Raw genomic sequence first — 115,343 nt, forward strand, 5'->3', positions numbered from 1 at the left:
GCGCACGTTCTGATAGAGCAGATCCTCAAACTTCGCCCGCCCTTTCTTGAAGCCAGTGGTATTGACGTTGGCGAGGTTGTTGGCAACGACATCGAGCTGCGTCTGCTGCGCGTCGAGGCCGGTCTTGGCGACCCAAAGTGCCGGATTCATGGCGGTATCTCCTGGACTCAGCCGAGGCCGAGCAATTTGTCGGTGGCGCGCTCGTTGTCGGCGGCGGTCGACATCAGCTTGACCTGCGTCTCATAGCGCCGTGCGAGGTCGATCATCGTCACCAGCGCATCGGCGGTGTTGACGTTGCTGCCTTCCAAGGCGCCGGAGACCAGATGCACCCGCGCATCCGCCGGGCTGGTGCCGCCATCCTTGCGCCGCAGCAGGCCGTCGGCTCCCTTGATCAGATCCTGCGCCGCCGGCTGCACCAGGCGGATGCGGTCAACGGCGGCGATGGCGGTGTTGTCCTCGCCGAGCGGTTTGACGCTGATCGTGCCGTCAGCAGCGATGTCGGTCTTCTCGGACGGCGGCAGGGCGATCGGGCCGTTGTCGCCGAGCACCGCATACCCCTTGGCGGTGGTCAGGCGCCCGCTGGCGTCGACCTGCAGGTCGCCGGCGCGGGTGTAGGCCTCGTGTCCGTCGAGATCGCGGACCGCAATGAAGCCCTCGCCGCGCACCGCCACGTCGAGATCACGGCCGGTTTCGAGCAAAGGCCCGGCGCTCAGGTCGACGCCGGCGCGCTCGGTCTGTGCGTAGACGCGGCTGGGCAGGCCGTCGCCGATCACCGGCTGGCTGCGCATCGCGGCGATATCCTGGCGAAAGCCCGTGGTCGAGGCATTGGCGAGGTTGTTGGTGTTGACGCGCTGCGCGTCGAGGATTTGACGCGCTCCGCTCATCGCGACGTACAGCATGCGGTCCATGGTCGTCTCCTGTTCCGGGGCGTGGACTCAGCCACGCCCCGGCCTGGCTTCAGCGCAGCTGCAGCAAGGTCTGCGTCAGCTGATCGGAGGTCTGGATCACCTGCGCGTTGGCCTGGAAGTTACGCTGCGCATTGATCATGTTGACCAGCTGCTCGCTCAGCTCGACGTTCGAGCCCTCCAGCGAGCCGGAACGCACCAGCCCCAGGCGCGAGCTGCCGGGGATGCCGGCGACCGCGGTGCCGGAGGCGAAGCTCTCCGCCCAGGCGGTATCACCGATCGGCGTCAGACCGGACTCATTGCGGAAGTGATACAGCGCGAGCTGCCCGAGCGCCTTCGACTGGCCGTTGGTGTAGCTGCCGAAGATCAGGCCGCTGTCGGCGACGTTGACACCGACCAGCGTGCCGCTGGCGTAGCCGTCCTGCACCAGGTTGTTGGTGCTCGAATCACCACCGAACTGCGTCGCCGCGGTGAAATCGAGGTTCATCACCAGGGGCTGCAGGGCGCTGGTCGGCTGGCCGTTGGCTGACGCCACCGACTGCAGATTGACCGAGACGACGCTCGGTACCGACGGCGTGGCCAGCTGGCCCTTCTCATCGAAGGTCAGCGTGGTGTACGGCTCGACGGTCGAGGTGGTCGGATCGAAGTCGACGACCGGCGTGTCCGGTGTGCCGGTCGCCGTCACGTCGGGCGCCGAGTACACCCCGTCGAGCGTGCTGTAGACGCGCCAGGTCGATGAGGTTGCCGTCGACGAACCGAGCGGCTCCTTGGCGAAAAACACCGCCAGCGTGTGGCTCGCGCCCAGACTGTCGAAGACGTCGAGCGAGGTCGTGAAGTTGTACGAATCGGGATTGGTCGGATCGAACGGCAGGGTCGCCGGGTCGACTTCAGCCGCAGCGGAATCGAGGTTGATGCCGTAGACGACGTTCTCGGTCTGGTGCGGGTCGATGTCGGACGTCGTCAGTACCAGATCGGTCGGTGCACCAAAGGGCTGTTCATTGGCATCGAGCGCATACGCCTGCAGCTTCTTGCCGATGTTGTTGACGACGTAGCCCTCGCGATCGATGCCGAAGGCCCCGGAACGGGTGTAGGAGATGGCACCGTTCTCGTCCTTGAGACGGAAGAAGCCCTCGCCGTCGATGGCGATGTCGAGCGGGTTGCCGGTCGAATTGATGTTGCCCTGCTTGAACTGCTGGGTGACGGCGGCGACCTGCACGCCGGAACCCACCGAGCGCCGCGTCGCCTGGCCGAGCGAGCTGCCGGAGAAAATGTCGGAAAACTCGGCGCGCGAGCTCTTGAAAGCGGTGGTGTTGTTGTTGGCGATGTTGTTGGCGACCACGGACAGATCCGTGGTGGCGGCGTTCAGGCCGGTCAGTGCGGTACGAAAGGACATGGGAGCAATCTCCTTGCGGGGGTCTTCAGAGGATCCGGCGAATCTCGCCGAGGGTCAGCCCTTCGCTCAGTCCGGGCACATTGAGGGTCATTTCAGTGGCTTTCTTGGCATCGCCGACCGTCACGCTCTGCACCGGCAGCGGCAGCACCGTGGTCGCCGTGCCGGTAGTGCCGTCGGTGACGGTCTCGACGCTGAAGCGATACAGGCCGGCGGCGAGATCGGTGCCGGAGCTGTTCTTGCCGTCCCAGCTGAAGTCGATGGTGCCGGCGTTCTGGGCACCGAGATTCAGCGTGCGCACCAGCTGCCCGCTGCTGTCGCTGATCTTGACGTTGACCGCATCCGCCGCCTTGCCCAGCTCGACCTGGCCATCCAGGGTGTAGTTGCTGAGCAGGTAGCCCTGCTTGCCCTCGACCATCACCAGATGGCCGACCAGGTTCGACGCCGCCACCGTCTGCGAGGCCTGCAGCGAGCTGCTCAGGTCCTCGACGGTGCTGCGCAGGTTCTGCAGCTCGGTGACGTTGGTGAACTGCGCCAGCTGGGCCAGGTACTCGGTACTGTCCATCGGCTTGGTGGGGTCCTGGTTCTGCAGCTGGGTCAGCAGCAGCGTCATGAAGGTGTTCTGATCGAGCGTGTTGTTGTCGGTCGTCGAGTCCTCGGTGGTGGTGTTCCAGCCCGCGTTCAGCGTGCTCATCAGGGCGTCGGAAGCGATATTGGTACTGCTCATGGCCGTGCCTCCTACTCACCCAGCGCCAGCGTGCGCATCAGCATCTGCTTGCTGGCATCGGCGACTTCGACATTGGTCTGATAGGACTTCGACGCTTCGATCATGTTGGCCATTTCCTCGACCGGATTGACGTTCGGCACCCAGACGTAGCCATCGCGGTCGGCCAGCGGGTGGTTGGGGCGGTACTCACGCTCCAGCGGCGTGTGACTCTCGACGATGCCGGCAACGCCGACGCCGGCAACCGCGTCATCGCCGCTGCCGCCGCTCGAATCGTCGAGCAGCGTCTCGAACACCGGCTGGCGGGCGCGGTAGACCGCGTTGACGCTCGATGACACCGAGTCGGCATTGGCGAGATTGCTTGCCGTGGTGTTGAGCCGCACGCTCTGCGCGTGCAGCGCGCTGCCGGAGATGTTGAAGATGTTGAACAGCGACATCGGCTCACTCCCCGCGGATTGCACTCATCAGGCCTTCGATGCGCGAGCCGAGCAGGCGCAGCGTGGCGGCGTACTGCACGCTGTTTTCGGAAAACAGCGCCTTCTCGCGCTCCGGCTCGACGGTGTTGCCGTCGATGCTCGGCTGTGTCGGCTCCCGGTAAAGCAGCTCGGCGCGGCCGTCCCCGGCAGAGCCCGGCTGGATATGGCCGCTGGCGGTGGCCGCCAGCCGCCCCTGCCCGGCCGCCGCGCGCAGCGCCGCCGAGAAATCGGTGTCCTGTGCCGAGTAGTTCGGGGTATCGGCATTGGCGATGTTGGCGGCCAGCACCTCGGCGCGCTGCGCCCGCAGCCGCAGCGCGGCGATGTGCACGCCGAGGCTGCTGTCGAATCCGATGGCCATCGCGTCATCCTCCCGACGCCGGGTCACGGGGACCGTCGCGTCAAACTGTCGTCGCCGGAAACGGCTTTAGCGGGATTCAGCAAGCCACGTGCCATGACCCCGTGCCGGCTCGGCGCGCCTGCGCTGACACCGCCGCCACGATACGCAACGCGGCCATCCCGGCGTTCTGGCACGCAATCTGCGAACGCACAGCCCTGACGACGAATTTCCGACACCCCCACAGGAGTCCGCGTCATGTCTCGCTTCAATCGTCCGGCGGGCTGCAGGCTCGCCGTCACGCTGCTGGCCGCCGCACTCGCCAGCCTGCCGGCGCGCGCCAGCGGTGAGCTGGAGGATCTGCAGGCGCTGCGCGCCCAGGCGGCCCGCTTTCTCGCCGAGCACGCGCCGGCCGACGGCGCCGAGCTGGCGATCGAGGTCAGCCCGCCCGATGCCCGCCTGCGTCTCACCGCCTGCCGCGAGCCGGTCGAGGCGTTCCCCGGCCCCGGCGGACGCCTGCTCGGCCGCGTCAGCGTCGGCCTGCGCTGCACCAGCCCGGCCTGGAAGCTCTATCTGCCGGCGACGGTGGCCGCGAATCGTCCGGTGGTCGTCGCCAGCCGTCCGCTGCGCCGCGGTGAACTGCTCGGCCGCGACGACGTGGAACTGGCCAGCGTCGATGTTTCGTCACTGAGCAGCGGCTTCGAAACCCAACTGCAGGCGGTGATCGGCCGCACGCTGCTGACACCGCTCGCGGCTGGGCGGCCGCTGACGCCGCGGGCGCTGTCCGACCCGAGCGCGGTGGAGCGCGGCGAGAGCATCGATCTGGTGGTGCGCATCGGCGCCGCCGAGGTGGTTTCCAGCGGCATCGCGCTGCACGAGGCGCGCGCCGGCGAACCGCTGCGGGCACGCAATGCCTCCTCCGGCCGCGAAGTCCGCGGCCGCCTCGACGGGCACCGGCGACTGATCATCGAGTGAGCCGGCGCACGGAAATTTCTCGCCGGCGCCCTCAAGTCCGCACGGCAGCGGCCGATACCAACCGTATACTCGCTATCCAGTCGAGAGGACGGTTCCCATGACGATCAACAATGTGGGCGGTCCGGGCGCGGCGCCGATCCGCAGCGTGCCGACCGTCAAGCCCCAGGAAACCACCGCCGCGCAGCAGGCAACCCCGGCCGGTGCGCAGGCCGATGCCGTCGCCGGCGACGATGCCGTCAGCCTCACCGCCGGCACACGCCAGCTGCGTGACGTCGAACGGCAGCTGACGCAGGAGGAGCCGGCCTTCGACGCCAAGCGCGTCGAGGCGCTCAAGCAGGCCGTCGCCAGCGGCGAGTATCGCGTCGACAGCCGTCGCGTCGCCGCCCGCCTGCTGGACTTCGAAAACGATCTCTCGCGCTGAGGACCCCCGCCATGCTCGCGCAACTGCTCGCCAGTGAACTGGAAGCCACCCGTGCCCTCGGCACCGTGCTGATCGAGGAATACCACTGCCTGCGCGAGCACCAGCCGCCCGAGGTGCTGGCCGCCGTGGTCAGCGCCAAGGAAGCAGCGACCGCACGCCTGCAGGCCGATGCCGCGCGCCGCCTGGAACACCTCGGCCGGCATGGCTTTCCGAGCAACGCCGAAGGGCTTGCCGCCTGCATCGCCGCGGCGCCGACCGAGGAGCGCTTTCGTCTCAATGCGCTGTGGCACGACCTGATGGATGCCGCTGGCACGGCCTGGAAGCAGAACGGCATCAACGGCGGCATCATCGCCGCCAGCCGCTCGGCCACCGAGCGCGCGCTGGCGATCCTGCGCGGGCAGGACACCAACACCTGCCTGTACGGCGCCGATGCCAAGGCACACTACGGCAGCGGTGCCGGCGGCGCGCATCTGCGTACGCTGATCCGCGCCTGATTGCCGGCCGAGCCTCCGCGGTCTTAGTGTGCGCGGACGGGAACGTCCGCTCTGGCGTCCCGGCCCGATCCGCCGCGGAGCCTTCACCATGAGTCATGCCGATACGTCCGCAGGGTACGAGCGCCGTCAGTTCTTCCGCGTCGAAGACCGCCTCGTGCTCGCCTATCGGCCGAGCGATGCCGCCGCACTCGACGCCCTGCTCGATCGCCTGCAGACCGATGCCGACAACGGCCTCGGGCTCGGTTCTGTCTACGACGTGCTGCTGCGCGAGGCCGAGCCGCTGCTGCTGCAGCTCGGTGAACTGCCGACGCCCGCCCTCGCCTATCTGCGCAACCTCGAACACCGCCTGGAGCTGATCGCGGGTGCGCTGCTGCTGCATGAGCTCGGCGGCAACCGCGCACCGCGCCACGTCAGCCTCAGCGCCGGCGGCATCCAGTTCGAATGCGAGCGTGAGTTGTCCGTCGATACCTGGCTGGAACTGCGCTTCATCCTGCCGGGCAGCCGGGAAGGCATCGTCGCCGGCGTGCGCGTCGCCCGCTGCGAAGACATCGGCGGCCAGACCTACCCCTGGCGTATCGCCGCTGAATTCACCCACCTGCTGGCCGCCGACCGGCAGACGCTGGTGCGCCATGTGATGAGCTGCGAGGCACGCGAGCTGCGTGCCCGCCAGTACCTCGCCCTCGACCTGCCGTTCGATCTACCGACCGCGCTATGAACATCGCCCCGGCCGCAGGCAGCGACCGGGGCGATGGCAAGGCGAGCCGAACGCCGGCCACTCAGCCGGTGTTGCGCATGCCGTTGGCCAGAGCGTTGATCGAACGCAGCAGCGGATTGAGCCACAGCGCGCGCTCGGCCTCGGCCCCCTGCTCGGCCGCGCGGAAGCGGCGCAGCAGGCACAGCTGGATGTGGTTCATCGGGTCGAGATACGGCGTGCGCCGGTCGAGCGACAGGCGCAGACGCGGATTGTCGTTGAGCAGATGGTCGCTCTGCGTCACGCACAGCGCCTGCGCCACCGTGGTCGCGTACTCACCGTGGATCGCCTCGTAGACGGTTTCCGCCAGTGTCACGTCGGCGCACAGCGTCGCGTATTCGGCGGCGATGGTCATGTCGGACTTGGCCAGCGACATCTGTGCATTGGACAGCAGCGCGCGGAAGAACGGCCATTCGTCGTACATGCGCCGCAGCGTGGCCAGACGCTGCGCATCGCCGTGCTGCCAGTCACGCAGCGCAGCGCCGATGCCGTACCAGCCGGGAATGATCTGCCGCGACAGGCCCCAGCCGAACACCCACGGAATCGCCCGCACCGAATACTTCGAGCGATCGGCCTTCTTGCGGTGCGAGGGCCGCGAGCCGAGGTTGAGCAGACCGATCTCATTGACCGGCGTGGCTTCGTAGAAGTAGTCGATGAAGCCCGGCGTGCGGTCGGTCAGCTCGCGGTAGGCGTGCTCGCCGCGCGTCGCCAGCTCGCTCATGATGCCGACGTATTCCGGGTTGTCCGGCGTGCATTCGCTGACCGCACAGCGGCTGGCCTTGATCAGGCCGGTGATCGCCACCGTCAGCTCATAGACCGCGGTTTCCGGGTTGCTGTATTTCGAGGACAGCACCTCGCCCTGCTCGGTGAGCTTGATCTGCCCCTGCACGGTGCCGGCCGGCTGCGCCAGGATGGCGTCGTGCGTCGGGCCGCCGCCACGGCCGACGGTACCGCCGCGGCCGTGGAACAGCCGGCACTGGATGCCGCGCCGCCCGGCGATGGTGACGATGCGCCGCTGCGCCTGGTAGAGGTTCCAGGCCGAGGCGAGGATGCCGCCGTCCTTGCAGGAATCGGAGTAGCCGAGCATCACCTCCTGCACGTCACCGCTGGCCGCCAGCAGCGCGCGGTAAGCCTCGCAGTCGAGCAGCTGGTTGAGCACCGGCTCGATGTGCGCCAGGTCGTCGATGGTCTCGAACAGCGGCGAAATCGGCAGATCGCAGTACCAGCTGCCGTCGCTGCGCCGCCCGCACAGGCCGGCGAAACTCGCCAGGAACAGCACCTCCATGACGTGACTGGCCGCATGCGTCATCGAGATGACGTAGGCGCCGAAGGTCCGCGGGCTGATCTCCTCGCGCAGGCTGGCGACGGTGCGCATCACCGCCAGGATCTCGCGGGTGTTCTCCGACAGATCCTCTGCATACAGCAGCGGCGTGCCGGCGTGCGAGAGCATCTCGCCGAGCACCTGCAGGCGCCCTTCTTCCGACAGGCTCATGTAATCCGGCAGGTTCGGCGCGCAGGCGAACAGCTCGGCGACCGCCTCGGTGTGGCGGGTCGATTCCTGGCGGATGTCGAGCGCGGCGAGGTAGAAGCCGAAGCTCTCGGCGAGGCGGATCAGGTCCTTGAGGTCGGCGTCGGCGAGATTGCCGTCGCCATGCGAACGCAGCGAATCGCGGATCGAATACAGATCGTCGAGAAAATCGCGCTCGCTGGCATAACACCAGGGGCTGCGCTCCTCGTGACCGTCGAGCGCGGCCTTGAGCGCTTCGAGGTTGCGCTGCAGGCGATAGCTCATCAGCGCCAGCTTGCGCCGGTAGGGCTCGTGGCTGTAGCGGCGCGGCTCCTCGGCAAAAGCCACCTGCGCCAGCTTGGAATCGGCGGCGAGGCGCTCGGCGAAGCTCAGTGACGGGCGCACCAGCGAACTCGAATGCGTCAGCAGATGCGACAGCTCGTCGAGGCGGCGCACGTATTCGCGCAACACGACCTTCGACTGCATACGCACCGCCATCGCCGTGACCTCATGCGTGACGAAGGGGTTGCCGTCGCGGTCGCCGCCGATCCACGAGCCGTAGCGGATGAAGCTCGGCACGCGGATCGAGGCGGCCTCGCTGCCATAGCTGTTGCCGAGGGCACGCTCCAGGTTGCGGTAGATGTAGGGCACGGCCTGGAACAGCGTCTCGCGAAAATAATGCAGGCCGTTGTTGATCTCGTCGGCGACGACCGGCTTGTGCACACGCACCTCGTCGGTCTTCCACAGGATCTGGATCTGGTTCTGCAGCTGCTGCTCGACGACACCGCGCTGGAAGCTGCCGAGGTTCGGATCGTTGAGACGCTTGGCGAGCAGGAAGATGCGCCGCTGCGCTTCGAGCAGCGTGCGCCGCTTGGCCTCGGTCGGGTGCGCGGTGAACACCGGCTGGAAGCTCAGCGAGTCGAGCAGCGTCTGCATCTGCTCGGCGCTGACGCCGTTGGCGCGGAACTCGCGCACGGTGTCATCGAACGAACCGCGCCACAGCGGCTCGCCGCGGGCGACGCGGGTGCGCCGCTCGTGATGCTGGTAGTCCTCCTCGGCGATGTTGGCGAGCAGGAAGTACGTGCTGAAGGCGCGCAGCACATGGGTCAGCGTCGCCGGATCGAGGGCTTCGATCAGGCGCATCAGTTGCTCGCGTCGCAGCGGGTCCTCGGCGGCGCGCAGTTCTATGAAGCCTTTGCGCAAGGTCTCGACGGCTTCGAGGACCTGACCGTCCTCCTGATCGCTCAGCACATTACCGAGCAGATTGCCGAACAGCTTGACGCGGGCGCGCAGCTCCTTGTCGTCATTTTCTTGCATGGGATCGCCTGTGCCGATGGATGAGCGGGGGTGGGAACACGATCTAGGATTGCGCAGCGCACCATGCCTGTCCACGACGGCCGAACTACAGGCGCCCGCACCGCTGCGCCTGCTCGGCCAGCGCCCAGGCGACGTGCTCGCGGACCACCGCATCGGCATCGTCGCGCCGGGCCGCGAGGGCGGCGAGCACCGCCGGCGTACCCGGCGCATTGCCCAGCGCCACGGCGAGGTTGCGCTTCCAGCGCGCGTAGCCGAGGCGGCGCAGCGCCATGCCTTCGCTGCGCGCCAGATAGGTGGCTTCATCCCAGGCGAACAGCTCGACCAGCGTCGCCGCATCGAGGCCGTGGCGCGGCAGGAAATCGGCCTCGGTGCTCGGCTGCGCAAAGCGGTTCCACGGGCAGACCAGCTGGCAGTCATCGCAGCCGACCACGCGGTTGCCGATCGCGCGGCGAAATTCCAGCGGAATCGGCCCGTGCAGCTCGATGGTCAGATAGGAAATGCAGCGCCGTGCATCGACCACGTATGGCGCGACGATGGCCTGCGTCGGGCAGACATCGATGCAGGCACGGCAGCGGCCGCAATGCGCCGCAGGCGGCGCAGCCACCGGCAGCGGCAGATCGATCAGCATCTCGCCAAGAAAAAACCACGAACCGTCGCGCGCCAGCAGATTGGAATGCTTGCCGACCCAACCCAGCCCGGCCTGGGCGGCCAGCGGTTTTTCCATCACCGGCGCCGAGTCGGTGAACACGCGATAGCCGAACGGGCCGATCGCGGCGGCGATGCGCTCGGCGAGCTGCTGCAGCCGCCGGCGCACGACCTTGTGGTAATCACGGCCGAGGGCGTAGCGCGAGAGGTAGGCCAGCTGTCCGTCCGCGAGCACCGACCATGCCCCGCGCGCCGCGCCCGGCCAGTAATCGAGGCGTGCCGAGAGCACCCGCAGCGTGCCCGGCACCAGCTCCGCCGGCCGCGCGCGCAGGGCACCGTGCCGCGCCATGTAGTTCATCTCGCCGTGATAGCCCTGCGCCAGCCAGTCGAACAGCCGCGCCTCGGCCTCGGCCAGTTCGATGCCGGCGACGCCGATCTGACGAAAGCCCAGCTCACGCCCCCAGTCACGGATGCGGGCGAGCAGCGCCGCGGCGGCGGCAGGATCGAGGGTGTTCGCAGGCATGCATCCGACGCATCATTCAGGGACCGGCAGGCATAGTAAGCGGGGCATCGGCCCCGCCCAAGCAGGAGCCCGCGATGGCACACGCTTCCCTCCCCCTGGATCTGCACAGCGCCGCGAACGTGCGCGAGATGGACCGGCGCACGATCGCCGGCGGCGTCCCCGGCTACACGCTGATGTGCCGCGCCGCCGCCGCCTGCGTCGCTGCGATCGAGGCGCGCTGGCCGCGGGTCCGCCGCATCGACGTGCTCTGCGGCGGTGGCAACAACGGCGGCGACGGCTATGTCGTCGCCCGCCTGCTGCACCTCGCCGGGCGCAAGGTGCGCGTGCTGTATCTGGTCGAGCCACAGCGTCTGCACGGCGATGCGGCGACGGCGTGGAGCGATGCGCGCAGTGCCGGCGTGTCCTGCGTCGCCTGGCGCGGCGGCGATGCCTTCGCCCACAGCGAACTGCTGGTCGACGCCCTGCTCGGCACCGGCCTGGAGCGCCCGGTCGCCGGCGCCTTCCAGGCGGCGATCGCTGCCGCCAACGCCGCCCACGCCCGCGGCTGCGGCGTGCTTGCCGTCGACATTCCCTCCGGCCTGGCCGCCGACAGCGGTGCCGAGCTCGGTCTGGCGGTGCAGGCCGACGTCACCGTCAGCTTCATCGCGCTCAAGGCCGGGCTGTTCACCGGCGCCGGGCCGGCCTGCTGCGGACAGGTACGCTTCGATGATCTCGGCGCGACCGCCGCCGCCCACACCCTGCCGGCGCTGGCCTGCCGCTATCAGGCCGACGACTTGGCCACGCTGCTGGCGCCGCGGCGCCGCGATCAGCACAAGGGCGATCACGGTCACGTGCTGGTCATCGGCGGCGATCACGGCATGGGCGGCGCGGCACGCATGTGCGCCGAGGCGGCGGCGCGCGTCGGCAGCGGCCTGGTCAGCGTCGCCACCCGCACCGAGCACGCTGGCGTGCAGGCGGCAGCGCGTCCCGAACTGATGTTCCGTGGCGTCGAACAGGCCGCCGAACTGCAGCCGCTGCTGGCACGCGCCAGCGTGCTGGCGCTCGGTCCGGGACTCGGCCAGTCGGCCTGGAGCCAGGCGCTGTTCGCCGCGGCGCTGGCCGCCGGGCGGCCGCTGCTGATCGACGCCGACGGCCTCAACCTGCTCGCCACCCACCCGCAGCGGCGTGATGACTGGGTGCTGACACCGCATCCGGGCGAGGCCGCGCGCCTGCTCGGCAGCGATACCGCGACGGTGCAGGCCGAACGCTTCAGCGCTGCCCGCGCACTGGCTGCGCGCTACGGCGGCACCGTGGTGCTCAAGGGGGCCGGCACGCTGATCGCCAGTGGCGCGGCCGTGTTCGTCGTCAACACCGGCAACCCGGGCATGGGCAGCGGCGGCATGGGCGACGTGCTGAGCGGGGTGATCGCCGGCCTGCTCGCCCAGCGGCTGACACCGCTCGACGCCGCCCGCCTCGGCGTCTGGCTGCACGGTCGTGCCGGCGACCTCGCTGCCGCCGATGGTGAACGCGGCCTGCTCGCCAGCGACCTGTTCGCGCCGCTGCGCCGGCTGGTCAATCCCTGAGCGCGGACTGAGCCGACACGTTAAGCTGCGCGCCCCTCCGCCCCGCTGGACCACCGCCGATGAACACGCTGAGCCTTGAGCTGCCCGACGCCGACGCCACCGAAGCGCTCGGTGCGCGCCTGGCGCAGGCGCTGGACGGCGGTCTGGTCATTCACCTCAATGGCGAACTCGGTGCCGGCAAAACCTGCCTGGTACGCGGCCTGCTGCGCGCGCTCGGCCACCGCGGCAAAGTCAAAAGCCCGACCTACACGCTGGTCGAACCCTACGAGATCGGTACGCGGCACATTTTCCACTTCGATCTGTACCGCCTCGCCGATGCCGAGGAACTAGAGTTCATGGGCATTCGCGACTTCCTGGAACCCTCAGCGCTGTTGCTGATCGAGTGGCCGCAGCGCGGCGCCGGCGTACTGCCGGAGCCCGACCTCGATTGCACGCTCGAATACGCCGGCCACGGCCGTCACGCCACCTTGCGTGCCTGTAGCGAGCGCGCCACACACCTGCTCACCAAAGTGGCCGTTTGACAACAACGTGGCATACTTTCGTCAACCTGTTTGGTTTTCGTCATATGGGATGATGCCGATGCAACGCACGTTCATCCGCCTGTTCGCCGCGCTCGTTTTGTGCTGCGGCACCGTTGTTGTTTTGGCTGCGGGCTCCGAACTGCGCGGTGCACGCGTGGTGGAAGGGGCTGACCGCAGCCAGCTGATCCTCGATCTCTCCGCACCGGCGCGCTACTCGACGTATTACGTCGACCAGCCGCCGCGTGTTGTTGTCGACCTGCCACAAACCACCGCCGCCGCCGCGGTGCGCGATCTGCAGGTCCGCCAGCAGGGCTCCCCCGTCATCAACAGTGTGCGCGGCGGTGCCCGCAAAGGCGGCGGCCTGCGCATCCAGATCGACCTGAAGACCGCGGCGCAGGCACAGAGCTTCCTCGTGCCCGGCGGCAACCGTCAGGGCAACCGCCTGGTGATCGAGATCAGCCATGGTGCCGCGGGTCAGACGAAGGCGGCACCGCTGCCCGACATCAATCTGGTGTCCGATGCCGGTCAGGCCGCCCCCAAGCCGGTACGCCCGGCCTCGAAAAAGCTCACCCGTGCCGTGCGCCGGGAGGTCGTCGTCATCGTCGATCCAGGCCATGGCGGCAAGGACACCGGCGCGATCGGCGGCAACGGCGTGCTGGAAAAAGACGTGGTGCTGGCGATCGGCCGCAAGCTCGCCGCGCTGATCAACCGCGAGCCGGGCATGCGCGCGGTGATGACGCGGCGTAGCGACGTCTTCCTGCCGCTGCGCGAGCGCATCCGCCTCGCCCGCAAGTACAAGGCGGATCTGTTCATCTCGGTGCATGCCGACTCCGCACCGGGCGGCGGTGGCAGCGGCGCTTCGGTGTACGCGCTGTCGACCAAGGGGGCCTCAAGCGAAGCCGCGCGCTGGCTGGCGGATCGTGAGAACGCCGCCGACCTGGTCGCCGGCCTGCACCTCAGCGACAAAGACCCGCAGCTCGCCTCGGTGCTGCTCGACCTGTCGCAGGAGGCAACACTCGAATCGAGCCTGTTCCTCGCCAACAAGGTGCTCGGCTCCCTCAAGCAGGCCGGGCCGGTGCATTACTCGAACGTCGAGCGTGCGGGCTTCGTCGTCCTCAAATCGCCGGACATTCCATCGATCCTGGTCGAGACCGCCTTTCTGTCGAATCCCGATGAGGAAACCAAACTCAGCGATGGCAACCACCAGCAGCATCTGGCGCAGGCCGTCATGGACGGCGTCCGCGGCTATTTCCGCCAGCGCCTGCCGCACAGTGTGATGGTGGCTGACAGCGGCGCCGAGGCCGAAGCTCCTGCGCCCGCCACTCCGCCGCGCAGCGCCCGCCGTCGCGATGCCGACGACGCCCGCCGGCCAGCGGCGCAGCCGGCCATCCAGCCGGTGGCGATGGTGGACCCGATCGAGCTGCACAGCCGCACCAGCGCCCGTGAGACCCGGGCAACGCGCAGCAGCGCCAAACCGACGCCCGCCGTCGAGCGCGGCAGCACGGCGCGCAAGCCGCAGCGCTACGTGGTGCAGCGCGGCGAATCGCTGCAGCAGATCGCCGCCAAGCTCGGTACCCCGCTCGGCCGCCTGCTGGCCGCCAATCAGCTGCCGAGCAACCAGCTGCGCGTGCCGGCTGGCACCCCCCTGGTCATCCCGCAGGGTTGACAGCCCGCTGACGGCCCGTACCCGCCCACCGGCGGGTACGGGCCGTTTCCGTTACAATTGCGCGCCCTGGCCCAGCTGCCCGAGTGCCTGTCATGCTGCGTTTCCGTGGTTCCCCCGCTCTTTCCGCCTTCCGCCTCGACAAGCTGCTCGCTGCCCTGCAAAGCCGGGTGGCGGGCGTGCAGCGCGTGCAGGCGCAGTACCTGCATTTCGTCGACGGCGCACTCAGCGCCGCGGAAGTCCCGGTCATGGAGCGGCTGCTGCAGTACGGTCCCGGCGCTGAAACCGCCGCCTTCGACGACTGGACCTGCCTGGTGGTGCCGCGACCGGGGACGATCTCGCCGTGGTCATCGAAAGCCACCGACATCGCCCGCAACTGCGGCCTCGGCGGCGTCAAGCGTATCGAGCGCGGCATCGCCTACCGCCTCGACGGCGAGCTGTCGGCTGCCGAACTGCAGGCACTGCTGCCGCTGCTGCACGACCGCATGATCGAAGCCGTACTGCTGCCGCAGGACGATCCGGCGCAGCTGTTCACCCAGGCCAAACCGCGCCCGCTCGGCAACGTCGACGTGCTCGGCGGCGGGCGGGCCGCGCTGGAGCGTGCCAACGGCGAGCTCGGCCTCGCACTGTCGGCCGACGAGATCGACTACCTCGTCGATAACTTCGTCAAACTCGGCCGCAATCCGCACGACGTCGAGCTGATGATGTTCGCGCAGGCCAACTCCGAGCACTGCCGGCACAAGATCTTCAATGCCGACTGGATCATCGACGGCCAGGCGCAGGACGTCTCGCTGTTCGGCATGATCAAGAACACCTACCGCCACGCCCCCGACGGCGTGCTTTCGGCCTACCACGACAACGCTTCGGTCATCCGCGGCCATCAGGGCGGACGCTTTTTCCCCGACCCGGCCAGCGGCGAATACGTCGGCACGCCGGAACCGCTGCACATCCTGATGAAGGTCGAGACGCACAACCACCCGACGGCGATCTCGCCGTTCCCCGGTGCGGCGACCGGCTCCGGCGGCGAGATCCGCGACGAAGGCGCCACCGGCCGCGGCTCCAAGCCCAAGGCCGGGCTGTGCGGTTTCTCGGTGTCGAACCTGCGCATTCCCGGCGCCGAGCAGCCCTGGGAGGTCGACCACGGCCAGCCGGGACGCATCGCCTCGGCGCTGGAGATCATGCTCGACGGTCCGCTCGGCGCAGCGGCGTTCAACAATGAATTCGGCCGGCCGAACCTGTGCGGCTATTTCCGCAGCTTCGAGGAGCTCGGCCCCGACGGCGAGATCCGCGGCTATCACAAGCCGATCATGATCGCCGGCGGCCTCGGCTACATCCGCGAGCAGCTGATCGACAAGCTCGACGTCCCCGCCGGCTCGCCGGTGGTGGTCCTCGGCGGCCCGGCGATGCTGATCGGCCTCGGCGGTGGCGCGGCATCGAGCATGGCCACCGGCGCATCGAGCGAGGATCTGGACTTCGCCTCGGTGCAGCGCGGCAACCCGGAGATGCAGCGCCGCGCGCAGGAGGTCATCGACCGCTGCGTTGCGCTCGGCGACGACAATCCGATCCTGTCGATCCACGACGTCGGCGCCGGCGGCCTGTCCAATGCGGTACCGGAAATCGTCCACGGTGCCGGCCGCGGCGGCCGCTTCGAGCTGCGCCGCGTGCCCTGCGACGACACCGGCCTGTCACCGCTGGAAATCTGGTGCAACGAATCGCAGGAACGCTACGTGCTCGCACTGCATGCCGAGCGCCTGGCCGCCTTCGAGGCGCTGGCCCGGCGTGAGCGCTGTCCGTACGCGGTGCTCGGTGAAGCCACCGCCGAGCAGCACCTGCGCGTCGACGACCAGCACTTCGGCAACGTGCCGGTCGACCTGCCGATGAACGTGCTGCTCGGCAAACCGCCAAAGATGACGCGCGACGTGTGCCATGTCGCCGTCAGCGGCCGGGCGCTCGCGCTCGACGGCGTCAGCGTCGCCGACGCGGCCGAACGCGTGCTGCGCCTGCCGACGGTCGCCGACAAGACCTTCCTCATCACCATCGGGGATCGCAGCATCACCGGCCTGATCGCCCGCGACCAGATGGTCGGCCCGTGGCAGGTGCCGGTCGCCGACTGCGCGGTGACCATCACCAGCTTCAACACGACGACGGGCGAGGCGATGAGCATGGGCGAGCGCACGCCGCTGGCGGTGCTCAACGCGCCGGCCTCCGGGCGCATGGCGATCGGCGAAGCGCTGACCAATATCGCCGCGGCGCGCATCGACCGCCTCGCCGACGTGCGCCTGTCGGCGAACTGGATGGCCGCCGCCGGCCATGGCGGTGAGGATGCCGCCCTGTTCGACACCGTGCGCGCGGTCGGCATGGAGCTGTGCCCGGCGCTCGGCATCGCCATCCCGGTCGGCAAGGATTCGCTGTCGATGAAGACCGTCTGGCAGCAGGACGGTGAGCAGCGCCGCGTGGTGGCACCACTGTCGCTGATCGTCTCGGCGTTCGCGCCGGTCAGCGAGGTGCGGGCGACGCTGACGCCGCAACTGCGCAGCGACTGCGGCGACACCGACCTGATCCTCATCGACCTCGGCGGCGGCCGCAACCGCCTCGGCGGCTCGGCGCTGGCGCAGGTGTACGGGCAGATCGGTCAGGAAGTGCCGGATGTCGATGCACCGCGGGCGCTCAAGGCCTTCTTCGAGGCCATCCAGAGCCTGAACGCCGCCGGCCGCCTGCTGGCCTACCACGACCGCTCCGATGGCGGCCTGCTGGTCACGCTCGCCGAGATGTGCTTCGCCGGCGGCTGCGGTGCCAGCGTGCTGCTCGATGATCTCGGCGACGACGCCTTGGCAGCGGCCTACGCCGAGGAGCTGGGCGCGGTGATCCAGGTGCGCGCCAGCGAGCGCAATGCCGTGCTGCAGACGCTCGCTGCCGCCGGCCTCGGCGCCTGCAGCCACTGCATCGGCGCACCGAACGACAGTGATCGGCTGACGCTGATGCACGACGGCGAAACCGTGCTCGACCGCAGCCGCAGCGAACTGCGGCGGATGTGGTCGGAGACCAGCTGGCGCATGCAGCGCCTGCGTGACAATCCGCAGTGCGCCGACCAGGCCTATGCGGTCGCCGGCGATGCCGGTGATCCCGGCCTCAGCGCCCAGCTCAGCTTCGACCCGGATGAGGACATCGCCGCACCGATGATCGCCCGTGGCGCGCGGCCGCGCATGGCCGTGCTGCGCGAGCAGGGCGTCAACGGCCAGATCGAAATGGCGGCAGCCTTCGATCGCGCCGGCTTCGCCGCCATCGACGTGCACATGAGCGACATCCTCAGCGGCCGCACCACACTGGCGGACTTCCACGGGCTGGTCGCCTGCGGCGGTTTTTCCTACGGCGACGTGCTCGGTGCCGGCGAAGGCTGGGCCAAGTCGATCCTGTTCAACAGCCGCGCCCGTGACGAGTTCGCCGGCTTTTTCGCCCGCCCCGACAGCTTCGGCCTCGGCGTGTGCAACGGCTGCCAGATGATGTCGAACCTGCACGAGCTGATCACCGGCGCCGAGCTGTGGCCGCGCTTCGTGCGCAATCAGGTCGAGCAGTTCGAGGCACGACTGGTGCTGGTCGAGGTGCTGCCGTCGCCCTCGCTGTTCTTCAGCGGCATGAACGGCTCGCGGCTGCCGGTGCCGGTGGCCCACGGTGAGGGCTATACCGAGTACCGCACCGACTCCGGGCCGAAGAAGGTGCTGTCGGCGGAAATCGCCGCGCTGCGCTTCGTCGATCATCACGGCCACGCCAGCGAGACCTACCCCTACAACCCGAACGGTTCGGCCGCCGGCATCACCGGGCTGACCAGCCGTGACGGGCGCTTCACGATCATGATGCCGCACCCGGAGCGGGTGTTCCGCAGCGTGCAGCTGTCGTGGCGACCGCGCGACTGGAACGAAGCCAGCCCGTGGCTGCGCATGTTCCGCAACGCCCGCGTCGCCCTCGGCTGACCCAACCACACGCGGCTGCTGCACCGGCGCGCACGTTGCACCGATGCAGCACCAACCTGCCCTATCCGCACAGAATCAGGAGACCGCCAGCCATGAGCGATCTCGCCTCGGGCTATCTCGCCCTACGTCACCTGCATATCGGCGCCGTCACCCTGAGCGGCGGCCTGTTCCTGCTGCGCGGGATGTGGATGCTGCTCGACTCACCACAGCTGCAGGCACGCTGGGTGCGCGTGCTGCCGCACGTCATCGACACGGTGCTGCTGCTGAGTGCGATTGCGCTGACGCTGATCATCCAGCAGTACCCGCTGACGCATGGCTGGCTGACCGCCAAGGTGCTGGCACTGCTCGCCTACATCGGCCTGGGCAGCGTGGCGCTGAAGCGCGGCGGCAGCCGGCGCACACGCATCGCCGCCTTCATGGCTGCGGTCGGCTGCTTTGCCTACATCGTCGGCGTCGCACTGCATCATGACCCGGCGTCGTGGTTCGCCGGCTGATACGCTCGCCAACACCGCCGGGCGCTCAGCTGTCGGCGTAGACCTCGACGCGGTTGCGTCCGTTGCGCTTGGCGTCATAGACCGCCCGGTCGGCGTTGCGCACCAGCGTTTCGGCGTCGGCGTAGACGGCGCCTTCGTTGTGCGTCGCCAGCCCCACCGAAATGGTGACGTTGATCGCTTCTCCACTCGGCAGATTGATCGGCCGGTTGGCGACATCGGCGCGCAGGCGCTCAAGCATCATCCGCGCTGAATCGCGGCGGATGCCCGGCAGTACGATGACGAACTCCTCACCGCCGTAGCGGGCGACGACGTCGGAATAACGCGCCTGACTCATCAGACGATTGACGACCTCGCGCAGCACTTCGTCACCGGCCTGATGCCCCCAGGTGTCGTTGACCTTCTTGAAGTAATCGAGATCGATAAACGCCACCGACAAGGGCCAGCCGCCGTCTTCGGCCAGCCGGAACTCACGGGCCAGGGTTTCTTCCAGGTAGGCGCGGTTGAAGGCGCCGGTGAGGCCATCGCGCCGCGTGCGCTCCTCCAGCAGACGGGCGCGCACGGCCATCTGCTCGGCCTGCAGACGCGCCTCGGCGGCTTCATGGATGATCTGCAGATTGCGCACCAGCAGCACTTCGCGGGCATGGTCGAGCACGGCGCGCACGCGCTGCGGATCGACCAGCTCGACCTCGAACAGGGCTGACATTTCCGGCGTCTGCGCACCAATCTCGTCGATCAGCTCATGCACGGTGGCGGCATCGAAGCCGAGCAGCTGCTGCGCGAGTTCGCCGATGCGAAACGTCAGCCCGGGATCGTCGGTATCGCTCAGCCAGATATCGGCGAGCCAGCCGGCCAGTGTGATGCAGGCGATGCCCAGTACTTCGTCGTGCGCGCCGCTGATGTCATCCCGCGTGCGGGCATGGCTCAGGCGCACGGCACGGACCAGGGAATCCGGCATGCCCCACTGTTCCAACATCCAGGCGCCGACCTCGGCGTGATCGCAGTTGAACTCCTCGTGCTCCGAAGCGATGAGCAGCTCGTGCTCCATCCCCCAGGCGATCACGCGGGTGTAGGCCTCGCTGGCCACGGCATCGAGCACCAGCATGCCGATATCCTGCAGCAGTCCCGCGAGGAACAGGTCGTCATAACGCCGCACGCCGGCACGCCGGCCGATGACGCGGCTGGCCATACCGCACAGCAAGCAGCGCTGCCAGTAACGCCGATAATCCATGCCGCTGCCCGCCGGTGCACCGAAGGCCCCGACCAGCGAGAAGCTCAAGGCGAGCGTCAGCGCCGAATTCAAGCCAAGCAGCATCAGGGCCTGACGCAGGTTGTCGACCTTGCGCCGCTGGGCGTAGAGCGGGGAGTTGGCGATGCGCAACAGCTTGGCCGCCAGTGCCGGGTCCAGAGCAACGACCTCCGCCACCTCAGGCACACCGGCCTCCGGATCGCGCCCCAGTTCAACCACCTTCATCGCGACCGTCGGCAGCGTAGGCAGATCCGGGCACAGTTGCAGGCGGCGCAGCAAGGCCTCATCCATTACTGATCTCCGTTGGGCAGCCGGCCCCGACTGAACGTCAGGCCGACCAGCCGGATGGCCGCGGATGGACAACCTCCACCCGCACTCACAAACTCGGAATCAATTCATCACAAAACTAATGTTCGTCGCAGGCTGCTGCATGCCAGCCTAGACCGTCAAGCCTCGGCAGAACCGAGCAAAAATACAAAAAAGGGAAGGCTCGCCGCCTTCCCTTTCGTCATGACTGCGCATTCCCGCGCAGCACGATATTGCACCCTGTCGGGCGCGTGAATCAGTTCTTGCTGGTGTCGACCAGACGGTTGGCCTTGATCCACGGCATCATCGCGCGCAGCTTCTCGCCGACGATTTCGATCTGATGTTCAGCAGTCAGACGACGGCGCGAATTGAGCACCGGTGCACCGGCCCGGTTCTCCAGGATGAAGCTCTTGGCATACTCGCCGGTCTGGATGTCCTTCAGGCACTGGCGCATCGCGTCCTTGGCCTGCGCGCCGACCACGCGCGGGCCGGTGACGTACTCGCCGTACTCGGCATTGTTCGAGATCGAGTAGTTCATGTTGGCGATGCCGCCCTCATAGATGAGGTCGACGATCAGCTTGAGCTCGTGCAGGCACTCGAAGTAGGCCATCTCCGGCGCATAACCGGCTTCGACCAGCGTCTCGAAACCGGCTTTGATCAGCTCGACGGCACCGCCGCAGAGCACGGCCTGCTCGCCGAACAGGTCAGTCTCGGTTTCTTCGCGGAAAGTGGTCTCGATGATGCCGGCCTTGCCGCCGCCGTTGGCCACGGCATACGACAGCGCCAGATCACGGGCCGCGCCGGACTTGTCCTGATAGACGGCGATCAGGTGCGGCACGCCGCCCCCCTGCTTGTAGGTCGAGCGCACGGTGTGGCCCGGGGCCTTCGGCGCGATCATGATCACGTCGAGGTCGGCACGCGGCACAACCTGGCTGTAATGGACATTGAAGCCATGAGCGAAGGCCAGCGCCGCACCCTGCTTGATCTTGCCTTCGATCTGCGCATAGACGCCGGCGATGTTCTCGTCCGGCAGCAGGATCATGACCACGTCGGCACCATCGACCGCGGCATCGACTTCCTTGACGGTCAAGCCGGCGTTGACGGCCTTGTTCCACGAAGAACCGTTCTTGCGCAGGCCGACGACGACGTTGACGCCCGACTCGTGCAGATTGTTGGCGTGGGCATGTCCCTGTGAACCGTAACCGATGATGGCAACGGTCTTGCCTTGGATGAGAGAGAGGTCGGCGTCTTTGTCGTAGTAAACGTTCATGGGGTCTTCCTATGGAAAACGGGGTGCCGGCAACGCCGGTCGACCCCGGAATGGGGATGAATTCAGACGTGCAGACCCTTCGGTCCACGGGAGATGCCGGTGACGCCGGAGCGCACGACTTCGACGACGTTCTCAGCGCCGAGGGTGGCGAGGAAGGCGTCGAGCTTGTCGCTCGGACCGGTCATCTCGGCGGTATAGGTGCTGTCGCTGACGTCGAGCATGCGGCCGCGGAAGATGTCGGTCAGGCGATACATCTCGGCGCGCTGCTCGTGCGTGGCCGCACGCACCTTGACCAGCATCAGCTCGCGTTCGATGTGACCGCCTTCGGTCAGATCGACCAGCTTGACCACGTCGATCAGCTTGTTCAGCTGCTTGACGATCTGTTCGACGATCTGCTCGTTGCCGCGCGTCACCAGCGTCAGCCGCGACAGCGAAGCGTCCTCGATCGGCGCGACGGTGAGGGACTCGATGTTGTAGCCACGGGCCGAGAACAGACCGGCGACACGGGACAAGGCACCGGATTCGTTTTCCAGCAGGATCGAAATGATGTGTCGCATGATTACACCAGGATCATCCCTTCTTCGTGCACGTTCTTCATCGCATCGCGCCCGGCGAGCAGCATCTCGTTCTGGCCGCCACCGGAGGGGATCATCGGGTACACGTTCTCTTCCGGATCGGTCAGGAAGTCGAGGAACACGGTGCGGTCCTTCAGCGCGAACGCTTCACGCAGGGCACCTTCGACGTCCGCCGGTTTTTCGATCTGCATGCCGACGTGGCCATAGGCTTCGGCCAGCTTCACGAAGTCGGGCAGCGCTTCCATGTAGGACATGGAATAACGCTTCTCGTAGAAGAACTCCTGCCACTGGCGCACCATGCCCAGGTAGCGATTGTTCAGATTGACGATCTTCACCGGCGTCGAGTACTGCTTCATCGTCGACAGTTCCTGCAGCATCATCTGGATGCTGCCCTCACCGGTGACGCAGGCGACATCGATGTCCGGAAACGCGAACTTCGCCCCCATCGCCGCCGGCAGGCCGAAGCCCATCGTGCCCAGCCCGCCGGAGTTGATCCACTGCCGCGGCCGGTCGAACAGGTAGTACTGCGCCGCCCACATCTGGTGCTGGCCGACGTCGGAAGTGACGATGGCCTGACCGTTGGTCACCTTGTAGAGCTGCTCGACGACGTACTGCGGCTTGATGATCGTGTCGCTGCCGCGATAGCTCAGCGACTTGATCGCGCGCCATTCATCGATCTGCTGCCACCAGCGGCCGATGGCCTCGGCGTCGGGCTTGAGGTTTTCCTCACGCAGCACGGTGATCATCTGCCGCAGGACATTGGGTACCGCGCCGACGATCGGCAGCTCGACCGGCACGTTCTTCGAGATCGACGAGGGGTCGATGTCGATGTGAATGATGCGGGCGTTCGGGCAGAACTTTTCGAGGTTGCCGGTCACGCGGTCATCGAAGCGGGCACCGACGGCGAGCAGCACGTCGCACTGGTGCATCGCCATATTCGCTTCGTAGGTGCCGTGCATGCCGAGCATGCCGACGAACTGACGGTCGGTCGCCGGATAGGCGCCCAGCCCCATCAGCGTGTTGGTGATCGGGTAGTTCAGCGCCCGCGTCAGCTCGATCAGCTCCTTGGAGCCATCGGAGAGAATGACGCCGCCACCGGTGTAGAGCATCGGCCGGCGTGCCTGCGCCAGCAGCTCGACGGCCTTGCGAATCTGACCGGCGTGCCCCTTCACCGTCGGGTTGTAGGAGCGCATCTTGATCTTCTTCGGGTACTCGAACGCCGCCTTGGCGCCGGTCACGTCCTTCGGCAGATCGACCAGCACCGGACCGGGTCGACCGGTCGTGGCGATGTAGAACGCCTTCTTGATCGTCTCGGCGAGATCGGCGACATCCTTGACCAGGAAGTTGTGCTTGACGCACGGCCGCGTGATGCCGACTGAATCGACTTCCTGGAACGCATCGTTACCGATCAGCTTGGTCGGCACCTGCCCCGACAGCACCACCAGCGGCACCGAGTCCATGTACGCCGTCGCGATGCCGGTCACGGCGTTGGTCACGCCAGGCCCTGAAGTCACCAGTACGACACCGGGCTTGCCGCTGGCACGGGCGTAGCCGTCCGCGGCATGTGCGGCCGCCTGCTCGTGACGTACCAGTACATGCTTGACGTCGTTCTGCCCATGCAGGGCATCGTATATATGCAGCACTGAGCCACCGGGGTAGCCGAACACCAGTTCGACTCCCTCTTCTTTCAGGCAGCGGACGACGATCTCGGCACCGGTGAGTTCCACGGCTGAGGTCTCCTATGCGAGATGACAGATTGCGGTTGACGGCGGCCTCGGGCCGCGCAGACTAGCCTTCGTCGGTGTGAGGACCTGGCCTGGCGTCGGGTATTGCCCGTCAGGCTCCGCGCTGCGGGAAAGGCTGGATCGTCGGCGGGTTCGGTCACACGGTACGGACCGCGCAAACTATCCGCTCGACCGATGCAGGTCAAGGCGCAGCGCCGACAACGACAGCTCACTCGTCCTTGTGATCAGGGGAGATCATGCATGCTTGAACGTCTAGCGATCCTGTGTACGGCGGCGACCTTCGCGCTCACCGCACAGGCTGGTGTGTACAAATGGCAGGATGCCGAAGGACATACCCACTATTCATCTTCACCGCCGCGCAACTCGCAGGCGCAGGAGATCAACGTCCGCGCCGGCACCGGCACCCCCGAGGCTCAGCCACCCGCACAAACGCCGCCGCCAACGCCCACAGACGAAGGCAGCAATGCTGGTGGCCAGTCCGACGCCGACACTCCGCGCAATCAGGATGCCTGCACCAAAGCCCGCGAGAACGTGCGCATACTCGAAAGCACGCAGCCGGTCACGATCGAAGGTCAGGACGGTAAGCCGGTATTGCTTGACGACACCGCACGGGCACGCGAACTGGAGCGGGCACGCAAGGGCGTCGAGTACTTCTGCCATCCATGATGCAGGACGCACGTCCAGCGACGCCGTCGAGCGAATACGGCCGATGCCTGTCATCGATCCCGTCCCGTGAAGCAGCGCGCTACACTGCGCGCCGCTTCACCGCCTAGGCCGGCCTACCCGGAGACATCGACCCCTCATGCGCGTATCTCGCTTCCCCCTTTACACCCTCAAAGAAACCCCGGCCGACGCCGAGGTCATCAGCCACAAGCTCATGCTGCGCGCCGGCATGATCCGCAAGATCGCCGCCGGTGTTTACACCTGGATGCCGCTCGGCCTGCGCGTGCTGCGCAAGGTCGAAGCCATCGTGCGCGAGGAGATGGATGGCATCGGCTGCCTGGAAATGCTGATGCCGGCCGTACAACCGGCCGAGCTGTGGCAGGAATCCGGGCGCTGGCAGCAGTACGGCCCCGAGCTGCTGCGCCTGAAGGACCGCCATGATCGCGACTTCTGCTTCGGGCCAACGCACGAGGAGGTCGTCACCGACCTGTTCCGTCGCGAAATCAAGAGCTACAAGCAACTGCCGGTGGCGTTCTACCAGATTCAGACCAAATTCCGTGACGAGGTCAGGCCACGCTTCGGCGTCATGCGCGCACGCGAGTTTCTGATGAAGGACGCCTACTCCTTCCACATGGATCGCGAATCGCTGCAGGCGACCTACGATGCGATGTACGGCGCCTACATGCGCATATTCTCGCGCCTGGGGCTCGATTTCCGGCCGGTCATCGCCGACAACGGGTCGATTGGTGGCAGCGGCTCGCAGGAATTCCACGTCCTCGCGGCCTCCGGCGAGGATGACATCGCCTTCTCTAACAGCAGCGACTACGCCGCCAACGTCGAGATGGCCGAGGCCATAGCGCCTGTCGAAGGGCGTCCGGCACCGACGCAGGACATACTCCGGGTACACACACCGGGCGTGAAAACCATTGCCGACCTGTGTGCCTTCCTCAAGCTGCCAGCGCAGCAGACGGTCAAGGCAATCGTCGTCGACGGCGAGGACGGCACGCCGGTGCTGCTGCTGCTGCGCGGCGACCACGAGCTCAACGAGATCAAGGCGGAAAAACTGCCGGCGGTGAAAGCACCGCTGGCGATGGCCAGCGAAGCGTCGATTCAGGCGGCCTTCGGCGCCGCCCCCGGCTCGCTCGGCCCGATCGGCTTCCCCGGCAAGATCATCGCCGACCGCAGCGTCATGGCACAGGCTGATTTCGTCATCGGTGCCAATCAGGACGACTGGCACATCACCGGTGTGAACTTCGGCCGCGACCTGCCCGAGCCTGAAGTCGCCGACCTGCGCAAGGTCATCGCGGGAGATCCCAGCCCGGACGGCCAGGGTACGCTGTCGATCCGTCGCGGCATCGAAGTCGGTCACATCTTCCAGCTTGGTCAGAAATACAGCACCGCGCTCAATGCCAGCGTGCTGGACGAAGGCGGACGCAGCCAGACCGTGCTGATGGGCTGCTACGGCATCGGCGTATCCCGCGTCGTCGCCGCGGCCATCGAGCAGAACAACGACGAGCGCGGCATCATCTGGCCGCAGGCGATGGCCCCCTTCCAGATCGCGCTGGTGCCGATCAACGGTCGCAAATCGACACGCGTCGGTGAAGCCGTCGAAACTCTCTACGCCGAACTCAAGGCCGCGGGCTTCGATGTGCTGCTCGACGATCGCGATGCCCGGCCAGGCGTGATGTTCGCTGACATGGAGCTGATCGGCATCCCGCACCGCATCGTCGTCAGTGACAAGGGACTGGACGCCGGCACCGTGGAGTACAAGGCGCGCCGCGCCGATGCCAGTGAGCAGATCCCGCGTGACGCCTTGCTCAGCGCTCTGCGCGAGCGCATGGACAAGGCCTGAACAACACTGCGCGTGCCGGTACTAAAAGAAAAGGCAGGCAATAAAGCCCGCCTTTTTCATTCAGCCGCAGGTAAAGCCAACGTGTGGCTCGAACAACGCATCAGTGGCATGCACCTGTTCGACATGTGCCGCCGGCGGCCCCTGCCACAACCACTGCTCAAGGGACGCAACCGCCTCGGTGGCACCGCAGGCGAGCACCTCGACCCGACCATCGGGCAAATTACGCGCATAACCACTCACGCCGAGCTCGGTCGCCCGCATCCGGGTACAGGCTCGATACGCTACGCCCTGAACCCGGCCAGACACCTGGAAACGACGGCATACCACCATCCGAGCCTCCCCACGCCCCATCACCCTCCCGTGGAGGTGCCGCGCAGGTCATTGATGAGCAATTCGATACCTGCAGCGGTCACCGGGCCGATATATGTACGTGCCAGTTCTCCATCGGGGGTCACGATGAAGGTCGTAGGTACGCCCTTCAGGCGTGGCAGCCCGGGAATCGGCTTGGCGTCGGCCATCACCACCGTATAGCTGATCCCCGCACGAGAGACGAACTGCTGCAGATCAGTGCGCGAAATCGACTCATAGTTAACGCCGATGACCACCGCGTCGCGATCCTTGTGCAGCTCGTTGAAAGCTTCGAGCTCCGGGAGTTCCTCGACACAAGGGCCGCACCAAGTCGCCCATACGTTGAGCACCACCCATTTGCCGCGCTGCGACGCCAATGAAAACTCGCTCCCGTCGACACCAGGGAGCTTGATATCGATCGGCTCGGCAATGGCGATCTGCCCCCATACAGCGAGCAGCAGGGTCAGCCCCAGTCGGTGCAGCACCATCGGCCTCCGGTCACGAGCGTGGAATTACGGCGCGACGGAACGACGCGCTCCTGCAATTTCGGCGGCATCGCGGGCACGCACGGCCTGATCCCGTGCTTCCAGAGCAAGCTGACGCGCTTCCTGGTAAGCCCCTTCTTCAAGTCGCGACTGGGCCCGATCGAGCAAAGCACGCGCGTCAGTCAGTTGGGCGCCCGGTACGGCCTCCGCCGCCCGAATGGCCAAGCGTGCATCGCTCATTTCCTGAGCAGGCGGTGTCGTCGCACACGCGCTTACAAGGAGCAGAGAAACGACAAAGACTGTGCGATGGAGATTCACTGACTTAAGATGCCGCGCGGCAGTCCCGGCCGGATATGCCGGGGCAAGCTAGCACCCGCTTTCGACGAGCGTCAAGCCATGCCTTGACACTCAAATTCCCCCTGGAATCCGCCGATGTCTGCGCCAGATACCGTCACGATCTTTCACAATCCGCGCTGTTCGAAATCACGCGGCGCACTGGAACTGCTGCACTCCCGCGGCATCGAGCCCGAGGTCATCCGCTACCTCGACACCCCGCCCACCGCGGCTGAACTCGCACGACTGCTGGCCCTGCTTGGTCTGAGCGCGCGCGCGCTGTTACGCAGCGACGAAGCTGAATTCCAAACGCTCGGCCTGAACAATCCGCAGCTTAGCGAGGCCGAGCTGATCGACGCCATGGTGGCCCACCCAAAGCTGATCGAACGCCCGATCATCGTTTATCGGAATCGCGCAGTGATCGGACGCCCTCCCGAACGCGTACTGGAACTGTTCTCGTGAGCGACATCCTCGTCGTGTACTACAGCCGTCATGGTTCGACGGCAGCGATGGCGCGCCACGTGGCGCGCGGAGTGGAAGAAATCCCGGACATGCGGGCACGGCTGCGTACGGTGCCCGGCGTATCCGCGACTTGCGAAGCGACCACGGGTGACATCCCCGAAGACGGCCCGCCGTTCGCCAGCGCCACCGACCTCGTTGAGTGCGCAGGCCTTGCCCTCGGCAGCCCAACCCGCTTCGGCAATATGGCAGCGCCTCTGAAATACTTTCTTGACGGTACTGGCGACCTCTGGCTCGCCGGTGCTCTGGCCGGCAAACCGGCAGGTGTCTTCACCTCGACCGGCAGCCTGCACGGCGGTCAGGAAACCACCCTGCTGTCGATGATGCTGCCGTTGCTGCACCACGGCATGCTGCTGGTCGGCGTGCCCTACACAGAAAGCGCACTGCGCAGCACCCGCACCGGGGGCACGCCATACGGCCCCAGCCATTTCGCCGGCGAAGACACGACTGCTTTGTCGAGTGAAGAGAAAACCCTCTGCCGCGCCCTTGGTCGCCGCATCGCACAAACGGCCCGTCGCCTGGAGCACGCATGATTCGAATTGCCCGCTGGCTCGCCCTTCTTGCATGGGCCGGGCTGATCGCTTTCTGGTTTGCCCGTGCCGTCGGCCTCGGTCAGACCCCGCAAGTACCACGCGCCCTGCTGCTGGTCTTTCACGTCGGCCCGCTGCTGTTTCCCCTGCGCGGCCTGTTGGACGGTCGGCCGTACACACATGCCTGGGCGAGTTTTCTCGCTCTCTGGTATTTCGTTTTATCGGTGGATGACATCGCGGGCGGACTCAGCGATCGCCCGCTCGGTGCCATCGGCCTGGGGCTTGCAACCAGCGCTTTTGTCGCTTGCGTGGCCTATGCGCGCTTGGAAGGACGCCGCCGTAAAATCGACAGCCAGACAAACACTGCCGAACCGCTGACCGCGCCAAGCGACAGTAAAGAAAACCCGCCGGCGGCCAGCGATTGAGCGTCGTCCGTTGCTGCGAGGCTTGAATCCCGATGATGGCGCAAACGACTTCGCTCACGTATAGTGCAGAACGCTTTCAGCCGCGACTGGAAGCGTTCTGCATCGCTCTCTGACCTCCCTCGACGCCCTTGCTGGCGTGTGACGACTTACCGGTTAGCGACGATGGTATCCGCGCGCCGGTGATTCGGTATTACTCCGAAACCCAGGTCCGAATTCCCTCACTGGAACGGGAATTCAGGCCGCTGTGCGCCTTTGCTCCAGCACTTTCGGAGTTGTAGATGTCATTTGCTGATCTCGCCCTTGATGAAGCCCTGCTGCGCGCCCTGCGTGAATCGGGTTATACCGCCCCCACCCCGATTCAGGCCCAGGCGATCCCGGCAGCGCTCGAGGGCAAGGACCTGATTGCCTCGGCTCAGACCGGCACCGGGAAGACCGCAGCGTTCATGCTGCCCGCGCTGAACCGTTTTGTTCAGGCCTCCCACAACCGCCGCCGCAAGGCTCGCGTGCTGGTACTGACACCGACCCGCGAGCTGTCCAGTCAGGTCATGGACGCTGCGCGTAAGTACGGCAAGTACTTGCGGGTTTCGACAGTCAGCCTGCTTGGCGGCATGCCGTATGGCCCGCAACTGCGTCAGCTCGGCGGCCCCCTGGATCTGATCGTCGCCACCCCGGGCCGCCTGCTCGATCACGTCGACCGTGGCCGCCTGGACCTGTCAGAGGTCGAACTGCTGATCCTCGATGAAGCCGACCGCATGCTGGACCTCGGCTTCGCCGACGACGTCGCCCGCATCGCCGCCGCGACGCCGGCCACACGCCAGACGCTGCTGTTTACGGCCACGCTCGATGGTGCCATGGCCCGCCTGGCAGCCGATCTGACCCAGGATGCACAGCGCATCGAAATCGAAGGCACTGCCGATCGCCACCAGAACATCGAACAGCGCCTGCACGTTGCCGACGACCTGCCGCACAAGCACCGGCTGCTGGACCATCTGGTGCGTGACGACAGCCTTGATCGTGCCATCATCTTTTCGGCCACCAAACGTGATGCCGATGCGCTCGCCGAACGGCTGCGTGATTCCGGCTTCGCTGCCGCCGCGCTCCATGGCGATATGCATCAGACGATGCGCAATCGCACCATCGCGCGGCTGCGCAACGGCCAGATTCGTCTGCTTGTCGCTACGGACGTGGCCGCACGGGGCATTGATGTCCAGGGCATTACGCACGTCATCAACTTCGACCTGCCGAAGGCGGCCGAAGACTATGTGCACCGCATCGGCCGAACCGGCCGTGCCGGACGCAGCGGCGTAGCGATTTCCTTCGCGTCGAATGCTGATGTCCAGCATCTCGACCGTATCGAGCGTTACACCGGATATCGGATCGACGAGCACGTGATCGAAGGCTTGGAGCCCAGCCGCCCCTTGCGCCGTGGCCGTCCGGGTGGACGCGGCAGGCCGAGCGGGCGCCGCAGTGGACCGCAGCGCGGCCAGAGAAACGGCGCGCCCCACTACAAATCCGGTGAGAACGGGGGGCGCTCTGCAAGCAACAGCGGTTCGGGTCAGCAGACTCGGCTGGAAGGTGCGGGCGCCGCGTATCGGATCGGCAATACCACGGAACACTCAAGGCGCGGCCATGGCCGTGACGACGGTGCACGCAAGCCGGGCCACACCCGCTCTACGGGGCGCCCGGAAAGCTATCGTTCCAGCCGCCCGTCACGTCACCACGACTGATCGCTAGACGGCTCTGCCGGCCGAGCAGGCTGCAGCGAAATATGCAGCCCTCGGCCACGCAGAGAGAATCAAGTCAGGAACAAAGTCAGCGTCTGACTGTCAAACGGCCACTTCAACTCGGCCCCTGTATCCAGCCGCACCAACACCGGAATAGCTGTCGCATAACGTTCGAGCAACATGTCGTCGGTCGCAATATCAACTTCCGTGACCGCCCCGCCGAGCAGCGAGTAGCAGATCGTTTGCGCTTGTTCACACAGATGGCAGCCAGAAGTGCCATAAAGCTGCAGGATATTCAGTGAAATTGCGTGATCTGCCATTTCAGGTTTATAAAAATGTTGTGTCATAGTCTGTATTGGCCTGTCATGTTTACGATCCGCGCGTTGATATGCCAACATGGCGCCCGTTTACAGGGTGCGCCAGTACATTGCTAACCGGCAGCGGATCGCTCCGCGAAGCACGGCGGGGAAGAAACATGATGCAAGGGACGAAGTCCGGATGGCATGTAGCATCGGGCACGATGCAGGTCGAAGACTGCGTGCGATCTCGTCCTTATTTCCATTCGCTGCCGTCCTGCGCTTCCGGGCCTTCAGGATCGCTATCGCGGAAACTGCCATTGCGAGCCCCACGGCTGCTTAGTCAGTCTGCTTCCCGATCTTCGCACCTGAGCAGTGGGAACATTCCGGGGGACGACGACGACGCTACGGATCTGCGGCGATCCCGGCAACGCAAAGCGGCGGCTGACGCATTCTGCAAGTACTTCTATCTGCTGCCCGCCAATACTGCCGCGCTGCGCGAACGCGTATTCCAGCTCCGTTACGACGTGTATGTTCGCGAGTTCGCTTACGAGTCCGCTGACAGCTGCCCGGAACAGCTGGAACGCGATGCATATGACGAGCAGGCACGGCATTGCCTGCTCGTGCATCGGCCCACCGGGATGCCGGCGGGCTGTGTCAGAATCGTCCTGACCAACCCGCGCGATCGCATGGCGCCGCTGCCGTTTGAGAAGTTCTGTCAGTCGGCCTTGCGCAAACAGGCCTTCGACAGCTTCGCGGTCAACCGCGAAACCATTTGCGAAATCTCACGTCTGGCGGTACCTGCACATTTTCGCCGCCGCATCGGCGACTCGCCGACGCAGGGTCATGCACTACAGGACCCGAGCGGACTGCATGACCGTGAGCGTGATGGTTTCCCGCTGATTCCTGTCAGCCTGTTCCTCGCCGCCGCCTCGATGTCGGTGGCCAATGGCTGCCATCATGCCATCGCCATGATGGAGCCACGCCTTGCCCGCATGACTCGTCGCTTCGGTCTGCCATTCCAGCAAGTGGGCGATCTGATCGACTACCACGGCCCGCGCGCACCTTATTACGTGCAGCGCGAGGGATTCTTTGCGACCGTCAATCCAGAGATCTATCGCCTGCTGCTGCTGATCGACCAACAGTTGTCATTCAACGCTTACGACAGCTGAAAAGGCAGCCCACCGTGCCAGGGGGTGAAAGTTACGTCTTGCGACACGTACCCCCCTTTCCGACCTGACGGCATCATGGCTTTGTCAGAATAGTGGAATGCTCATCTGAGCGCTTCGCGAGCGGTCACCAGACCATGCAAGGACTACTTCACGAGCTGATCTACGCCCAGGCCATGGGTCAGGGCGACATGCCGGCTATCCGTCACCGCAAGGATTGCGATTCGTATGCGCAATTGGCCGAGGCGGTACAGCAGTTCGCGGGTGCCGCCCGAAGCTGCCGTCTGGCGCCATCCGAGCGCATTGCCATATGGCTCGCGAAACGCCCCGAGACGGTCGCTGCGATCTTCGGTACCTCGGCCGCCGGCGGCACTTTCGTCCCGGTCAATCCACTGCTGAAAGCCGAACAGGTCGCCTACATCCTGCGCGACTGCAACGTGCGCATCGTCGTCACTGATCGCGAACGAGCCAAACTGCTGGAAGCCGTTCTCGGTGACTGCGGCGACGTGCACACGCTGGTCATCATCGACACGCGTGACGGCGACGCGCTGCCGCAAGTGCCACATATCGAGAGCCTGCGCTGGGAGGACTTCCTTGCCGGGGCCGGCGGAGCGGGCGGACACCGGCGCATCGATACCGACATGGCGGCGATTCTCTACACCTCCGGCAGCACCGGTCGGCCGAAGGGCGTCGTGCTCTCGCATCGCAACATGCTGACCGGCGCCTGGAGCGTCGCCAGCTACCTCGGCAACAACGCCGACGATCACCTGCTGGCCGTGCTGCCTTTCAGCTTCGACTATGGCTTGTCGCAGCTGACCACGGCCTTCCACGTCGGTGCGCAGGTCACCCTGATGGACTACCTGCTGCCCCGCGACGTGGTCAACGCCGTCGCCCGCGGCGGCATCAGCGGACTGGCCGCCGTGCCGCCGCTGTGGGTCCAGCTCGCCCAGCTCGACTGGCCGCAAGCCGCCGTCGACAGCCTGCGCTACATCACCAACTCCGGCGGCAAGATGCCGCGTGCAACGCTCGATCAGCTGCGCACGAAGCTGCCGCGCACGACGCCGTTCCTGATGTACGGCCTCACCGAAGCCTTCCGCTCGACCTATCTGCCACCGGCCGAGATCGACCGCCGCCCCGATTCGATCGGGAAAGCCATCCCCTTCGCCGAAATCATGGTGGTACGCGAAGACGGCTCACCATGTGCGCCGGGTGAGCCCGGCGAGCTGGTGCATCGCGGCTCACTGGTCGGACTCGGCTACTGGAACGACCCGGAAAAGACCCGCGAACGCTACAAACCGACTCCGGGCCAGCCAGCCGGCCTGGTCAACCCGGAGCTCGCAGTGTGGTCCGGCGACAACGTGAAGATGGACGAGGAAGGCTTCCTCTACTTCATCGGCCGCAAGGACGACATGATCAAGACCTCCGGCTACCGGGTCAGCCCGACCGAAGTCGAAGAAGTGCTGTACGCCTCCGGCCTGATCGCTGAAGCAGCGGCCATCGGTGTGGCACACCCGGCACTCGGCCAAGCCGTCGTCGCCGTCATCAAGGCCCATGCGGAAGGCTTTTCCGACGATGCGCTGATCGCCCACTGCAAACGCCAACTGCCGAATTTCATGGTACCGCTCGCCGTCGTCCCGCGCGACGCACTGCCACGCAACCCCAACGGCAAGATCGACCGCAAGCAGCTCGCCGCTGAGCTGGCGAACCTGTTCGGTGACGAGGCATGAGTGCAACGCGCCCGCTCCACGCCGCAATGGATCAGTTCCCGGTCGTCGATGGTGAACTGACCGTCGGCGGCATGCGCATTTCCACCCTCGCCGCCCGGGTCGGCGCCACGCCGTTCTACGCCTACGATCGCGCACTGATCACGCAACGGGTCGCGGAACTGCGCCAGACACTGCCTGCCGCCATCGAGCTGCACTTCGCGGTGAAGGCCAACCCGATGCCGGCCGTCGTGCAGCACCTCGCCGGACTGGTTGATGGCCTCGACGTCGCCTCGGCCGGCGAATTGCAGGTCGCGCTCGATACCGGCATCGACCCGGCCGATGTCAGCTTCGCCGGACCGGCCAAGACCGACGTCGAACTGCGCGCAGCGATCGCTGCCGGTATCACGCTGAACCTCGAATCCGCCGGCGAAACCGAACGCGCAGCACGCATCGGTGCCGCGCTCGGCGTGCGGCCGAACGTGGCGGTTCGCGTCAACCCGGATTTCGAGCTGAAAGCCTCCGGCATGAAAATGGGCGGCGGTCCGAAGCAATTCGGTGTCGACGCCGAACAGGTGCCGGCGCTGCTCGAACGCATCGGTCAGCTCGATCTGCGCTTTCGCGGCTTCCACATTTTCTGGGGCTCGCAGAACCTGCGCACCGAGGCACTGATCGAGGCCCACGACAAAACCTTCGAACTGGGCCTGCGCCTCGCCGATGCGGCACCGGCACCGACCGAGCTGTTCAACATCGGCGGCGGCTTCGGCATTCCCTATTTCCCCGGGGAGCAACGGCTCGATCTGAGCCCGGTCGCCGACAATCTGCAGCGCCTGCTGCCGCAGCTGGCAGCGCGCCAGCCACAGGCACGTCCGATCATCGAGCTCGGCCGCTATCTGGTCGGTGAAGCCGGCATCTACGTCTGTGAGGTCATTGATCGCAAGGTCTCACGCGGACAGGTATTTCTCGTGAGTAACGGCGGTCTGCACCACCATCTGGCGGCGAGCGGCAACTTCGGTCAGGTGATCCGCAAAAACTATCCGGTCGCCGTCGCCACGCGCATGCACGGCACGCCGACTGAAATCGCCAGCGTCGTCGGTCCGCTGTGCACACCGCTCGATTTGCTCGCCGATCGCATGGAGCTGCCACAGGCCGAGGTCGGCGATCTGATCGTCGTCTACCAGTCCGGTGCCTACGGCCGCAGCGCCAGCCCGGCCGGCTTCCTGTCGCATCCGCCCTGCGCTGAGGTGCTGGTCTGAATCACCAGCTCAGGCGCACGCTGGCCGCAGTGCCCTGCGGCAGATCGAGCACACCGACGCCATTGCGGTCGATGTCCAACGGGTACGAGCGGCCGGCAATCTCCAGCGTGGCCGTGACGAACTCCGGCAGACCGAGCAGGAACAGCCGGCGCTGACCCGCCGGCAGGGTGAACAAGGCCTCGTGCTGCGCACCACGCTCGACAAACACCACCGCACTGTCCGGCGTCAACGCACCGCTGACGTTATCGCTGCCGGCCAGCAGCGCCTGCACGTCATCGCGCACGCCATCAAGCGAAGGACTGAGCACGACGAGGAATTCGTCGTCGAGCCGCGCAGCGCCCGGCTGAATCTCGATGCGCCAGTCGGCCTGGTCGAACCACGGCTGTGCTGCCGGTGCGCCCGCCGCCGCATTGATGCCGTTGAGCGTCGCGTCGTCCCCGTCGGCTTCGACGTACCAGCGATAATCCGGCCCACCGATCAAACGCAGTTTGGCATCGGCAGGCAGCAGGCGACGGATACTCAGCGTCGCCCCCGTGCGGCGCTCGACAGCCAGAGCGGCCGAGCTTTCCAGAATGCCGTTGTCAGCCGAGCCACGCAGCAGCCGCAAGCCGTCGACCTGTGGCCGCTCCGGCAGGTGCAACAGCCATTTCTTGGTGTAGTCGGCGCGCACTGAACGCACGCGATCGTGCACGAACAGACGGTCCTCGCCGGGCAGATAGAGCAATTCGCGCCAGACCCGCTCAACCACGCCGCCGCTACCGCCGGCATCGTAGGCTGGTGTGTTATAGGCGTCGCTGAGATCCGCATCGAAGTAGTCGTAGAGGCCGTCCTGCACACCGTAGCGCCGCAGCCGGCCACCGCGCAGATGCTCGCCACTGTCCAAGCGTGAGCGCCAGTCCTCGACACTGGTGATGGCACTTCCGGTCGCCATCACCACCCGCTGGCCACCGTCGGCGACGTTATCCTGCCCGGACGCTGGCGGCAGGTCGACACGATCACCGGGACGCAGCACCGCGATCGTATTGCGGGCGATGCTGCGGATGGCGTAGTCAAGTCGATTCGCCCCCATGAACTCACCGTAGTGACCGGAATCGACCACCAGCGGCACCTGCTTGAACAAAGAAAAATGCCCGGCGCCGGCGCGACCATGGTGGGTGAAACGATCACCGGCGCGAAAAGCAATATAGGTGGCATCCGCGGTCCAAGCGGAACGCCAGTAACCCAGATTCAGCGCGCCGGCGCCAAACAACGCTGCAGTTGGCTCGACGCCGATCATGGCCCACGGCCAGTCCGTCGATTCAGAGCCGCTGCGTGGCGTGCGCAGCAGCACCGCGGTCCAGTGATTCACTGAGTATTCCGCAGCCGGGCCGTATTGGCGTGAGATCTCGTCAGCGAGCACGGCGAACTTCGGCTCGTGAGTCTGCTGCTCGATCAGATCGAGTACTTCACGCGTGTGATGGCGCAGATCGACACGTGAACCCTCATCGCCCAGCGCCTCGGCCCTGAAGTCCGGCCGCACCACGTGCAAGTGCCATTGGCCGATACGTTCGAGCAGGCGCTGAGCTTCGGCGGCACCGACAACGTCGGTCGAACCGTTCTGATAGGCGGCCAGTGCCAGCGTAACCGGCAAAGCTCGTTCCTGTATCCAGTATGTGTAGCCCTCCGGCCAGGCCTCCGTCAGAGCCACTGCCGCACGCAGCTCGCTGAAATGGCGGGCCATGCGCTGCTGCAGACTGCGTTCGCGTGAATCGGTCGGCGGACCGAGCGCAGCGGCACACAGCGTGGCATAGGCTGACAGCGTGGCGCGCCCATGCCACAGGGAGGCGGAATCCTTATCCAGTACTTCGAGTAACTGCTCCAGCCCCTGCTGCAGCAGGCTACGCACGCGTGCACCGAGTTCCGCACTCATGCCGGGGGCACGCGCGGCCTGGTCATAGGCCACGGCCAGTTCCCAGGCGTTGCCATAAAACGCCACGTCCCGGGCCGGAAGCAGCACGAAGTGGCGCATTGCATCAAGCATGTGCGCCTCGCTGGTATCGTCACCGTGCAGCAGCCAGCAGGCGACGGCATTCAACAGACCGTCGTTCTGACAAATCGTGGCCGCGCTGCTGGCCTCGGCACGCAAAGTCATGCCGGGCGCGGGGCCTCGCCCATTCCACGAGGCAAGCTCCGGCAGCACAATGCGCGGCGCCTGCTGGCGCCAGCCGAAATCCGCGCCGACGCCCAAGTCGTTCGTCGCGCCCGCCGGCCACCGGTTAAGCAAGACGGCACCTGCGAACACCAGGAGAACCGCGCCAGCGACTGCACTCATCGGCAGCAAGCGCCGTATCGGCATTTTGCTGACTGACGGTCGCTTGAGTTCCCCCGCAGTCTGAGGCACCTGTGGTAGCGAGGATGGTGGCAGTCGATTCAACGACGGTGCCCGCAAGCCGAGGAACAAGCCCAACGCCAGCAATAAACTCCACCCGCCCTGAACAGCAAACCAGCGCAGCATCAAGACCTGATCGCTGAGCAGCGTCTGACGATCGGGGCCGAGCAAAAACTGCTGAGCGGAATACACCAGACCGTACTTCGTCACCTGCTGCTCAAGACCATGCGTCAGCAGCCACCAGCCGGGCAGTACGGCGGTACATGCGAGCAATGTGGCCAACCCGCTCGGACGTCGCTGCTGCGCCAGTGCAACCGCCACGGCAGACACGAGCAGCGCCAGTGCACTCAGATACCAGCCGCCATGCAGCCCGAAGGTACTGCGCACGGCGATCAACTCGACGAGATTGTCCGTAATGGCCCAGTCGTAGACGACATGCGCACAGAGCAGCAGCCAGGCACCGAACAGCGGCGCAGACAGCACGAGCCACGGCAGGACCGGCTGGTGCCGTCGCCAACGCTGCAGCAAAGCCAGCAACCCGGCGGGCCAGACGATCCATGGCATCATCAGCGCTGCAAAACGCACATAACGATCGGCCGTCTGGATGGCATCCGCAGGCCACAGCTGCATACGGGCCTGCCAAACGCTGCCCCATATCCCCTCGGCGACGACGCGCCGATAGAGATCCGGCGCACCGATAATCTTGTCGATCATCAGCCAATCGACGCTACTGGCCAGCTGCACCAGCACCAGCGCGGCAAGCCCGGCCCCCAATGCTGGCAGCAGCAACCAGACCAGCCAGACTGAGCGCGCGATCAGGCGCGCCAGCAGGGCCGCGCCGATACCGAGCGTCAGCCATGCAAGCATGAAGCGACACTGCGCGAGAAAAACCCCCTGTTCCGCAAACAGGGCTCGGGCGTTGTATGGCACCTCCGGAAGCCCCAGAACGACCTGCACGCCGAGCGCAAGCAGCAACACACTGAGGCTGACGGCCAGCAGCCAGCGCCCTGGCCTCCAGAGTCCATGCCGGACCGGTTCGGCTGCTCGCGACACGGCCGGTCGTGCGGGACGGGGGAGCGCATCGGCGCCGGCACGGGCAGTGCCGAGGCCGAGCAGCCAGCCCGCCAGCACGACCCAGAGAGCTTCACTCGGATCACTCGATCGCCCCGGTAGCCAGGCCTGCATGAATTCGGTGGCAGCCACGCCGCCCGCACACGCCAGCACCAGCGGCCAGCGCTGCAGGCCGGCGCGCAAGCCAAGCCAGATCACACCACCATAAATGGCGCAGCGATGTGCCAGATGGCGACTGTTTGCCAGCATGTCACCTTCCAGCAGGCTGGCAAACGGCCACCAGGCACGGGGACGGGCCGTCGACAACCAGTGCCACGGCATCAGGCTGTCGGCGAGGTAGGCAAGCACCAGCAGCGCCAGCAGCACGGGCTCACTGCGCCGCCCGCCGAGCACTCCGCACCACAAACCGAGTGGCAGACCGATCAGCATCGCCGAGGTCAGCGTGCCGCCGATCAGGAACGGCTGCCCGCCCAGAACCAGCAACGCCAGCAGCGCCGCAAATCGTCCCTCGACGAAGCCTGCCACCACGAGCAGGCGGGCGGCCAGCCAGCCGCTGGCCAGCATCATCAGCAGGGCACTGGTATCCGGCATCTCGCCGTTCAGCAGCGGACGCAGGGCATGTACCAGCAGGGCACGGTCGAGCGATGGCACCAAAGGCAGAAGATAGGACGCCGTCCATACAAGCAGCAACAAGCCGGCGGTACGCCTGGGCGGCGTCCAATCGCCCTGTTCGCGCCAGCCCCCAACGATTGGTGCCAGCACCAGACCGATGACGGTACCGACGCCATTCCAGAACACGTCGGCCAGTGCAGCTGAACGTGCGGGCACCCAGATTTGCAGAATCTGCAGCGCCAAGGCCAAAGCCAAACCCGTGCTGAACACGACCGCATAGCGCCGGACGGTTGGTCCGCGCAGCGCATGCCAGCCGATAAGGCCCCAGGGCACGAATAAGGCCGCGTTACCGAGCACGTCACCCGACGATGTCCACAAATGCCTGTCAGCAAACAATCGGCCAAGGGCACCGGCAGACGCCGATGACCACTGAAACGGATACAGGGAGCCGTAGCTGATCAGCACGCCGACGATGGCGAGCAGAATGCGTATCGGCCTGTGGTAACCAGAGACAGTGCCGATATTCGGAGCACCCGTTCGCAGCGAGCTTGTCTCATCCTGCCCGCGGAAAGTCTGATCCGAAGCCGAGGACGAAACGTCCTGCTGACCGTTCAAGTCCTCGCCCCGGATGTCGGCATTCTCAGATATCCCCGCCAAACAGTCGTTCGACGAAGCGCAGTGGTTTGCCGCATTCCCAAGACCAGGAACGGAAAATTCGGTGCACCAGCTCTTCCGCGTATCCTCTATCGCGAGCAACCTGACGCAGGTGCTCTGTCAGGATGTCGGCTCGCGTCTCCCGCATCAGTGCCAGCGCTTCCCACGCTTGCTCGAGGATCTGCAGATCCGGCTGGGTAGCATCGGTTTCCGCTGTCCGGCAAATGGCATCGAACAGGGTCCGTGCATGGGCGACGGGCGAATCCGCGGCCGCCGATGCACGCTGCTGGACAGCGTGATGACGCAGGTCCGGAGAAATAAAACGCTCAATCTCGGGCAGTGCCCGATCAAGCGAAACGGGAAACTCAATATCCAGCGTATGTACAACGCGCGATAGTGCATCTGCCGGCGCGCTCAACAATTGGTCAAAACTGAGAAAAGCGCGCCGCTGCCCGCGAGTCCAGCGCTCTGCCAGCAAATTATGCTCAAGCCAGATCAACGCCGCCTTATCTTCGGAAAAACCATCCCGCTTCGCCAGTGAGCCTGCGACCTCCTGCGGATCACGCACCACGATCAAGTAGCGCATCTCGACTTCCAGCTCCGCGAGCATCTCCTGCCACCAAGGCAGCAGTCGGCAGATTCGTGGATCCTTCAAACCCCACAATGGCGCTTTGGCAAAATCTTTTTGCACATATCGCATCTGCTTCTTTCGCAAACGCGCTAGCCGCGAATCGCTTTGCCAGTGTTCAGGCAAGGCCAGCACGTCATCCCAGCTCGAGCCCAGCAGCAGCAGCGCATCTTCATTCGCATCCGCAATGCCTGCGTGCTCGAAAAACCCCTGTTCATTCACCCCCGCCTGCGGACCATACAAACGCGGCCCCAACTCGACCCCAAGCCGCAGCAACACTCCCGTCAGTGCGGACGTGCCACTGCGGTGCATTCCTAGCACGAGCAATGCCTGCTTTCCCATGGCTACCATTATCTCCATAAATCAACATGATATGTAATAACTAAAATAAAACAAAACTATCCAAAAATATTTGGACTGGCGTCGTTTAAAAAAAACCAACCGTTTTTAAAGACACTGAAATTCCCAAGAAAATTATTCACAAACCATACAATTAAAAGTGATTAACCAAAATAAACACAGACTAAACTTTTTATATTGATTCAACCCAGCTTATCGTGACCATCGTCAACTTAAAATGAACTGCCCCATGAATAACGTTAAAAAAGCAGCTATCAAAAAACATTTATTTTTATATCTGCAAGCTCCATGACTATGGCTACTCATTCACCACAACAGACTTTATGAAATACATCAGCATGTTTTCTGGCACTTTCGCGCCAAGAAAACTTGGCCGCCTGCTGAATGCCTTTATTTATAAGTGTTGAGCGCAAGGCCTGATCCATGAAGATAGAGTGCATTGCTTCAAATAAAGCATCTTCATCACGGGGAGACACAATCAAGGCAGCGTCTCCAGCAACTTCCGGACAAGCAGTTACGTCCGATGTAATCACTGGACAGCCAGAAGCCATGGCTTCGAGAATTGGCAAACCAAAACCTTCGTACAAAGATGGAAACACAAACCCCATGGCCTTCTGATAATAGCCAATTAAACTATCCAGTTCGATCGGCTTATCAATTATATTAATGCCATCAAGGTTTTTGAATCTATTGCTTTCATCAGGTGGCAGACGCAATACCAGCTCGGCTTGTTGTGCAACTTGCCTCAACCTCAAAAAAGCACGCACGACACGATCGACGTTTTTTCTTGGCTCATTATTAGAAATATGAAAAAAATAGCTCAATCGCTGCGATGTATTTTTTTCATTTTCAAAAAAAGAATCCTGTACACCATGATGGCAAACTGTAACTTTTTCTTCAGGCAGCCCAATATACTTAATGACTTCAGTTTTTGTATAAAATGAAGGAACAATAACATGAGCAACCTCATTTGACATACATTTCCATGCTTTCTTTTTTTTGTATGCCCAGAACGGGGACATAACTGATCCATAAAAACTGTTGAAATACTCTCTCCCTGATAACGTAATCGGGGCAAACCCGTGCACTGTCACGACTAGCGGGGCATGTCCAACCATAAAAGCAAGTGGGGGATTTCCCCCCCCAGAGCGAACATCCCAAAGCAAATTAACATGTTCAGGGATTTTATCCGAATCACTAAAAACAATTGGCGTTATGCCAAACTCTGGAAGAAATTTCACCACATTGTAAAAATAGACACGAAAGCTTTGAGGAAGCTCACGCCCTTCAAATATGCCTATCTTCAATTCATTTTTTTGCATAAGATTAAATCATCAACCCGCCACAGAGAACACAAATAACAGCCGCTAGTGATTCATATTTATTTAACATGCAACTTCTTAAAAACAAGGCCAACCACCACCAAAAGCCAATTAGGATTTTTTAAAGTAAATTTAACCATGTTACTCAAGGGGGGCAATCCACCAGATCGCACACGGCGTAATGCTGATGCTGCATAATTACTACTTAATCCAGATAATCGTTTTTTCTTCAATAACTCAAGAGCATCACTGCGTGGTACATAATCCCATAAACTGTTCCAAAAAACGAAATTATAAAAATAAAGATCGAACGCTTTATCACTAACGGCGTTATCTACTTGTGAAACGTTTATTCCTGTACCCATATTCACTTCGACCTGCATACAAAAACCTATTTGACGCGAGCGCTGCAATACATTGATCCAGAAGACTTCATCCTCGCCTATTACCAAACCAGTAGGAAAACGCAATTTATCGACAGCTGATGCACGGCAAACCACACTGGAAGTTTGGATGATATGATCCCGTAAAACAGCCAGATAAATATCATCACAAAAACAATACAAGGCTTTTTCTTTGTCTATGCACACATGTTTATTTAAATCAAAATTCAGCCATGAAAATTTATCATTTGCCCAATCATCCCGCTTATGATTTGAAAAATAAAAATCATAGCCGTCGCTCAAGACTCGAGTAGCATTTTCAATATGCGCGGGTGTCCAAGTATCATCAGAATCAAGAAATGCAATAAACGCGGACTCTTCTAAAACATGGGCAAGCCCTGTATTTCTTGCACTTGCTGCCCCTCCGTTCTGTTGTTTAATGATACGCACACGTTCACGCTCATTAACTGAAACGCCAGACAAAGCATCTTCAGCGGAAACAGGTGATGAATCATCAACAACAATAATATCAAAAAAACAATCTGCAGTTTGCAGTTTTATCGATTCAATGGCTTTTATCAGCAGACTCGCAGTCTCTTGATAAAATGGAATAATTACGGCTACTGTTGATTTTGCGCGCTCCATAATATGGTAACCACTCAACCTGCCTCAACCCTATTAGCATAGAAACGATTAATTAAAATTGCTTCTATGCCAGCGGGGCATCCAAACAGCCGCCACAAAAGCAATGATACCAATCCATACACCATGAATCCTATTGGCACGCCTAAAGTCAGGTAAAGCGCCGGCCAAAAAGAGAAATGCTGACCAAGAGCAAATAGAACGGCATACATAGCAACGCCAGCCACTACAGGCCTCGTCCAAGCAGAGACTATATCAAGCCCTGTAATATTTTTTGTAAGACGCAACAAATAAAGCAACCTAAACAAACCCAACAGCATAATTACAACCCGAGCCCAGCTAATAGCAATGATATCAAATCCATATAACGCCATCAGATAAGCTGACAACAAAGAAACCACACCTTCAAAAATATAAAGAACAGCAAGATCTTTCGTTTTACCCAAAACAACAAAATACTGCCCAACAGGCTGAGTCAACCCATTTAATGCAGCAGAGATTGCAAGAATACTGAGAATCGGAGCGCCATCTATAAACCCATTCCCATAGATCAACTCTATTACAGGTGCAGCAAGTGCAGACAACAACACCCCAGATATCATGGCTATTGATGACGTTACACTGAATATCTTTTTTAAATTTTCAGATTCCCATCTAGCATCACCGTGTTTTGCCGCCAGCCCCGGTAGTAATGCACGGCCAATTGGGTTCAATAGCTCAAAAACAGCCATCGTCGCCAACGACCCGGCTATAGCGTATAAACCAGTAATTTTTTCCGCAAAAAATGCACCAATAATCAAACGATCCCCGGTTGCACCTGCATACTGTGAAACCGACCGTATCATGATCCAGAAAGAAAAACTAAATAACTCATGGCGCGCAGCCAACGAGATTTTCGGTCGATAAGGGTGCATATAATAACTTAACAACACAGAAACAAAACTTCTAACTAGAACACCTAACACCAACGCCCAGTATGAGCGGAAGAAAAACGCCCCAATCAGGGTGGCAAGCACTCCAAACAATTGGACAAGAAAATTATAATTAAAATCTTTATGAAATTCGAGGTTCTTTCTGAAATCGACAATTCCAATATTGGCCAGACCGCCGACAAAAACAGATACCGCCATCATCAACATGATTGGTTGATAGCGCTCATCTGCATATATTTCAATGACCAACGGGGAAGCCGCCAAAATGATCAGTGCAGCGGCTGTTGTCAATATAAGCCTAAAAGTCCACGCCGTATCATAATGCTTACGCTGTGGATCAGGATGGCGAATTATAGAAAGATCAGCGCCTATATCGGTAAAAACCTCAAATAAACCAATCAGGGCTGTCGTAATTGCAAATATACCGAAATCGTCTGGCGAGAGCAGTCGTGCAACCACCACCATTGACGCTAGCCCCATCAAGCGGGACGACCAGCGCATCACTATCATCCACACAGCACCGCGGACTAATTTTTCCCCGATACTTCGTGAACGGTCCACGCTTTTAGATTGCGTCATAGATGCCACTTCAGGTTTTAAATTATGAAATCAGTCGTCAGATACGGCTCGAACGCATCCAGACACGTCATGCGCATTTCCCCCTCGCCCAACCACTGCTAACAACAGTTGAGAATCGGCTTGCTGCTGACAGGACTCGAAGCATCGGCTTACAAAAACGAGGGCTTAAAACAGATCTAAAAATCAGCTGGACGCAGCTTTCATCTTCGTCAGTAAACAGACACCCAGCGCTTTCGCTTTTCTTACGACACCTGGCTTGCATGCATGCAGCTGATCAAACTCGTCATATACACGCAAGGCATCAAAACCAAGTTTCTGCAGTGACCTTTCGACGACATCGAACCAAATCATCGAACAAAATTGTCTGATCCAATCGCACCGCAGCTTGTCATCAATGTTTCTGCTCTCAAACGCAGACATAACCTTGGCAGTTAGTGCGCCAAGCTTTCTTAAGTCGCTCGTCGATGTCTGTGGCAACTTTTCTATAAGCCCATGCCAAATCAGATAGCCTTCAACTTCGTCTACTTCTCGCGCCAAAACACGTGCATATGCATCTCTCATAAAAGACACACCGTTGCGCGTCATTTCGTCATATTTAATTTTACTATTATTACTTTCGTGCAGCCTGTACCCCACAAGCGCATCTGGCAAGACCGACAGACGTCCACTCAGCGCCATCCGATGATAAAGTTCATAATCTTCTGCATAGTGATACTGTGCTCGAAAACAAACATCATGCTCGCGCACAAATTTACGTTTCAATGCCATAGATGAATACGTCAGGTTATGGCGTGCAAAGAATAAAGCGACTTCAATTTGATAAGGCTCTGTAAGAACAGGCATTTCATCTTCTACACGCGCTCCGCCTTTAATAAAATAAACACGCGCGCCCAAAACATCGATATCCGGGTGTGCTCGGAGATAAGAAAGCTGGAGCTTTATTCTTTCAGGCTCGCTGACGTCATCTTGATCCGTTACAAAAATATATTCCCCACGTGCACGGCTGATTGCTTTGTTCCTGCTTTCACTGATCCCTATATTATGTTCATTCTCGACAAGAACAATTCGTGGATCGTTGTACGATCTTATAATTTCAACGGTCTGATCCGTTGAACAGTCGTCGATAATGACAAATTCAAAGTCTTGCCAAGTCTGGCCTAGAATTGAGTCAATTGTTTCACGCAGATACTTGACGCCATTAAATGTCGTCATCAGCACTGAAACAGGCAAAGACGACTCATCGGACACATGCAGATCAGCGGAAACGCTCAAAACTTTATCCTCTCCACCCTGGCTCAAAAAAACCGGCCGAAGTCTGCAGCCAGTATTCCTCCAGCCCATCCTAGCGACTCACGGCATACGCTGATAGCAAAAAATTAAAACATCGTGACGCAGTGTGCTGGCACACCTCTGTATCGGGATGCCCTCACCTGAGGATCATGAATGACCGCGCTTCGCGTATATCGCGGACACGGCAAATTGCACGTAAACCTTCGAGGCTCGTCGCCGTACATCAACGACTGACGTTTGTCACCAGCTGCGCAGCCAGTCGGCCGTCCAGGCTGAAACCTCGTTTCGCCATTGTCGGGAAGAGAACGTGTGGTTTGCTTCAACCAGCTCACGGCGGACAACACGCGGCTCATCCAGCAGAGAGGTCCATGCCTCCGAGCCGTTTGTCAGGTTGCAAAACTCGGCAGCCGTCAGGTCATTGCCTGCCAACACCAGCAGCACCCGACCACGAAAGCGCCGCAGGCATTCTGCCATCCGATCCGGTAACGGCAGGGCAGCGGTCGGATCAGCGCCTGCAGCTGCAGCAAGCGCCTGGGGACGTCGCCGTAAGCGGCCAATGAAGCCGAGCAGTGAACGTAACGAAGCGATGACCTCAAACTCACCGTGCAGAATCTTCTTCCACAGTGCCGGGCTCAGCAGGCGGTCGCGATAGTAGTGCGTCAGATAGGCCTTGGCTTCACCCGCCTCGGTCCGTACCCACGGGTTGAGCAGCACCAGACCGCTGATGCGCTCATCCCGCCAGGCGTGAAACAGGGCGGCCGAGGCGGCGTCGCACAAGCCCCAGATGACGAATTCCTGCAGTTGCGGACAGCGCTGCTGGAAGGCATCGAGCGCGGCATGAATATCGGCGTCGATCGCCGTGAAATCGCGCGCCGCCCCTTCGCCATCGCCCATGCCGCGATAGTCAAAGCGCAGCGTCGGAAAACCCGCTGCGGCCAGATCCCGCGCAAGCAATACGAACTGGCGATGGCTGCCGACGCGTGTCTGTGGTCCGCCGACCACCACCAGCACACCGCGTCGCGCCGCGGCTTCGCCGGCATGCAGGATCGCCGGCAGCTGCTCACCGGCACACTCGAAGGTGAACGTGCTCTCCACGGGATGTTCGTCCACAGGCTGCAGGCTCATGCGCACAATCCATCGATGGCGGCAACCGTCGCCTGCGCCAGGCCAGGCACGGTCGCGATCTCCTGAGTCGACCAGAACATGTCACCGACCACGCTCTGCGCGGCGGCGTCGATGCCAGCCGCACGCCAGGCGTCGAGGCAGCGTGCCAGCGCCGGGCTGAGCGGCCGCTCGGCATCGGCGGCGATTTCAAGGCAGCGGATCGGCAGTGTGGCGGTGCCGACATCCAGCCTCTGCGCCGACAGCGCCGCATACAGCGCCGGCGACAGCTCGTAGCCGGCAATCTCCAGGGAGATTCCCTCCAGCAGCTGCGCGCGCAGGCTGGCGGTGGTTTCCTTGTGCTCATCGCGCAGCGAGGCCGCGAGGCGCAGGCGCAGGAACTGCGTCATTGCGAGCTCGCCCGACAGCACCGGCTGCCATAACAGCAGGCCATCGGCCGCCGACGGCTGTCGTGCCAGACAGGCAGCGGCCGTCAGGGCTCCGCAGCGCATGCCCCAGAACAGCTGCCGCCCCGGCGCACGTTCGCGCAGCAACGCCGCAGCGCAGAGGTAATCCTCCAGCCAGACATCCCAGTCGGCGTCGGCAAAATCGCCGGCGCTGTCGCCGGTGCCGTAGGGGTCGAGCAGCAGCACGCCATAGCCGTGTGCCGCCAGTGCCCGTGCACTCAACGCGACCATCCGCCGCGATTTGTTCATTTCCTCGGCGAAGGCCGCGAAGAACAACACGCCGCCGCGCGCCGGTGCTGCAGCGGGCGGCAAGTACAGACTGAACAGCCTGCCGCGAGCGCCGTCGATGAATTGCGGCTGCATGCGCCGTTCAGCCGACCTTGGCGGCGAGGAATTCGTGCAGCGCGCCGGCGCTGGCGAAGGTGTCGGCACTGATCTCGTCATCGTCGATGACGACGCCGTAGCGATCCTCGATGGCAGCAATCAGGCCGACCACGGCCATCGAATCGAACTCGGGAATACCGCCCATCAGCGTGGTGTCCGGCTCCAGCTGCGCGGTGCGCTCACCGAGCTGCAGGACTTCACCGATCAAGGTCTTGACTTCGTCAAAGCTCACCATGGTTTCCCGTTCCTGATTGATTCAAAAGCACGTTCTGCAGAGAACGCAGCGTGCGGCGCGGCGAAGATAACCGCTCGCCTGTGATCCCGCCAGCCATGCGTCCACTTCCGCGGCGGCGGCACGGGGCCACCCACCGGGCTGCCGAGCTCAGCGTCCGCGCGTAAACAGCGCGATCGACTCGACATGCGCGGTGTGCGGAAACATGTCCATCACGCCGGCGGCGATCAGGCGAAAGCCATGCTCGTGCACCAGCACACCGGCATCACGCGCCAGCGTCGCCGGATGGCAGGAGACATAGACGATGCGCTCGGCGCCCATCGCCGCCACGTGCGGCATCATTTCCAGCGCACCGGAGCGTGGCGGGTCGAGCAGGATCTTGTCGTAGTGCGCCTGGCGCCAGGGCTGGCTGGTGATGTCGGTGGTCAAATCCGCGGTGTGGAACTGCACACGACCGAGCCCGTTGCGTTCAGCATTGAGCCGCGCCCAGTCGACCAGGCTCTGCTCGCCCTCGACGCCGACCACCTCACCGGCCTGGCGGGCCATCGCCAGCGTGAAATTGCCGAGCCCGCAGAACAGGTCGAGCACTTTATCGCCGGAGCCAAGTTCGAGCAGCTCGATGGCGCGGGCGATCATCTGCCGGTTGATCTCGGCGTTGACCTGAGTGAAGTGGTAGGTGCGGAATGCCAGCTCGACGTCGAAGGCCGGCAGGCGGTAATGCAGGTCCTGCACATCGACCGGCCACAGCGGATACGTTGAGTCGACGCCTTTGGGCTGCAGCAGCACACGCACCTCGTGCTGCCGGGCAAAGGCTTCGAGCAGGCTGAGGTCGTCCGCCGTCGGCGGGTCCATGACGCGAAAGTTAAGCGCCACGCCATCGTCGCCGACTGCGACCTCGATCTGCGGCAGGCGGGCGCGGATGCTGAGGGCACCGATCAGCGCCGACAGCGCTTCGATCAGCTCGCCGACCCGCGGATGCAGGACTGCACAGCTGAGCAGATCGGCCAGATAGGGCGCGTGCTTTTCGCGAAAGCCGACCAGCACCTTGCCCTTCTTCGGCACGTAGCGCACGCCGAGGCGTGCCTTCTGCCGATAGCCCCAGTGCGGTCCGCGCAGCGGTTCGAGCCAACGCTCCGGCTCGACCTTGCCGATGCGGGCGAGATTGTCGACCAGTTGCTGATGCTTGAATTCGATCTGCCGCTCGGCGGCCAGATGCTGCAGGCTGCAACCGCCGCAGACCCCGAAATGCGCACAGCGCGGCTCGACCCGCTCCGGCGAAGCTTCGAGCACGCGCTCGGCGCGGCCTTCGTCGAACTGCGAATGCGTGGCGACATAGCGAAACTCGACCTGCTCGCCCGGCAGCGCGCCGTCGATGAACACGGCCTTGCCGTCGAGATGGGCGATACCGCGCCCATCGTGGGCCAGCGCATCGATGCGGGCCGGAAACACGCCCTCGGGATAGCGGGGCTTGCGGTGATGACGTCGACTCATAGGGATTCCGTCAGGGATCGGCAGACTGCGCACCGCCAGCGGCGCGCGGCAGTGATCGAGAAGATAACGACAGGATTAGTCCTGCGGACAACTGCTCCAGCGAGCGAGGAACTCAGCAAAATGGGCCGCTTCGGCATTGCGCAGCCAGTCGCGCAGCAGGCGGCATTCAGCGCCATAGCCTTCGGCGCCGAGATGCCCGCGCAGCAGTTCGAAACGCAGCCAGACCAGATAGGTATTGAGCACGTCGGTCTCGCAGTACTGGCGGATCGCCTCGATCTCGCCGGCCTGAAATGCGCCCCATACCTTGCCGCCGTGCATGCCCATCTTGCCGGGCGCGCCGATCAGCGTGGCGATTTCATCGAGCGGCGCCGCCGCGCGCGGCTGGTAGGCGGCGAGCACATCCATCAGATCCGTGTGCCGCCAGTGAAAACGCCCGAGGTAATGGTTGTAGCGAAACGCCGGCTCATCCTCGCCGGTATCCCAGTAGCGCGGCGCGGCGATGCCGTGCAGCAGCGCGCGGTAATGCAGCACCGGCAGATCGAAACCACTGCCGTTCCAGCTGACCAGCGTCGGTACGTACTTGCCGACCCCATCGAAGAAGCGCTGGATCAGCTCCGCCTCGCCGGAGGCCGGCGTACCAAGCGACCAGACCTTGAGCTGGCTGCCCGAACGCAGCACCGCGGAAATCGCCACAATGCGCTGCAGGTGATGACGCACGAAGTCACTGCCGCTGTTCTGCCGGCGCTCGAAATGCATCGCCGCGGCAACCTGCGCATCGCTCAGGCCCTCGAAGCCGTTGAGCCGGCGCGCGCCCTCCACGTCCGGCACGGTTTCGATGTCAAAAACCAATACGTTCATCGCACTCAATCCGGAAACACGCCGGTCGACAGGTAACGGTCACCGCGGTCGCAGATGATCGTGACAATCAGGGCGTTTTCGACCTCCGCGGCAATCTGCAGCGCGGCGGCGACGGCGCCGCCGGCCGAAATGCCGCAGAAGATGCCTTCTTCAGCGGCGAGACGGCGGGTGGTTTCCTCAGCGAGCGTCTGCGGCATGTCGATGACGCGATCGACGCACGCCGGTTCGTAGATCTTCGGCAGATAGGCTTCGGGCCAGCGGCGGATACCCGGGATGCTCGAACCGTCGGTCGGCTGCACGCCGACGATCTGCACCTGCGGGCTCTGCTCCTTGAGGTAGCGCGACACGCCCATGATCGTGCCGGTGGTCCCCATCGCACTGACGAAGTGCGTCACGCGGCCGGCGGTCTGCTGCCAGATTTCCGGGCCGGTGCCGCGGTAATGCGCCAGCGGATTGTCGGGATTGGCGAACTGGTCGAGCACCTTGCCTTCACCGGCCGCCTGCATCTGCTGGGCGAGGTCGCGGGCGCCTTCCATGCCCTGCTCCTTGGTGACCAGGATCAGCTCGGCGCCGTAGGCCTTCATCGAGGCACGTCGCTCGACGCTGAGGTTGTCCGGCATGATCAGGATCATGCGATAGCCCTTGATCGCCGCGGCCATCGCCAGTGCGATGCCGGTGTTGCCGCTGGTAGCCTCGATCAGCGTGTCGCCCGGCTGGATCTCGCCGCGCCGCTCGGCCTCCTGGATCATCGCCAGCGCCGGGCGATCCTTGACCGAACCGGCCGGGTTGTTGCCTTCCAGCTTGCCGAGCACGAGGCTGGACAGGCCGGCGCTCATGCGCTGCAGTCGCACCAGGGGCGTATGGCCGATCAGGTCTTCGAGCGTGGGGAAATCAGGCAGGGTCATCATGGGCGGTCCGGTAAACAGGGCGGTACGCCGCGGCTGCGGCGTGAGCGAGCTATCATACACGCCCGTTCGCGACCACCCGCCCGCGCCCGCCATGTGCGTTAAGACCTCGCTGCGTTCGCCACATCCGACGCATTCCGCCACCAGAGCTGCGCGATGAGTCTGACCAGCCATCTGCGCAGCCGGCTGCTGTTGCTGACGCTCGGCCCCGTGCTGCTCGTCACTGTCGTCATGGCCGCATGGACCGGCGCCGCGCGGCTGTTCGATGCTCGCGCCGCCCAGCAGACACTGGGCGAAACGCTGGTACGCCAGATCGCGCAATACGCCGAGCCGAGTCTGCGCTCGGGCGAGCTCGAACATCTGCGCCGCGGCATCCTGACCCTGCTCGCGGAATCACCACTGGCCTGGGTGTCGGTCGAAAACGCCGCCGGTACTGTGATCATCCGTGAACCGGCCGCCGAGGCGGACGCCGCCGAGAACACCTCGCGCGTCTTCGAGGCCAACGTTCATGCGCTGGAAACGCGCGATCCCGACAGCAACACCAGCCCGGCGACGGCCAGTGCACCGCTCGGCCGGATACGCCTCGCCCTCGATGGCGCGGCCCTGCGTGACATACAGCGCGAACTGCTGATCACGATGCTGGTACTGCCGGTGAGCGCGGCACTGATCGCGCTGATCAGCCTGCGCCTGGGCCTGACCGCAATCATCACCCCGCTGCTGCGGCTGCGTCACTGGCTGCACCGCCTGCGCAACGGTCAGTTCGACGTCCCCGTGGAGCCGGCTCAGGGACGGGGGGTGCTCGGCACGATGGAGCGTGACCTGGTCGCTCTGGCGCAGACCCTGCGCGAGCAGCGGGCCACGCTGCAGCTGCGCGACGAGCAGTCAATGGCGGAGTTGCGCGAGACGCTGGAAGAACTCGAAATCAAGAACGCTGAACTCGACATCGCCCGCAAGCGCGCCCTGCAGGCCAGCCGCATCAAGTCGGAATTCCTGGCCAATATGAGCCACGAAATCCGCACGCCGATGAACGGCGTCATGGGCTTCATCGAATTGCTCGGCAAGACCGAGCTTTCGGGCGTGCAGATCAACTATCTGCAGACGATCCGGGCATCTGCGCAACACCTGATGACCATCCTCAACGACATCCTCGACCTGTCGAAGATCGAGGCTGGCAAGCTGCGGCTCGCCAAACGCCCCTTCGATCTGCGTGCCCAACTGGAAACGGCGGTCGGCCTGTTCGTGCCGAATGCCGAGACCAAAGGCCTGTCGCTGATCCTCGACATCGATCCCGAACTGCCGCAGGAGCTGATCGGCGACGGTCCGCGCATCGCTCAGATCGTCACCAACTTCGTCAGCAATGCGATCAAGTTCACCGAACGCGGCGACATCGAAGTCACCGCCCGGGTACTGGCACAGAATCCGGCGACCGCGACGATCAGCCTGACCGTCCGCGACACCGGCATCGGCATCTCGGTCAACGATCAGGAGCGGCTGTTCCGCGCCTTCGACCAGCTCGATGCGCCTGCCGCGGGCAAGCAGCCGGGCACCGGCCTGGGCCTGGCGATCTGTCGTCACCTGGTCGACATGATGGATGGGCAGCTGCGCGCCGAGAGCACCCCCGGCGCAGGTTCGAGCTTCCAGGTGACGCTGACACTCGAACAGTCGAACCTGCCGTTGACGGCCCGGCCGCGCCCGCCGCTGACCCATCTGCGGGCCATCAGCGTGACCCGCGACCCTGTGCTGGCCCGCGCACTGGGGCATCTGCTCGCCTTGCGTGGCGTCCATGCCCTCAGCTGCAACAACACCGCCGAACTGACCAGCCTGCTGCGTGAACATCCAGCCGAGCAGGCGCTGCTGATCGGCCTGGACCTGCGGACCTTTCCCAGTGCCTGGCAAGTCATCGACGCCCTGCTCAGCCAGCGCGACACACACCTGCGCGGCGGCATTCTGCTGATCGGTGGTGAAGATGCGGCGGCGATCCCGACCCTCTGCCCCAACCTGCGCACACGCTGCATTCCCCGCCCGCCGATGAGTGCCGACATCCTCACCGCACTCGACGAATTATTCAGCGCCATGCCCACTCTGCCGGAGCCGCTGGCGCGACACGACTGGGCGGCGAGCGCTCCGCAGACCGGGGACAACGCGGGCGCCGGCGGGCGCATGCACGGCCTGTGCGTACTGATCGCCGATGACAACCTGATCAACCGCCAGCTGGCTCGCATCTTCCTCACGCAACTCGGCGCAACGGTCGACGAGGCGCGCGACGGTGAACAAGCGGTGCAGGCTGCGGTCACACAGCATTACGACCTGATCCTGCTCGATCTGCACATGCCGGGCGTGGATGGTTACGCGGCGGCCCAGCGCATCCGGGGTGACGGCCTCAATACCGGCACACCGATCATCACCCTGAGCGGCGACGCCCTGCCCGCCGGCGAACGGCCGGCCTGCATCGACGATCATCTGCAAAAACCGATCACGGAAGAAGCGCTGATCGGCACACTGTTACGTTGGAGCAATCGCCGTCCGGTACTGGGCGGCAGTTAGGGAGAGCCAAACAGGTGTCGTCCGAATTACCTGCATATGATCCCGCCGATGCCCTGCGCGTCACCGGCAATCGCCCCGATGTCGCGCATCATCTGCTCGGCCTGCTGCGCAAGGACCTGCCGGCACAGCGCGAACGTTTGGCCGTACTCATCGCCGATGCAAGCTGGCCGGGAGTCCGCGAACTGGCGCACAAACTCGCCGGCTCAGCCCTGTATTGCGGCGCACCGGCCCTGCTGTGCGCCTGCCGCGCGCTGGAGGCACGCATCGAGGAAAACACCGATCAGCCGGAGGACGCCGAATGGCTCGGTGCCGAGGTGCTGACGCAGATCGATCGCTTTCTGCGTGAAGCCCCTGCCGGCTGAAACCCTCAGCCTTCGAGCACCACGCAGGCCACGGCGTAGTCACGCTCGTCGCTGATCGACAGCCAGCTCGCACTGACGCCGAGCTGTTCGCAGCGCGCGCGCGCTGCGCCGTGCCAGCACAACAGCGGGCGACCGAGCACATCGTGCGCCACGCCGATCTGACTCAGGCCGATCCCCTCGGCCACCCCGGTGCCCAGCGCCTTGACCGCCGCTTCCTTTGCCGCGAAACGCCGTGCCAGCAGGCGCGCCGGCGCCCGGCTTGCCCGGAACTCGGCCAGCTCCTGTTGCGTCAGCAGTTTCTCGGCGAAACGCTCGCCGATGCGGGCCAGGCTGTCCTCGATGCGGGCGATGCGCACGATGTCAGTGCCGATGCCGAGAATCATGCGAGACCTCGTCCCTCGCGCATCAGGCGGCGCATCTCGCGCACCGCCGCGTCGAGGCCACTGAATATCGCCTGCGCGATGATGGCGTGGCCGATGTTGAGTTCATGCAGCTGGGGAATGGCCGCCACCGGCTTGACGTTGTGATAGTGCAGGCCGTGGCCGGCATTGACGATCAAACCGAGCGCCGCCGCCTGCTGCGCCGCGGTCTGCAGACGTTCAAGCTCCACCGCCGCCTCGGCCGCCGTTGCCGCGTCGGCGTAACGGCCGGTATGCAGTTCGATCTTCGGGGCTCCGCAGCGCGCCGCCGCCTCGATCTGCCGCGGATCGGCGTCGATAAACAGCGATACGGCAACGCCGGCAGCCGCCAGCCTCAAGCAGGCCTGGTGCACACGCTCAAAACCGCCGACGACGTCGAGTCCGCCCTCAGTGGTCAGTTCCGCGCGTTTTTCCGGCACCAGGCAGGCATCGGCCGGACGGATGCGCTCGGCAATGGCGAGCATCTCGTCGGTTACCGCCATCTCGAAGTTCATGCGCGTTTGCAGGACCTGCGCCAGCCGTTCGACGTCGCGGTCCTGAATGTGGCGGCGATCCTCCCGCAGATGCACGGTGATGGCATCGGCGCCGGCCTGCTCCGCGACCAGCGCAGCCTGCACCGGCTCCGGATAGCGCGTACTGCCGCGCGCCTGACGCAGCGTGGCGACATGATCGATATTGACGCCGAGCAGCAGCTCGGGCTTGAGGTCGGTATTCAAACGCAATCTCCCCGGGACTCGACAGCCCGGAACGCACGCGCCAATTCGCGCGCGCGCAACGGCCGCCCGCCCAACCAGTGATCAATCAAGGCACGACTCAAGCGGCGCGCGCCGGCCAGCGTCGCCGCATCAGGAAATTCGCCGGCCGCCAGCGCCAGCAGGATGGCACCACGCACGACGATGCCGCCGCTCGCTGACTGCAGCGGCAGCGGGCCGGCTTCGGGCAGATAGCGGTAATCACGATCGGCCTGCACCGGCGTCACACCATCGGCTTCCGTGACGAGCGCAGCGGCGTAGCCCAGTGCTTCGAGCAGCTCGCGTTCAAAGACCCGCAGCGCTGGCTGCGGATCAGTGGCTTCAGCAAGCGCGCCGACGGCTGCACGGTAATGCCCGAGCAGCAGCGGATGCGGATCGTCGCGGGCGAGCAGTGCCAGCAGCAGCTCATTGAGGTACAGGCCGGCAACGGCGCGCTCGCCACTCAGCCAGCTGGCCTGTCCTGCAGCCTCGGCTGCATTCAGCGAGGCCAGCTCACCGCGTGCCAGATAACTGATCAGCAGCGGCTGAAACGGCCGCAGCAAACCCTTCAAACGAGAACGCGGGCCGCGGGCGCCACGCGAGACAGCACCGATGCGGCCGTGGTGCAGCGTAAACAATTCGAGCAGCAGGCTGGAATCGCGGTACGGGCGGGCATGCAGCACATAGGCGGGTTCGAGCTCTACGCGCATGGTCCTGCCACCCGCTCAAACGCTATCGTCAGACTCCTGGAAACCGAGGCTGCGCAGGGCACGCTCATCGTCCGACCAGCCTTCACGCACCTTGACCCAGGTTTCCAGATACACCTTGGCATCGAAGATTTTTTCCATATCGATGCGGGCCAGGCGGCCGGCCTCGCGCAGGATGCTGCCCTTGTCGCCAATGACGATGGCCTTCTGCCCCTTGCGCTCGACCCAGATCACGGCGTTGATGCGGTTCAAACGCCCCTCGACTTCGAATTTTTCGATCTCCACCGTCAGCGCATAGGGCAGCTCGGCGTCGAGGACACGGGTCAGTTTCTCGCGGATCAGCTCGGCCGCCAGGAAGCGTTTGCTCGCCGTGGTGATCTGATCCTCGTCAAAGAAGAATTCATGTTCCGGCAGCAGGCCGGCGAGCTCGGTCTCAAGCTCCGCGGCATTCGTCCCCTTCTGCGCCGAAATCGGCAGCACCGCTGCGAACGTGCGCTTTCCAGCCATCTGCTGCAGGAATGGCAACAGCTGCGCCTTGTCCTTGATGCGATCGACTTTGTTGACGGCGAGCACGACCGGCCCGGTGTAGCCCTCCAGGCGCTGCAGCACGGCCTCGTCTTCATCGGTCCAGCGCAGCGCCTCGACGAGGAAGACCACGACATCGACGAAACCGAGCACGTTGCCAGCGGCGCGGTTCATGTAGCGGTTCATCGCTTTCTTGCCGCCGAGATGCAGTCCCGGCGTATCGACATAGACGATCTGCGTGTGCTCCAGCGTCTGAATGCCGAGAATCGTATGGCGCGTCGTCTGCGGTTTGGGCGACGTGATACTCAACTTGAAAGCGAGCAGACGGTTCAGCAGCGTCGATTTGCCGACGTTGGGTCTGCCGAGCAAGGCGACATAGCCGGCACGGGTCGACTGGCCGCTGACGGGGGGGGTTTCAGTCATCGTTGAGTTGTTCCAGAGCTTGGCGAGCAGCAGACTGCTCTGCCTTGCGACGGCTGCTGCCGGTCGCCATGACGATAAGGTCACCGCAGGCACACTCGACCGTGAAGGTCTGCGCATGTGCCTCGCCGGCGACGGCAATAACCCGGTAGGCTGGCAGCGGCTGCTGTCGCGCCTGCCGGTATTCCTGCAAACGGGTTTTCGGGTCCTTGAGCTCGGCAGCAGCCGGCAGATGATCGAGGCGCTGTGCATAAAGGGCCAGCACCACGCCTTTGCAGGTTTCAAAATCGCTGTCGAGGTAGATGGCCCCCAGCAGGGCCTCGACGGCGTCGGCCAAAATCGACGCGCGCCGGTAACCGCCACTTTTCAGCTCCCCGGAGCCCAGGTGCAGGCATTCACCGATATCGAGCTCGCGGGCCAGTTCGGCCAGCGTATCCTCGCGCACCAGCAGCGCCCGCAAGCGCGACAGATCGCCTTCGCTGGCATGCGGCTGGAGCCGGAAAACCGCTTCCCCGATGATGCAGTTGAGCAGCGCATCACCGAGAAACTCCAGACGTTCGTTGTTCGAACCCCCCGCCGAGCGATGCGTCAGCGCCGCAGCCAGCAACGCCGGATCATGAAACGCATGTCCGAGTCTGCGGCTCAGTCGCACACTCGGGTCGATCAGACCATTCACTACTTGACCACCACTTGCTCATGGCTGAACTTGACGACGACGTCGATGTTTCCAATCAAGGGCTTGCGCACCTCATAGTCGATGCCCACCGTCAGGCGGCCAGCCTCTTTGCTGATGTGCACATCGGACGGCTTGATTTCCTCGATGTTGTTGACATCAAAACGCTTGGCCAGCGCACTGCGCAACTCGTTCGGCGAACGTTGTGTCACATCCGGTTCGAGCGCCAGGCCTTCGATCGCTGCATTCACCGTCCAATCCGCCATGTAGATCGGCACGATCCGCATAGCGATAAAACCGACGAAACCGATACAGCCGAGTATGAGCAGCACCGATAACGGACTAAGCCCGCGTTGAGCATGACGTGAGGCCACGGTATTCATTCAATGAATCTCCCTATGCGGGCACAATGACCGTTGCCGGTCACGCAGCTCCAGTTCATCCAGATCATGAAAGCTTTGCCAATCAGGTTTTCTTCGGGCAGGAAGCCCCAGAAGCGACTGTCCTGACTATTGTCACGGTTGTCACCCATCGCCAGATAGTGACCCGCCGGCACGGTCACGCCCTGATCGAGAGGAATCGCGTACATGCCGATATGTTCGGCGACGTGGGGATTGATCTGGATCGCATGCTGATGTTCGCCCAATGTTTCCTCGCGCGCATCGAACCCTGGCAGCAGGGTGTCGAGCGGCGAAGTCAATGTCGACTGCTCGACCGGCTGGCCATTGACGAACAACTGCTTGTCCCGATAGACGACGTGATCCCCGGGCAGCCCGACGATGCGCTTGATGTAGGCGATCGACGGATCTTGCGGATAGCGGAACACCGCGACGTCACCACGCTGCACCGAACCGGTATCAAGAATTTTGGTATTCAGCACCGGCAGGCGCAGCCCCCAGGAGAATTTGTTGACGAGGATGAAGTCGCCAATGTCGAGCGTCGGCAGCATTGAACCCGAGGGAATACGGAACGGCTCGAACACGAACGAGCGCAGCACCAGCACCACGATGATCACCGGGAAGAACGACCGCGACCAGTCGACGTACCAGGGCATCTGCACCGGCTGACTGCTGCTCTGCTGCATGCGCAGACGGGCCGGAGCCAGCACCCAGGCATCGAGCGCATAGACCGCACCTGTCAGCAGCGCAGCAAGCACCAGCGCGGCGGCGAAATCGAAACTCATCGGGTTCTCCTCACTTTTTATCGACTTGCAGCACTGCCAGGAAGGCTTCCTGCGGAATATCGACCTTGCCGACCGACTTCATGCGTTTTTTACCTTCCTTCTGTTTCTCCAGCAGCTTGCGCTTGCGCGACACGTCGCCGCCGTAGCATTTCGCCAGCACGTTCTTGCGCAGGGCCTTGACCGTCGAGCGGGCGATGATGTGGCTGCCGATCGCAGCCTGGATCGCAACTTCGAACATCTGCCGCGGAATCAGCTCCTTCATGCGTTCGACCAGATCGCGGCCGCGGTACGGCGCCTGCTCGCGATGCACGATGATCGCCAGCGCATCGACCTTCTCACCGTTGATCAGCACATCGAGCTTGACCAGCGGTTCGGCCTGGAAACGCTCGAAGCTGTAGTCGAACGAGGCGAAGCCGCGCGACACCGACTTCAGGCGGTCGAAGAAATCGAGTACCACTTCGGACATCGGCAGCTCGAACTGCAGCTGCACCTGGCCGCCGGCCGCATAGTGCATGTTGCGCTGCACACCGCGCTTCTCGATGCACAGGGTAATGACGTTTCCGAGATAGGTCTGCGGCACCAGAATGTTGGCGAGAATGATCGGTTCGCGGATTTCACCGATGTAATTCGTCGCCGGCAGCTTGTCCGGATTGTCGATGTAGACCGTCTCGCCTGAGGTGGTAACGACTTCGTAGACCACGGTCGGCGCCGTCGTAATCAGGTCGAGATCGTATTCGCGCTCCAGCCGCTCCTGGATGATCTCCATGTGCAGCATGCCGAGGAAACCGCAGCGGAAACCGAATCCGAGCGCCTGCGAGGTCTCCGGCTCGTAATGCAGAGAAGCATCGTTCAGGCGCAGCTTGGCCAGCGCTTCACGCAGCTCCTCATACTGATCGGACTCGATCGGGAACAGACCGGCAAACACCCTGGGCTGTACCTTCTGGAAACCGGGCAGTGGGTCGGTGGCCGGATTGCCGGCATCGGTAATGGTGTCGCCAACCGGTGCGCCGTCGATCTCCTTGATGTTGCCGATGACGTAACCGACCTCGCCAGCCGACAGCACCGGCTTGTCGAAACGCTTGGGAGTAAAGACGCCGACCTTGTCGACCAGATAGACACGATCCGACGACATCATGCGGATCTTCTGCTTCGGCGCGATCTGACCGTCGACGACGCGCACCAGCGAGACGACGCCAACGTAGGCGTCGAACCAGGAATCGATGATCAGCGCCTTCAGCGGTGCCTGCGGGTCACCTTTCGGTGCCGGGATGCGCCCGACCAGCTGTTCGAGCAGATCCTCGACATTGAGCCCGGTCTTCGCCGACACGCGCACGGCATCACTGGCATCGATGCCGATGATGTCACCGATTTCCTCGATGACACGCTCCGGCTCGCACTGTGGCAGGTCGATCTTGTTGAGCACCGGCATCACTTCGAGGCCCTGCTCGATGGCCGTATAGCAGTTGGCGACCGATTGCGCCTCGACGCCCTGGGCCGCATCGACCACCAGCAGCGCCCCCTCACAGGCCGCCAGCGAGCGGCTGACCTCATAGCTGAAGTCGACGTGGCCTGGGGTATCGATGAAGTTGAGCTGATAGATCTGACCGTTGCGCGCTTTGTAGTCAAGCGAGACCGACTGGGCCTTGATGGTAATGCCGCGCTCGCGTTCGAGATCCATCGAGTCGAGCACCTGCGCGGACATCTCGCGGTCCGACAAGCCGCCGCAAATCTGGATGATGCGGTCGGAGAGCGTCGATTTGCCGTGATCGATATGGGCAATGATCGAAAAATTACGGATATGGTCCATCGCTGCCATGATGAGGGTCCAGTCGGGCCGGGCCCGTAAGAACGAAACGGGCGCTGATTCAGTCAAAAATCGTTAAAAAACGCAGCGTTATGGCGCACGCAAAGCCAGATAGGCCGGCCCGCTGCGCCGCTGCACCAGTAACGCGAAAGCGCTGCCGGCAGGCAAGGCTGCGAGCAGGTGATCGAGTACGTCAGGGCTTGTGATCGGACTGCCGTTGAACATCGTCAGCAGATCGCCCTGGCGCAGCCCGCCCCGCGCACCGACGCCATTTTCGAGACTTTCGATCAGTGCTCCGCCGCTGGCGACATCGAGCAGCTGACGCAGCTCATCGGGTACCGGCGCCAACCGCAGACCGATGCGATTGAGCGGTCGCTGCGGCGCGGGCGGTGCCTGCTCCGTATCGCCGGTGGCATCCTGATCGCGCAGCTCGGTGATGCGGACCTGTACCTGCTTCTCCCGCCGCTCACGCAGCAGCGTCAGGGCGATGTCACTGCCGACGACGGTGGCCCCGACCATGGGCGGCAGAGCAGTCGACAACTCGACGTCGTGCCCATCGAAGCGGGTGATGACATCACCGACCCGCACCCCCGCCACGGCCGCCGGGCTCTGCGCGAAGACTTTGCTGACGAGGGCTCCGCGCGGCGTCGCGACGCCGAAGGCTTCTGCCAGATCGCGGGTCAACGGCTGTACCTGGACACCGAGCCAGCCGCGGCTGACACGGCCGTTGCGGCGCAACTGCTCGACGACATCAATGGCCGTCTCGATCGGAATCGCAAACGACAGGCCCATGTAACCGCCCGTCTGGCTGTAGATCTGCGAATTGATGCCCACCACTTCGCCATGCAGATTGATCAGAGGTCCGCCGGAATTGCCCGGATTGATCGGCACGTCGGTCTGTATGTATGAAACATACGGCTCGGTCGGCAGGCTGCGCCCCTTTGCACTGACAATCCCTGCGGTCACCGATTGCTCGAAACCGAAGGGTGAACCGATCGCCAGCACCCACTCGCCGACCTCCAGATCCTTGGCGCGACCGAGCGTAGCGACGGGCAGGTGATCGGCATCGATCTTGAGCAGCGCCAGATCGGTACGTTCGTCACTGCCGACGACCCGCGCCGGCAGCTCGCGACGGTCACTCAGCCGAACCAGGATTTCCTCGGCATCCGCAACGACATGCTGATTGGTGAGGATGAAACCGTCCTCGCTGATCAGCAGACCTGTGCCGAGAGACTCATCGGCGCCCTGCCCCTCCTCGTCATCCGAGGAATCCTGCCGTGACGTGGCAGCCTGCTCGCTGCTACCGCCACTGGTGCTGATGTTGACTACCGCACCGCTATTGCGTTTGACCACCGAAGGAAAATCCGGCAGCCCTGCTGCACTCGCCATGAAGGCGCAACCGAACATCAGCCATGCGGCCAGAGCGCCTCCTCTAGCGATCATGCGTCACCTCCGTCAAAAAGATCGCGAAGTATACGCTGCCGCCCCGGCACTTGCTGAAGAGGAAACGTCTCACAAACGCCGCAGCACGACCGGCTGATAGCGCGGATCGCGCCGCACGGCGTGCGCAAAATGGCGCGCCGCCGCCATGCCGATTGCCAGACCGCCCAAACCGCAGACGATCGCAGCACCGTCACCTGCGCTCGCCCCAAGCAGGACGGCATAGACGATCATGCCCAGCAGCAGCCCGAGCAAGGGCACACCGTAAACGATCAAGGAGCCGCTGATCAGTGCACCTTCAGCGAGTCCCAGTTCGACCTCATCACCCGGCGCGAGCGTCAGGGGACTGAGTACAGTGACGATATTGCGCTTGCCGCCCGTGATCTTGCCGATCACCGAGGTGCCACAGCCGCTGCTGACACTGCAGCTGCCGCAAGCGCTGCGCCGCCGCGTTTCGACAAGAAAACGCCCGTCGGCCGCGGCACTGACAACGACACCGGACTCGACGATCATTGCGTGGCCCTCGCAGCACCCGAAGCCGGCTGTAATGCCAGCGCCACCGCTTCAACCGTACTTCTCGGCACCTCACCGATCACCACGATCTGTTTACCGTCGATCACACGACCAAGAGCGCTCATCGCTCCGGTGCGCGAATAACCACGCAGCAGTGGTTCTTCGCTGTCGAGCGATTCGACGAATACGGAAATCGTCGCGAGCCCGTCACTCAGCACGTAATGATCGGTGAGACGCCCGTCCCCCAGCCGGTCGAAGCGACTGAAACGCACTTCCGCAAAACCTGCAGGCAAAGTGGCAAAGGTCCACGCCTGCTGCCCACCGAGTCCACTGCCGCTCTGAATGCGCAGGCGCTCCTGTATCGCCGGCGCATCGGCATCTTTGCGTGACGGCACATCTGCCGGTGGTGTTGGCGGCGAATCCAGAAAATGCAGCTCGGTGAACATCAGTTGCTCAAGCGGTTCACCCCGCTCGTCAAGCAAGGCGGTACGCACGACCATGCCAGTCTGTTCTTCCAGCCACAGGCGATAGCCGTAACGCAGGGAATCGCGTGGTAGCAGTGACAGAACCTGCGTCGCGTGATCGGCGACACGGTCCTCGCCGGCCAGTTCGAATCGATAGTGGGCGGCCAGTGCGTCAAGATTGGCGGGCAGCGTCACCGGAAAGGGCGAGGCACGCTCATCGTTGCTGCTCAGCGAGACTTTCCCCTGCGGCAGCGAACAGGTCAGGCTCCTGCTACCGAGGACGACTTGCCGCGGCGCACCGGACAGGGATGAAAGGCGTTGCCATTCGCCTGATGCGTCATGGCCATGCACGATGCGCATCGCTTCCAGACGCCCGCCCTGCACATAGACAAACGTACCTTCGAAATTCAGCGAGGAAATGCCGGCCATGGATTTTTCGATCCAGGCGCGGACCTCATCACTCTGTGGCTGCGGCTCCGCCGCGAACACCAGCACGGGCAACAAGGCGAGCAGCAGGCCCGCTCCGCGATGACACTTCACGCGCACCCCCGTCAACGCCCGCTCTCGTAGCCCACCATGCGCACATAGGGCAACACACCACTCATCTGGTTCATCGTCGCTGATTCGTTATGACTGACGACGTAGCTGCTGAGCGGCTCGCGCGACTTCCAGCGCCCCTGTGCAGGCTCGGGGGCGGCATCAGGGAAAGCCGCCACCGGCACGGCCCTGACGGCCGCCGTGGCAACGACCCGGCTGGGCTGCTCGACCAGCACCGCTGCAGGTACCGGCACACTGCTGGCGACGGTCACGACGCCCGGAGCGCCCCCCTGCTGCGGCCCGAAGCCGAGCAGGATGCCACCCGCCACGGAAGCCGCAACGGCGATCCCTGCCGCCGGCCGCAGCCAGCGACGTCTTGCCAGCGAAGGCGCCGGCAGGGACTCGTTGGCTATTGCAGCGGATACCCGTGCGGCCAGATCGAAAGGCATCGCCCCGGGCAGATTGCTGCGCATGGCTTCGCCAATCACGTGGTACCGACACCATGTATCGCGATGTTCATCATCGCGCCCCAGCCGCTTGACGAGCAGCTCAACTTCACGAGCATCAAGCTCCCCATCCATCAAGGCCGAAATCTGCTCACCGATCTGTTGGGTCATGGTCAAAACCCTGTTACGCATCCAGTAATGGACGCAAGTGCCTGTCAATCGACTCGCGCGCGCGGAAAATGCGCGAACGAACCGTACCGATGGGACAACCCATGGTCTGCGCGATCTCTTCGTAACTCATGCCTTCGAGCTCCCGCAGTGTGATTGCCGTGCGCAAATCTTCGGGGAGCGCCTCGATTGCGCGCAGCACGGTCGCCTCGATCTCATCCCTGAGCAGAAAACGCTCCGGAGTATCCGTCTCCTTGAGTAACGAAGCCCCCTCGTACTGCTCCGCTTCACTGGCGTCGATATCGGAACCAGGCGGCCGCCGCCCCTGGGCGACGAGGTAGTTCTTCGCCGTATTGATCGCGATGCGGTACAGCCAGGTATAAAACGCACTGTCCCCGCGGAAGCCGGGTAGCGCACGATACGCTTTGATGAAAGCTTCCTGAGCAACGTCAAGCGCCTCGGTCTGATCGTGCACATAGCGCGACACCAGTTTCACGATCTTGAACTGGTATTTGAGGACGAGCATATCGAATGCACGCTTATCCCCTTGCTGGACCTTCTGGACCAGTTCCTGATCAGTATTCGTCTCGCCCATTCGGGCAAACCCCTTAGGAAGTCAGGCTGTTCCCGATGAGCTGCCTGAGTAGACCGTCAGGCTCTGGCTTGGTTCGCAAGCACTTCGGGAATGTGATTATGATGATGCGTTGCACTAAAGCGCTGCTGCACCCTGCTGCGGCGCCACGGTATCCCACAGCAAAGTGACCCTCAAGAGATGTCCACTCAGCATTCGAGCGACGTTCTGATTATCGGTAGTGGGGCCGCCGGCCTCAGCCTAGGGCTGCGGCTTGCGCAGCATGCCAGCGTAGCCGTTTTGGCCAAAGGTCCGATTTCGGAAGGCAGCACCAACTACGCACAAGGCGGCGTTTCAGCTGTATTCGACGCTGAAGATTCGATCGAATCACACATCCAGGACACGCTGGTCGCCGGGGCGGGACTATGCCATGAAGACGCGGTTCGCTTCACGGTCGAACACGGGCCCGAATCCATCCGCTGGCTCAGCGATCAGGGCGTGCCGTTCACCCTGGCCACCCGGGAAGATGGCACACAGGAGTATCACCTCACCCGCGAAGGCGGCCACAGCCATCGCCGAGTCGTGCATGCCGCCGACGCGACCGGACGCGCCATCCAGACGGCGCTGGAAGACCGCGCGCGGGCGCAAACCGGTTTACAGCTGTTCGAACACCACATCGCCGTTGACCTGATCACCAGCCGCAAGCTCGGCCTGGGCGGCAACCGCTGCCTGGGCGCCTACGTCCTCGACCGGCATACCGGGCGCATCGACGTCTTCCGCGCCCGTTTCGTCATTCTCGCCAGTGGCGGCGCCAGTCGCGTCTACCTGTATTCAAGCAATCCCGACGGCTCGACCGGCGACGGCATCGCGATGGCGTGGCGTGCCGGCTGCCGCGTCGCCAACATGGAGTTCATGCAGTTCCACCCGACCTGCCTCTATCACCCCGAGGCCAAGTCCTTCCTGATCACGGAAGCCGTGCGCGGTGAAGGCGGCCATTTGTTGCTGCCGGATGGCACGCGCTTCATGGAGCGCTTCGATCCCCGCCTCGAACTGGCACCGCGCGACATCGTCGCCCGTGCCATCGACCATGAAATGAAACGCCTGGGCGTCCCCTGCCTCTATCTGGACATCAGCCACCGTCCTGCCGAATTCATTCGCGAACACTTCCCCAATGTCTACGCGAAATGCCTCGAATACGGCTTCGACATGACCAAAGAGCCGCTGCCGATCGTTCCGGCAGCCCACTACACCTGCGGCGGCGTCATGATCGATTTTTCCGGCCGCACCGACGTCGAAGGGCTTTACGCCGTCGGAGAGGTGGCGTTTACGGGACTGCACGGTGCAAACCGCATGGCGTCGAATTCGCTGCTCGAATGCCTGGTGTTCGCGGCGGCGGCCGGCCGCGACATTCTCGATCGCCTTGAGCGGATGCCCGAAGTGCCCGACCTGCCCGCCTGGGACGAAAGTCGCGTCACCGACTCCGACGAAGAAGTCGTGGTCACCCACAACTGGCAGGAGCTGCGCCGCTTCATGTGGGACTACGTGGGCATCGTGCGCACCAACAAGCGCTTGCAGCGGGCCAAGAACCGGGTGGAACTGCTGCTACGCGAAATCGAAGAGTATTACGGCAACTTCCGCATCTCGGCCGATTTGATCGAGCTGCGCAATCTCGCACAGGTCGCCGAACTGATCATCCGCTGTGCGCTGACACGACATGAAAGCCGCGGCCTGCATTACACACTCGATCATCCGCTGCTCGATAAAGCACACCCGGCACGCGACAGCGTCGTGGTACCAACCAACTTCGCGCAGGCAGATCGCCGTCCCTCCTGGAGCGCTTGAGCCCGTCAGCGATACAGCAGACGCAAACGCACACGCAGCCGACGCAAAAGATCCGGATCAACGGCGTCGGCTGCGATAAGCAGCGCCCGGGGCAGCCAATCACGGCTTCGCGCGAAGCGCACGATCACCAGCCACGGCTGCACATATACCGACACCGGCTCGACCTGTTCCCAGTCCGCTGAACCTCGACCGCGCACATGCCATTCGCCATCGGCATCAATGCGGAAAACCGCTACATCCGGGTAAACGAACAGGCGCAGCTGCCGCACTGCGGACAGCGTGAGCAGCGCCGCCAGCAGCACCATGACCAGCATGGGCAAACGGCTGTCGAACAGCGCCCAGCCACCGAGCAGATGCCCCAGCACCAGCGCACTGAACACGCTCGGCGATGAGCGCACGTTCACCTCAAGGCATGGCGAGCATCTTGGCGAGGACATGACTAACCTGCGGATCCTGCGGGGCTTCCCGTCCACTCACCCACAGCCACAACTCCGGATCCTGCATCTCGACGATGCGCTCGAACACCGCCTGCTCCTGCGGCGTAGCCGAGTCATAGTGATGATCAAGGTAGCGGAGCATGACGATATCCAGCTCCTTCATCCCGCGGCGGCAACGCCAGTACAGCTTTGACTTAAGGCTCATCGATCCCTCCGATTCGTCAATCTGCACGAAAACATAAGGGGCGACATTAAGCCGCCCCTTTGATCGTCAGCGCGATGGACGCTGCTTACAGGCTGCGTTCCAGCAGCAGCTTCTTGATTTCGCCGATCGCCCGCGCCGGGTTCAGACCCTTCGGACAGGTCTTCGCGCAGTTCATGATGGTATGGCAGCGGTACAGACGGAACGGATCGTTGAGATCATCCAAACGATCGCCGGTGAACTCATCGCGGCTGTCGATGATCCAGCGGTAGGCCTGGAGCAGAATTGCCGGACCGAGGTAGCGATCACTGTTCCACCAGTAGCTCGGACACGAGGTCGAGCAGCTGGCGCAAAGGATGCACTCGTACAAGCCATCGAGCTTTGCACGATCCTCTTTCGACTGCAGGCGCTCACGCTCGGGCGGCAAGGTCACCGTCTGCAGCCACGGCTTGATCGAAGCGTACTGCGCATAGAAGTGAGTCAGATCCGGCACCAGATCCTTGACCACCGGCATGTGCGGCAGCGGATAGATCTTGACGTCGCCCTCGACATCCTCGATCGCCTTGATGCACGCCAGGGTGTTGGTCCCGTCGATATTCATCGCGCAGGAACCGCAAATGCCCTCGCGGCAGGAACGCCGGAACGTCAGTGTCGGATCGATCTCGTTTTTGATCTTGATCAGCGCGTCCAGAATCATCGGGCCGCAGCTGTCCAGATCGATGTCGTAGGTATCGACACGCGGGTTCTGCCCCGCGTCCGGGTCCCAGCGATAGATCTGAAAGCTGCGCACGCGCTTGGCACCGCTCGGGGCATGGTAGGTCTTGCCCTTGCCGACGATCGAGTTCGCGGGAAGCTTGAATTCAGCCATTTTTCTCCAGCTCCTATCAGTAGACCCGCTTCTTCGGCGCGATGTACTCAATCTCGTCGGTCAGCGTGTAGGTGTGCACCGGTCGATAGTCGATGTTCACCTTTCCGCCTTCAGCCACGGAAGCCAGCGTGTGCTTCATCCAGTTGGCATCATCACGCTCCGGATAGTCCTCGTGGGCGTGGGCGCCGCGGCTCTCCTTACGATTGTTCGCGGAAGCCATCGTCACCAGTGCGCAACCGAGCAGGTTGTGCAGCTCCAGCGTCTCCACCAGATCGGAGTTCCAGATCAGGCTGCGATCAGAGACCTTGACGTCCTCGAACGAGTTATAGAGCTCGGTAATGGCCTCAAGCCCTTCCTCCAAGGAAGCATCGGTGCGGAACACGGCGGCATCATTCTGCATCGTACGCTGCATCGCAGCGCGGATCTGCGCAGTCGACTTCGAGCCGTTGGCGTTGCGAATCTGATCGAAGCGCTCGACGATCGCGTCGACGGCACCGGCCGGCAGCGGTTTCTGCGAGGCGCCCGGTGTAACCGTTTCAGCGCAGCGATTCGCAGCGGCGCGGCCGAAGACGACCAGATCGAGCAGCGAATTCGAACCGAGCCGATTGGCTCCGTGCACCGACACGCAGGCGGCTTCGCCGATGGCCATCAGGCCCGGAACGACCGCATCCGGGTTGCCGTCGACCAGATTGACGACTTCACCGTGATAGTTCGTCGGAATACCGCCCATGTTGTAGTGGACGGTCGGCAGCACCGGGATCGGCTCCTTGGTGACATCGACACCGGCGAAAATCTTCGCGGTTTCGGCGATGCCCGGCAGGCGCTCATTGATGACTTCGGGACCGAGGTGTTCAAGGTGCAGGTAGATGTGGTCCTGATGCGGACCGACGCCACGCCCTTCGCGGATCTCGATGGTCATCGAGCGCGACACCACGTCGCGCGAGGCCAGATCCTTGGCGTTGGGGGCATAACGCTCCATGAAGCGCTCGCCCTGGGCGTTCGTCAGATACCCGCCTTCGCCGCGGCAGCCTTCAGTCAGCAGGCAACCGGCGCCGTAAATGCCGGTCGGGTGGAACTGCACGAATTCCATGTCCTGCAGCGGCAGTCCCGCACGCAGCACCATGCCGTTGCCGTCGCCGGTACAGGTGTGTGCCGAGGTCGCCGAGAAGTAGGCACGGCCGTAACCACCGGTCGCCAGGACGACGCGCTGGGCACGGAACACATGCAAGGTGCCTTCAGCGAGATCCCAGGCCACGACACCGCGGCAGGTGCCGTTGTCCATGATCAGATCCAGCGCGAAGTACTCGATGAAGAACTCAGCGTGGTGACGTAGCGACTGCTGATACAGCGTATGCAGAATCGCGTGACCGGTACGGTCCGCCGCCGCGCAGGTGCGCTGCGCCTGGCCTTCGCCGAAATTGGTGGTCATGCCACCGAACGGGCGCTGGTAGATCTTGCCTTCCTCGGTACGCGAGAACGGCACACCCTGATGCTCAAGCTCGATGATCGCCGGGATGGCCTCACGGCACATGTATTCGATGGCGTCCTGATCGCCGAGCCAGTCGGAGCCCTTGACCGTGTCATACATATGCCACTGCCAGCAGTCCGGCCCCATGTTGCCCAGTGCGGCGGAAATGCCGCCCTGCGCCGCCACGGTGTGCGAGCGGGTCGGGAACACTTTCGTCAGACAGGCAGTGCGCAGCCCCTTCTGCGCCATGCCAAACGTCGCGCGCAAGCCTGCTCCGCCGGCGCCGACGACAACCACGTCGTAAGTATGTTCGACGATCTTATAATCGGTGGTAGCCATGAATCCTCAGCCTCCGAAGGCGATCTTGAGTACGGAGATGACAGCCGTCGCGCCAGCGATGATGACGACGAAGTTCATCGCCAGCAGCGAAGCAAGCTTGATCATCTCGCCATGCACGTAGTCTTCGATCACCACCTGCAGGCCAAGCTTGGCGTGGTAGAACATGGTCACCAGCAGCGCGACGAGCAGCGCCGCATTGAACGGCTGCCCCACCCAGGACTTCATCGTGGCGTAGTCGGCATGGGCGACCGAAATCAGCGAAATCGCGAACCAAAGCACCAGCGGCACGAGAATGACAGCGGTCAGACGCTGCACCCACCAGTGCTCTACGCCACTTTTGGCAGAACCCAGGCCGCGAACACGGGCAAGCGGATTACGTAAGCTCATCATCATCCCCCTCAGACAGCGATGACCCAGCAGATGAACGTCAAGGCAGCCGAGGTGGCCAGAACCATCTTGCCGGTCTTGTATGCGGTGGGAATGTCATAACCCCGGCCGGAATCCCAGTACAGATGACGGATGCCGTTGCAGAGGTGGTAAAACAAAGCCCACGTCCAGCCGAACAGCACCAGCAACCCGAGCATCGAACCCAGTACGTGCTGCGCTTTTTCATAGGCTTCCGGGCCGATGGCAGCGGATATCAGCCAGTAGACGAGCAGCAGCGAGCCTACTGACAGCACGACGCCCGTAGCGCGGTGCATGATTGATAGAACCGACGTCAACTGCGGCTTATAAACCTGAAGATGCGGCGAAAGCGGCCGCTTATCCGTTGCCATGTATGTCCACCTCGTGATGCTGGCCTGACGCTGGTTTATCGTTCTAGTCCGACCACCCGGGAGTGGCCGAAGCCCTCACAGCGGAACCGTTTGCACACCTCCGTATGCAAACGGTTCCGACAAAAAACGGCGAAAAAACACGGACATTACGCCAGAGATCATTTGGCGTAATGCACGGCAAATGAATTCAGGGGCCGTTAATTGATTCAATGCGCCATACACACCGCGCAAGACCAATGAACATGCCGGCAATAGCCACGCCCTGTTAATGGCCAATTTCAGAAATCGATACAACGACCGTTCTTTTCCCAATCACCGTAGCGCGTTGGCTCCGGCCCTCGACGCCCCCCCACCTCGGAAGTCGCCGTCACGTTATGGGATGTCGCATCGGCGGCGGCTCCCTCCGCTACACCGCTGCCACCCTGAGCTTGGAGCTCAGCAGAAACAGAGAATTCGGACGCGTCTTGCGAGGCCTCGCGCGAATCCGTCATAGTCGCTCCTCTCCCATTCGCACAGTCGCTCTGAACCCTGGCAAAAAAACATGCCGACGCGAAGTGCGGTTTTTGTATTGGCTGCGCATTATGCGGATTGACGCAAAACCTTGCAACGCGAGCCCCTCCCACTTGACACGCTTCCGCATCCTGCAAACGAAATTCCGCTGATCAGCAATCCACAAAGGCTTATCCCGTCTCATGAATCACGATTGGGCGTCTTTCTTGAGTGAATATCGTCAGTCATCGCCGACTGCCACGCTCTGCGGCGCTGACGGCATACGTGCCCTGAGCGGGCCCGGAATCCTCTGTGCAGCGGAATCCTGGAGTCTCGCGCAGGCGCACGGCAGGGATGCAATCGCATTCCTGCAGGGGCAGCTGACCCAGGACGTGCGACGCATCGACCGCAGCACCAGCCTACCCGCCGCATACTGCAGCCCCAAAGGACGGGTACTGAGCACACTGCGCCTGTTCCTTCATCACGAAGATGTCGGACTGATCCTGCCAGCCGAACGCCGCACCGCCGTGCTGGAGCGCCTGAGCAAGTTCATTCTGCGCGCCGACGTTCACCTCAGTCCGACTGACGACCGGGTAACGTTTGGCTGCGCCGGCTCCGAGGCAGCTGGAATCCTCGCCTCAGTGCTGGGCATCGATCTGCCGGAAACACCGAACCACGCAAGCAGCACCCCGGATACCACGGTACTGCGCCTGCCCGCTCCGGTGGCCCGTTTCATCGTCATCACCACCAGCGAGCGGGCAAAGCCGCTCTGGCTCGGCTGTATAGAGGCCGGACTGCAGGTAACCGATGACGACACCTGGCGCTGGCTGGATATCGCCGCCGGCGCCGCCGAAATCGGCCCGACCGGGGTTGAAACATACACGCCGCAGATGCTCAACCTGCAGTTGACCGATGCCGTCAGCTTCACGAAAGGCTGCTACACCGGACAGGAAGTCGTTGCGCGGACGCAGTATCTCGGCGAGGTGAAGCGCAGGCTCTATCGCGCCCACATCGACGACACCCGCAGACCGCAAGCCGATGTAGCGCTATGGGCGCCAGGCGAAACCGAAGCCGAGCAGACGATCGGACGTCTACTGACCGTCAGCCCCCATCCCGATGGCGGCTTTGCGGCGCTTGCCGTCGTACAGGTTCACGCAACGGCAGCCGCCGAAGTTCGGCTGCAGGATGAAAACGGACCGATCGTCACACTGGAATCCCTGACGCCCGATCTTGAGGAAGAGGACTGAAAACGCCTTTATGCTCAGTCTTGGGCGATCATGTTGAGCGCCTTGATCGCCTCCTGCTCGTACTCACGAACCAGCCGATCGAGCAGTTCGCGATGTCCCTGTTGCTGCACCAGCTCGACACCGATACGGGTGACATCGCCGACTGCAGTCGTCCAGCGCACGAGCACGGTCATCGTCAGCTCGATCTTGCGCAAACGTGTCCCCAGACTGCCACTGCACTGCACCTGGATACCGGGTCGCAATCTGGCGACGCCAGACACATCCAGCCGCATACCGCTGACAGAAAAATCGCGCAGATAAGCCGTGGGCGCTTCGCCGTCTGGCAGCTGCAGCCGAAAAACCGCCTCGCCCGGGACTTCGACACGCAGACGCTGGCGCAAACCCTGAGGATGATCGCGCAGCCCGGCGATACGCAGCACCAGCGCATCCGCACTGGCCGCATACCGCTCAAAGCGCACCAGACGCCCTGGATCGTCCGTCGGTGCGTAGACGATGCAGCCGCGCTCTCCAGCGGCCAATACGGTCGATAAGCGCGGCGTGCGGCCGACCGTCAGGTAATACTCGTCGAGATCCACGAACGGTGCCGTCGCCGGAACCTGCAGCTCACGAAAGTAATTGAAGAACTCGACCTGCCCGTTAGCCCGCCACTGCGCCTGCAGCGCATGCAGCAGCTGTGCATCATGCTCAGCGCGAGCGCGCAGGGCGCTGCCGTCGTCCGCCCCTTCGGCAGCGTGCTCGCCGAAACGCTCGATGAATGCGTTATGTATCTGCTGATGCTGCAAGAACAAGGTACGCAACGCATCCAACGCTTCCAGCGGTGTCCGCTCCTGTGCATCGGCAAGAAGCGCTTCCAGATCAAACAGCTGGCAGCGCAGCAGGGTCTTCAGCAGAGCCCCTGATGGATAACCTGCGGCAATGCCGGCTGCAATGACCTCCTCAAGCTCCATTGGCGACGGATGCCCCAGCACCAGAGCCGCCAGTGCCTGCACGACTCGGTCATCGGGCGATCCAGCCCCCACCGCCGCGGCCAGCGCCGAGCGGCAATTCCAGAGCACTTCTTCCTGCGTCGCCACCACCCGTCCGCGCCTACTCTGGCCGCATGTGCGGGAACAGAATCACTTCGCGAATCGACGGCTGATCGGCCAGCAGCATCACCAGTCGATCGATGCCGATACCTTCGCCGGCAGTCGGTGGCAAACCGAATTCGAGCGCCCGCACATAATCGGCGTCGTAGTGCATCGCCTCCTGATCACCGGCATCTTTCTGCCGCACCTGCTCGCGGAAGCGTTCGGCCTGATCCTCGGCGTCGTTCAACTCGGAGAAACCATTGGCGATTTCGCGGCCACCGATGAAGAACTCGAAGCGGTCGGTGACCTCGGGGTTGTCATCATTACGCCGCGCCAGTGGCGACACTTCCGTCGGATACGCCGTGATGAAGGTCGGGTGGCGCAGCTTGTGCTCGACGGTCTCCTCGAAGATCAGCGTCTGCACCTTGCCAAGGCCATCGGCATCTTTGAACGGTACGCCGAGACGCGTGGCCAGTGCCCGCGCTGCATCGAGCGTCGCCAGATCCACGGCCACCACGCCATCGTTGTGCTCGACGATGGATTCAGGAATCGTCATCCGCGCAAACGGCTTGCCGAAGTCGTAAACCTCGCCCTGATACGGCACCTCGGTGCTGCCAAGAATCTCCAGCGCCATGCCGCGCAGCAGCGCCTCGGTCAGGTCCATCAGATCGTGGTAGTCGGCGTAGGCCTGATAGAACTCGATCATCGTGAACTCGGGGTTGTGCCGGGTCGACAAGCCCTCGTTACGGAAATTGCGGTTGATCTCGTAGACCCGCTCAAAGCCTCCGACCACCAGACGCTTGAGATACAGCTCCGGGGCGATGCGCAGGAACAGCTCCATGTCGAGCGCATTGTGATGCGTGACGAACGGACGTGCCGCGGCGCCGCCGGGAATGACGTGCATCATCGGCGTCTCGACTTCCATGAACTGGCGGGCGTCGAGGAAGTCACGCACGAAGCGGATCACGCGGTTGCGGATCTGAAAGGTACGCCGCGTCGAATCGTTCATGATCAAATCGACGTAGCGCTGCCGATAACGCACTTCCTGATCGGTCAGGCCGTGGAATTTCTCCGGCAGCGGGCGCAGCGACTTGGTCAGCAGACGCAGCTGCTCCACCTTGACCGACAGCTCTCCGGTCTTGGTGCGCATCAGCACGCCTTCGGCACCCAGGATGTCGCCGACATCCCAGCCCTTGAAGGCCGCATAAACCGACTCGCCGACCGTGTCGCGCTGGACGAACAGCTGAATCGAACCGCTCATGTCCTTGATCGACGCAAAGCTCGCCTTGCCCATGACGCGCTTGGCCATCATCCGCCCGGCCAGCGTCACGCGGACCGGCTGCGCTTCGAATGCTTCCGCCGATGTTTCCAGATAGCGCTGCTGCAGCTCTGCAGCCAGGTTGTCACGGCGGAAATCGTTCGGAAACGCCGTGCCGGTTTCACGCAGCTCGGTGAGTTTGCGGCGGCGTTCCGCAATCAGCTTGTTCTCGTCCTGCGGCGCTTCTGGCGTAGTGGAAACTTCAGTCATGGCGTTGGGCTAGATGTCTTCAGTGAAAACGATGGCGGAGCAGCCTGGCTGGCAACAAAACCAGGCCGCAGTCGAATGCATTACAGCCCGCTCTTCAGGCTGGCCTCGATGAACGGGTCGAGATCACCGTCGAGGACGGCCTGCGGGTTACCGGTCTCGTGGCCCGTGCGCAAATCCTTGATCCGCGACTGATCGAGCACGTACGAGCGAATCTGGCTGCCCCAGCCGATATCGGCCTTGCTGTCTTCCACCGCCTGCGACGCCGCACGCCGTTTCTGCATCTCCATCTCATAGAGTTTCGATTGCAGCTGCTTCATCGCCGTCGAACGATTCTTGTGCTGCGAACGGTCACTCTGACAGGCGACGACGATACCCGAGGGCACGTGCGTGATGCGGATCGCCGACTCGGTACGGTTGACGTGCTGACCACCGGCACCGGAAGCGCGGAAGGTGTCGACCTTGAGGTCGGCCGGGTTGATCTCGATCTCGATGCGATCATCGATCTCGGGGGAAACGAACACCGAGGTGAAGCTGGTGTGACGACGGTTGTCGGAATCGAACGGCGATTTACGCACCAGCCGGTGCACGCCGGTTTCCGTCCGCAGCCAGCCGTAGGCGTATTCACCTTCGAAACGGATCGTGCAGGACTTGATGCCGGCGACTTCCCCTTCGGAGACTTCAAGGATCTCGGTCTTGAAGCCGCGGCGCTCACCCCAGCGCAAGTACATGCGCATCAGCATCTCGGCCCAGTCCTGCGCCTCGGTACCGCCGGCACCGGCCTGAATGTCGAGGAAGGCGTTACAGCCATCCGCCTCGCCGGAAAACATGCGGCGGAATTCCAGATCGGCGATCTGCTTCTCGAAGCGCTCCAGATCCTTGGCCACCGCGCCCACCGCAGCTTCATCCTGCTCCTCTGCGGCCATGTCGAGCAGGTCGGCGGCGTCCTTCAGACCCTTGCCCATCGAATCCAGGCCGAGCACGACGCGTTCGAGCGACGCACGCTCGCGACCGAGCGCCTGCGCCCGCTCGGCGTCGTCCCATACATTCGGCTGCTCCAGCTCGCGGACAACTTCGGTCAAGCGTTCCTGCTTGCGATCGAAGTCAAAGATACCCCCTAAGAGCCGCGGATCGCTCTTCCAACTCGTTGATCTGGTTGTAGTAAGGGTTTAGCTCAAGCATTGTCTTCGTCGCATCGGAGGCCGCAGGAAAGCGTTGCATTCTATCTCGCCCCCTTCCCTGCGCCTATAGTGCAGCGGCGCTGCCTGTCCGCTGAGATTGGAACTCGTCGCATCCCGTTCACCCCCATACGGGCAAATCTGCACAAGGCGCAGACGTATTCCCGCCATCGCCATCAAGCCCTTGATGCACAACGGGTCAATATCGCAGCCACGTCTGCGTCCTGGTCGCACACCGGCCCTCTCTGCGGATGCCGGAAAACGCCGCACTGCCACGGCGCTGCTATGCTGCTGCGTCCTCCTGGCCGCCCCGAAGATTCCCATGCCCCGTGACGACGTCGTTCGCGGCGCTGTGCTGCTTTGCGCCTCCGAATTCGTGTTCGCCCTGATGAATGCCCTGATCAAGCAGGCCTCGGTCACGCTGCCCACGGCGACCATCCTCGCCGAACGCCACTGGCTTGCGGTCATTGCCCTGCTGCCACTCGCCATACGTCGCGGCTACCTGGACTTCTCCGCGGTCAACCTGCGCTTTCACTTCGCCCGCTCACTGATCGGACTGGCTGCAATGTGGACCTCGTTCTACGCCGTCGGCCACCTGCCGCTGGCCGAGGCCGCCGTGCTGAAAATGACCTCGCCGCTGTTCGTGCCGCTGATTGCCGCGTTCTGGCTCGGTGAGGCCGTCGGTGCGCGCATCGTCTGGGCCGTCATCATCGGCTTCTGCGGCGTGCTGCTGATCCTGCGTCCGGGCAGCATGAGCTTCACGCCGGTCGCACTCATCGCAGTCACCAGCGGAGCCCTCGCCGCGCTGGCCCGCGTCATCATCCGGCGCATGTCCGCCGGGATCGCCGCGGGCGAAATCGTCTTCTACTACTCGGTGATCGGCGCCATCGTCACCACACCACCGGCGCTGACGACCGGTGTTGTCCCGAATACCTATGAATTCGGCATTGTCGCCATCCTGTCGCTGCTCGGCACCGGCGGACAGATGCTGATGACGCGGGCCTACGCCTGTGCGCCAGCAAGTGTCGTTGGCCCTTTCGGCTACACCGGTGTGGCCTTCGCCGCACTGCTCGGCTGGATCGCCTGGCAGGAAACCCCAGCCCCGGCGACCTTCTCCGGCGCCGCGCTGATCGTGCTCGCCGGCTGGCTGGTGATGCGGCCGCGGCCGTAAATCGCCCGTCACGTCATCCAAACCGTGCAGGCTGCGTGGCAGCAGCTACCCTCATGCTGCGCCTACAAAACCATGCTCTTGAGGTGTCCATATAAGCGCAGCGGTAGAGAACACTAGGGTTTTTACCTATAAACCCGCCAGTGCTACGATGCCGCGCCGTAAGTACAGACACATCAATAAAGTCCATAAATCGAAGAGGAGAGCGCACTTGGAACGCGAAGTGATGGAGTATGACGTCGTCGTAGTCGGCGGAGGCCCCTCCGGACTGACGGCGGCGATCCACCTCAAACAGCTGGCTGCCGAGAAAGGCGAAGAGCTGGCGGTCTGTCTGATCGAGAAAGGTTCAGAGATCGGTGCGCACATCCTCTCCGGCGCCTGCCTGGAGCCGCACACGCTTGCCGAGCTGTTCCCCGACTGGAAGGAGCGCGGCGCACCGCTGCACACACCGGTCGTCGAGGATCGACTGCTGTTCCTCACACAGCAGACCTCGTACCGCCTGCCGGTACCGCCGACGATGCACAACCAGGGCAACTACGTCATCAGCCTTGGCAACTTCTGCCGCTGGCTCGGCGAGCAGGCCGAGGAACTCGGCGTGGAAATCTATGCCGGCTTCGCCGGCGCCGAAGTGCTCTACGATGACGACGGTGCGGTCGCCGGCGTCGCCACCGGCGATATGGGCCGCGACGTCAACGGCCAGCCCACCGATGCCTTCGAGCCGGGCGTCGAACTGCGCGCCAAGCAGACGATCTTCGCCGAGGGCTGCCGCGGCTCGCTGACCAAGACGCTGTTCGAGCGTTTCAAGCTGCGCGAAGGTGCCGATCCGCAGACTTACGGCATCGGCATCAAGGAGCTCTGGGAGATCGACCCGGCCAAGTTCAAGCCGGGCCTGACGATGCACACCGTCGGCTGGCCGATGGACTTTTCCACCTACGGCGGCTCATTCCTCTATCACTTCGAGGACAACAAGGTCGCCGTCGGCTTCGTCGTCGGCCTCGACTACCAGAACCCCTGGCTGTCACCGTTCGACGAGTTCCAGCGCTTCAAGACCCATCCGGACATCCGCTCGACCTTCGAGGGTGGCCGGCGCCTGGCCTACGGCGCCCGCGCCCTCAACGAGGGCGGCCTGCAATCGCTGCCGAAGCTGACCTTCCCCGGCGGCGTGCTGATCGGCGATACGGCCGGCTTCCTCAATGTGCCCAAGGTCAAAGGCACGCACACGGCGATGAAGTCGGCGATGCTCGCCGCCAAATCGGTGTTCGAGCAGCTCGCCAGCGAGACCCCGAGCGCCGAGGCGGTGAGCTACACCAGCCGCTTCAAGGAGAGCTGGCTGCACGAGGAGCTCTACCGCGTGCGCAACATTCGCCCGGCCTTCCGCGCCGGTCTGGTGCTCGGCTTCGCCTACGGTGCGCTCGACACCTACCTGTTCCGCGGCAAGGCGCCGTGGACCCTGCACAATCACGCCGACCACAGCGCCCTCAAGCCGGCGGCCGAGTACGACAAGATCGAGTACCCGAAGCCCGATGGCAAAATCAGCTTCGACAAGCTCTCCAGCGTGTTCATCTCCAACACCAACCACGCTGAAGGCCAGCCCTGCCACCTGAAGCTGCGCGATGCCTCGGTGCCGATGAAGGTGAACTGGCCGGTCTACTCCGGTCCGGAAGCACGGTTCTGCCCGGCCGGCGTGTATGAATACGTTGGCGAAGGGGAAGAACGGCGGCTGCAGATCAACAGCCAGAACTGCGTGCACTGCAAGACCTGCGACATCAAGGACCCGACGCAGAACATCGACTGGGTCGTGCCGGAGGGCGGTGGCGGCCCGAACTATCCGGGCATGTAGTCCGCGCGGCCCCAGACACAACGAAGCCCCCGTCAGGGGGCTTCTGCATGTTGGAGCACCGCCAGCGGGATCAGACCGACACGCCAACGTTGTCGATCAGGCGGGCGCGCCCGAGCCAGGCGGCGGCAAGAATGCGCAGCTCACGCTCGTCGGCCGTCGGTGTGGCCAGATCCTGAGCACGACGCACCTGCACGTAGTCCGGCCGGAACCCCGCCGTTTCAAGCGTTTCCGCCAGCGCCGTTTCGACCAGCGGGTAATCGCGCTCCCCCTCGCGGATACGCTCGGCCGCCGCACCGAGTGCCGCGTACAAAGCCGGCGCCAGGGCGCGTTCTGCAGCACTGAGATAGCCGTTGCGCGAACTCATCGCCAGGCCGTCATCCTCGCGCACCGTCGGCAGCCCTTCGACATGAATCGGCATGTCCAGATCGGCCACCATGCGACGGATCACCTGCAGCTGCTGCCAATCCTTCTCGCCGAAGACGCCGACATCCGGCTGCACGATGTGGAACAGCTTGCTGACCACCGTGGTGACGCCGTCGAAATGCCCCGGACGCGACAGGCCGCACAAGGTCTCGGTCAGGCCGGACACCTTGACCACCGTCGTCCCCGCCACGCCACGCGGGTACATGTCGCTGACCGCGGGCGCGAACAGTATGTCCAGACCAACCGGCTGCAGGCGCTGCGCATCGGCATCCAGCGTGCGTGGGTAGCTGCCGAAGTCCTCGTTCGGCCCGAACTGCAGGGGGTTGACGAACACGCTGGCGACCACGCGATCCGCCAGCTCGCGGGCCCGCACGACCAGCGCGACATGTCCGGCGTGCAGATTGCCCATCGTCGGCACCAAAGCAACACGCTGACCGTCCCGCCGCCACGCGGCGACGCGCTCGCGCAGTTCGGCGATGCCATGAACACGATTCATTGGGGGAGAGTCCTCAGAAACGAAGTACGGCCGGCGTCACGCACCGGCCCTGGAGTCAGGCGACATTGTGCTCCGGCGCCGGAAATTCACGCGCCTTGACGGCGCTGACATATGCGCGGAGTGCACCCGCAATGCCGCCGCTCTGTCCATCCATGAAATTGCGGGAAAATTTCGGCCGCTTGCCGAGCGTAATGTCGAGCATGTCGTAGCAGACCAGCACCTGACCGTCGCAATCGACACCGGCGCCGATGCCGATCGTCGGAATATCGAGCTCAGTGGTCAAGCGTGCGCCGAGTTCGGCCGGTATACATTCGAGCACGACCATATCGGCGCCGGCGTCCTGCAGGGCGAGCGCATCATCGAGCATGCGCCGCGCGGCAGCCTCTTCGCGCCCCTGCACCTTGTAGCCACCGAGCTTGTGCACCAGCTGCGGCTGCAGGCCGAGATGCGCACAGACCGGCACCCCATTGGCTGCCAGCAGACGCACCGTCTCGGCGACGTTCAGGCCGCCTTCGAGTTTGACCATCTGGGCGCCGCCTTCCTGCATCAGCCGGGCCGCATTGCGCAGCGCCATGTCGACGGTCGCATAGCTCATAAACGGCATGTCGGCGATCAGCAGCGGTATCCGGCAACCACGGCGCACCATCTGGGTGTGGTAGACGATATCGTCCACACTGACCGGCACCGTCGCATCATGCCCCTGCGCCACCATGCCCAGCGAATCGCCGACGAGCACCGTATCAACGCCCGCGGACTCCATCATCGCGGCAAAACTGGCGTCGTAAGCCGTCAGCATGGCGATCTTCTCGCCATTCGCTTTCATCTGCCGCAGCGTCGAAACCGTCACCGGCCGCGAACGCGGCTGCTCCGTATACATCGTCATGTCCTCCCGGCGAGCTCACGCCGGCCAAGCCTCGCCCCCGACACGTTCATGTCGGCCCGCTATTGCAAGACGGCTTCACGAGTGACGGACGGCGACGGCCGCCGATACCTCGCGACGATCGAGAAATCCCTGCACCCAAGCCTCCACCTGCCCCACTCGGGTGCCTTGCTGCTCCGATATGATGCCGGCCTCCAGCCGATCCAACCCTGCGTAAGGGCAAGTCCTGAGCAGATCACGCACTAACCCGTGCCCCGGGATGCACAAGCCCGGGGCAATGTCGGCGAGAGGATACAGGACGAAGGCGCGCTGATGCATACGCGGATGCGGCACGTTCAGCCGGGCGTCAGCGATCATCTGCTCGCCGAACACCAGCAGATCGAGATCCAGCGTCCTCGGCCCCCAGCGCACGTCCCGCACACGCTGTTGTGCGTGCTCGATGTCCTGCAACGCATCGAGCAGGGCATGGGCTTCAAGACCGGTATCGAGCAGTGCAACCGCATTGACGAAATCCGGCTGGCCCGGCGGCCCGCCCACCGGGTCCGAGCGATAGGCCGGTGAAACGGCCTGCAAACACGAATCAGGGATCGCCCCCAGTGCCATCGCCGCTCTCCGCAGCTGGCTCAAAGGCTCCTCAAGATTGCTTCCCAAGCCGATAAATGCCGCTGTCCGCATGCTTCCCCCATCGTCAGTGGCGATTACGATTCGCTGACCGGCCGCGGCCGTCGTGGCCGTGTCCGCCGGCGGCGGCGCGGTGCAGCCTCCTCGCTGTCAAGACTGCAGGCATCATCGGCCACCTCACCCTTCGGGGTAACGAAGCCCTGCCACCACTCGGCGAGCTCGCTGAGTGGTTCGCCGCTCGCCGCGCGCAGCAGCATGAAGTCGTAAGCCGCCCGAAAGCGCGGGTGTGTCGCCAGACGGTGCGGTTTCTTGCCGCTCAGCTCGGCGAAACGCGGCTGCAGCATCCAGATCTCGCGCATCGGCAGCGCAAAGCGGCGTGGCAAAGCCGTATGCGCCAGCTGCATGCCGACGATCTCGTCGGCCGCACGCTCCATCGCCTCGGCGACCGGGAGGCCGCTTTCCAGCAGGACTTCGAAACGCGCGCGTACCGGCTCCCACAGCAGCGCCGCATACAGAAATGCCGGTGTCACTGGCTTGTCTTCGGCGATGCGGGCATCCGTGTTGGTCAGTGCGCGGGTCACCAGCACCCGCGGGTGGCCGTAGAGCTCACGACGCAGGCAGCGGTCGGTCGCCGGAAACAAATGGCGGAACAGCCCGTGCAGACGCAGCAGCTCGAAGGTCTGCACCGCGTAGCCGGCGAGGAACAGCTTCAGCACTTCGTCGAACAGGCGCGCCGGCGGGATGTCGCGCAGCAGGTGGGCCAGCGAATGCAGCGCCGCTTCACTGTCGGGATGGATGCGCATGCCGAGCTTGGCGGCGAAACGCACCGCCCGCAGCATCCGCACCGGGTCCTCGCGGTAACGCTGTTCGGGATCGCCGATCAGGCGGATGACGCCGGCACGCAGATCCTCCATGCCGCCGACGTAGTCGAGTACGGCAAAGCTTTCGATGTCGTAGTACAGCGCGTTGATCGTGAAATCACGCCGCCAGGCGTCATCCTCGATGGTGCCGTAGACGTTATCGCTGAGGATGCGGCCCTCATCGTCGGTGACGACGCCGGGCCCGTCATCGTCTTCGGCCGCCGTCTGCGCGCGGAAGGTGGCCACCTCGATGATTTCGCTGCCGAACTGTACATGCGCCAGACGAAAGCGCCGGCCGATCAGGCGGCAATTGCGGAATAGCCGGTACACCTCTTCGGGATGAGCCGAGGTGCCGACGTCGAAGTCCTTCGGCTCCCGCCCGAGCAACAGATCGCGCACACCGCCACCTACAAGGCAGGCTCGGTGACCGGCCGCGCGCAGGCGGTACATCACCTTGAGCGCATTCGGGCTGATCTGTGATCGGGAGATGGAGTGCTCGGACCGGGGAATGCTAATGGGCAGGTCTGGGCGATTCGCTTCCAAGGGCAGGATCCTTGAAACAGGGCTCTTGTGTAGCGCTGAAAGGGTCGTATAATACGCGCCGCTTCTTACCGGCGCCAGCCTGAAGCTCCCATCGTCTAGTGGCCTAGGACACAGCCCTCTCAAGGCTGGTACAGGGGTTCGAATCCCCTTGGGAGCGCCATCTCATTATGGCCAGCGCCCTGCCTTAAAGCTCCCATCGTCTAGTGGCCTAGGACACAGCCCTCTCAAGGCTGGTACAGGGGTTCGAATCCCCTTGGGAGCGCCACTCACGGCCCAGAAGCAGCGCTGAAGATTTCGGGTGCAAAACCGGCATCCAGGCGACAATTCCCTCCCCCGGTCGTCACTCCACCCCGATATATCCCGCCACAGGCTTACGTCTGCCGGACTCGTTTTTACCCGGCATGCGATGACGCCGACCCGCGATGCGGCTAGCCTGAATGCCCTGCGATCATGGGTCGAGGCGCCACATGTCCATCTCTCATCGATTGTTGCTGGTCATCGTGCTGGCCGTGGCAACGGCCATCAGCGGTGCCACCACCGCTGTCGTCCTCATCGCCCGCGACAACGTGCTGATGCGCCTCAGTCATCAGGCCGCGCAGATCGCCGAGTTCGTCGGCCGTGGCGTGGCCAACACCAATGGCGATCAGGAGGTCGCCAAGCGACTGACGGATGGCGTCATCGGCGGAGGCCATGTGCGCCACATCCGCATCGAATTCACCGACGGCACGCCTGTCGTCGAAGCCCGCCCGCAACAAACGCCTCCCGCCCTCGCCCCGGCCTGGTTCGCACAATTGATGAACCTGCCCAATATCGTGGTCAACGCCACCACCGGGAACGGCTGGCGCAACGTCGCGCGCGTCGCCGTCGAGCCCGACCCGACCGCGGCGATCGGCGAATTGTGGAGCGCCGCCCGCGAAGTCGGCGGCTGGCTGCTGCTGATCGGTGTCGCCACCTGCCTGCTCGCCCTGCTGCTGCTGCGCCGCCAGCTGCAGACCCTGACGCAGATCGCCGAGCAGGCCAGTGCGATCCTGCACAACCGTTTCGAACCGCTGCCCGCCCCACCAACGACCTCGACACTGGCACCAGTCATCCAAGCGATGAACCGGCTGGTCGCGCGCATGCAGCTGGATTTTCGTGATGCCGCCACCCGCTGCGAACGCCTGCGTCAACAGGTGCTCAGCGACCGCACCACCGGTCTGCCCAACCGCCGCTGGTTCGAAGGCCGACTGCACGAAGCGCTGTACGCGGAAGATGAAAATGGCTACGGCGCCCTGCTGCTGCTGCGCCTGCCGCGTCTCGACGAACGCAACCGCCAGGAGGGCTTCGCCCCCACCGACCGCTGGCTGCGCGAGGTCGCGGCACGCCTCGCCGCCTTTGGCAGCCGTCAGGACGGCTGGGCTGCCGCCCGGCTGCGCGGTGCCGACTTCGCCCTGCTTGCCAGCGGACTGTCGCCCGGTGACGAACCGCGCCAGCTGGCCGAGGAACTGCTGCAGACCCTCGACGAACTGGCCGATACCGACCCGGCCTTCGCCCCGATCATCGGTATTACTCACTACCAGGCGGCGGCCGATCCCGCAGCACTGCTGCGCAGCGCGGATGCGGCGCTGGCACGCGCTGAACAGGAACCCCGCCGCTGGTGGCAGGACACGGACGTGAACGCCGCCGAGATCACTGCGGCACCGCGCCGCGATTGGCCACAGCTGCTGCACAAAGCCCTGGAGGACGAGCACCTTGCGCTGGTCGGGCAGACGGTATTCGCCGGTGATGGCTCGGTGCTGCACCATGAAGCCCTCGCCCGCCTGCCGGTCGCCGGCGAAGACACGCCCCTGAATGCCGGATTGTTCTTTCCAGTCGCCGAGCGCCTCGGCCTCGCCGCTGACTTCGATCGCCTGATCGTGCTGCTGGTGCTCGACGAGCTGCTGCAGGCCCGTCGGCCGCTCGCGGTCAACCTCTCGGCAGCGGCGCTCGCCGATCCGGGATTCCTTGATTTCCTCGCCATCGAACTCGGACGTCATGCCGGACTGGCACCCTGGCTGATCTTTGAGACGCGTGAATCAGTCGTGCTCAGCGATCTCGAACGCGGCATCGCCTTCGTCGCCACCTTGCGCCGGCTCGGCTGCCGCTTCGGTCTGGACCATGTCGGCCGCCAGTTTCCTTCGCTCGACTACCTGTCCCGGCTCGGCGTCGAGTACCTCAAGCTCGACGGCAGTTTCGTGCGCGGCATCGACCGCGAACCGGCGCAGCGTGCTTTTATCGAGGCCCTGGTGCACACCGCCCACAGCATCGGCGTCAAGGTCATCGCCGAGCGCATCGAAACCAGCGTCGAAGCCGCGGATCTGCGCGAACTGGGGATCGACGGCCTGCAGGGCCACGCACTGGCCCATCCGCAAGCCCTCGGCAGTCTGCTCTGAAGCAGAGCAGGCACTGCAGGTGTGCGGCAAGAGCGCTTGCCAGATCCACAGGCTCTGCGGAATCCAGAACTTATTGTCATCGGCATGATCCATGGATGTGTAATGCTGCGATGCAGCATTACACCCGCCCTGCAGAGGCGTCACATACGGAGGTCATCGATGGACGCACTCAAAGAAGCCACCGACAAACTGTTCAGCTGGTGGTGGCTCACGCCATGGAAAGCACCGGACACCGAACCCGCAAAGACCAAGCCGCGGGTACGCCGCAAAACCGAAGGCATCCAGCTGGGTCTGGCACTGCAGGGCGGCGGTTCACACGGCGCCTACACCTGGGGTGTGCTCGACCGCCTGCTCGAAGAGCCGCGTATCGACATCAGTGCGATCAGCGGCGCCAGCGCCGGCGCGATGAACGCCGTCGTCTGCGCGCAGGGTCTTGCACTCGGCGGTCGCAAGCGTGCACAGCAGGCGCTTGCCGAATTCTGGACCGCGGTGTCCGAAGCCGCGCGCTCGGTATCGATGCCGTGGGACAGCCTGACCGGCCTCGGCGAAGGGGAAGTCTCGCCCTCGATGCGCAGCCTGCTGGCGCTGACCCGCGTGTTTTCGCCTTACGAACTCAACCCCTTAAACATCAACCCGCTGCGCCAGGTGGTCGAGGAGCACATCGACTTCGATGCCCTGCGCAAGCCCGCCTGCCCGCGCCTGTTCATCTCGGCAACCCGCGTGCGCACCGGCTCGCTGCGGGTGTTTCGCAACGACGAGATCAACGCCGATGCCCTGCTTGCCTCGGCCTGCCTGCCGACACTGCACCACGCCGTAGAGATCGACGGCGAGCCCTACTGGGACGGCGGCTACAGCGGCAATCCGGTGGTCTACCCACTGGTCGACGAGGGCCACTGCAGCGACATCATGGTGCTGCTGCTCAGCCCGCTGGAGCGGGACACGCCAGTGCGCAGCGCCAAGGAAATCATCTCGCGCGCCAGCGAGATCAGCTTCAACGCCGGCTTCCTGCGCGAAATGCAGTGGCTGGCCCGCGACGAGCGCGACGGCCGTCTGCCGCAGACGCATTTCCATCTGCTCGAACCCGATCCGGTGATCGAGGAACTGAGCCAGGTCAGCAAACTCAACGCCGAGCGCGAATTCCTCGAAAAGCTGCACGAACACGGCCACGCGGCCGCCGATGCCTGGCTGGGCCAGCACCGCAAGGATCTCGGCACACGCTCCAGTGTCAGTCTGGCCACGGTGTTCGGCACCGCCTGAAGCCGCCTTACACAGCGATTGACCGGCATCAGCCGAGCGGCCGCGTTCGGAGCTAGGCTTAGCCACAGAGCAACGGCCGCAGGGAGTTTCCGGCATGAACGGCGAGAGCGGACGCCGTGGCGTCATCACGGCCATACGCGGCAGCGTCATCGATGCCCGTTTCCCGCCGCCGCTGCCACCGCTCGGCACTTTGCTGGTGACCGGCGCGGGCGACAGCATCGCCGTCGAGGTCAGCGGTCACCCGAGCGCCGACACCATCCGCGGCATCGCCCTGGCGCCGACGCAGGGGCTGGCGCGTGGCGCAACCATCCGCGACAGCGGTGGCGGCCTCAGCGTGCCGGTCGGCGACGCGCTGCGCGGGCGCATGCTCGATGTCTTCGGCAACACCATCGACGACGGCCCGCCGCTGCCGGCGACGCTGCCGCGGCGGGCGATCCACCAGCCGCCACCACCGCTGGCCCGCCGGCGTGTCGCCAACGACGTGTTCCTCACCGGCATCAAAGTCATCGACCTGCTCTGCCCGCTCGAACGCGGCGGCAAAGCCGGGCTGTTCGGCGGCGCCGGCGTCGGCAAGACCGTGGTCATCACCGAGCTGATCCACAACATGGTCGGCCAGTACCGCGGCATCAGCCTGTTCTGCGGCATCGGTGAACGCTGTCGCGAGGCCGAGGAACTGCAGCGCGAAATGCAGCAGGCCGGCGTGCTCGACCATGCCGTGCTGCTGTTCGGGCAGATGGACGAACCGCCCGGGGCACGCTTTCGCATCGGCCACGCCGCGCTGGCGGTCGCCGAGCACTTTCGCGACAGCGCCGGGCAGGACGTGCTGCTGCTGATCGACAACATCTTCCGCTACATCCAGGCCGGCGCCGAAGTCTCCGGGCTGATGGGGCAGATTCCTTCACGCGTTGGCTATCAGCCGACGCTGGCCACCGAGCTGGCCGAGCTCGAAGAGCGCATCTGCAGCACCGATCGCGGTGCGATCACCTCCGTGCAGGCGGTCTATGTGCCGGCCGACGACTTCACCGATCCGGCGGCGAGCGCGACCTTCTCGCACTTGTCGGCCACCGTGGTGCTGTCGCGCAAGCGCGCGGCGCAGGGCCTGTATCCGGCGGTCGATCCGCTGGCCTCGGACTCGAAGATGCTGTCGGCCGCGATCGTCGGCGAGCGCCACGAGCGCATCGCCCGCGCCGTGCGCCGCACGCTGGCCGAGTACGAGGAGCTCAAGGACATCATCGCCATGCTCGGCCTGGAGGAGCTCTCCGCCGCCGACCGCGCCACCGTCAGCCGCGCCCGCCGGCTGGAGCGCTACCTGACGCAGCCGTTTTTCACCACCGGCCAGTTCACCGGGCAGACCGGGCGCAGCGTGGCGCTGGCGCAGGTGCTCGACGACTGCGAAGCGATCCTCGCCGATGCCTGCGCCGACTGGCCGGAATCGGCGCTGTTCATGATCGGTGCACTCGACGAGGCGCGTGCCGCGCGCCAGGCGGCGCAGCCATGAAACTGCACGTGCGCCTGCCGGACCGCGAACTGCTCACGGCCGAGGTGATCCGCGTGCGTGCGGTCGGCCGCGAAGGCAGCTTCTGCCTGCTGCCGCGTCATCGCGACTGGGTCACGGTGCTGCCGCCTGGCCTGCTCGCCTGGACCGATGCGCAGGACCAGGAGCACCACCTCGCCGTCGACAGCGGCGTGCTGCTCAAATGCGCCGACGAGGTACGCGTCAGCGTGCGCCGCGCCGTCGCCGGCGACGATCTCGCGCAGCTGCAACGCGTCGTCGAACGCGAGTTTCTGCGCGTCGACGAACTCACCCGCGGCACGCGCGATGCGCTGGCCCGGCTCGAAGCCGGCGTGGTGCGCCGCTTCGTCGATCTCAGTGGCCGCCAGCCATGAGCCAGCGTCCGCTGCCGCCGCGCGACCGGCGCATCGCCCGCGATCTCGGCCGCGACTGCCGCCGCCGGCTGCGGGCGCAGCGGCGCGGCGCGTTCCACCCGTGGATCGGCATGGTCGGCGCCGTCGGCTGGATGATCGCGCTGCCGACCGTCGCCGGCGCGCTGCTCGGCCACTGGCTCGATCACCGCGGCGTCGGCGGGCCGGCGTCGTGGACGCTGACCCTGCTGCTCGCCGGCCTCGCCCTCGGCTGCCTCGGCGGCTGGCAATGGCTGCAGCGCGAAAGCCACCGCGACGATGAGAGCAATGACCCGCCAGACGACGAGGCCCGCCGATGACTCCGCTTTTCACCTGGCTGGCGATCGCCGGCGGCGGCTTCGTCCTCGGTCTGCTGCACTTCGGCGGGCTGTGGCTGAGCCTGCGCCTGCTGCGCCAGCGCACCCGACCGGCCCTCTGGCTGCTCGCCAGCAGCGGGCTGCGCATCGCCGTCAGCCTCGGCGGACTGTGGTGGCTGATGGCCGGCGCGCCGCTGCGCCTGCTCGCCGCACTCGGCGGCTTCATCCTCGCCCGCTGGCTGCTCAGCCAGCGCCTCGGCGGCCTGCAGCCGCAGGACTCACGTCCATGAACATCACCCCCGACGCCCTCGTCTACGCCTGGCTCGGCCCGCTGCCGGTCAGTGCCACCTTGATCAACACCTGGATCGTCATGGCGCTGCTGCTGACGCTGGCGCTGCTCGGCCGCCGCCAGCTCGGCGACGCCGACACGCCGGGGCCGCTGCAGAACCTGCTCGAAGCCGTCGTCGAAGCCCTGCGCGACCAGCTGCGCGACATCGCCCAGCAGGACCCGGCCGCCTACCTGCCGTTCGTCGGCACGCTGTTTCTGTTCATCGCCGTCAGCAACCTGCTCGGCGTCGTGCCCGGCTTCGAGCCGCCGACCGCCTCGCTGTCGACGACGGCGGCGCTGGCGCTGGCGGTGTTCGCCGCGGTGCCGTGGTTCGGCATCCGCCATTCGGGCGTGCGCGCCTATTTCGCCGAGTACCTGAAGCCGACGCCGCTGATGCTGCCGCTGCACATCATCAGTGAGCTGTCGCGCACGCTGGCGCTTGCCGTGCGCCTGTTCGGCAACATCATGAGTGACTCGGTGATCATCGCCATCCTGCTCAGCGTCGCGCCGCTGATCTTTCCGGTGCTGATGCACCTGCTCGGCCTGATCACCGGTTTGCTGCAGGCCTATATCTTCGCGGTGCTGGCGATGGTCTACATCGCCGCCGGCACCGCGGCCCGTCCCCCGCAGTCCTGAGGAATCCCGTCATGGACGCCATCACCCTCGTCGCCGTCGTCTCCATCGTCACCGCCGGCCTGACCATCGCCATCGGCGCGCTCGGCCCGGCACTGGCGCAGGGACGCGCGATCGCCCAGGCGCTCGCCGCCATTGCCCAGCAGCCGGACGAGGCGCCGACACTGAGCCGCACCCTGTTCGTCGGCCTGGCGATGATCGAATCGCTGGCGATCTACTGCTTCGTCGTCTCGATGATCCTGATCTTCGCCAACCCGTTCTGGAACGCCCTGCTGCAGGCTGCGCACGGAGGCTGAGCATGCACGTCGACGTGTTTACCGTCGCGGCGCAGCTGATCAACTTCGCGCTGCTGCTCTGGCTGCTGAAAAAACTGCTGTATGCGCCGGTGCTGGCGACGATGGAGCGCCGCCGCGCGCGCATCGCCGCCGAGCAGCAGCAGGCGCAGGCGGCCAAGGCCAGCGCCGAGCAGCTCGCCGGCGAGTACCGCGAACGCCTCGCCGCGCTCGACGGACTCGAAGCCGAACGCCGCGCCACCCTGCAGCGCGAACTCGACAGCGAGCGCAGCAGGCAGCTCGACGCCATTCGCCGCGAGGCCGAAGCCGCCCGCGCCCAGGCGCAGGCGCGTCTGGCGCAGGAGCAGGCGCATCAGGCCGGCGAGCTACGGCGCGCACTCGAACAGCGCCTGCTCACGGCGTGCCGGCACGCACTCAACGAACTCGCCGCCTGCGGACTGGAAACCGCGATGGCCCGCGCCCTGCTCGCCCGCCTGCACGGCACGGCGCTCGACGCGACGACCCGCGCCGCGCTGCACGATGGCTGTCGCATCATCAGCCGCGAGCCGCTGCCCGCCGAGACGATGGAGGTGCTGCGCGAGGGACTGAATGCCTGGGCCGGGCAGGCGCTCGACATCCACTTCGAATGCGAAGCCACGCTCGCACCCGGCATCGTCCTCGCCCTCGCCGACCGTCGCCTGGCCTGGACCAGCGACGAATGGCTCGACGGTCTGGCCGAGCGTCTGGCGCAGGCCGACGACAACGCTGCCGCGACGCTGGCCAATGCGGGCAGTCAGGCGGAGGCCCACCATGGCTGACGACAGCGCCCGCCCCGGCGCGGCCCTGTTCGCCGGCCTCGATGCCGCGCTGGCCTCGCCGGCCCCGCCGGGCTGGCGCGAAACCGGCATCGTCACCGACGTCGGCAACGGCGTCGTCCACGTCAGCGGCCTGCGCGGCGTCGAAGCGATGGAGCTGGTGTGCTTTCCCGGTGAGATCTACGGCATCGCCTTCAACCTCGACGAAGACGAAGTCGGCGTGGTGCTGCTCGGCGAGCGCGACGGCCTCGGTGCCGGCGACCGCGCCGAGCGCACCGGCCGCGTCGTCGACGTGCCGGTCGGCCCGGCGCTGCTCGGCCGCGTCATCGACGCCCTCGGTCGCGCACTTGACGACGCCCCGCCGCCACGCTGTAACACCCGCCTGCCGGTCGAACGGCCGGCGCCGCCGATCAGCGCGCGCGCGCCGGTCACCGTGCCGCTGGCCAGCGGCCTGAAGCTGGTCGATGCGGCGGTGCCGATCGGCCGCGGTCAGCGTGAGCTGATCCTCGGCGACCGCCAGACCGGCAAGACCGCACTGGCGCTGGATGCGATCGTCAATCAGCGCGGGCGCGACGTGGTCTGCATCTACTGCGCGATCGGCCAGCGCGGCTCGGCCGTGGCCCGCGTCATCGCCGCGCTGCGCGAGCACCAGGCGCTGGAGCACACCGTCGTCGTCGTCGCCGCCGGCGAGGACGCGCCTGGCCTGCAATACCTGACGCCCTACGCCGCCACCAGCATCGGCGAATGGTTCATGGCGCAGGGCCGCGACGTGCTGATCGTCTACGACGATCTCGGCAAACACGCGCAGGCCTACCGCGAACTGTCGCTGCTGCTGCGCCGCCCGCCGGGGCGCGAGGCGTATCCCGGCGACATCTTCTACATCCACTCGCGCCTGCTCGAACGCTCGACGCACCTGCGCCCGGCGCTCGGCGGCGGCTCGCTGACCGCACTGCCGATCATCGAAACCGAAGCCGAAAACCTCGCCGCCTACATCCCGACCAATCTGATCTCGATCACCGACGGCCAGCTCTATCTGTCGCCGCAGCTGTTTCGCAAGGGCGTGCTGCCAGCAGTCGAGCTCGGCCGCTCGGTGTCGCGGGTCGGCGGCAAGGCACAGCTGCCGGCCTACCGCGCCGTCGCCGGGCCGCTGAAACTCGCCTACGCCCAGTTCGAGGAACTGGAATCCTTCGCCCGCTTCGGCACCCGGCTCGATGCCAGCACGCGCACCACGCTCGAACGCGGCCGCCGCGTGCGCGCGCTGCTGACGCAGCCGTGCTTCACGCCGCTGTCGGCGGCGCAGCAGATCGGCGTGCTGCTGGCGGCGACGCGCGGCGAGTTCGATCAGGTGCCGCTCGATCGCATCGACGCCGCCGAGTCAGCCTTGCTGGCAGCGCTCGCCACGGAGGGAGCCTCCCTCTGCGCCCGCATCGAGGCCGGCGCCGCCGCGGACGAGACACTGCTGCAGGCGCTGCTCAAGCTTGCCCGGGCCGCCCTGGCACCGTTCATCGAGGCACCGCCCGATGCCGACACTTGAGGCACTGCAACGCCGCCAGCACACGCTCGGCGAGCTCGCCGGCATCGTGCGCACGATGAAGACACTGTCCGCGGTCAGCATTCGTCAGTGCGAGCGTGCCGCCAGCGCCCTCGCCGACTACGACGCCGACGTCGCCAGCGGCCTTGCCGCCGTGCTGGCCGAACTGCCCACGCCGGCAGCCGAAGCGGCCGCCGACCCCCGCCGCGCCGCGCTGGTGCTACTCGGCAGCGACCACGGCCTGTGCGGGCATTTCAACGAAGGTCTGCTGGAGGCGGTGCGCGCCGCCGGCTGCCGCCCGTCGCGCCTGCTCGCCGTCGGTGAACGCCTCGCCGATCTGTGTGCCGACGCCGGCCTGCATCCGCTCGAACGCCTGCCGGCACCGGTCGCCGCCAGCGGCCTGACGACGACCGTCGCCGCCGTGCTCGGCGTGCTCGCCGGCTGGCGCGAGCAGCAGGCCGGCGTGCAGGTGCAGCTCTGGCACCCGCGCATCCAGCTCGGTGATCCGCACCAGCCGCAGGCACTGACCCTGCTGCCGCCAGCGCTCACCGAACTGCGCGCCCGCCCCTGGCCGCACGCCGCACGCACGCCGGGCTTCGGCCAGCCGGCAGCGACATTGCTCGAAGCGCTGCTCGAAGAACACTTGTTCGTGCGTCTGTACCGCGCCCTCGCCGAGGCCCTGGCCAGCGAACACCAGAGCCGGCTGCTGACGATGGAAGCCGCCGAGCATCACATCACCGAGCGCCTCGCCGGCCTCGACGGCGAGGTTCGCCAGGCGCGACAGGAAGCGATCACCGGCGAGCTGCTCGACCTTGTCGCCGGCTTCGAAGCGATGGCGCGCTGAGCACTCAGCGCTTGCGGATCCAGCGCTTCATCGCAGTGACATCAGCCGGATCGTAATCAGCCAGCCAGTGCTCGATCTGCGCCAGCCGCGCACGGGCATCGATGACACCGACATCATCGCCATCCTGCTCCAGCCGCCGCACCCGACGGCGGTAGAACAGCCAGTCCTCGGCCAGAATTTCGAGATCGGTCACGCTCGGATCGAGCACACCCTCGCGCTTACGCACCCGATACTCGACCCGCCCGCCCGCATCGGCATGCTCGGCCAGCGCCTGCGCCAGCCCGCCCGGCTGCACGTCGACGATCACATCCGGCGACGGCTCACCGCAGCCCCAGAGGACCAGCAACAGCAACCAGAGGACGATTCGCCCGTGCATCGATACGACACCGCTCAGCGCCGGCGGACATCCGCCACTTTTAGCGACCGCAGACCGCGGCCATCGTTCGCTGGCCACAGACCAGCAAAAACCGCTACACAGCCATCCACACACCGGATGGCTGTGTAGCGAGCAGCGCAGAACGGCGTTGGTGCATGAATAATCCGCCGGCCGAGTTTCCCCAACCCCGGACGGATTTTACCTGTGCCTAGCCTGACTGAGCGGCATACCAAGGCGGGTCATCCTGTTCATGGCCGCGACGCGCAGGTAGCACTCGTTGACCTGCCCGTCCCACGACCGCGCCTGCAGGTGATCCCCGAACAGCCCCTTGATGCGGCCCATCGCCGTCTCGGCGAGCGAGCGGCGGTGATAGCCGATCGGCTGCTTCCAGGCCTTGAGTCCGTCGCGCTCGATCACTTCGAGGGCTGCGCTGCGCGGGTGCACCCGGCCGTCGGGCAGCGCCGCCCAGGCGGCGGCATTGGCGCACGGCGGGATGGCGGCGCTGGCCTTGCGCTCCAGCAGCAGGTCATGACAGGCACGCGTGTCGTGAGCACCGTCGGCCAAGACTTGCGCCAGCAGTTCCGGCAGCACCTCGGCGTCACCGACACTCGATTCCGTCACCAGCGCCGCCACCACTTCGTGCGTGGCCGCGTCGACCGCCAGATGCAGTTTTCTCCAGACGCAGCGATCGTCTGCGCCGTGCTTGCGTACCTTCCACTCGCCCTCGCCGAACACCTTCAGCCTGGTCGAATCGATCAGCAGATGGCGCGGCGCCTCGCTTGCCCGGCGCTCGATCGCTACGTTCAGCGTCCGCCCGCGACGCGACAGCGTCGTGTGATCCGGCACCGCCAGATCCGCCCCCATCAGTTGCAGGATCAAGCGCAGCAGCCCCTCGGCCGCCCGCAGCGGCAAGCGGTACAGCACCCGCACGGTCAGTGCGCACTGGATAGCCGTCTCCGAATAGATGCACGACGCTCCGCGCCGGCCCGTGCGCTGCGACTCGTGCCAGCCGGCCAGCATCGCCTCATCGATCCATAGCGTCAGGCTGCCGCGCTGTACCAGCGCCGCCTCGTACTCGGACCAGTTGCGCACGCGGTAGTCGGTCTTCGGCTTTCAGGTATCGAGGGCGGTGTTGGTCATGTCCGCCACGCGACCGGTTCAGGCGGGCAATCGTCACCAAGCGACGATGGTTGCAGGGGGATTCATGCACCAACGCCCCTACATGACCACCCTTCCTGCGCGTTATTCAAGCTTTGTTCCAGGTGCCGGAACTGGCACCGACTTCAGCGAGATCATTCGACTGGTGGGACTTGATGCCATGGTTCGCCTGCAACGAGAGTTGCTGCGTCGATTTATCAAAACAGTGGATCAACACGACTCAAGGGATCGGTGCTTTATCGCAACAATCGAATCTTTAGCCGATTTGGCTTGTAGCTGCGCGTGCAAGCGCCCCAAGAAAGCGACTATGCGTGGTTTAAATGGAACCCGCTCAAGAAGCTTCTGCCGCTTCTGTGGGAAACCTGCCGGACTAAAGTCATTTGCAGATGATGTTTCTCAAGTGCGCGGCAACGATGACAATCTACGATTGAGCACCAAGTATTGCACTGACCATCAGCCCCAACTGCCCAGCGGGGCATCCAACCTGGCTTATAGGCGAGCAAAGCGATCTGTCGCACAATTCGACATGGAACTTGGCCGACTTAACCGCCAATGCGCGAACCGAGGCACGCCACAAGCGGCGTCAGGCGACCCGCTGGTGGATCGTTACTTCCACCAGTACCTGCTGAGCCAGACTGTACAACCAGCCGACAAAGGGGAACTGCGCAACCAAGCGCGCTTGATGGTGGACTCGAAGCTATCAGACCGCAAAAAGCAAATGCTGATACTCCAGTGGGATGGACTCAATCAGTCGGAGATAGCGCAGAAACTGAGCATCAAACGCCAGGCAGTATCGAAAGCACTGAAATCACTAGTGGCTTGCCCCAAGCTGCTCCTGCTGGAGGGGTAAGACCCCAAAATTTAGCGGCTAAAATCACCGAGCGGCGGTTCTGGCTTCGAAATCGCAGACAGCAGACCCCGAATCGCGTGTACTTGACCGACTCGAATCGACCCTAAACGGACCGTCGCCTTTTGAAAAGCAGACCTTCGCGCGTCTTGAAATCACCGAAATCTATTCTTCTTTTGTTGTTCGACAACGTATGTATGAAACGTTGGGTGTATTTGCCATTTGTACTTTTGAAGATCATTGAACTTAGCCATATCAACGATATTCGGGTATTCGTTGTAATTGAGGTGATCGTAGTTATCGTCAGGGCCAATTCGTGGGTTGATGAAGCAGGCCATGTGAAGAATTCGAAGCAGTGCGACGGCATGCTCATTTGTTGGTTGCATTCCGATACCATCGATGAGAGTCGCCCTTCTGCTTGGGATCTGCTTCAGCAAGTCGAGAATTTCGATGAATTTATATGATGTTTGTTCTGTCAGGTCGTTAACTACTTCTCTGATCTGTGGACATATTTGGCCATACTCATCGACAATGTTCTCAATGCGCTGAGTGCCAAAATCCAGCAGAATCGAATGTGCTTGTGCATCTCCGATTAAATTACTTTGGCTTTCCTTTGCCGCCGTGATTAGCATCTGAACAGCCTTTACCATATCCCTTGGGCGGAATCGAGCAATCTTCGCAAGCCATTGATCCCAGCTTCGCTTGTCACCATTTATGCCAGGAAGTGTAATAGTGCTCTGTTGGAAGAATGTCGATATACCGCTCCGCGATTTTGCATTGGCGGCGGCAAGGCCGATGCGCTTTTTAAAGATGCTGCGAAGCTCGTCTTCACTAAATTTAAGCTCATATATTTGACCCAGTTTGTCTCTCCTCTCTGTGCCGTGACCATGAGTACGCGTCATCAAATGCCAAATATCAGATCGAACTGAAACCACACATTTCAGAGATGAGATATCCTCAGATAGCTCAATCGCCGCCGAGACAATAGCCCAACATGCGCCATAGTCGAATACGCCTTTCGAATTCTTAGCTACTGCCTCATCAATATCATCGACAAACAGCCATAACGTTTGGCCCCGATCCGTGAGATATTTGTCAATCACATCAGTAAGATTGTTCTTCCCAAGGATGTTCGCCTGTTCATCCAATAACGCTTTGGCAATCTTTCCTCCATGTGGCGTTATCTTTGTCAGAATTTTTGAAAATTTCGTAACAAGATCTGGCTTAGAAAAGCCTTCTTTGATTGCCAATTTTTGAAGTGCCACTACGTCAGAATTAATGGCGATTTCGTTCTCGTTTGAGTGTTTTCCGATAATTCCTGCTGTTGAACGCAATATTTGGCCGTAAGCGGCGGCCTTCCTGTCTGCAAGAGTTTTCTTGGATAGAATGGGGTCGCACTCCAGATCGCTGGGAGTTATGAGTACGGAGAGTTCGCCGTTTCGTAAATAAGCTTCGTGAAGTACATTCACGAATATCGACTTACCAACCCCTTTGTTACCCAGCAGGATTACGCTAGAGTGAAAATCGAAGCTAAGGAGCGAGCTTAGGTTGCCAGGTGGAACGAACACCTCTCCTCGAATCTCTTTCTCCTCTTCTGCGCTTCCTCCCTTAAAGTACTTAACCAAGCTCTGAAGATGGCGCACGATCTTTTTCCTTAATTGGTTGGTGGCTAGAGACATAAGGGAGAAGTGAGGCCAAGCCAGTTGTTCACTAGGCCTGCCGATTTAGACTATTCAAACTCCAAGAACATGCCGGGTGCTGCAACAAATTTATTAACTGAAGGCATGTCACTCTTCGTCGTATTATTTGATTATAACGACATCCCCCGGAATTGAGTAGTGCCCGACATTAGAGTCCAATCCCTCACGACAAGGAGATTGGACATGAAGAAGCGCTTCACTGAAGAACAAATCATTCGCTTCCTGCGGGAAGCAGAAGCCGGAATGCCGATAGCGGAGTTGTGCCGCAAGCACGCATTCTCAGAGGCAAGCTATTACCTCTGGCGCAGCAAGTTCGGCGGAATGAGTGTGTCGGACGCCAGGCGGCTCAAGGAGCTCGAAACGGAAAACACGCGCTTGAAGAAGCTACTGGCCGAAACGATGCTGGAAAATGAGATCGCCAAGGAAGCCCTGCGAAAAAAGTGGTGAGCGCACCGTCACGACGTGATCTGGTGCGCTATCTGATCGACAAGGGACTCAGCGAGCGAAAGTCATTGCGTTTCGTCGGGATGAGTCCGAGCTCATTCCGTTAGCGGCCGGCGACGGATCGCAATGCTGCTTTGAAGGAGAAGATCGTCATGCTCGCTCAACGCCATCGGCGCTACGGAGCCGGGATGATCTATCTGAAGCTGCGGCAGGCCGGCAGGGTGGTGGAATCACAAGCGGGTGGATCGGCTCTACGCCGAGGCTGGTCTGCAAGTGAGAAGGCGAAAGCGGAAGAAGATCCCGGTGTCGGATCGTCACCCGCTAGAGCGCCCTTCGGCGGCCAATCAGGTCTGGTCAATGGATTTCGTGTTCGACCGGACGGCGGAGGGGCGAGTCATCAAAAGCCTGACCGTTGTGGATGATGCTACGCACGAGGCGGTAGCGATTGTTCCCGAACGCGCGATGGGGGGCATGCAACTCACCAGAGCGCTCGATCAGTGAGCCAAGACGCGAGGCCTGCCCAAGGCGATTCGGACGGATAACGGCAAGGAGTTCTGTAGTCGGGCCATACTGGCCTGGGCGCATGCTCGAGGCGTTCAACTCTTTCTCATCGAGCCGGGTAAGCCCAATCAGAACGCCTATATCGAATCGTTCAATGGGCGTTTCCGGGATGAATGCCTGAATGAACACTGGTTCACCAGTCTGCGCCATGCCCAGGTCGTCATCGAGGGCTGGCGCCGTGAATACAACGAGGAGCGACCGAAAAAATCCCTGGGCGGCTTGACGCCCGCAGCCTATGCCAAATCACTTACCCAGAAATCGGGTAAATTACCCACGGACTCTAAAGCTCCCTGCTACTGAAAACGGGGGGACGTCGCTACCTTTCGATGTCAATGGCGTCACCAAGACAGGGCGCAAGAAGTCATGAATAGCACGTCAATATCGGACCCGAAGATCATATGTCCGAACTGCAAGACGGAAATTCGCCTGACTGAATCGCTTGCGGCTCCGTTGATTGCCGCAACTCGCCAGCAGTACGAGCAGCAACTACGCCAGAAAGACGAGGACGTTGCCAAGCGAGAGCAGAACATACGCGATAGAGAGAAGCATATTCTCGATGCACGACGCACCCTAGACGAACAAGTCGCGGATCAAGTTGCTGCTCAGCTAAAAACTGAGCGCGAACGTGTCATAGCCGAAGAAGCCAAGAAGGCACGACTTGCCGCAGCGACTGAGTTGGAAGCAAAGGCGCGCGAGCTTGTCGATCTGCAAGAAGTGCTGAAGGCCCGAGACGCGAAACTGGCCGAAGCACAAAACGCGCAGGCCGAGCTAATCAAGAAACAGCGCGAGCTGGATGATGCAAAGCGGGAGCTTGAACTCACCGTAGAAAAGCGTGTTCAAGAGAACCTAAACGACGTTCGTACGTCCGCAAAACGAGAAGCCGAGGACAGCCTCAAGCTCAAGGTGTTGGAGAAAGATCAGACGATCGCTTCCATGCAACAGAAAATCGAGGAGCTGAAGCAGAAAGCCGAGCAAGGCTCTCAACAGTTGCAGGGGGAGGTTCAGGAGATGGATCTAGAAAGCCTCCTGCGAGCAAAATTCCCGTTCGACTCCATTGAGCCAGTCGCTAAAGGCGAGTTTGGCGGTGACGTGCTTCAGCGCGTCAACAACTCTACCGGGCAGCCAAGCGGAGCAATTCTCTGGGAGTCAAAGCGCACCAAGAACTGGAGCGATGGCTGGCTTACCAAGTTGCGCGACGATCAGCGAGCCGCCAAGGCGGAAGTGTCGATTCTTGTTAGCCAGGCGCTACCGAAAGGCATCGAGACATTTGACGTCGTGGACGGCGTATGGGTAACCACACCCCGCGCTGCATTGCCGGTAGCCACTATTCTGCGTCACACGCTGCTCGAAATAGGCATCGCGCGACAAGTCGGTGAAGGGCAGCAAACAAAGACAGAAATGGTCTATCAGTACCTCACCGGCCCTAGATTTCGTCACCGCGTCGAGGCGATCGTCGAAGCCTTTTCTTCGATGAAAGATGACTTAGACAGGGAGCGCAAGGCGATCATGAAACAATGGGCGAAACGCGACGAGCAAATCGAGCGGGTCATGGTCGCCACGGTTGGAATGTATGGTGACCTTCAAGGCATAGCAGGAAAGACGTTGCAGGAAATCGAAGGCTTGAGCTTGGCGGCATTGCCAGGTCCGGGCGATGACAACCAAGGAGAGTTGCCACAATGACAACCGGACCAACCCCGGGCGTAGCATCGGCCGTTCCAACTGCGCCTCCCGCACCGGCACTGTCGCAGCTCCACGATGCCGCTCAGCAGGCAAGGAATCTCCGTCAAGTTCTTCAGGACGACAAGCAGCGCATCGGTTGCTTTCTTGGTGCAGGCTGCCCTCTCGGCGTCTACGACGCGGCTGGTAAGAATAGCGTCGTACTAATTCCCGCTGTCGTCGAGTTGACCAACCGGGTCGCCAATGGATTGCAAGCCATCGACAGTGCGCCTAGTGCCGCCTCTAAGTTCAAGACACATTGGGACGCGATGTATGGAGAGTGCAGACCGTCTGATGGAAAAGAGCCAACAGTCGAGGACGTTCTGACAGAACTCCGGGCATTGGCCAATCGCCGAGGGAACGCAGAAATCCTCGGGATGACAAAAAAGAACCTTACCGATCTCGATGAGGCGATTTGCACACTGATCGCCAACGAGATCAGCAAGAGTCTCCCAACCTATCGAAACTCTTACAATCGTTTTGCCTCGTGGATCGGCGGCGTCCAGCGAGATTGGCCTGCGGAGATTTTCACGCCCAACTACGACCTACTCTTTGAGCAGGCTCTTGAGCAGCATCCACTGCCACACTTCGACGGATTTGTCGGGTCGCGTGAACCCTGGTTCGATCTTTCTTCGATCGAACACGATGCGATTCCCAATCGCTGGACGCGGCTCTGGAAACTTCACGGTTCGATTAACTGGGAAAAGAACGAGGAGACCGTGAACGCGACGACGGTGACACGCATCGTTCGGGTCACCCGTGCCGCTGCGGCGGGAAAGGTGATGATCTATCCATCACACTTGAAGTACGACCAAAGCCGCCGCATGCCGTACTTGGCGATGCTCGATCGTTTGCGGGCCTTCTTTCATGGGAAAGATGCACCTCGGATGATCGTCTGCGGCTATTCGTTCCTCGACGACCACCTGAATGAGATCCTGCTCGATGGCCTGCGCGGCAACCGCAACGCCCAGTGCTTTGCCCTGATGTACTCCAGTCTCGACGCACATCCCCGGGTCGTCGAATACGCATCGAAGCAAAGCAATCTGACCGTACTCGCCTTAGACGGGGCAGTGGTGGGAACACGTGCTGGACGATACCGTCCCGGAACGACGGGTGGCGATGAAAACTCGCCGTGGTTGACCGAGGAATCCGCCGCGGGCGTCGATCCGAAAGATCGCGTGCCGCGCTGCCGCCTCGGAGATTTTCATTACTTCGGACTGTTCTTGGAGCAACTTTGCGGTGGGGGCGCTTCCGATGCATACGCCACCGTCTAACTTGGCCCCTTCTCGGCTCGGCACCGTGGAGAATGTCGATGGATCGAGCATCAGTGTAAAACTCGAAGAAAACACGCCGGGAGGACTCCTTTTTGTCAACGGAGAGGCGTACCAAGTCGGCCAAGTCGGCGGGTTCGTTCGCATCCCCTCCGGCTATGTTGACCTCTACGGGGTGATCTCCCAAGTTGGTGCAGGAGCTGCGCCTGGACCTCTCGAACTTGCTCCACAGTTCGGCAATCGGTGGCTCCGTGTGGAGCTGGTCGGCCAAGGGCGTCGAGGCACGAAGTTTGAGCGAGGCATAGCTCAATACCCATCCATCGGCGACACGGTTCACGTAGTCACCGAGTCGGACCTCAAGACCGTTTACGCTCCAGGCGACGAAGACGGGTACGTTGCGATTGGCCGCGTTGCCAGCGCCGAGTCGATTCGCGCTTATCTTGACCTGAATCGGCTCGTCAGTCGTCATTCTGCAGTCGTCGGAAGCACCGGCGCCGGCAAGTCCAATGCGGTTGCAAATTTGCTCGGCGCCGTATCGGATCGGAACCACTTCAAGTCAGCCCGCGTCGTGTTGTTTGACCTTCACGGCGAATATGGAAAGGCATTTGGCAATCTAGCCAGAGTCTTCAGAGTCGGTGCGGATACCCAAGCCGGAGAGCGTGAGCTGCACGTGCCGTTCTGGGCGTTGACAGCCGAAGAATTCATTTCGATGTCGATGGGGTCTGTCACTTCGACTCCGCTGACGTTGCTGCAAGAGAGACTACTTGCAAGCAAGAAAGCATCCAAAGCTGGCGGTGTTGCTCATGGATTGCCAGACCTCTCGGTGACAATCGACACACCGTTGCCATTCTCTGTTTATCAACTCTGGCATGACTTGTACTCGCTGCATTGCGCGAGTCACAGTGTTAGCAAGAACCAGAACCAGAGCGAGAACACGCGCGCCTACGCCGAGGAAGGCACGCCCCCAGCGAAGATGGTCGGGGATGCGGACAAGCTTGAGCGCCCACGGTTTCTAGCACTTAAAGACGACAAGAGCGATACGGACAAAGTCTACGCCGGCCTTTACGCCGACATGCCGCGCTCGCACTTGGACGTCTTGGAAAGCAAGCTCCGCGATCCTCGGATGCAGTTCCTCTTTCGCCCAGGCAGATGGTCCGTCGCCAAGGACAACTCAACTGCCGCAGACCTTGATGCACTGCTTACAGAGTGGATAGGCGCGGACGCTCCAATCTCTGTCTTCGACCTCTCGGGGATTCCCACTTCGGTTGTTGATGATCTCGTTGGAGCTGTGCTTCGCATTCTCTACGATGCCGTATTTTGGGGGCGACAGAAACCCGAGGGCGGCCGGCAAAGGCCGCTGATGATCGTGCTAGAGGAAGCGCATGTATATCTGGGAGCACAGTCGAAAAGTCGCGCAGCGAACGCCGCACGACGTATCGCAAAGGAAGGACGGAAGTACGGCGTTGGCTTGATGCTAGTCAGCCAACGTCCCGCCGAAGTTGATCCCACGATTTTGTCTCAATGTGGAACCGTCATAGCAATGCGGCTAACGAACGACTCGGATCGCTCGCAAGTCACTTCTTGTGCTTCAGACAACCTCAAAGGATTGTTCTCAATGCTGCCGGTACTACGCACCGGCGAAGCGCTGGTGGTCGGAGAAGCGGTCAACATGCCTATCAGGGCGATTATTGATCGGCCTAGCGAGGGTCGGCGCCCCGACAGTGACGATCCGATGGTCGTCGTTCCTAAAGACCCAACTGGTAAGCGCATACGAAGCGGTGGCTGGACGGAACCCGTGCAAAATGAGAACTACAAGCCTCTTGTCGAAGCGTGGCGCACGCAAGACCCGGACGCAGGTACAACTGCACCAACGAAACCGACACCCTAAATGGATCAGGAGAGACGATCATGGAACGTACCCCAGTCAGCTCAAGCAACATCGCTTCCATCGGCTACGATGAGGACAATCAGATACTTGAGATCGAGTTCAATGACGGATCGGTCTACCAGTATTCCGGTGTGCCTTCTAGCGAGCACGACGGAATCATGAACGCAGATTCCAAGGGGAAGTATCTTCATGCCAACATCAAGAAGCGATACTCATTTGTGAAGCTGTGATTGACGGGGCCAGCGGTGAGAATCACCGCTTGAATTGTTGCGCCCATGACAATCGGACTTCTCGAATGCCGATCGCGGCATGCTTCGGCATTGCTCCTCCTACGCGGCGGGTGACAGCAAAGTTCTTGGCGTAGCTCTCTGCGCCCTGTCATTCGCTCCACTACGCCACAGCAAGTTGTCCCGATAGGTACTGAACCTCACCATGTCTCCATGCAGCGTACTCATGGAGTCCGAGGTGGAACAGCAATCAAACACACCCAATGCGCTTCCCTTGCCAGGGACGGAAGCCTACGAGGCGCTACCGCAGTTTCCAAAGAGCCCCCTTCCCTTCCGACGCACCATCCGCCGCCAGGAACTGCGGCAGATCATCCCCTTGGCTGAAACGACGATCTACGAAATGGAGCGCCGCGGCGAGTTCCCGCGTCGCTTCAACCTGACGGCGCGCTGCGTCGTTTGGGACTTGGCCGAAGTGGAAGCGTGGATCGAGGTGCGCAAGCAAGCCCCTCGTCGTGGCGTCTCGAAGCCGGACGTCCACCTACGAAAAACCCGCCCTGTTCGGGCGGGTTCGAGTGAGGGATGAAACCGGACAACGCCTTCATCCAACCAAGGCTCGCAGTTCCTTGGACGCCGAGCGCGGCAGCCGCTGACCCTCCTTCGCCACGTTGACCTGCAAGGCCACCCGCGCCACGTCCAGCACGTCCTTGGCCAGCGAGTAGCTTCCCTTGGCCTGCAACCAGGTCAGCACATCTGCCAAGTGCCAGATCGACGCACTGCCTTCATGCACTGGCGCTGGAAAGCTGCCCGGATGGGCCAGCATCAACTTGCGCATGTTCTGCCGCGACACGCCGACGATCTCGGCTACGTCGGTCAGCCCGACCAAATCCGGCGCCATCTCGATCAGCTTGGCTGACGGCGCGGCGCGGCGCACGTCCACCAGCGCACTACGCACGGCCGTGCCGGCATCGGCCGCTTCGCGGGTGAACTCCAGCGCCAGCCATCCCGGCTGGCCGATGCCAACCAGCGCATCGTCGCAGCCGGCTTCGCCCAAGCGTTCGACCAGCGCATCCGGGTCGCGGTCGTCGTCGGCGAGCTGGTACTTCAAGGTGAAGGTGTATTCCATCGCGCTACTCCGTGGCATCGTCGTCAGCCTCGCGCTGTTTGCGATGCGTGGTGCAGTTGTCCACGACGCGCCGCAAGGCTCGCGCGTGGTTGCCAGGATTCTTCGGCGTGCTCCACACGCTGGTGATGCAGAACTCGCCGCAACGGCATTCCTCGTCGTTGTACGGGCAGTAGATCCGCCCCCAGGCGTGGCTGCCTCCGACTTCGATGCGCCAGCCCTGCCCTTCGGCGTGCCTGAGAGCTTCCTCAACCTCTTTCTTCGGATGAGAGGAACGAGCCATCAGTGACCTCCAGTATGGGGATGATCGGTCAGGTTGTCAATTGACAACCTGACCGCCGTTTCAGGCCATCGCACTCAATGCAGGCACGACCACGTTCTTCGGCAACAGCTTTGGCACGTAGGTCTGCCCGCCGCCCCAGGCATCGACCAAGTTGGCCCACTCTTGCAGCATGTGGCGTCGCTGCTCGGCGTACTCGGCCTTGTTGTAGACCGAGCGCGAGGAACGTCCGTCCTCGTGCGCCAGGCACTTCTCGATCCAGTCGCGGTTGAAGCCGATTTCATTCAACAGCGCCGAGCCGGTACGGCGCAGGTCGTGGACGGTGAACGGTTGCAACGGCAGCCCCTTGGTCTTTGCCGCCTCCGCGATAAGCTGTGTAACCCGATTCAAGGTCGCATTGGACATGAACCGCTCGGCGTCGTAACGAGAGGGAAAGACGAACCTTGAGCCAGCCGCGCAGGCGTGCAGCGTCACGAAGATGTCGAGCGCCTGGCGCGACAGATAGACCACGTGCGGGTTGCGCCCCTTCATCCGCTGCTTCGGGATCGTCCAGGTCTTGCTCTCAAAATCGACCTCATCCCAAGTAGCCTGGATCAGTTCGCTCTTTCGCACCAGGGTCAGCAGGATCAAACGCAGCGCCAGCTTGATGGTCGGATAGGTCGCCACCGATTCCATCTGTTGCACAAACAGTCGGATTTCCAGCGGCGACAAGGCGCGGTCCTTCGGGACGAAGGGGCGATCGACGCCGCGCCCACGCTGTTGGCGGGGTTGTCCACCTTTTCGCCGTGGGCGATGGCGTAGATATAGACCTGCTTCACGATGTCCCGAATCTGGACCGCGGTGGCGGGCGCCCCGCGTTCCTTGACCTTGTTGCACAAGGCCCGCAAGTCTTCGGCCTGGATCTCGGTCAGCAGACGATTCTTGAAGACCGGCAGGATGTCCCGGTCGATGATGTGCTTGCGCATGGCGCGCGTGCTATCGGCCAACCTTGCGTTGGCCAGCCAGGTGTCCATCGCCGTGCCGAAGGTCTTGATGGCGACCACCCGGCGCTTCTCGCGCTGCTTTTCGAGCGCAGGCGAAGTGCCCTTGAGCACGGCTTTGCGCGCGTCCAGGAGCAGTTCGCGCGCCATCGCCAGTGAGATGCCGCCGGGGCCGTAGCGCCCGAGGGTCAGCGTCTCGCGGCGGCCGTTGAGGCGGTGGTCGTAGCGGAAGGTGACAGTGCCGCCAGGCGATACCGTCACGTACATTCCGTCTCGGTCAGAAGCCTTATAAATCTTGGACTTAGGCTTCATATTTCGTAGTGCAGCGTCAGTAAGCATCGAGGTTTCCTCCGGCTTGTGACGGCTTTACCGTCAGGTTTTACCGTCAAGGACCTGGAGACCTGCTGATGCCCGGAAAGCCGCATAAAACAAGCTTTCCTGAGAAGGCTTTTACCGTCAAAGACGGTAAAAGCCTGAATAGTGAACGAGAGTGTCTCAATCCGGCCTCGATTTTTACCGTCAGCTCTACCGCCAACTTTTTCTGCTGGCCGGCGATAGCCACCGATAACTGCCGCGACGTATTTCTTTCTATATCAATACGTTACGGCGATTTTTCGATAGCTGGCGATAGTCCCCGAAGGACGTCAATTCCCACTCTATTGTCTTTTAAAATAAAAACTCATGGAAAATCAATATAATGGAAATGTACTCATTGTTGATGCCATGAAAAATACCATCAAACACCAAAGGAGGGGTTGAGTCAGTATCGTCAGACTTGGCGATGCTGGTCAGCCTGCCTGCTTTGGTGGTGAGGGTATCGTCGTCCAGGCTTCGCCCAGTTGAAGCCACCATCCATGCCGTCGGCCATGATGTTTGCGAAGCCATCGATCAATCAACAAATTCGGCCTCAGCGTCGGATAGCGTGCCGGAGACTCGCCCGTGTGCCTCAATCATGGAGGCGCTCTGCAGCTGGACGGGCAAAAAGGCTATTGGTCTGACACGGGATCATGCGCATCATTGCAACCACAGATGCCAGATCGTCATGACGCCTGGGCTGTGCAAGGGAGGAGCCTGATGGATGTAAGTAAAACCTCTGGCATGGCGCGATAAAGCCAGATCGCCTGTCGCTGTGATGGCCTCTGGCAGCGTCTGCACCGCATAGTTCGGTGTGGGCTGGGCCATATCGTGGGTCAGCAAGGGCGTCAATCGCCCAGCGATAGACGATCCGTCCCGCACGTAGGCCACCATGAATGCCTCCTGCGTAGCCCATGCATACTCGCCCACCAAAAACCGGCGCAGGCCTTTGTCGCAGTACAGGACAATTGTCTTGGCGGTAGCGGTGTCGAGGATCTTAGCCTCAACGATCAAGGGAAAGTTGCGAGCCCGACTCGACAGGTAGAGGGAGAGGTCAGGCCGCTTCTCGATGTGCGATCCATTGAAGCTCACACTTTCCTTGCCCCGGACGGCGCAAAGCACCAACTGCCGCCACAGCGGGTCCTGTTCGCACATTGCGTTCAAGCGGGCCTCAAGCAGTGCAGTGACTTCTGCTTCGCTTCCCGAGGCGACTTGCGCGGGGTGACTGGTCTGGACGTCATGGAAGGCACGCGAAAGGCTTTCCGCGATGATTTCCAGATGCGTGGATTCCACGGCGGGCAGCGGCAAGCGCAGGCCGCGTGTGAGTGCATCGACCTGGTCGGGCCGAGGCGTAATGGCAGGCGCGTGCGCAGTCATGCGTGGGCCGATCCTTTGAGCACGTCCAAGTGAGCCCAGACGATGTGTTGCGCGAGCAGGCGGGCCTGCGTATCGCTCCAGTAGCGCCGTTGGGCAAGCCGACCGATCAGCATCCCGGCGCCGTCTAGACGTACCAACACTTCGGCGCTAGCGGTTTCGTCGGCGGCGCGCAGCAGCCCGTTCCAATCGTTCGGGGCAATGGCGTGTGGTGTGTCGCCCGTTCGCAGGGTGATGCCCGCCCAGGGGGAGCCGGCCAGCTCAGGCATCGGCGCAACGGTCAGACGGGTGCCGAAACGCTGGCACCAGGGCACTAATTCATCGGCCAGAACGCCGCAGAATCGCGCCTTGTCCTCCGGGATAGGCGGTTCTTGAGCGTGGTGCTTGTTATGGGCAAATGGCAAGTTGAACGTCAGAGTATCGGCAATCACCTGAAGGTCGCTCGTGCCCAGTCCGTACAGTCGCGCTACCCAGGTATCGACGTCCTCCCAGGATGCGTGGCCCTTGCTCAGTCGTTCGAACAGGTGAACTATTTCGGTGCGCTGATGAGGCATGAGCGCGTCGAAGTCGGGGATGGGGATGCGATCCAGGGTCGCTTTCTCGATGACCTCGCGCTCGAAGCCGAATTTTCCGCTGGTCACGAGCGCCAACCAAACCGCGAGCTGGCTGCCGATGATCAAGGCGAGATAGCGCACGAGCCCCTGGGCGTCGCCATGCGTCGCCGGGCTATAGCCGTAGAAGGTTTCGTTGAAGACCACGTCGGTTTCGGAAATTGCTACGCCGATCCGCCCGGTGGCTGCGGGCGGGAACTGATGCACGATGACCAGCGGGCCAGCAAAGATGTCGAATGCCCTGACACGATGTACCCGCTCTTGTGCAAAAGTCGGCAATCCGTTCCCAACCACGACTATCGGCGTAAACGTCCCCGCATCAATTTCTGGCACTCCGATAAGGCGGCGGGCATCCACGCCGGACAAGCTGTCGCTGCGGGAGGGACGAACTTCACTGCTTTTGCGTAGGCGCTGATATCCATTGCCGCTCCCCAGCAAATAACCGCGCTTGGTCACGCCGATGCGCTCGCGCCAATAGTTCTCGAGCGTGGGGTGTCCCTGTGCCCGGATGCGCTCGACGATCGACAGATCGGCCCGGGTTCCGCGAAACAGGATCTTGAGCAGATCCGGCGTCTCGCCCAACCGTGCGTGGGATACCGTTTCGGCATTCAATGCATCGATGCGCATGACGCCCGCGGCGTTCAGTGATTCCTCCAGGTGGGGGCTGATGAGACGAAAACCGGCACTGGCACCCGGCACGTCATTGGTCGCGAACAGGAGGCAAAACGGAGCCGATATCTCGGGCCAGACCTTGGTCTGCCGCAAAGCTGTGCCATTGATGACAGAGGTGACGTCCAGCGCGCCGAACAAGGCCTGGCGTGCCTCGGCCATGCCATCGCCCTGCTGGAACAGCAGTCGCGCATGCAGCGCGAAGGCAATCTGGGCGCCTGGCTTAGCCCACTCCATTGCCCGCCAAACGAACGGTAGATCCAGCACTTCGTTGGGCAGTGGAGGCTCGCCATGAGTGCCTCCCCTGTTGGCCGCGATGCGGGACACGGCGGCACGTACCAAATGCCAGTCGCGCAGGCCAGTGGCGCTGGACCAAGGCGGATTGCCGATCACCAGGTCGTATCGCCCGGTGTGCTCCGGACCGGCCAGCGGGCCCAGGCTGCCAAGTTCGCCACCTTCCACGGTCCCTTCGGGGGCGAGCTTGTGCAGGACCTTCCCACGCAGATTCTCAAAGCGGAGTTTGTCCACTGGCCGAGGGTTAGGATCGAGCTCGATCGACATGAGGTACAGGCCCAACGCCGCGAATCGCAACGCAGCTTCGTTTACGTCCAAGCCCGTCACCTGGTGGTAGAGGATCGACCGAAGCGCCTGGGTATCGGGCCGTTTGCCATCGGCTCGCCAACGCCCGGCCACCAGTTCGCGAAACGCCGTCAGGAGAAAGACACCGGCGCCGGCGGCCGGGTCGAGTACCTTGGCGTCGCGCACGATGCCATTGCGCTCCAATGCACGGAAGGATGCGCGCACCATCAGGTCCGCAATAGGGCGTGGAGTATAGAAGCCGCCTTCACGCTTCTGGCGGCTCGGCGCATGCTCGCGCAGATACAACTCGTAGGCTTGGCTCAGCACGCCCACCGGGATGTGCGAGAAGTCCAGGTGATCCCACTTTTCCTCCCAACCCAGGAACAACTGACTGTCGGGCGCGCGTCGCAGGATGTCACCAAGCACTGTATAGGCAGTGCTGGGTAGTGCATCGAAGACTCCTGCTGAAAGCGGCAGGAGGTCGCCGTTGAAAGTGGTATCAAGCCATTGCGAAGTCGCCTGCGCCGCTTCGCGATGATCGAAGAGGTCCGCAGGCGTCTGAGCCGCGCCCATGCGCTTGGGCAGCAAATTCCGGTCGGCCAGGAAGCGCGTAAAAAGAGCCCGTCCCACCAGCGAAATGGCATCTTCATGCGTCACGCTCTCCAGTTCGATCAACCGGGTGATCGAACGGGTCAGCAGATTCAATACGACATTGGAAATCCAGCCTCGCCGGCCGCTTGCCGCATCTGGACGCGTGTTGCCCAGCCTGGCCAAGGTTGTGTCGGGCGCGTGGTCGCCCATGTCCACCAAGGCTTGTTGCGGTGACTTCCGGTCGAGTGCAATGCGATAGACATCCAAGCGCCCAGGAGCGACCACGCCGAGATAAGGGGCATCACCCCGCATGGCGAGCAAACGGCGAATTTGGTGCAACTGCTGTGTGTTTTGCAGGGCATCCTCAGCCACGAGGAACAGTAAGGGTGCACCTTGCCACTCGTAGACCGCATCCACAGCGCCCAGCACGGAACCCTGAGAACGTCGTGCCGCCAGCAGCGTTGCGTAGGGCAGCAGTGCGGGCGCGTCCCCATCCAACCGATGAAGCGCGGCTGGATCAGCACCGTAGCGCACCAACGACGCGGCCATGTCAACCACGGGGCACCTTCAAGGATATCGCGCAAATGTTCTGGCAAGGGCGCTTCATGCGCATCAAAAATCCATGGACTGTTGTGGATCGCCCCCAAAACGCCCGGGCTTGCCTCTGCCGCGCGGCTTCTTGGGCGTGATCGTCACCTTCGACATAAGCTGGCGGTAATCCCCGCCTCTTTCTGCCAGTCCCACCATCAATACAGCGATCAGCGCGATATGCGTGGGCAGTTCGCCGAGGCGGGCGTAATTAGAGAGGGAGTTGGGATTCATGCCCACCAGCTCGGCAAACGCACGCACGCTCAAGCCGATCTTTTGAAGTTCCGCCAGGAAATCCGTGTAAGACATGCGTTCTAAGCATGAAACACATGATTCCATGTAGAATATCACATAAATCTATGTGTATCCGTATGATCAAGCAGATCTCCGGTACTTGTCGATCCGGTCGCTCAAGTGGAGGGAGCCGGTGGGGCTGGACGGGTCGGTGCCGTTTGACTCTTGAGGGGCAGTTTTGACTGATGAGGGGCGCACAGCGCCTTTCCAAGCTGCGGGCACCGACAATCCCAACTGAGGCGGCGGCAGGTCAGCCCTCACGAATCAAGTCACCTACATTTGTCCAGATGCACGACACCAACAAGTGGTTTCGGGCGCTTCGCATCGCCACCACCCTGCCCTTCCATAGCGCGTCGGCAGCGCAATTCAGCACGCATCCACTTAGATGCCTCTAGCATGTCCAGGCGCAACGCATCCAATTCGGAGAGGCTCAAAAGCCGGCAGGCAGATCCCTCAGTCTTCAGCATTTTTTAGCGGCTAAAAAAGGCGTGGTCCGTGTAGCGTGTTGTATGTTGTAGCGTACAACATGCCTTGCCGATGATTTCGTCATCGAGACTTCCCCCTGTCTCGATGCTTCGCCCTCTTGGCTTCCATCTCCAACTGCAACTTCGCCCGCCGGCGCTCCTGCTCGCTGACAGCCACGGTCTGCTTTGGCGTAGTAGTTTGCGGCGGCCACTTCGTCTCGACACCCTCGATGCCCAGCACGTCGAGCTGGCCGAGAGTCCGCAGGCCATGACGGCGATGCGGCGGAGGTTCCCGGCCTACAGGAGGGACGCCAGAGCGAATAGCGACGGGCCTGGTGCTGGCCTGGTCGGCTTGCTGTATCAGCGCCCGGCGGCGGCGCTCCAGGCCTGGATCGGTGAAGGTAATCTGAAGCTGGGCATCGGCAGCCACCCGGATGATTTGAGCCTTGAACTCAGGCGAGCCGCTGACAGTGATGCGCTCGCCGTACTTCTCTATCGCCATGCGCAGCGCGGCCCGCATCCCGTCGCAGTCAGCCTCGCGGGAGACTTGCAGGCGGTCGCCATCGTCCCTGACAGCCGACCGGCCTGCGCGATAAATAATCGTGCCCTTCTTGGTGATGTTGTCGATAGCGGGCGCGTCTCCCGGTCGCGGCTGGCCCTGCCCCTCGATGGTGTTGCCCTTGAGGCCCTGGGCTGCGTCTCTGGCGCGCAAGGCGGCCAGCGCCTTGGCGTTGCCTTGGGTAGCCTGGTGCTTCAGCCAGTCGGCCCATGGTTGCCGCTGAAAACCTTGGTAGTGCTTGGCGCGCTCTTGGTCGTGTTGCTTGCGGATCGCATCCAGGTCGGCCACCAGCGAGGCACGAGCCTGGGCATACAGCAGCTTCTTGGTTAACCGGCCATCGGTCAGCTTGATTGCCGTCCGTTTCGCGGCCGCCTTCTTCTTGGCGTTCTCGATTGCTCGATCTTTCTGCCGTTTGGCCTTGGCCAGCGCCTCGGCCCTGGCCGCCGTCAAGATCTTCTGTTCGTCCTTGTACCTGGCGTAAAGCTCGGTCGTGTCGATTCGTAGGCGGACGGGATCTTTCCGGTAACTGCGCTTCACCTGCGCCTCCCGGCGCTCGGGTGCGGCCTCGAAGCCGCCTAGCCGCGCTTCGAGCGCCGACTTGGACAGGTCACGGGCCAAGGTGCTGGCCTTGACCGTGGTGCCGTCGCCGGCCTCGATGACCAGCCCATTGCCGCGGGCGCGCAACTCCAGGCCGTTGTCCCGCATGACCTGGTGCAACTCGGCCCAGCTCGTCGCCCCCCGGATTTCTTCCAGGCACTCGCGCTTAATCCAGCCGACCAGGCTTTCCACGCCGGCATGTCGCTCCATGTCGGCCGCCCTGGCCGCCGCCCCTCGCTGATTCGGGATGTGGTTGTCTCGCGCCAGGTTGTAGTCGCGTTCCAGGACTTCGCACAGCTCGGCCAGCGTCCGATGAGGGTAATAGGGTTCGTGGACGGTGTGGCGGGTCGGGTGAATCTTGTTGATGGCGATGTGGACGTGCAGGTTGTCGGTGTCGTGATGCACGGCGCTGATGCGCTGATGCTCGCCGTAACCCAGGCCGGCACTGATGCGTTCCTCGATGGCTTTAAGCGTATCGGCGCTGGGCTGCTCTCCGGCGCGAAAGCTGACGATCAGGTGATAGGTCTTGTCGCTCTTCGCTCGCGTGTTGATGTGCTGGGTTGCAAGCACTTCCTCGATTGCCGCTGGCAGGGTCGCGGCCGAACAGTTCGTGAGCAACACCTGTCCCAACCGATGGTCTTTGCTCTGCGCGTCGGAGATGTAGTTCGCCAGGCCGGCGAAGTCACTCTTGCCGAGCGAGCGCATGGGAACGTGCTTGGCGATCAAGGTTCTTTTTAGCCGCTAAAATTGATTGGGCGGCTCGCTGGCCGCCGGGGGTTCAAGCCCTTCGAATTTGGGGCGCGAGGCGGGCAACCTTCGAATGAAGCTCTACCAGATTCTCGGTTGGGAGACGCCGGCAGTTGAAGTGATAAAGCACCATGGTGTTCACGTCCATCATGGCATCGAGCAACCTGGTGATCGCGCGGCGATCAGCGGATGACAAGCGCTGCCTTGGAGCGTACAGAACGCTCACAACATCGTTCAGCACGGCGGCGTAGTCGGTCATACGTTCGCGAATCATGTCCGCGCTCAGCATGGTTTGGGTAGCATCTATGGTTGCCATAATTCACCTCTCTAGCAGGTGGGATGTGGAAGTGTCGGCCGGCCTGCAACGCCGGCCGATGCGCCTTAAAATCGGCCGCCTTCGTAGAAGCCCGCCGCGTCTGAAAACGGCGTAGCCCTCGTGCGGCTGCCGCAGCATTCGGAATTGCGCGTGCAGCCGGCGATGGTTGGGGACGCCTCGACAACAGTGTCGGGCCGCTCAATGAATGCTGCGACCTCCGCCGCTGCATCTAACTCGGTCGCTTGATCCCCGACCGGCTCAAACCGCACCGCTTGCGCCTGGTCGGCCCCGGTGTCCTGTTCATCCAGGCAGGCAAAGAAATCGCGCGCACGCTCGGTCGTCATCGTCACACCTCCTTCCCACTATCGCGGTTGGCGAACGCAGCTACTTCGGATTGGGCATCGGTGGAACCCGCTGCCAGACTGTTGCCCTCAAAGGCCGGCATCGCGGATTCACCGGCCATTTGGCTTGCCTTAATCGCTGCGGCAAGCCGGCCACCGGCTGTCTGCCCAATCCGGTCCTTGGCGGCGTCCACCATGCTGCTTGCCGCTTGCTGGGCCAAGATCGACCCCGCTTCGACGGCCACCTTACCGGCGGCCGCGGTAGAGGCCAGGAGGCCGCCCGATTTGCCTTCACCGCTCGACGGTTGCCCACTGCCAGATTTCGCCACTTTGGCACTGCTCCCCTTTGAGCCGCCCCCGGCGCTGGGGCCGGACTCGGTTGCGCTGCTACCAAAACCGGCCGCCTGAGCGAAGGGGGTGTTGCCGGTGCCGCTGTCGCCGCCGCCACCCGAAAAGCCGGCCGCGTCCGAGAATGACCCAGCGGCTTCGCTACCCGCGCCGCGCATTGCGCTCATAAGGCTTGATACGCCATCAGTGCCGGCAGAGACATTCGCCTGGCCGGCCCGTACCGCTGCCATCAGGGCCTGAGCGCCACCTGCCGCCGACGCGCCAGCGGCGGCCAGTGCCGCGCCACCGGAAGCAATAGCGGCGCCAGCGCCAACCGCAGCGCCGGCGATAGCACCCGCACTGAACGAACTGCCGGAGCTGGCCGCATGACCGCCACCAGGAATCAACCCTGCGATGACGTTGGGGATCGAGTGAATGAGAACGACCAGGACAAGCGACACGACAAAGATCACCAACAGCTCGCGCATCGGTGTCCCCTGTTGCAGGCCGGTATAGAAACCGTCCATCACCGACACGGCAACGCCAATCAGCAACGTCATCGTCATCAGCTTGAACGCGATGCCGGCGACTGCCCGGAAGTAGTTGATGGCGATATCGGAAGTCCAGCGCGAGCCGCCAAAGCCCAATACGAAGATGCCGGCATAGGCCATCACCCACGCGGTAACGAGTGCCAGCAGCACATTCGCGGCGACGACGCCCATGCACGCCAAAATGGCAAGGGTCGTGAAGAAGATCGCCAGATTGTCGATCGGGCTCAGAACGCTGTAGTTGTCGGCCGCCTTGCCAATGATGTCAAAGGCTATGTCTATCGGCGCAGACGGTGTCAGCGTCCTCGTGGCGCCGGCAGCGGCCCCGATGTCGCG

At 63.1% G+C, this 115,343-nt stretch carries 108 protein-coding genes, 2 tRNA genes and 2 pseudogenes (2 of these 112 cut by a window edge); 44 read left to right on the top strand and 68 right to left on the bottom strand.

Features of this window, described 5'->3' with window-relative positions; all coding sequences use genetic code 11:
- The 6 genes in view from flgG to flgB are tightly spaced (at most 49 nt apart) and all read right to left on the bottom strand, a layout consistent with a single transcriptional unit that may run on beyond the window.
- Positions 1-150 carry the 5' end (the start) of a flagellar basal-body rod protein FlgG gene (gene flgG / locus C7443_RS06690; protein ID WP_110017821.1) on the bottom strand. It extends 636 nt beyond the left edge of the window, so the window shows 150 of its 786 coding nt (coding positions 1-150); its start codon is at positions 148-150; its stop codon lies beyond the left edge, outside the window.
- A 17-nt stretch (positions 151-167) separates the two neighbouring features.
- A complete protein-coding gene (gene flgF / locus C7443_RS06695; protein ID WP_110017822.1) occupies positions 168-908 on the bottom strand; it encodes a flagellar basal-body rod protein FlgF in 741 nt (246 codons plus the stop codon).
- 49 nt (positions 909-957) lie between these two features.
- Positions 958-2,298, bottom strand: a complete 1,341-nt coding sequence (gene flgE, locus C7443_RS06700; RefSeq protein WP_110017823.1) for a flagellar hook protein FlgE — start codon at positions 2,296-2,298, stop codon at positions 958-960.
- Between the two features lie 25 nt (positions 2,299-2,323).
- Entirely contained in the window at positions 2,324-3,022 is a 699-nt protein-coding gene (locus C7443_RS06705) for a flagellar hook assembly protein FlgD (protein ID WP_110017824.1), read from the bottom strand.
- A gap of 11 nt (positions 3,023-3,033) precedes the next feature.
- Complete coding sequence (gene flgC / locus C7443_RS06710; protein ID WP_110017825.1) at positions 3,034-3,456, bottom strand: flagellar basal body rod protein FlgC; 423 nt, start codon at positions 3,454-3,456, stop codon at positions 3,034-3,036.
- 4 nt (positions 3,457-3,460) lie between these two features.
- Positions 3,461-3,853: a flagellar basal body rod protein FlgB gene (gene flgB, locus C7443_RS06715; protein WP_110017826.1), complete on the bottom strand. Its 393-nt coding sequence runs from the start codon at positions 3,851-3,853 to the stop codon at positions 3,461-3,463.
- A gap of 234 nt (positions 3,854-4,087) precedes the next feature.
- On the opposite strand from flgB, the gene flgA reads away from it, so the two are divergent.
- From flgA to C7443_RS06735, 4 genes are all read left to right on the top strand, one after another.
- Positions 4,088-4,804 (top strand): flagellar basal body P-ring formation chaperone FlgA, encoded by a 717-nt coding sequence (gene flgA, locus C7443_RS06720; protein WP_110017827.1) that lies wholly within the window; start codon positions 4,088-4,090, stop codon positions 4,802-4,804.
- 97 nt (positions 4,805-4,901) lie between these two features.
- Positions 4,902-5,225, top strand: coding sequence for a flagellar biosynthesis anti-sigma factor FlgM (flgM, locus tag C7443_RS06725; RefSeq protein ID WP_110017828.1), 324 nt, complete (start codon positions 4,902-4,904; stop codon positions 5,223-5,225).
- Between the two features lie 11 nt (positions 5,226-5,236).
- On the top strand, positions 5,237-5,719 hold the full coding sequence (locus C7443_RS06730) for a flagella synthesis protein FlgN (RefSeq protein WP_110017829.1): 483 nt from the start codon (positions 5,237-5,239) through the stop codon (positions 5,717-5,719).
- An 88-nt stretch (positions 5,720-5,807) separates the two neighbouring features.
- Complete coding sequence (locus C7443_RS06735; RefSeq protein ID WP_110017830.1) at positions 5,808-6,434, top strand: PilZ domain-containing protein; 627 nt, start codon at positions 5,808-5,810, stop codon at positions 6,432-6,434.
- 61 nt (positions 6,435-6,495) lie between these two features.
- Here C7443_RS06735 and ppc read toward each other — a convergent pair whose 3' ends face one another.
- On the bottom strand, positions 6,496-9,294 hold the full coding sequence (gene ppc / locus C7443_RS06740; protein WP_110017831.1) for a phosphoenolpyruvate carboxylase: 2,799 nt from the start codon (positions 9,292-9,294) through the stop codon (positions 6,496-6,498).
- A gap of 85 nt (positions 9,295-9,379) precedes the next feature.
- On the bottom strand, positions 9,380-10,462 hold the full coding sequence (gene queG / locus C7443_RS06745) for a tRNA epoxyqueuosine(34) reductase QueG (protein WP_110017832.1): 1,083 nt from the start codon (positions 10,460-10,462) through the stop codon (positions 9,380-9,382).
- Between the two features lie 74 nt (positions 10,463-10,536).
- On the opposite strand from queG, the gene C7443_RS06750 reads away from it, so the two are divergent.
- The 5 genes from C7443_RS06750 (at position 10,537) to C7443_RS06770 (ending at position 18,670) form a co-directional block, all read left to right on the top strand.
- Positions 10,537-12,024 (top strand): NAD(P)H-hydrate dehydratase, encoded by a 1,488-nt coding sequence (locus C7443_RS06750; protein ID WP_110017833.1) that lies wholly within the window; start codon positions 10,537-10,539, stop codon positions 12,022-12,024.
- Between the two features lie 59 nt (positions 12,025-12,083).
- Positions 12,084-12,545, top strand: a complete 462-nt coding sequence (tsaE, locus tag C7443_RS06755; RefSeq protein WP_110017834.1) for a tRNA (adenosine(37)-N6)-threonylcarbamoyltransferase complex ATPase subunit type 1 TsaE — start codon at positions 12,084-12,086, stop codon at positions 12,543-12,545.
- Positions 12,546-12,603: 58 nt separating this feature from the next.
- On the top strand, positions 12,604-14,211 hold the full coding sequence (locus C7443_RS06760; protein WP_170123520.1) for an N-acetylmuramoyl-L-alanine amidase: 1,608 nt from the start codon (positions 12,604-12,606) through the stop codon (positions 14,209-14,211).
- 92 nt (positions 14,212-14,303) lie between these two features.
- Positions 14,304-18,176 carry a phosphoribosylformylglycinamidine synthase gene (gene purL / locus C7443_RS06765; RefSeq protein ID WP_110017836.1) on the top strand — a complete coding sequence of 1,291 codons (3,873 nt, stop codon included), beginning with the start codon at positions 14,304-14,306 and terminating at the stop codon, positions 18,174-18,176.
- Between the two features lie 92 nt (positions 18,177-18,268).
- Positions 18,269-18,670 (top strand): SirB2 family protein, encoded by a 402-nt coding sequence (locus C7443_RS06770; protein ID WP_110017837.1) that lies wholly within the window; start codon positions 18,269-18,271, stop codon positions 18,668-18,670.
- A 25-nt stretch (positions 18,671-18,695) separates the two neighbouring features.
- On the opposite strand, the gene C7443_RS06775 is transcribed toward C7443_RS06770, so the two are convergent.
- From C7443_RS06775 to C7443_RS06790, 4 genes are all read right to left on the bottom strand, one after another.
- Entirely contained in the window at positions 18,696-20,207 is a 1,512-nt protein-coding gene (locus C7443_RS06775; protein ID WP_110017838.1) for a GGDEF domain-containing protein, read from the bottom strand.
- Positions 20,208-20,478: 271 nt separating this feature from the next.
- Positions 20,479-21,492: a ketol-acid reductoisomerase gene (gene ilvC, locus C7443_RS06780; protein ID WP_110017839.1), complete on the bottom strand. Its 1,014-nt coding sequence runs from the start codon at positions 21,490-21,492 to the stop codon at positions 20,479-20,481.
- Positions 21,493-21,554: 62 nt separating this feature from the next.
- On the bottom strand, positions 21,555-22,049 hold the full coding sequence (gene ilvN / locus C7443_RS06785; protein ID WP_110017840.1) for an acetolactate synthase small subunit: 495 nt from the start codon (positions 22,047-22,049) through the stop codon (positions 21,555-21,557).
- A gap of 2 nt (positions 22,050-22,051) precedes the next feature.
- The gene (locus C7443_RS06790) at positions 22,052-23,794 is read right to left on the bottom strand and encodes an acetolactate synthase 3 large subunit (protein ID WP_110017841.1); all 1,743 of its coding nucleotides are present in this window, start codon (positions 23,792-23,794) and stop codon (positions 22,052-22,054) included.
- A gap of 258 nt (positions 23,795-24,052) precedes the next feature.
- Between C7443_RS06790 and C7443_RS06795 the strand changes: the two genes are divergently transcribed.
- Complete coding sequence (locus tag C7443_RS06795) at positions 24,053-24,478, top strand: DUF4124 domain-containing protein (protein ID WP_170123521.1); 426 nt, start codon at positions 24,053-24,055, stop codon at positions 24,476-24,478.
- A gap of 136 nt (positions 24,479-24,614) precedes the next feature.
- The gene (locus C7443_RS06800; RefSeq protein WP_110017843.1) at positions 24,615-26,327 is read left to right on the top strand and encodes a proline--tRNA ligase; all 1,713 of its coding nucleotides are present in this window, start codon (positions 24,615-24,617) and stop codon (positions 26,325-26,327) included.
- 60 nt (positions 26,328-26,387) lie between these two features.
- On the opposite strand, the gene C7443_RS06805 is transcribed toward C7443_RS06800, so the two are convergent.
- Together C7443_RS06805 and C7443_RS06810 are read right to left on the bottom strand one after the other, a co-directional pair.
- A complete protein-coding gene (locus C7443_RS06805) occupies positions 26,388-26,657 on the bottom strand; it encodes an acylphosphatase (protein WP_110017844.1) in 270 nt (89 codons plus the stop codon).
- A 20-nt stretch (positions 26,658-26,677) separates the two neighbouring features.
- Complete coding sequence (locus C7443_RS06810) at positions 26,678-27,163, bottom strand: TlpA family protein disulfide reductase (RefSeq protein WP_110017845.1); 486 nt, start codon at positions 27,161-27,163, stop codon at positions 26,678-26,680.
- A gap of 429 nt (positions 27,164-27,592) precedes the next feature.
- Between C7443_RS06810 and arsC the strand changes: the two genes are divergently transcribed.
- The 4 genes from arsC to C7443_RS06835 all read left to right on the top strand — a co-directional run bounded on the left by arsC (position 27,593) and on the right by C7443_RS06835 (position 30,694).
- Positions 27,593-27,955, top strand: a complete 363-nt coding sequence (arsC, locus tag C7443_RS06820) for an arsenate reductase (glutaredoxin) (protein WP_110017847.1) — start codon at positions 27,593-27,595, stop codon at positions 27,953-27,955.
- Entirely contained in the window at positions 27,952-28,545 is a 594-nt protein-coding gene (gene wrbA / locus C7443_RS06825) for an NAD(P)H:quinone oxidoreductase (RefSeq protein ID WP_110017848.1), read from the top strand. The genes arsC and wrbA overlap by 4 nt, the downstream gene beginning before the upstream one ends.
- Positions 28,542-28,967, top strand: coding sequence for a DUF2069 domain-containing protein (locus tag C7443_RS06830; RefSeq protein ID WP_110017849.1), 426 nt, complete (start codon positions 28,542-28,544; stop codon positions 28,965-28,967). The genes wrbA and C7443_RS06830 overlap by 4 nt, the downstream gene beginning before the upstream one ends.
- 278 nt (positions 28,968-29,245) lie before the next feature.
- Entirely contained in the window at positions 29,246-30,694 is a 1,449-nt protein-coding gene (locus C7443_RS06835) for a DEAD/DEAH box helicase (RefSeq protein ID WP_110017850.1), read from the top strand.
- 68 nt (positions 30,695-30,762) lie between these two features.
- Here the strand turns inward: C7443_RS06835 and C7443_RS06840 are convergent, their stop codons facing one another.
- Complete coding sequence (locus tag C7443_RS06840) at positions 30,763-31,038, bottom strand: glutaredoxin family protein (protein ID WP_246004581.1); 276 nt, start codon at positions 31,036-31,038, stop codon at positions 30,763-30,765.
- A 173-nt stretch (positions 31,039-31,211) separates the two neighbouring features.
- Between C7443_RS06840 and C7443_RS06845 the strand changes: the two genes are divergently transcribed.
- From C7443_RS06845 to C7443_RS06855, 3 genes are all read left to right on the top strand, one after another.
- Positions 31,212-32,159, top strand: a complete 948-nt coding sequence (locus tag C7443_RS06845) for a PEP-CTERM/exosortase system-associated acyltransferase (RefSeq protein WP_170123522.1) — start codon at positions 31,212-31,214, stop codon at positions 32,157-32,159.
- Positions 32,160-32,293: 134 nt separating this feature from the next.
- Positions 32,294-33,883, top strand: a complete 1,590-nt coding sequence (locus tag C7443_RS06850) for an acyl-CoA ligase (AMP-forming), exosortase A system-associated (RefSeq protein ID WP_110017852.1) — start codon at positions 32,294-32,296, stop codon at positions 33,881-33,883.
- Positions 33,880-35,115 (top strand): pyridoxal-dependent decarboxylase, exosortase A system-associated, encoded by a 1,236-nt coding sequence (locus C7443_RS06855; protein WP_110017853.1) that lies wholly within the window; start codon positions 33,880-33,882, stop codon positions 35,113-35,115. The genes C7443_RS06850 and C7443_RS06855 overlap by 4 nt, the downstream gene beginning before the upstream one ends.
- A gap of 1 nt (position 35,116) precedes the next feature.
- On the opposite strand, the gene C7443_RS06860 is transcribed toward C7443_RS06855, so the two are convergent.
- From C7443_RS06860 to cysM, 12 genes are all read right to left on the bottom strand, one after another.
- A complete protein-coding gene (locus C7443_RS06860) occupies positions 35,117-39,781 on the bottom strand; it encodes a VanZ family protein (protein ID WP_170123523.1) in 4,665 nt (1,554 codons plus the stop codon).
- Between the two features lie 25 nt (positions 39,782-39,806).
- Positions 39,807-40,790: a sulfotransferase family protein gene (locus tag C7443_RS19830; RefSeq protein WP_146213247.1), complete on the bottom strand. Its 984-nt coding sequence runs from the start codon at positions 40,788-40,790 to the stop codon at positions 39,807-39,809.
- A gap of 320 nt (positions 40,791-41,110) precedes the next feature.
- Positions 41,111-42,130 (bottom strand): glycosyltransferase family 4 protein, encoded by a 1,020-nt coding sequence (locus C7443_RS06865; protein ID WP_110017855.1) that lies wholly within the window; start codon positions 42,128-42,130, stop codon positions 41,111-41,113.
- A gap of 59 nt (positions 42,131-42,189) precedes the next feature.
- The gene (locus C7443_RS06870; RefSeq protein WP_146213248.1) at positions 42,190-43,176 is read right to left on the bottom strand and encodes a glycosyltransferase family 2 protein; all 987 of its coding nucleotides are present in this window, start codon (positions 43,174-43,176) and stop codon (positions 42,190-42,192) included.
- Positions 43,173-44,666: an oligosaccharide flippase family protein gene (locus C7443_RS06875; RefSeq protein ID WP_110017857.1), complete on the bottom strand. Its 1,494-nt coding sequence runs from the start codon at positions 44,664-44,666 to the stop codon at positions 43,173-43,175. The genes C7443_RS06870 and C7443_RS06875 overlap by 4 nt, the downstream gene beginning before the upstream one ends.
- 183 nt (positions 44,667-44,849) lie before the next feature.
- Complete coding sequence (locus C7443_RS06880) at positions 44,850-45,938, bottom strand: glycosyltransferase family 2 protein (protein ID WP_170123525.1); 1,089 nt, start codon at positions 45,936-45,938, stop codon at positions 44,850-44,852.
- 258 nt (positions 45,939-46,196) lie between these two features.
- Entirely contained in the window at positions 46,197-47,081 is an 885-nt protein-coding gene (locus C7443_RS06885; RefSeq protein WP_110017859.1) for a hydrolase 1, exosortase A system-associated, read from the bottom strand.
- Positions 47,078-47,887 carry a hydrolase 2, exosortase A system-associated gene (locus C7443_RS06890; RefSeq protein WP_170123526.1) on the bottom strand — a complete coding sequence of 270 codons (810 nt, stop codon included), beginning with the start codon at positions 47,885-47,887 and terminating at the stop codon, positions 47,078-47,080. Before C7443_RS06890 ends, C7443_RS06885 begins: the two co-directional genes overlap by 4 nt.
- A gap of 7 nt (positions 47,888-47,894) precedes the next feature.
- A complete protein-coding gene (locus C7443_RS06895) occupies positions 47,895-48,143 on the bottom strand; it encodes an acyl carrier protein (protein WP_110017861.1) in 249 nt (82 codons plus the stop codon).
- A 147-nt stretch (positions 48,144-48,290) separates the two neighbouring features.
- Positions 48,291-49,631: a 23S rRNA (uracil(1939)-C(5))-methyltransferase RlmD gene (gene rlmD, locus C7443_RS06900; protein ID WP_110017862.1), complete on the bottom strand. Its 1,341-nt coding sequence runs from the start codon at positions 49,629-49,631 to the stop codon at positions 48,291-48,293.
- A gap of 75 nt (positions 49,632-49,706) precedes the next feature.
- Positions 49,707-50,489: a 3'-5' exonuclease gene (locus C7443_RS06905; RefSeq protein WP_110017863.1), complete on the bottom strand. Its 783-nt coding sequence runs from the start codon at positions 50,487-50,489 to the stop codon at positions 49,707-49,709.
- 5 nt (positions 50,490-50,494) lie between these two features.
- Positions 50,495-51,397 (bottom strand): cysteine synthase CysM, encoded by a 903-nt coding sequence (gene cysM / locus C7443_RS06910; protein WP_425467070.1) that lies wholly within the window; start codon positions 51,395-51,397, stop codon positions 50,495-50,497.
- A 153-nt stretch (positions 51,398-51,550) separates the two neighbouring features.
- On the opposite strand from cysM, the gene C7443_RS06915 reads away from it, so the two are divergent.
- Together C7443_RS06915 and C7443_RS06920 are read left to right on the top strand one after the other, a co-directional pair.
- Positions 51,551-53,938: an ATP-binding protein gene (locus tag C7443_RS06915; RefSeq protein WP_110017865.1), complete on the top strand. Its 2,388-nt coding sequence runs from the start codon at positions 51,551-51,553 to the stop codon at positions 53,936-53,938.
- A gap of 14 nt (positions 53,939-53,952) precedes the next feature.
- Positions 53,953-54,300: an Hpt domain-containing protein gene (locus tag C7443_RS06920; protein ID WP_170123527.1), complete on the top strand. Its 348-nt coding sequence runs from the start codon at positions 53,953-53,955 to the stop codon at positions 54,298-54,300.
- A 5-nt stretch (positions 54,301-54,305) separates the two neighbouring features.
- Here C7443_RS06920 and acpS read toward each other — a convergent pair whose 3' ends face one another.
- From acpS to rpoE, 13 genes are all read right to left on the bottom strand, one after another.
- On the bottom strand, positions 54,306-54,683 hold the full coding sequence (gene acpS, locus C7443_RS06925) for a holo-ACP synthase (protein WP_110017867.1): 378 nt from the start codon (positions 54,681-54,683) through the stop codon (positions 54,306-54,308).
- Positions 54,680-55,435 carry a pyridoxine 5'-phosphate synthase gene (pdxJ, locus tag C7443_RS06930; protein ID WP_110017868.1) on the bottom strand — a complete coding sequence of 252 codons (756 nt, stop codon included), beginning with the start codon at positions 55,433-55,435 and terminating at the stop codon, positions 54,680-54,682. Before pdxJ ends, acpS begins: the two co-directional genes overlap by 4 nt.
- Positions 55,432-56,160, bottom strand: a complete 729-nt coding sequence (gene recO / locus C7443_RS06935) for a DNA repair protein RecO (protein ID WP_110017869.1) — start codon at positions 56,158-56,160, stop codon at positions 55,432-55,434. The genes pdxJ and recO overlap by 4 nt, the downstream gene beginning before the upstream one ends.
- Before the next feature lie 15 nt (positions 56,161-56,175).
- The gene (gene era, locus C7443_RS06940) at positions 56,176-57,105 is read right to left on the bottom strand and encodes a GTPase Era (RefSeq protein WP_110017870.1); all 930 of its coding nucleotides are present in this window, start codon (positions 57,103-57,105) and stop codon (positions 56,176-56,178) included.
- A complete protein-coding gene (gene rnc / locus C7443_RS06945) occupies positions 57,098-57,769 on the bottom strand; it encodes a ribonuclease III (RefSeq protein WP_146213262.1) in 672 nt (223 codons plus the stop codon). Before rnc ends, era begins: the two co-directional genes overlap by 8 nt.
- 8 nt (positions 57,770-57,777) lie before the next feature.
- Positions 57,778-58,158, bottom strand: a complete 381-nt coding sequence (locus tag C7443_RS06950; protein ID WP_110017871.1) for a DUF4845 domain-containing protein — start codon at positions 58,156-58,158, stop codon at positions 57,778-57,780.
- A complete protein-coding gene (lepB, locus tag C7443_RS06955) occupies positions 58,155-58,958 on the bottom strand; it encodes a signal peptidase I (protein WP_110017872.1) in 804 nt (267 codons plus the stop codon). The genes C7443_RS06950 and lepB overlap by 4 nt, the downstream gene beginning before the upstream one ends.
- A 10-nt stretch (positions 58,959-58,968) precedes the next feature.
- Positions 58,969-60,774, bottom strand: coding sequence for a translation elongation factor 4 (gene lepA, locus C7443_RS06960; RefSeq protein ID WP_110017873.1), 1,806 nt, complete (start codon positions 60,772-60,774; stop codon positions 58,969-58,971).
- Positions 60,775-60,852: 78 nt separating this feature from the next.
- Positions 60,853-62,205, bottom strand: a complete 1,353-nt coding sequence (locus C7443_RS06965; RefSeq protein WP_110017874.1) for a trypsin-like peptidase domain-containing protein — start codon at positions 62,203-62,205, stop codon at positions 60,853-60,855.
- 69 nt (positions 62,206-62,274) lie between these two features.
- Complete coding sequence (locus C7443_RS06970; RefSeq protein ID WP_110017875.1) at positions 62,275-62,715, bottom strand: SoxR reducing system RseC family protein; 441 nt, start codon at positions 62,713-62,715, stop codon at positions 62,275-62,277.
- Positions 62,712-63,719 (bottom strand): MucB/RseB C-terminal domain-containing protein, encoded by a 1,008-nt coding sequence (locus C7443_RS06975; RefSeq protein ID WP_146213249.1) that lies wholly within the window; start codon positions 63,717-63,719, stop codon positions 62,712-62,714. Before C7443_RS06975 ends, C7443_RS06970 begins: the two co-directional genes overlap by 4 nt.
- Positions 63,720-63,730: 11 nt before the next feature.
- Positions 63,731-64,333, bottom strand: coding sequence for a sigma-E factor negative regulatory protein (locus tag C7443_RS06980; protein ID WP_170123528.1), 603 nt, complete (start codon positions 64,331-64,333; stop codon positions 63,731-63,733).
- A 13-nt stretch (positions 64,334-64,346) separates the two neighbouring features.
- Positions 64,347-64,925 (bottom strand): RNA polymerase sigma factor RpoE, encoded by a 579-nt coding sequence (rpoE, locus tag C7443_RS06985; RefSeq protein ID WP_110017878.1) that lies wholly within the window; start codon positions 64,923-64,925, stop codon positions 64,347-64,349.
- A 177-nt stretch (positions 64,926-65,102) separates the two neighbouring features.
- Here rpoE and nadB point away from each other — a divergent pair, with 177 nt between their 5' ends.
- On the top strand, positions 65,103-66,743 hold the full coding sequence (gene nadB, locus C7443_RS06990; RefSeq protein WP_110017879.1) for an L-aspartate oxidase: 1,641 nt from the start codon (positions 65,103-65,105) through the stop codon (positions 66,741-66,743).
- Between the two features lie 5 nt (positions 66,744-66,748).
- On the opposite strand, the gene C7443_RS06995 is transcribed toward nadB, so the two are convergent.
- The 7 genes from C7443_RS06995 to C7443_RS20520 all read right to left on the bottom strand — a co-directional run bounded on the left by C7443_RS06995 (position 66,749) and on the right by C7443_RS20520 (position 71,324).
- Entirely contained in the window at positions 66,749-67,141 is a 393-nt protein-coding gene (locus tag C7443_RS06995; protein WP_110017880.1) for a protein YgfX, read from the bottom strand.
- Positions 67,142-67,148: 7 nt separating this feature from the next.
- Complete coding sequence (locus C7443_RS07000; RefSeq protein WP_110017881.1) at positions 67,149-67,385, bottom strand: FAD assembly factor SdhE; 237 nt, start codon at positions 67,383-67,385, stop codon at positions 67,149-67,151.
- Between the two features lie 85 nt (positions 67,386-67,470).
- Positions 67,471-68,250: a succinate dehydrogenase iron-sulfur subunit gene (locus C7443_RS07005; RefSeq protein ID WP_110017882.1), complete on the bottom strand. Its 780-nt coding sequence runs from the start codon at positions 68,248-68,250 to the stop codon at positions 67,471-67,473.
- Between the two features lie 16 nt (positions 68,251-68,266).
- Positions 68,267-70,057, bottom strand: a complete 1,791-nt coding sequence (gene sdhA / locus C7443_RS07010) for a succinate dehydrogenase flavoprotein subunit (RefSeq protein ID WP_110017883.1) — start codon at positions 70,055-70,057, stop codon at positions 68,267-68,269.
- A 6-nt stretch (positions 70,058-70,063) separates the two neighbouring features.
- The gene (sdhD, locus tag C7443_RS07015) at positions 70,064-70,450 is read right to left on the bottom strand and encodes a succinate dehydrogenase, hydrophobic membrane anchor protein (protein ID WP_342774214.1); all 387 of its coding nucleotides are present in this window, start codon (positions 70,448-70,450) and stop codon (positions 70,064-70,066) included.
- A 5-nt stretch (positions 70,451-70,455) separates the two neighbouring features.
- On the bottom strand, positions 70,456-70,833 hold the full coding sequence (sdhC, locus tag C7443_RS07020; RefSeq protein ID WP_110017884.1) for a succinate dehydrogenase, cytochrome b556 subunit: 378 nt from the start codon (positions 70,831-70,833) through the stop codon (positions 70,456-70,458).
- Positions 70,834-71,111: 278 nt separating this feature from the next.
- Entirely contained in the window at positions 71,112-71,324 is a 213-nt protein-coding gene (locus C7443_RS20520; protein ID WP_281279383.1) for a DUF1674 domain-containing protein, read from the bottom strand.
- A gap of 225 nt (positions 71,325-71,549) precedes the next feature.
- On the opposite strand from C7443_RS20520, the gene ygfZ reads away from it, so the two are divergent.
- Positions 71,550-72,569, top strand: coding sequence for a CAF17-like 4Fe-4S cluster assembly/insertion protein YgfZ (gene ygfZ / locus C7443_RS07030; RefSeq protein WP_170123529.1), 1,020 nt, complete (start codon positions 71,550-71,552; stop codon positions 72,567-72,569).
- A 14-nt stretch (positions 72,570-72,583) separates the two neighbouring features.
- Here the strand turns inward: ygfZ and C7443_RS07035 are convergent, their stop codons facing one another.
- From C7443_RS07035 to prfB, 3 genes are all read right to left on the bottom strand, one after another.
- Positions 72,584-73,642, bottom strand: coding sequence for a PilZ domain-containing protein (locus tag C7443_RS07035; RefSeq protein WP_146213250.1), 1,059 nt, complete (start codon positions 73,640-73,642; stop codon positions 72,584-72,586).
- Positions 73,643-73,655: 13 nt separating this feature from the next.
- On the bottom strand, positions 73,656-75,164 hold the full coding sequence (lysS, locus tag C7443_RS07040) for a lysine--tRNA ligase (RefSeq protein ID WP_110017887.1): 1,509 nt from the start codon (positions 75,162-75,164) through the stop codon (positions 73,656-73,658).
- Between the two features lie 80 nt (positions 75,165-75,244).
- Positions 75,245-76,343, bottom strand: a protein-coding gene (gene prfB / locus C7443_RS07045; RefSeq protein ID WP_110017888.1) for a peptide chain release factor 2 whose coding sequence is annotated in 2 segments (ribosomal slippage) — positions 75,245-76,267 and positions 76,269-76,343 — 1,098 coding nt in all. Because the reading frame shifts where the segments join, the coding sequence is not laid out codon by codon here.
- Between the two features lie 318 nt (positions 76,344-76,661).
- Here prfB and C7443_RS07050 point away from each other — a divergent pair.
- Positions 76,662-77,510 (top strand): DMT family transporter, encoded by an 849-nt coding sequence (locus C7443_RS07050; RefSeq protein WP_170123530.1) that lies wholly within the window; start codon positions 76,662-76,664, stop codon positions 77,508-77,510.
- Between the two features lie 223 nt (positions 77,511-77,733).
- Positions 77,734-79,347 carry an electron transfer flavoprotein-ubiquinone oxidoreductase gene (locus C7443_RS07055; RefSeq protein WP_110018036.1) on the top strand — a complete coding sequence of 538 codons (1,614 nt, stop codon included), beginning with the start codon at positions 77,734-77,736 and terminating at the stop codon, positions 79,345-79,347.
- Between the two features lie 70 nt (positions 79,348-79,417).
- On the opposite strand, the gene panC is transcribed toward C7443_RS07055, so the two are convergent.
- The 4 genes from panC to pcnB all read right to left on the bottom strand — a co-directional run bounded on the left by panC (position 79,418) and on the right by pcnB (position 83,179).
- Positions 79,418-80,266 carry a pantoate--beta-alanine ligase gene (panC, locus tag C7443_RS07060; RefSeq protein ID WP_110017890.1) on the bottom strand — a complete coding sequence of 283 codons (849 nt, stop codon included), beginning with the start codon at positions 80,264-80,266 and terminating at the stop codon, positions 79,418-79,420.
- Between the two features lie 55 nt (positions 80,267-80,321).
- Entirely contained in the window at positions 80,322-81,143 is an 822-nt protein-coding gene (gene panB / locus C7443_RS07065; protein WP_110017891.1) for a 3-methyl-2-oxobutanoate hydroxymethyltransferase, read from the bottom strand.
- Between the two features lie 81 nt (positions 81,144-81,224).
- Positions 81,225-81,821 carry a 2-amino-4-hydroxy-6-hydroxymethyldihydropteridine diphosphokinase gene (gene folK / locus C7443_RS07070; protein WP_110017892.1) on the bottom strand — a complete coding sequence of 199 codons (597 nt, stop codon included), beginning with the start codon at positions 81,819-81,821 and terminating at the stop codon, positions 81,225-81,227.
- Between the two features lie 23 nt (positions 81,822-81,844).
- On the bottom strand, positions 81,845-83,179 hold the full coding sequence (gene pcnB / locus C7443_RS07075; RefSeq protein WP_110017893.1) for a polynucleotide adenylyltransferase PcnB: 1,335 nt from the start codon (positions 83,177-83,179) through the stop codon (positions 81,845-81,847).
- Positions 83,180-83,254: 75 nt separating this feature from the next.
- On the opposite strand from pcnB, the gene C7443_RS07080 reads away from it, so the two are divergent.
- From C7443_RS07080 to C7443_RS07140, 13 genes are all read left to right on the top strand, one after another.
- Positions 83,255-83,330 (top strand) — tRNA-Glu (locus tag C7443_RS07080).
- Between the two features lie 29 nt (positions 83,331-83,359).
- Positions 83,360-83,435, top strand: a tRNA-Glu gene (locus tag C7443_RS07085).
- Positions 83,436-83,637: 202 nt separating this feature from the next.
- Positions 83,638-85,581 (top strand): bifunctional diguanylate cyclase/phosphodiesterase, encoded by a 1,944-nt coding sequence (locus C7443_RS07090; protein ID WP_170123531.1) that lies wholly within the window; start codon positions 83,638-83,640, stop codon positions 85,579-85,581.
- A 159-nt stretch (positions 85,582-85,740) separates the two neighbouring features.
- A complete protein-coding gene (locus C7443_RS07095) occupies positions 85,741-86,838 on the top strand; it encodes a patatin-like phospholipase family protein (protein WP_110017895.1) in 1,098 nt (365 codons plus the stop codon).
- 94 nt (positions 86,839-86,932) lie between these two features.
- Positions 86,933-88,336: a F0F1 ATP synthase subunit beta gene (atpD, locus tag C7443_RS07100; RefSeq protein ID WP_110017896.1), complete on the top strand. Its 1,404-nt coding sequence runs from the start codon at positions 86,933-86,935 to the stop codon at positions 88,334-88,336.
- Entirely contained in the window at positions 88,333-88,725 is a 393-nt protein-coding gene (locus C7443_RS07105; RefSeq protein ID WP_110017897.1) for a F0F1 ATP synthase subunit epsilon, read from the top strand. Before atpD ends, C7443_RS07105 begins: the two co-directional genes overlap by 4 nt.
- Complete coding sequence (locus tag C7443_RS07110) at positions 88,722-89,060, top strand: AtpZ/AtpI family protein (RefSeq protein WP_110017898.1); 339 nt, start codon at positions 88,722-88,724, stop codon at positions 89,058-89,060. Before C7443_RS07105 ends, C7443_RS07110 begins: the two co-directional genes overlap by 4 nt.
- Complete coding sequence (locus tag C7443_RS07115; protein WP_110017899.1) at positions 89,057-89,347, top strand: ATP synthase subunit I; 291 nt, start codon at positions 89,057-89,059, stop codon at positions 89,345-89,347. Before C7443_RS07110 ends, C7443_RS07115 begins: the two co-directional genes overlap by 4 nt.
- Positions 89,344-90,021: a F0F1 ATP synthase subunit A gene (locus tag C7443_RS07120; protein ID WP_110017900.1), complete on the top strand. Its 678-nt coding sequence runs from the start codon at positions 89,344-89,346 to the stop codon at positions 90,019-90,021. The genes C7443_RS07115 and C7443_RS07120 overlap by 4 nt, the downstream gene beginning before the upstream one ends.
- Before the next feature lie 11 nt (positions 90,022-90,032).
- A complete protein-coding gene (locus C7443_RS07125; protein WP_110017901.1) occupies positions 90,033-90,314 on the top strand; it encodes a F0F1 ATP synthase subunit C in 282 nt (93 codons plus the stop codon).
- 2 nt (positions 90,315-90,316) lie between these two features.
- Positions 90,317-91,108 carry a F0F1 ATP synthase subunit B family protein gene (locus C7443_RS07130; RefSeq protein WP_110017902.1) on the top strand — a complete coding sequence of 264 codons (792 nt, stop codon included), beginning with the start codon at positions 90,317-90,319 and terminating at the stop codon, positions 91,106-91,108.
- A complete protein-coding gene (locus C7443_RS07135) occupies positions 91,101-92,639 on the top strand; it encodes an alternate F1F0 ATPase, F1 subunit alpha (protein ID WP_110017903.1) in 1,539 nt (512 codons plus the stop codon). The genes C7443_RS07130 and C7443_RS07135 overlap by 8 nt, the downstream gene beginning before the upstream one ends.
- Positions 92,626-93,480, top strand: a complete 855-nt coding sequence (locus C7443_RS07140; protein WP_110017904.1) for a F0F1 ATP synthase subunit gamma — start codon at positions 92,626-92,628, stop codon at positions 93,478-93,480. Before C7443_RS07135 ends, C7443_RS07140 begins: the two co-directional genes overlap by 14 nt.
- 4 nt (positions 93,481-93,484) lie before the next feature.
- Here C7443_RS07140 and C7443_RS07145 read toward each other — a convergent pair whose 3' ends face one another.
- Together C7443_RS07145 and C7443_RS07150 are read right to left on the bottom strand one after the other, a co-directional pair.
- A complete protein-coding gene (locus C7443_RS07145) occupies positions 93,485-93,856 on the bottom strand; it encodes a hypothetical protein (protein ID WP_110017905.1) in 372 nt (123 codons plus the stop codon).
- A gap of 198 nt (positions 93,857-94,054) precedes the next feature.
- Entirely contained in the window at positions 94,055-94,948 is an 894-nt protein-coding gene (locus C7443_RS07150) for an IS5 family transposase (RefSeq protein WP_110017906.1), read from the bottom strand.
- Between the two features lie 94 nt (positions 94,949-95,042).
- Between C7443_RS07150 and C7443_RS07155 the strand changes: the two genes are divergently transcribed.
- Positions 95,043-95,864, top strand: a complete 822-nt coding sequence (locus tag C7443_RS07155; protein ID WP_246004593.1) for a sugar-binding transcriptional regulator — start codon at positions 95,043-95,045, stop codon at positions 95,862-95,864.
- Positions 95,865-96,016: 152 nt separating this feature from the next.
- Here C7443_RS07155 and C7443_RS19835 read toward each other — a convergent pair whose 3' ends face one another.
- On the bottom strand, positions 96,017-97,504 hold the full coding sequence (locus C7443_RS19835; RefSeq protein WP_146213252.1) for a P-loop ATPase, Sll1717 family: 1,488 nt from the start codon (positions 97,502-97,504) through the stop codon (positions 96,017-96,019).
- A 240-nt stretch (positions 97,505-97,744) separates the two neighbouring features.
- Between C7443_RS19835 and C7443_RS07165 the strand changes: the two are divergent.
- The 6 genes and pseudogenes from C7443_RS07165 (at position 97,745) to C7443_RS07190 (ending at position 104,251) form a co-directional block, all read left to right on the top strand.
- Positions 97,745-98,866 (top strand): annotated as a pseudogene (locus tag C7443_RS07165) (IS3 family transposase).
- A gap of 63 nt (positions 98,867-98,929) precedes the next feature.
- Positions 98,930-100,246, top strand: a complete 1,317-nt coding sequence (locus C7443_RS07170) for a DUF2130 domain-containing protein (RefSeq protein ID WP_246004582.1) — start codon at positions 98,930-98,932, stop codon at positions 100,244-100,246.
- Positions 100,243-101,556 carry an SIR2 family protein gene (locus C7443_RS07175; protein ID WP_110017908.1) on the top strand — a complete coding sequence of 438 codons (1,314 nt, stop codon included), beginning with the start codon at positions 100,243-100,245 and terminating at the stop codon, positions 101,554-101,556. The genes C7443_RS07170 and C7443_RS07175 overlap by 4 nt, the downstream gene beginning before the upstream one ends.
- On the top strand, positions 101,537-103,441 hold the full coding sequence (locus C7443_RS07180) for an ATP-binding protein (protein WP_110018038.1): 1,905 nt from the start codon (positions 101,537-101,539) through the stop codon (positions 103,439-103,441). The genes C7443_RS07175 and C7443_RS07180 overlap by 20 nt, the downstream gene beginning before the upstream one ends.
- A gap of 20 nt (positions 103,442-103,461) precedes the next feature.
- Positions 103,462-103,671, top strand: a complete 210-nt coding sequence (locus C7443_RS07185; RefSeq protein ID WP_110017909.1) for a KTSC domain-containing protein — start codon at positions 103,462-103,464, stop codon at positions 103,669-103,671.
- Positions 103,672-103,894: 223 nt separating this feature from the next.
- On the top strand, positions 103,895-104,251 hold the full coding sequence (locus C7443_RS07190; protein WP_110017910.1) for a helix-turn-helix transcriptional regulator: 357 nt from the start codon (positions 103,895-103,897) through the stop codon (positions 104,249-104,251).
- 15 nt (positions 104,252-104,266) lie between these two features.
- Here C7443_RS07190 and C7443_RS07195 read toward each other — a convergent pair whose 3' ends face one another.
- The 11 genes and pseudogenes from C7443_RS07195 to trbL all read right to left on the bottom strand — a co-directional run.
- Positions 104,267-104,791 (bottom strand): helix-turn-helix transcriptional regulator, encoded by a 525-nt coding sequence (locus C7443_RS07195; RefSeq protein WP_110017911.1) that lies wholly within the window; start codon positions 104,789-104,791, stop codon positions 104,267-104,269.
- Between the two features lie 4 nt (positions 104,792-104,795).
- On the bottom strand, positions 104,796-105,071 hold the full coding sequence (locus C7443_RS07200; RefSeq protein ID WP_110017912.1) for a hypothetical protein: 276 nt from the start codon (positions 105,069-105,071) through the stop codon (positions 104,796-104,798).
- Positions 105,072-105,131: 60 nt separating this feature from the next.
- Positions 105,132-106,387 (bottom strand): annotated as a pseudogene (locus tag C7443_RS07205) (tyrosine-type recombinase/integrase).
- 327 nt (positions 106,388-106,714) lie between these two features.
- Positions 106,715-106,933: a hypothetical protein gene (locus C7443_RS07210; protein WP_146213253.1), complete on the bottom strand. Its 219-nt coding sequence runs from the start codon at positions 106,931-106,933 to the stop codon at positions 106,715-106,717.
- 129 nt (positions 106,934-107,062) lie between these two features.
- Positions 107,063-107,779 (bottom strand): hypothetical protein, encoded by a 717-nt coding sequence (locus C7443_RS07215; RefSeq protein ID WP_246004583.1) that lies wholly within the window; start codon positions 107,777-107,779, stop codon positions 107,063-107,065.
- Positions 107,776-110,775 (bottom strand): HsdM family class I SAM-dependent methyltransferase, encoded by a 3,000-nt coding sequence (locus tag C7443_RS07220; RefSeq protein ID WP_110018040.1) that lies wholly within the window; start codon positions 110,773-110,775, stop codon positions 107,776-107,778. The genes C7443_RS07215 and C7443_RS07220 overlap by 4 nt, the downstream gene beginning before the upstream one ends.
- 63 nt (positions 110,776-110,838) lie before the next feature.
- Positions 110,839-111,123, bottom strand: coding sequence for a helix-turn-helix domain-containing protein (locus tag C7443_RS07225; RefSeq protein WP_110017914.1), 285 nt, complete (start codon positions 111,121-111,123; stop codon positions 110,839-110,841).
- Positions 111,124-111,654: 531 nt separating this feature from the next.
- Positions 111,655-113,454: a TraI/MobA(P) family conjugative relaxase gene (gene traI, locus C7443_RS07230; RefSeq protein WP_110017915.1), complete on the bottom strand. Its 1,800-nt coding sequence runs from the start codon at positions 113,452-113,454 to the stop codon at positions 111,655-111,657.
- A 52-nt stretch (positions 113,455-113,506) separates the two neighbouring features.
- Complete coding sequence (locus tag C7443_RS07235) at positions 113,507-113,749, bottom strand: hypothetical protein (RefSeq protein ID WP_146213254.1); 243 nt, start codon at positions 113,747-113,749, stop codon at positions 113,507-113,509.
- Positions 113,750-113,856: 107 nt separating this feature from the next.
- The gene (locus tag C7443_RS07240) at positions 113,857-114,135 is read right to left on the bottom strand and encodes a hypothetical protein (protein ID WP_246004584.1); all 279 of its coding nucleotides are present in this window, start codon (positions 114,133-114,135) and stop codon (positions 113,857-113,859) included.
- A 2-nt stretch (positions 114,136-114,137) separates the two neighbouring features.
- On the bottom strand, positions 114,138-115,343 hold the 3' portion of the coding sequence (gene trbL / locus C7443_RS07245) for a P-type conjugative transfer protein TrbL (protein ID WP_342774215.1). Its footprint extends 387 nt past the window's final position; only the last 1,206 of its 1,593 coding nucleotides appear in the window; its start codon lies beyond the right edge, outside the window — the gene reads right to left on this strand; it ends in the stop codon at positions 114,138-114,140.

Source organism: Plasticicumulans acidivorans (genome assembly GCF_003182095.1).
Classification (GTDB): domain Bacteria; phylum Pseudomonadota; class Gammaproteobacteria; order Competibacterales; family Competibacteraceae; genus Plasticicumulans; species Plasticicumulans acidivorans.

Bases quoted from the DNA above. Each gene is read 5' to 3' on its own strand.
- flgF (WP_110017822.1), bottom strand. From the start codon at position 908: ATGGACCGCATGCTGTACGTCGCGATGAGCGGAGCGCGTCAAATCCTC.
- flgE (WP_110017823.1), bottom strand. From the start codon at position 2,298: ATGTCCTTTCGTACCGCACTGACCGGCCTGAACGCCGCCACCACGGAT.
- C7443_RS06705 (WP_110017824.1), bottom strand. From the start codon at position 3,022: ATGAGCAGTACCAATATCGCTTCCGACGCCCTGATGAGCACGCTGAAC.
- flgC (WP_110017825.1), bottom strand. From the start codon at position 3,456: ATGTCGCTGTTCAACATCTTCAACATCTCCGGCAGCGCGCTGCACGCG.
- flgB (WP_110017826.1), bottom strand. From the start codon at position 3,853: ATGGCCATCGGATTCGACAGCAGCCTCGGCGTGCACATCGCCGCGCTG.
- flgA (WP_110017827.1), top strand. From the start codon at position 4,088: ATGTCTCGCTTCAATCGTCCGGCGGGCTGCAGGCTCGCCGTCACGCTG.
- flgM (WP_110017828.1), top strand. From the start codon at position 4,902: ATGACGATCAACAATGTGGGCGGTCCGGGCGCGGCGCCGATCCGCAGC.
- C7443_RS06730 (WP_110017829.1), top strand. From the start codon at position 5,237: ATGCTCGCGCAACTGCTCGCCAGTGAACTGGAAGCCACCCGTGCCCTC.
- C7443_RS06735 (WP_110017830.1), top strand. From the start codon at position 5,808: ATGAGTCATGCCGATACGTCCGCAGGGTACGAGCGCCGTCAGTTCTTC.
- ppc (WP_110017831.1), bottom strand. From the start codon at position 9,294: ATGCAAGAAAATGACGACAAGGAGCTGCGCGCCCGCGTCAAGCTGTTC.
- queG (WP_110017832.1), bottom strand. From the start codon at position 10,462: ATGCCTGCGAACACCCTCGATCCTGCCGCCGCCGCGGCGCTGCTCGCC.
- C7443_RS06750 (WP_110017833.1), top strand. From the start codon at position 10,537: ATGGCACACGCTTCCCTCCCCCTGGATCTGCACAGCGCCGCGAACGTG.
- tsaE (WP_110017834.1), top strand. From the start codon at position 12,084: ATGAACACGCTGAGCCTTGAGCTGCCCGACGCCGACGCCACCGAAGCG.
- C7443_RS06760 (WP_170123520.1), top strand. From the start codon at position 12,604: ATGCAACGCACGTTCATCCGCCTGTTCGCCGCGCTCGTTTTGTGCTGC.
- purL (WP_110017836.1), top strand. From the start codon at position 14,304: ATGCTGCGTTTCCGTGGTTCCCCCGCTCTTTCCGCCTTCCGCCTCGAC.
- C7443_RS06770 (WP_110017837.1), top strand. From the start codon at position 18,269: ATGAGCGATCTCGCCTCGGGCTATCTCGCCCTACGTCACCTGCATATC.
- C7443_RS06775 (WP_110017838.1), bottom strand. From the start codon at position 20,207: ATGGATGAGGCCTTGCTGCGCCGCCTGCAACTGTGCCCGGATCTGCCT.
- ilvC (WP_110017839.1), bottom strand. From the start codon at position 21,492: ATGAACGTTTACTACGACAAAGACGCCGACCTCTCTCTCATCCAAGGC.
- ilvN (WP_110017840.1), bottom strand. From the start codon at position 22,049: ATGCGACACATCATTTCGATCCTGCTGGAAAACGAATCCGGTGCCTTG.
- C7443_RS06795 (WP_170123521.1), top strand. From the start codon at position 24,053: ATGCTTGAACGTCTAGCGATCCTGTGTACGGCGGCGACCTTCGCGCTC.
- C7443_RS06800 (WP_110017843.1), top strand. From the start codon at position 24,615: ATGCGCGTATCTCGCTTCCCCCTTTACACCCTCAAAGAAACCCCGGCC.
- C7443_RS06805 (WP_110017844.1), bottom strand. From the start codon at position 26,657: ATGGTGGTATGCCGTCGTTTCCAGGTGTCTGGCCGGGTTCAGGGCGTA.
- C7443_RS06810 (WP_110017845.1), bottom strand. From the start codon at position 27,163: ATGGTGCTGCACCGACTGGGGCTGACCCTGCTGCTCGCTGTATGGGGG.
- arsC (WP_110017847.1), top strand. From the start codon at position 27,593: ATGTCTGCGCCAGATACCGTCACGATCTTTCACAATCCGCGCTGTTCG.
- C7443_RS06830 (WP_110017849.1), top strand. From the start codon at position 28,542: ATGATTCGAATTGCCCGCTGGCTCGCCCTTCTTGCATGGGCCGGGCTG.
- C7443_RS06835 (WP_110017850.1), top strand. From the start codon at position 29,246: ATGTCATTTGCTGATCTCGCCCTTGATGAAGCCCTGCTGCGCGCCCTG.
- C7443_RS06840 (WP_246004581.1), bottom strand. From the start codon at position 31,038: ATGACACAACATTTTTATAAACCTGAAATGGCAGATCACGCAATTTCA.
- C7443_RS06845 (WP_170123522.1), top strand. From the start codon at position 31,212: ATGCAGGTCGAAGACTGCGTGCGATCTCGTCCTTATTTCCATTCGCTG.
- C7443_RS06850 (WP_110017852.1), top strand. From the start codon at position 32,294: ATGCAAGGACTACTTCACGAGCTGATCTACGCCCAGGCCATGGGTCAG.
- C7443_RS06855 (WP_110017853.1), top strand. From the start codon at position 33,880: ATGAGTGCAACGCGCCCGCTCCACGCCGCAATGGATCAGTTCCCGGTC.
- C7443_RS19830 (WP_146213247.1), bottom strand. From the start codon at position 40,790: ATGGGAAAGCAGGCATTGCTCGTGCTAGGAATGCACCGCAGTGGCACG.
- C7443_RS06865 (WP_110017855.1), bottom strand. From the start codon at position 42,130: ATGCAAAAAAATGAATTGAAGATAGGCATATTTGAAGGGCGTGAGCTT.
- C7443_RS06875 (WP_110017857.1), bottom strand. From the start codon at position 44,666: ATGACGCAATCTAAAAGCGTGGACCGTTCACGAAGTATCGGGGAAAAA.
- C7443_RS06885 (WP_110017859.1), bottom strand. From the start codon at position 47,081: ATGAGCCTGCAGCCTGTGGACGAACATCCCGTGGAGAGCACGTTCACC.
- C7443_RS06890 (WP_170123526.1), bottom strand. From the start codon at position 47,887: ATGCAGCCGCAATTCATCGACGGCGCTCGCGGCAGGCTGTTCAGTCTG.
- C7443_RS06895 (WP_110017861.1), bottom strand. From the start codon at position 48,143: ATGGTGAGCTTTGACGAAGTCAAGACCTTGATCGGTGAAGTCCTGCAG.
- rlmD (WP_110017862.1), bottom strand. From the start codon at position 49,631: ATGAGTCGACGTCATCACCGCAAGCCCCGCTATCCCGAGGGCGTGTTT.
- C7443_RS06905 (WP_110017863.1), bottom strand. From the start codon at position 50,489: ATGAACGTATTGGTTTTTGACATCGAAACCGTGCCGGACGTGGAGGGC.
- cysM (WP_425467070.1), bottom strand. From the start codon at position 51,397: ATGATGACCCTGCCTGATTTCCCCACGCTCGAAGACCTGATCGGCCAT.
- C7443_RS06915 (WP_110017865.1), top strand. From the start codon at position 51,551: ATGAGTCTGACCAGCCATCTGCGCAGCCGGCTGCTGTTGCTGACGCTC.
- acpS (WP_110017867.1), bottom strand. From the start codon at position 54,683: ATGATTCTCGGCATCGGCACTGACATCGTGCGCATCGCCCGCATCGAG.
- recO (WP_110017869.1), bottom strand. From the start codon at position 56,160: ATGCGCGTAGAGCTCGAACCCGCCTATGTGCTGCATGCCCGCCCGTAC.
- era (WP_110017870.1), bottom strand. From the start codon at position 57,105: ATGACTGAAACCCCCCCCGTCAGCGGCCAGTCGACCCGTGCCGGCTAT.
- C7443_RS06950 (WP_110017871.1), bottom strand. From the start codon at position 58,158: ATGAATACCGTGGCCTCACGTCATGCTCAACGCGGGCTTAGTCCGTTA.
- lepB (WP_110017872.1), bottom strand. From the start codon at position 58,958: ATGAGTTTCGATTTCGCCGCCGCGCTGGTGCTTGCTGCGCTGCTGACA.
- lepA (WP_110017873.1), bottom strand. From the start codon at position 60,774: ATGGCAGCGATGGACCATATCCGTAATTTTTCGATCATTGCCCATATC.
- C7443_RS06965 (WP_110017874.1), bottom strand. From the start codon at position 62,205: ATGATCGCTAGAGGAGGCGCTCTGGCCGCATGGCTGATGTTCGGTTGC.
- C7443_RS06970 (WP_110017875.1), bottom strand. From the start codon at position 62,715: ATGATCGTCGAGTCCGGTGTCGTTGTCAGTGCCGCGGCCGACGGGCGT.
- C7443_RS06980 (WP_170123528.1), bottom strand. From the start codon at position 64,333: ATGACCCAACAGATCGGTGAGCAGATTTCGGCCTTGATGGATGGGGAG.
- rpoE (WP_110017878.1), bottom strand. From the start codon at position 64,925: ATGGGCGAGACGAATACTGATCAGGAACTGGTCCAGAAGGTCCAGCAA.
- nadB (WP_110017879.1), top strand. From the start codon at position 65,103: ATGTCCACTCAGCATTCGAGCGACGTTCTGATTATCGGTAGTGGGGCC.
- C7443_RS07000 (WP_110017881.1), bottom strand. From the start codon at position 67,385: ATGAGCCTTAAGTCAAAGCTGTACTGGCGTTGCCGCCGCGGGATGAAG.
- C7443_RS07005 (WP_110017882.1), bottom strand. From the start codon at position 68,250: ATGGCTGAATTCAAGCTTCCCGCGAACTCGATCGTCGGCAAGGGCAAG.
- sdhA (WP_110017883.1), bottom strand. From the start codon at position 70,057: ATGGCTACCACCGATTATAAGATCGTCGAACATACTTACGACGTGGTT.
- sdhD (WP_342774214.1), bottom strand. From the start codon at position 70,450: ATGATGATGAGCTTACGTAATCCGCTTGCCCGTGTTCGCGGCCTGGGT.
- sdhC (WP_110017884.1), bottom strand. From the start codon at position 70,833: ATGGCAACGGATAAGCGGCCGCTTTCGCCGCATCTTCAGGTTTATAAG.
- C7443_RS20520 (WP_281279383.1), bottom strand. From the start codon at position 71,324: ATGACGGATTCGCGCGAGGCCTCGCAAGACGCGTCCGAATTCTCTGTT.
- lysS (WP_110017887.1), bottom strand. From the start codon at position 75,164: ATGACTGAAGTTTCCACTACGCCAGAAGCGCCGCAGGACGAGAACAAG.
- C7443_RS07050 (WP_170123530.1), top strand. From the start codon at position 76,662: ATGCCCCGTGACGACGTCGTTCGCGGCGCTGTGCTGCTTTGCGCCTCC.
- C7443_RS07055 (WP_110018036.1), top strand. From the start codon at position 77,734: ATGGAGTATGACGTCGTCGTAGTCGGCGGAGGCCCCTCCGGACTGACG.
- panC (WP_110017890.1), bottom strand. From the start codon at position 80,266: ATGAATCGTGTTCATGGCATCGCCGAACTGCGCGAGCGCGTCGCCGCG.
- panB (WP_110017891.1), bottom strand. From the start codon at position 81,143: ATGTATACGGAGCAGCCGCGTTCGCGGCCGGTGACGGTTTCGACGCTG.
- folK (WP_110017892.1), bottom strand. From the start codon at position 81,821: ATGCGGACAGCGGCATTTATCGGCTTGGGAAGCAATCTTGAGGAGCCT.
- C7443_RS07090 (WP_170123531.1), top strand. From the start codon at position 83,638: ATGTCCATCTCTCATCGATTGTTGCTGGTCATCGTGCTGGCCGTGGCA.
- C7443_RS07095 (WP_110017895.1), top strand. From the start codon at position 85,741: ATGGACGCACTCAAAGAAGCCACCGACAAACTGTTCAGCTGGTGGTGG.
- atpD (WP_110017896.1), top strand. From the start codon at position 86,933: ATGAACGGCGAGAGCGGACGCCGTGGCGTCATCACGGCCATACGCGGC.
- C7443_RS07105 (WP_110017897.1), top strand. From the start codon at position 88,333: ATGAAACTGCACGTGCGCCTGCCGGACCGCGAACTGCTCACGGCCGAG.
- C7443_RS07110 (WP_110017898.1), top strand. From the start codon at position 88,722: ATGAGCCAGCGTCCGCTGCCGCCGCGCGACCGGCGCATCGCCCGCGAT.
- C7443_RS07115 (WP_110017899.1), top strand. From the start codon at position 89,057: ATGACTCCGCTTTTCACCTGGCTGGCGATCGCCGGCGGCGGCTTCGTC.
- C7443_RS07120 (WP_110017900.1), top strand. From the start codon at position 89,344: ATGAACATCACCCCCGACGCCCTCGTCTACGCCTGGCTCGGCCCGCTG.
- C7443_RS07125 (WP_110017901.1), top strand. From the start codon at position 90,033: ATGGACGCCATCACCCTCGTCGCCGTCGTCTCCATCGTCACCGCCGGC.
- C7443_RS07130 (WP_110017902.1), top strand. From the start codon at position 90,317: ATGCACGTCGACGTGTTTACCGTCGCGGCGCAGCTGATCAACTTCGCG.
- C7443_RS07135 (WP_110017903.1), top strand. From the start codon at position 91,101: ATGGCTGACGACAGCGCCCGCCCCGGCGCGGCCCTGTTCGCCGGCCTC.
- C7443_RS07140 (WP_110017904.1), top strand. From the start codon at position 92,626: ATGCCGACACTTGAGGCACTGCAACGCCGCCAGCACACGCTCGGCGAG.
- C7443_RS07145 (WP_110017905.1), bottom strand. From the start codon at position 93,856: ATGCACGGGCGAATCGTCCTCTGGTTGCTGTTGCTGGTCCTCTGGGGC.
- C7443_RS07155 (WP_246004593.1), top strand. From the start codon at position 95,043: ATGGTTGCAGGGGGATTCATGCACCAACGCCCCTACATGACCACCCTT.
- C7443_RS07170 (WP_246004582.1), top strand. From the start codon at position 98,930: ATGAATAGCACGTCAATATCGGACCCGAAGATCATATGTCCGAACTGC.
- C7443_RS07175 (WP_110017908.1), top strand. From the start codon at position 100,243: ATGACAACCGGACCAACCCCGGGCGTAGCATCGGCCGTTCCAACTGCG.
- C7443_RS07180 (WP_110018038.1), top strand. From the start codon at position 101,537: ATGCATACGCCACCGTCTAACTTGGCCCCTTCTCGGCTCGGCACCGTG.
- C7443_RS07185 (WP_110017909.1), top strand. From the start codon at position 103,462: ATGGAACGTACCCCAGTCAGCTCAAGCAACATCGCTTCCATCGGCTAC.
- C7443_RS07190 (WP_110017910.1), top strand. From the start codon at position 103,895: ATGGAGTCCGAGGTGGAACAGCAATCAAACACACCCAATGCGCTTCCC.
- C7443_RS07195 (WP_110017911.1), bottom strand. From the start codon at position 104,791: ATGGAATACACCTTCACCTTGAAGTACCAGCTCGCCGACGACGACCGC.
- C7443_RS07200 (WP_110017912.1), bottom strand. From the start codon at position 105,071: ATGGCTCGTTCCTCTCATCCGAAGAAAGAGGTTGAGGAAGCTCTCAGG.
- C7443_RS07210 (WP_146213253.1), bottom strand. From the start codon at position 106,933: ATGGCTTCGCAAACATCATGGCCGACGGCATGGATGGTGGCTTCAACT.
- C7443_RS07215 (WP_246004583.1), bottom strand. From the start codon at position 107,779: ATGACTGCGCACGCGCCTGCCATTACGCCTCGGCCCGACCAGGTCGAT.
- C7443_RS07220 (WP_110018040.1), bottom strand. From the start codon at position 110,775: ATGGCCGCGTCGTTGGTGCGCTACGGTGCTGATCCAGCCGCGCTTCAT.
- C7443_RS07225 (WP_110017914.1), bottom strand. From the start codon at position 111,123: ATGTCTTACACGGATTTCCTGGCGGAACTTCAAAAGATCGGCTTGAGC.
- C7443_RS07235 (WP_146213254.1), bottom strand. From the start codon at position 113,749: ATGATTCGCGAACGTATGACCGACTACGCCGCCGTGCTGAACGATGTT.
- C7443_RS07240 (WP_246004584.1), bottom strand. From the start codon at position 114,135: ATGACGACCGAGCGTGCGCGCGATTTCTTTGCCTGCCTGGATGAACAG.